The organism is Ochrobactrum sp. EDr1-4, assembly GCF_049199085.1.
Classification (GTDB): Bacteria; Pseudomonadota; Alphaproteobacteria; order Rhizobiales; family Rhizobiaceae; genus Brucella.
Genome location: NZ_JBLZOF010000006.1, coordinates 1 through 115,343 on the forward strand (window position 1 = coordinate 1; position 115,343 = coordinate 115,343).

Genomic DNA, 115,343 nt, shown 5'->3' on the forward strand with positions numbered 1-115,343 from the left:
ATAAGGGCCTGACTTCGCTTCCGGGCTCAAAAGTCCGTAATTCTTTGACGCGGGGTGGAGCAGCCCGGTAGCTCGTCAGGCTCATAACCTGAAGGCCGCAGGTTCAAATCCTGCCCCCGCAACCAAATCTCTCAAAAAACAAATAATCCGGTGCATAATCACACGTATCAACACGTGAACAAAACAACCAACATCAAAAGCCCGCTACAAGCGGGCTTTTTGCTTTTTAAGATAGAACCCAGAAATAGTGCAGCTATAAGATGCGCGCGTTGGATCCCCAAATAATGCTCTACAAGCTGCACACTTTTATTAGCGCAGCTAGGACAAGACCTAACTAATTAGGAAAATAGGACTTGTAACTGATTTATCTAACAAGTCGGTTCAAGCTCTGGCCGCTTCTAGATGGGGTTGGTAGCAACGAAACGTCGCCTTCCCTTCAGCTTTAGCGCAATACAGTGCAGCATCCGCGTTGTTAAAGACATCAGATTCTGTGAGGCCCTTTAATGGGGCGATGCCAACAGATGCTCCAAGTTGAAGATTCTTATTACTAAATGCTATAGGTGAACTAACGCGATTTATGATTATTTGAGCGATGTCCTCGGCTCGCTTTTGATCACAAGACTCTGATGTGATAACTGCAAACTCGTCGCCACCAATTCGATAAGTATGACTACCAAGGGAATTTAGGCCACTAAGTCGTGATCCAATTTCTTTAATGCATTCATCTCCTGCGAGATGGCCAAATTCATCATTTATTTTCTTAAATCCATCGAGATCAATCAATAAGAGGAAGCCGGTTTCTTTCTCATTATTGGCGATGTCCAGCATCGATGAAAGTTTTGTGTGGAACTGGCTTTTATTTGCAAGGCCAGACATCTGATCGTATTCGGCAAGATGCGTTATTTTGTCGAATAATGCTTTCTGCTCCGTAATATCCTGTTTCATGCCAAAGATGCGGACGGGTGTTTCATCCTGGCATTCGACCGACGCCGTAATGCGTATCCAACGCTTGTTTCCACGAAAAGTAGTTATCTCTGCTTCGAACGTAAAACCGTTGCGTTGAGTAATGGCATCTGACCGGCGTTTTTGAAGTTCTATCTTTGAAGCATCCGTATAGCATGCCAGTGTATCAGCACGCGTGAGAGGTTCTCCCTTGGGTAGTTCAAAAATATCGTAAACGTAATCCGACCAGGTTAACTCCTCGTCGGGTAACGTACATTCCCAGATACCAATCTGAGCGACAATGGAAGATTGATCGTAAATTTTTCTGAAATGTGAAAGCGTTTGTTCCTGCTCATGAATAAGCCGCTGTTTGTTCGCCAGCTCAATCTGCAGGCGCTCCAAATCATCCTGTAGCTTTTTCAGAGAGGTCTCATTCATGGAATACATGAGTATTATCTAAAATAGAGATCGTCAATTTACCAGATCCCAAAAACTATATTTCTTGTGGTGTTGCTTACGAAGATTCGAAAGGTAAACATCGTGCTGAACGATCGTGCCGCAACTTGTAACATTTCGATCAAGTAAGATGCATTCCGATAGATACTGCGCTGCTTTCTTGTATCGGCTCGTTCGGCCGCGCGTAAGTGCGAAGTCTATCATGCGCCTGAATAATAGGATTGCTGCAACTGGATATTTGTCGACGAGCCTCTCCGCTGCGGCCGACATTAACTCGTATTTTTCGCCATCAAGTTCGGATGAGCGATGAATTACGAATTTGGCCATTTGACTAACAGATGTATACTGCATGAAAAATAGAATTGCCTTGTTGGCATCTGGATAATCGCCCACAAGTGCAAAGGCCTTTTCCTCCGCATCAATATCATCAAAATCTGGTAGCTTCCGTAGAAAACCGCGCAGAAGATCGACGTTGAGTGTTTGCCTGAAGCCGTCCCAACGAAATTGCTGAGCTTCTTCCAAGTGCCCCAATGCCTCTAGTGCGTTAACTCGTGTCAATTGCCATTCTGGCAGTGTTTCACGTTCTCCACTAAACTGGGCGCCGTCGAGCATTTCCAATGCTTCCTGGGGACGGCCCGCGGAAAGTAGTCTCGTAGCTATTTCAGTGGAAACGCTTGGTAATCGATGTGTGTTTGCAGGATGTTGGGCGACAAAAAGTTCAACATCATTGAGTTCGTCAGCTATTTTTTGAAGTGAGATTTTTACTGCTCCAGAACGAGCATCAGCTGTGGCGTTATGTTTATGTGTTGAGTGCTCATTATTCCACTCTTCAAAACGTTGCTGGAGTCTTCGAAGACCGTTTTCTTTCAGTGCTGGTGACATCGAACTGATGAGTTGGTCATATTGACCAAAGTCGTTGCTCAGAAGAGACTGGAATATTTGGTCAACAAGCCTTTCCGTAGGAGGATTAGCCTGCGTCGCTATGTGTCCAGCGTCTCGATTAGCAGCGTGAAAGCTCTCCATGAGCGTGCCATTGCCATCGTCGGAACGTTCAAATATCTGATTCGAAAGAGAGAGAAACTGCCATATTAATTCAAATCCTTCCTCTAGATCGGAGGGGGCTATATTTTTGACAATGGTATTTCGCTGGCTTTCAAGATCTGCCTTGAAGGATTTAATTTTTCTCCAGCCTATCCAGCTTTGCGCACGTGCGATGCTGCCCAAGCGTTTGCGAACCTCTCTTGCAAGTTCCGCACTGCTTGAGTTACCTGCAAGCTCCATGCGCAGCTTACGCTTATGGTTGGCATTGCCGGTACTGACTTCAATCAATAGCTTCGCAAGGCGTTCAACACCGAGTGCTTCGAGATTTTTCGCATTCAAAGTGGTTTTTGATGCCATTGATGGTCCAGAATTGTCACGACGCGATAGATCAAGCTAAAACACTTGATATACGGCTTATGCATGGTCACCGCCATATTGATCAACACTTTTCGTCGCCATGCAAACCGTGCTAAAACGCCGTTATGAATGCACCAATGCCCGAATTTCCTGTTTATAATCCGCCGCTTGAGCCATATATATCTATCATCCACCGAGATGTTGATATTTTGGTTCTCGATAAGCCGAGCGGGCTGTTGTCTGTCCCCGGACGTCATCCCGCTTTGACGGACAGCCTTGCTGTCCGGGTGCAGAAGCAGTTTCCTAATGCGTTGATGATCAATCGTCTGGATAAAGACACGTCTGGCCTTGTGTTGATGTCACTCAATCGCAAGGCCCATGCTGCTATTGCAGCACAATTTGAGGCGCGAACGACCCATAAGGCTTACATAGCCAAAGTATGGGGGCAAGTTGCTGAGGATGAGGGCCTAATTGATTTGCCGCTGGCGATCGATGCCGAAAATAAACCACGTCATCGCGTGGACCACCAAAATGGTAAGCCCGCTCAAACGCGTTGGCAAGTTTTGGCACGCGGTGAGAATACGACCCGGCTCCGGCTTTTTCCACTGACCGGACGAACACACCAGTTGCGTGTTCATATGAAGGCGCTAGGCCATGTTATACTTGGCGATGCCTTCTACGCTGAAGGTGCCTCGCTTGATGCGTCCGAACGCCTATTGCTGCATGCTGAAGAATTGACGTTTCAGCATCCAGACGGGCGCGATGTCACATTTACTATTCCTTGCCCATTCTGAGTGCACCATGTCGCAAAAGGCTGAACCAGCAGAACTGATCGTTGATTTTATAGGTGGGGCAGTTGGGCATCGGTTCCGAGCGGGTGAAGGGCGAGGGCAGGCACTGGCTAAGGCCGCTGGGCTTACAGGAAGCATTACGCCCGATATTGTGGATGCAACGGCGGGTCTTGGTCGCGATGCTTTTTTGCTCGCCGCTCTTGGAGCGCGGGTAACTTTGATTGAGCGCTCGAAGAAGATGCATGATCTTCTTGCTGAAGGGCTCGCACGCGCAAGTGCCGAAGGCGGAAAATATGCGCAAACAGTGGAGCGAATGACCTTGCTCCATGGAGATTCATCTCTGCTGTTGCCCGAACTTAAGCCCATGGTCGTGCTGGTTGATCCGATGCACCCGCCGCGTGGAAACACGGCATTGGTTAAAAAGGAAATGCGCCAGATTCGTGAAATTGTGGGTGCAGACTCTGATTCAGAATTGCTTATGCAGGTTGCGTTGGAACATGCGCAAAACCGTGTGGTTCTCAAATGGCCGCTGCGGGCTGAATCTATGGAGGGTTTACGCAAACCTTCACATCAGATTTTAGGCAAAAGCACGCGCTATGACGTGTTCGTTAAGGCCAAAATTACCGCAACCTAAGGCGTCTTGCGATTAATTTGCCGTAAGAAGGAATGGGCCTTGCTCTGTAAATCATAGTCATTCCAAGAACGCAGTGCGCTTTTGACCCTTATTAATTCTGTATCAGCTTGACCTCTTCATCTTCTGTTTTACTTTTCTTGCAGATCAACATTGAAGATAGGAAGTTGCAATGCCGAAATTGAATGTGGCTGTTCTGGTTGGAAGCCTGAGAAACGATTCGTTCAATCGAAAAGTAGCAGAGGGCTTGAACGCTATAACGCCTGACGATATGGCGCTAACACTTGTCGAAATTGGTGATCTGCCACTTTATAACCCTGATCTCGATACAGACACCCCACCCGAGGCATGGACGCGGTTCCGGTCTGAACTAGCAAAAGCCAATGCAGTTGTATTCGTGACGCCTGAATATAATCGATCTGTTCCGGCCGCTCTTAAAAATGCTCTCGATGTGGGGTCACGCCCTTATGGTAAAAGCATTTGGAGCGGAAAGCCTGCTGCAATTATCAGCGGATCACCCGGCAATATTTCAGCATTTGGCGCCAATCATCATCTGCGTCAGTCGCTCGTTTTTCTGGATATGCCGACCTTGCAGCAGCCAGAGGCTTATCTCGCGCATGTTGATAAAATGCTGGATGAAAGCGGCAAACTGGTGCCCGATACGGCCAAGTTCCTTGGCGATTTCCTCAAGGCTTTCGATCGGTTTGCTCAGAAAAATCTCTGATGGAGATATTTCAAATGATCTAAAAAACGCCGCGCATCCAGTGACTGGTTGCGCGGCGTTTTTGTTTTTATAAGCACTGATTACTTGAGCTGATCCTGCACTTTGTTGATCGCTGCAATCGCACATGCTTCGTCAAACTGACCGCCAGGTGCGCCACCGACGCCAACCGCGCCGATTGTTACATCACCGACTTTGACCGGAACGCCGCCAGCCAGAACGAGGAAGCCGTCAATGGATGCCAGTTCTGCGGCTGCTGGGTTCTTGGTAATGTTTTCAGCCATGGCACTGGTTGGCATGCGCGAAGACGATGAGGTGTAAGCCTTCTGGCGTGCTGCTTCAGGTGTATGCGAACCAGCATTATCAGCCCGCAGAAGCGCACGAAGGACACCGGCACGATCAACGACTGCTGCGGCAACATTGTAGCCTTCAGCGGAACATGCTGCGACGGCTTCACGAGCAATCGTGCTTGCCAATTCCATTGGCATATTCTTTTCTTCAAGGATCTGTGCGGACGCAGCCGAAGTCATAAGGGCAGCGGCAGTAGCGGCTAGAAAAATGCGTTTCATAGTCGTATCTCCTTTGGAACTATTCCCTGAAAGTCTCACTTTCTGATGACAGTTCTAAAGGCAGGTGGCTTTTCGTGGAATCCGCGACAACACGAAGTCTGCTAGGTAGTTCTACTGAGATGCCGCTATGGTGAGGCGGACGAACTCGGCGACAGAGCTTGTTTTGAGCTTCTCGGCAATGTTGGCGCGGTGCGCATCAATGGTGCGTGCTGAAATATCCAGTGCCCCGGCTATGTCCTTGCTGGCATAACCTTCGCAGACAAGGTTAAGCACTTCCCGTTCCCTGCTTGTGAGGCTTGCCAGAAGATCAATTGCCTCCTGCTTTTCCAGTCTCGTTTGCAAGAGCGCTTGCGCTGAGTGGATCGCATCAAGCAACACATCTTCATCAATGGGTTTGCTGAGAAAGTCGCTGATACCTGCTTTGAAGGCTCTGCGGCAGGCGTTCACGTCGCCATGACCGGTGATCATGATGATCGGCCAATTGTTTCCGCGCTCCGTTAACTTTTGTTGCACCTGCAACCCGCTGATCAGCGGCATTCGTAAATCGAGCAACAATATTCCGGGGCGATGTTCATCGATATGGGCGAGGAAAGTCGTGGGATCGGCAAAGGTTTCGACAGCCATGCCATACGTAGACAGAAGCATTGAAAGCCCATCACGGACCGCTTCATCATCGTCAACCAGATAGATCATTGTTTGGCTCAAGTGCTGGCTCCCTTATTCTGAATCGGTAGCCTGACCATGAAACATGCTCCGCCATCATCATTGTTCTGTGCTTCGATGTGACCTCCAATGCGTTCAATCAGTGTTGAACACAGAGTGAGGCCAAGCCCCATCCCGTCTTTCTTTGTCGTGAAAAAAGGTTCAAACAGGCGCAGTTGCAGGTCTGCGGGAATCCCCGGCCCATTGTCGCATATACTGATGCAGATATGTTCGCCTTCGCGCTTCGTTGTGATACTGATCTGCCCTTCCAAAACGCTGGCTTCGTTGAGACTATCGGAGGCATTACGGATCAGATTGTTGAAGACCTGCTCGAGTTCAACCGGGTCAGCCATTACAGGGGGCAGGTTGGGTTCGAGTGTGAAATGTAGCGCAATGTTGCGTTGCTCGAGCTCGGTATGCAGAAGCTCAGCCGTGTCCTGAATGATGCTATTGATCTCGACGGGCACAGGCTTTGGTGGGCGATTGCTGATATAATCACGCATCCGTTTGAGCATATCACCCGCGCGTCTTGCTTCCCGCACATTGGCGGCCATAGCTTTTTTTAGCAGGGCATTGTTTATGCCTGACTGCTCGACCAGTCGTTCAGCGGCACGGCTCTGGCTCATCAGTGCCGTCAGAGGCTGTGCCAGTTCATGTGCAATGCCGGAAGCCAGTTCTCCCATGGAATTAACTCTCTCCGCATGCGCCAGACGTGTCTCACGTGCGAGCGTTATGCTGCGTTGCTCGGCCATTTCTGCAGAAGCTTTGAGACGACGCACTTCGCGTCTGTGCTGCAAACTATATCCAAGAAGCGAAAGCACAATCAGGCTGATGATTGCCACCACGGATAATGCAATACCATCAACAAGATCAGTTAGCGCGATGGGATAATCCATTGTGAGAAGAAGCGGCTGTGACCCGCTATCAACCACTCGACTGAACCATGGTGAAGCGAGCCATCCGGAAGCTTGCTGTACGGCTTTTTGCTCCATTACAATGGAGCCGTCGAGTATGAGCCTGATGTTCGCCCACGCAGGGAGCTCGTCCAGATCAATGAGCTGCTTGGCATCAATTTGCATGACGAGTGCAAGAGCCGGATTGGTATCTTTCAGCTTCTTGGCCAGCAGATATCCCTGCTCGAAAGAGGGACTGATATAGCTCCTCACTTCTCCCGCTTTCTGGACGAAAATTTCTCTGCCCAGTGTGCGGTAATCCGGGAGCGCTGCATTAGCAGGCACCGATAGCACTTGCCGCACATCCGCAATGGCTGAAGGTTCCCGCCACGTTATTTCAATTTCCTGAATAGCTTTGATGCGAGGATAAAACCGCATGATGCTGTCGCTGACCTGCGCGACAAGCTGTGGCTTTTTATTTTCATCTGCGAGAATCAGCGAAGCAAGCGTCGTCATATGTGCATCATGTTGCGCGACGCGCTGCGAAATCATGCGATGTAAAAGAAAGCCGGCTTCGTTTAACTCACTTGCTTCATTTTTCAGAGAATTGTTGATCGAAAGCGCCAGATAAAGTGCAATAAACGTAAACCAGATAGCGAGAATGCTGGCGGTCCATTTCAGCCGGGAGCGCGTAGTTTTTGACATTCCAGCGCCCCCTTATGCAACACTTCAAGATCACTATAGGGCACAAAGCGAATGGTTCAACAAGTGCCGTATTAAGGACTGTCTGTTGGTTTGTGATTTTAAATTTATCTCAAATCACGAAGTTTGAGTGACACGCGCTTATATGTGTTTTCATTGGTAAATAAAATGGCGGAGAGGGTGGGATTCGAACCCACGGTGGAGTTACCCCCACGCCGCATTTCGAGTGCGGTACTTTCGACCACTCAGCCACCTCTCCGCATGGTGCACTACGGTAAAACGATCTATAAAAACCGCGCCGTTTGTAAGCATCTAAAGCGAATGCTAAGTGTGTAGCGGCTCAATAACGGGCCAAATGCAATTAGACAAGACCTAATTTGCATAACAGTGCGAAAATTCTTGACTTTTCCGCAGTCTCCCACCTATAAGCACCTGACTTTAAGCGCAGCTGTGTCTGCGTCTATTGTTTTGATTGGAGATTTCCGGCTTTCCGGACTCTGATCAGAAGGCTGAAAGCTTTCAAAATCAACGACTGATAAAAAGACGGCCCGTGCCCAGGCGCTTGCGTTAAAGGGTATGAGAGCTGGACCGAACGACCCGAAAGGAAAACAAATGTTCGCAGTCATTAAGACTGGTGGCAAGCAGTACCGCGTTGCCGCAAACGACCTGATCAAGGTTGAAAAGGTTGCTGGCGAAGCTGGCGACATCGTAGAATTCGTAGAAGTTCTGATGGTTGGTTCGACCATTGGCGCGCCAGTTGTTGCAGGCGCTCTGGTAACGGCAGAAGTCGTTGAACAGGGCCGCGCTCGCAAGGTTATCGCGTTCAAGAAGCGTCGTCGTCAGAACTCGAAGCGCACTCGCGGTCATCGTCAGGAACTGACGACAATCCGTATCTCGGAGATCCTTACCGACGGCGCGAAGCCTTCCAAGAAGGCCGCTGAGAAGAAGGCTCCAAAGGCAGACGTCGCTGAAGGCGAAGTCGCAAAGCCAAAGAAGGCAGCGCCTAAGAAGGCTGCAGCCAAGGCCGATTCGGCTGAGTAAGTAGAAGAGATAAAGGAGAAATCCAATGGCACACAAAAAAGCTGGTGGTTCGTCGCGTAACGGTCGCGATTCAGAGTCAAAGCGCCTTGGCGTGAAGAAGTTTGGTGGCGAAGCTGTTGTTTCTGGCAACATCATCGTGCGTCAGCGCGGCACCAAGTGGCATCCGGGTTCCAATGTTGGCCTCGGCAAAGACCACACCATTTTTGCTACCACCAATGGTTCCGTTGCTTTCCGCACGAAAGCCAACGGTCGTACTTACGTGTCGGTTACCCCGATCGCGGAAGCAGCAGAGTAAGCCGGACCTCTATAAAGTACCGGCGTCCCATGGACCCGGTACATATGGCACCTGCCAGAAGATCAAAGGGAAGATGGGACAACCATCTTCCCTTTTTTTCGTCTGGAGGACAGAACAATGGTCATCGAAGTTTTAGAAGAAGATTATTACGAGAGCTGTAGTGAGCGGGAGGCCAGCTATGCTGATCTCTCGCCGGGATTAGCAGATCAGTTGGATTGCCCCGTTCTCGTGACTGACAGGCTGGTTCTTCGCCCGCCGCATGTCGAAGACGTGGATGCAATTTCCTATCTTGCTAATAACGCCCGCGTCTCCACTATGCTCGCCCGTATGCCTCATCCATACACCCGCGAAAATGCCGTGGACTTTGTTGAGCGCGTGCGAAAAGGCGAGATGGGCAATTGCATTTACGCAATTACCCAAGCTGAAACTGGTATCTTTATGGGCTGTTGTGGCATCCATCCGCACAGCCACGGCGAAGGTCTGGAGATTGGCTATTGGCTGGGCGAGCCGTATTGGGGGCATGGCTTTGCCACCGAAGCGGCTCACGCATTGATTGATCTGGCCTTCCGTGCCACGCCAATCGAGCGGCTGCATGTTTCGTGTCATGCCAGCAATGGCAGTTCGCGTAAGGTGATCCATAAATGCGGCTTCCAGTTCAGTAGCATGGGCATGGCGGATTCACTTGCTGCCGGAAATGTTCCTGTCGAGCGTTATGTTCTCGATCGGCGCACATGGATCGGCCTGAGAAGCTGGCAGTCATAATCATAAAAAATGGCCCTGCGTTTAGAGCGCATCCCGAAAAGTGTGAAACGGTTTTCGGATAAGATGCGCGTTAAAACAAATAGTTAGAGCGCAGGGCCGATAATCATCGGGGAATACTATGAACGATATATACGCAATCACCCGCGAAAGGGTTGAGGTTCGGGCGCTGGATAAGGGCGACCTACATCGATTTCGCGCGATACGCCTTTCGGCTTTACAGCTTGCGCCGCAAGCCTTTGGATCGACTTTTGAAGAAGAAAATGCCTATTCCGAGAGCGTGTTCGCGCGTCGTCTTGAGCAGATAAATGGCAATGTCATTTTCGGTGCTTTTCATGGTGAGAACCTGATGGGCATCGCCGGCATGTTTCGACATGAACGCAAGTCGGAACGACATCGCGGCACTTTGGTGAGTGTCTATGTTGCACCCGAAGCGCGCGGGCTACATCTTGGCAAGGCGCTTGTTCAGCGTGTTATCGAACATGCAGCACAGCATGTCGTGATACTGGACGCGAAGGTTGTGGCAACGAATGAGCCCGCCAAGCGCATTTATGACGAGCTTGGCTTCAAATCCTATGGCCTTGAGCGCAAGTCACTTTATGTGCAGGGGCAGTATCTGGATCAGGAACTGCTCTATATCGATTTCAGTGATCCAGCTTGGAAACTGAATTTAAGCTGAAAACCTATGAGTTCTGCTGTTTGCAGGACGCGGGTTTTGCTGTAATTGCAAATCGGATTGCGCGGGACAGTGCGCAATTCCAAAGTTTAAGACGTGTTCCGAGACAAAAACGGTGCGTCACAAGAGGTAAGTTCAATGAAATTTCTCGATCAGGCCAAGATTTACATTCGCTCCGGCGCGGGCGGTGCAGGCGCTGTTTCGTTCCGGCGCGAGAAATTTCTTGAATTTGGCGGTCCTGATGGCGGTGATGGCGGTCGCGGCGGTGATGTCTGGGTTGAAGCTGTCGACGGTCTCAACACGCTGATCGATTATCGCTATCAGCAGCATTTCAAGGCACAGACTGGCATGCACGGCATGGGCCGCAATATGACCGGCGGCAAGGGAAATGATGTTATTCTCAAAGTGCCGGTTGGAACGCAGATTTTCGAAGAAGATAATGAAACAGTAATCTGTGACATCACAGAGCTTGGTCAACGCTATCGTCTGGCTAAGGGCGGCAATGGTGGTTTTGGTAATCTTCACTTCACGACATCGCGAAACCGTGCGCCGCGCCATGCTAATCCCGGTCAGGATGGCATTGAGCGCACGCTATGGTTACGCCTGAAGCTGATTGCTGATGCAGGTCTGGTTGGATTGCCAAATGCGGGTAAATCCACATTCCTTGCAAGTGTGACGGCTGCAAAGCCAAAGATTGCCGATTATCCTTTCACCACACTGCATCCAAACCTTGGTGTTTCCCGAGTCGATGGCCGTGAGTTCGTGATTGCGGATATTCCGGGTCTGATTGAAGGTGCAAGCGAAGGCGTGGGCCTTGGTGATCGCTTCCTTGGTCATGTCGAGCGCACGCGCGTGCTGTTGCATCTGGTTTCCGCGCAGGAAGAAGATGTGGCGAAGGCTTACACGGTTATTCGTGGTGAGCTTGAAGCCTATGAACACGGTCTGTCTGAAAAGACGGAAATCGTTGCGCTGTCGCAGATTGATACGATTGATCCTGAGACCCGTAAGGAAAAGATCAAGGCGCTTAAAAAGGCATGTGGATGCGATCCTATGCTGCTTTCAGCGGTCAGCCATGAAGGTTTGAACGATGTTCTGCGCCAGCTTGCCAGCGTGATCGACAAGAGCCGTGCGGTCGAAGCAGGCGCTGTCGAAGAAGAATAAAAATTGGTAATGCGGCGCAGGAACTGAAAACATGCTGAAACAACTCAAAGACTATCGCCGCATTGTTATCAAAATTGGGTCCGCACTTCTTGTGGATCGTGCAACTGGCCTCAAGCAGAGCTGGCTTGAAAGCCTTGGGCAGGACATCGCCAACCTTTCGCGTGGAGGTGTTGAAGTCCTGGTTGTGTCATCCGGTGCTATCGCATTGGGGCGCACGGTGCTTGGTCTGCCAAAGAAATCGCTAAAGCTTGAGGAAAGTCAAGCTGCGGCTGCTGCCGGTCAGATCGCATTGGCCAAAGCCTATGCCGATGTGTTGGGCGGGCATGGCGTCAAGTCAGGTCAGATTTTGCTCACGCTCGATGATACAGAAGAGCGTCGTCGTTATCTCAATGCACGGGCAACAATCGAGACATTGTTGAAACTCGGTGCGGTCCCGATCATCAATGAGAATGATACGGTTGCGACAACTGAAATCCGCTATGGCGATAATGATCGTCTAGCAGCGCGCGTAGCTACCATGATGGGCGCTGATCTTCTCATTCTATTGTCGGACATTGACGGTCTTTACACGGCACCGCCGCACAAAGACCCGAACGCGCAGTTTATTCCGCTTGTGGCATCTATAACTCCGCAGATCGAAGCCATGGCGGGAGCCGCTGCATCTGAGCTTTCGCGTGGCGGTATGAAAACCAAGCTTGATGCAGGCAAAATTGCCAACGCAGCCGGTACGGCCATGATCATCACCTCTGGCACACGCATGGCACCGCTTTCAGCCATTGATCGCGGTGAGCGCGCAACTTTGTTTGAGCCGTCTAACGCGCCGGTTAACGCCTGGAAGACGTGGATTTCCGGTAATCTGGAACCCGCTGGTCGTTTGACGGTTGATGCGGGTGCAGCCAAGGCGCTGAAGTCTGGCAAGTCGCTGTTGCCTGCCGGTGTGAAGGACATCGAAGGTCAGTTCGAGCGCGGTGATACGGTTGCAGTTCTCAACCAAGATGGTCGTGAAATTGCACGCGGCCTCATTGCATATGACGCTGATGATGCGCGCAAGATTGCAGGCCATAAAAGCGAAGAGATCAGTGATATTCTTGGTTATGATGCACGAGCTGCGATGATCCATCGTAATGATCTGGTGACACGCGCTGCAAGTAATGCGGAAGTTGTGTAGGGGGAAGAGATGTTGAACAAAGCGGATGCCGGAACTGATATCGCGGCCATTATGGCTGAGGTTGGTCGTAAAGCCAGACAGGCAGCGGCTCCACTTTCCATTGCTTCGCCTCAACAGAAAAACAAAGCCTTGCTTGCTGCTGCTGATGCCGTTCTGGCAAGCAAAGATGCAATCCTTGAAGCCAATAAGCTCGACCTTGCAAATGCTGCGCAAAGCGGCATGGCGGCTTCGTTTGTGGATCGTTTGACACTCGATGGCAGTCGTATTCAGGCTATCGCCGATGGTATTCGTGCGATCGCTGCTCTGCCTGATCCTGTTGGCGAAGTGATTGCCGAGTGGGACCGTCCGAATGGTCTGCACATTGAGCGTGTGCGCACGCCGCTCGGTGTGATTGGTGTGATCTATGAAAGCCGCCCTAATGTGACGGCGGACGCTGGTGCGCTTTGCCTCAAGGCTGGTAACGCGGTTATTCTGCGCGGCGGTTCAGATTCCGCCCATTCGTCGGCAGCCATTCACAATGCGCTTGTGGTGGGGTTGGAAGCTAGCAATTTGCCTGCGGATGCGATCCAGATCGTGCCGGTGACAGATCGTGCAGCGGTCGGCGAAATGCTCAAAGGCCTCAATGGTGCCATTGATGTGATCGTACCACGCGGCGGCAAAAGCCTTGTTGCACGGGTGCAGTCGGAAGCGCGTGTGCCGGTGTTCGCCCATCTTGAAGGCATTTGTCATCTCTACATTGATAAGTCCGCAGATCTTGATATGGCGCGCGCGATTGCGTTGAATTCCAAGATGCGTCGCACTGGAATTTGTGGTTCGGCGGAAACGCTGTTGGTTGACCGCGCGGTGGCCAGCACTCATCTTGTGCCAATTTTTCAAGATTTGGCTGCCAAGGGCTGTGAAATTCGCGGCAGCGAAGAGGTGTTAGCACTTTATCCCGATGCTACGCCTGCAACGGAACAAGACTGGTCGACCGAATATCTCGACGCGATTATTTCAGTAAAACTGGTTGATGGCGTCTCAGATGCGATTGCGCATATCGGGCAATATTCATCGCATCACACCGAGGCGGTTATTGCTGAGGATGCAGAGGTTGTTGCGCGTTTCTTCAACGAGATCGATTCGGCCATTCTACTGCACAACGCCTCGACGCAATTTGCGGATGGTGGTGAGTTCGGCATGGGTGCGGAGATCGGCATTGCTACCGGAAAAATGCATGCGCGTGGTCCGGTCGGTGTCGAACAGCTAACCTCATTTAAATATCGTGTTCGTGGCAATGGACAGGTTCGAGGCTGATGAAATTCGGCTTCGGGCTATACGCTTTAAAAGCCAGATACCCAGACGTCGATGCGCATTATCTGCGTATGCCTTATGTTGAGAAGGGTATGACGGTTGGCTTGTTTGGCGGCTCGTTTAATCCGCCACATGCAGGACATGCGCTGGTCGCTGAAATCGCTATCCGGCGGCTAAAGCTCGACCAGCTTTGGTGGATGGTGACGCCCGGAAATCCGCTAAAAGATACGCGTGAACTAGCATCGCTTGCAGAGCGTTTAAAGCTGAGCGAAGATATATCGACCGATCCTCGCATCAAGGTGACAGCGCTCGAAGCGGCTTTCCATACGCGCTACACTGCCGATACTCTGGCCCTGATACAAAAAGCTAACCCCGGTGTGCATTTCGTCTGGGTAATGGGTGCGGACAATCTTGCATCGTTTCATCGCTGGCAGCGCTGGCGCGAAATTGCAAAGAATTTCCCCATTGCCGTGATTGATCGCCCGGGCTCAACGCTTGCTTATTTGTCCTCAAGGATGGCACAGACTTTCTCGTCCAGCCGCATCGATGAACACAATGCTCCATTGCTTGCACGTCGCGCACCTCCGGCATGGACCTTTATCCACGGGCCGCGCTCGACATTGTCTTCAAGTGCGCTTCGCAAGCAGAAATCAAAAAAGTGAATGGTGTTATTAGCGCATCCCGAAAAGTGTTAAGCGGTTTTCGGAAAAGATGCGCGGCAATAAAGATTAAACTCTTGAAAGAATGCAGGGACTCTGCCTATCTTATGCATGTACGGTGCTTATAACTGCCGTATTGCGTTGTTCTTGCTGAAAGGAAATACACTGAGAACAGCAATTGAGAAGAAGGCTCACCACGCGCCTTCACCGGTCGGGATGAACGAAACAGCTTTCGTGTCCCAGGCCTTCGATGCGGCTTTGGCCAGTCTCGAAAACTCCAAAGCAGAATCCATCATCCCTATCGACATTCGCAGACGATCTTCGATCGGTGATTTCATGATCATCGCCTCTGGTCGTTCGCATCGTCATGTTTCGGCTGTCGCGGATCATCTTTTGCAGGCGCTTCGTGAGATGGGCTGCAAGGACATTCGGGTCGAAGGGCTCGAAGCTGGTGATTGGGTTCTTATCGATACAGGCGATATTGTCGTCCATATTTTCCGTCCGGAAATCCGTGATTTCTACAATCTGGAAAAGATCTGGATCGACAATGACCTCGAAGACAAACGTGCATCGGGAACCGTGCACTAATCTGGTCTGAGTGAGGGCGCTATGCGTGTGAGTGTGTTTGCCGTGGGCCGGATGAAAGCCGGCCCCGAGCGGGAGTTGGTCGAGCGTTATTTTGACCGTTTTTCCAAGTCCGGACCGCCACTTGGTCTTGAATTCGCCGGCGTGAGCGAAATCCCTGAAAGTCGTGGACAGACGGTTGAATTGCGCAAAGCCGAAGAAGCACAGCGCATCAATGAAGCGCTTGATAATGGTGCCGCGTTGATTTTGCTTGATGAGCGCGGCAAAGCGCTTGGTTCGGAGGATTTTGCCGAACGCATTGGTCGTATGCGTGATGATGGCAAGCGGCAATTGATAGTCGCCATTGGTGGCCCGGATGGACACGATCCCGCCTTGCGCTCGCGTGCCGATCTGGTCTTGGCGCTTGGCGCTTTAACATGGCCGCATCAGATCGCCCGCATTTTGGTTGCTGAGCAATTATATCGGGCCGCAACAATTCTTGCAGGGCATCCGTATCACCGATCCTAATTCTTTCATGTTCTTCTCATAACTGATGCAACGGGTCGGGTTTCGTAACTGCCTCGTGCATCATTGAAGAATTACATGTCGCTTTCATCGACGAACAAAACGTTGCCACAGATCGCATTCGTAACCGATCGCGGCTTTCTCAAACCCACGCTCGTTGCGATGTGGGGTGTCCTGCGTCACTTGACGCAGCCCGGTATTGTGCATTTTTGGGGCGACGGTCTTGAAGAGCGGGATTGGGAAGCGGTACACCGTGTGGCAGCCACAAATCCGGCTGTGACACTCAATTGCTTGCGTTTGACTGCTGATGATCTGGAAGGCGCCAAAGGGCCAACCTCGCATATTTCGGCGGCTACGATGGGGCGGCTTCATATACCGTCGCGTATTTCTGGCCGCGTTCTCTACATTGATGGCGACACGCAAGTCGTAGGCGATGTCTCACCTCTTTTCGCGCTTGATCTCAACGGTTGTCCGATTGGTGCCGTGCGCGATTGTGTTGTGGCCAAATGGTCGGCGCGCAGTCTTAAGGTGCGCGAAAAGTCGATACCACGTGTGCGTGAATTGCAAGAATTGATGCAGCAAAGCGATATCTCGCGTTACTTTAATGCTGGTGTTCTTTTGCTCGATACTGATGCCATTCGCGCAGAACCCGAACTGCATCAGGCCATGCATGATTTGGCCCGAGCATCTGCTTATGCGCTGGGTGATCAGGATCACCTGAACAACGTCTTTCTGGGTCGCGTACATCTGCTCAACCCGGCTTATAATTCGTCATGGAGCCAAGTGTCACGGCAGCGGCGGCATATTGTACGGCTTGGCGGCGATGCTGAGGAAAGCAGAACCGGCCCTGAGATCATTGTCCATTTTCATGGGCCGGAAAAGCCATGGAAGCGACCACGTCATGACCTTTGGAAGCATCGTGCTCGCGCGGTTTGGCGTTATCGTCGTGAGATGCATGAATACGCACAGAGCTATCCCGACTTGGCACCCTGAAATGGGGCTTAATCCGCCGGGTGAACCCAGTCCGGCTGATACATCGCGCCTCTGAGGGTGAAACGATTGCCGGTTTGCGGGTTTAGAACACTCACGCCGGTTTGAACCTGCTCAATAACCCTAAGTCCAAGCTCTTCAATTGCCATCAGAATAGACTTGTGATCAAGCACCGCAGAGGCGATGATCTTTTCACAAATATAGGTGTGAACATAGCTGCGTCCCTGACGCCAGTCAGAGGCCTCTGCGCAAAGCTCTGATGTCATTGTGATTGCCCCCGTTGCAGAGTGTTTAATAGAGTGAGGTCTGAAATATATCCAGTGTCTTGCTGAAAATGCTGACAGTGCGTTTATAGCTAATAATTCCTTAATGCTCTCCGGCTAGTTTTAGCCTTGTTTCTTTCTGATATAGCGGTTCATGAGTCCTTTTAGCCTTTCAAAAAAGCCTAATCTGCCTGCTTTCTTGCGGGCTGGCTTTGCTGCGACTGCGCTTTTGGCCGGTGCCTCACAGGTTTACGCGCAACAGGCTATTCAGCAGCAGCGCGATCAGGCAGCAAGCGAATATGAGCAGCTCAGCACCGAATTGTCAGTGACGGGTGACAAGCTCAAACAGCTTGAAGGCGAGGTGGCAAACCTCAAAAAAGATCAGACGACGATTACAGCTGCACTTATTCAGTCTGCAAAGACGGATAAGAAATTGCAGCAGGATATTTCCGATAGTGCCGATAAGCTTGAATCTCTGCGCGAGCAGGAAGACGGCATCCGCACCTCCTTACGTGCACGTCGCAGTGTGCTGGCAGAAGTTTTGGCTGCATTGCAGCGTATGGGGTTGAATCCGCCACCTGCGATCCTTGTGCGCCCAGACGATGCGCTCGCATCGGTGCGTAGTGCTGTGTTGCTAGGGGCTGTTGTGCCGGAAATGCGCGGTCAGGTCGAAGAACTAACGGGTGATCTTGATGATATGCAGCGGGTCACCGCATCAATAGCGCAGGAGCAGGAGAGGCTCAAAGAAACGCGCACGCAACAGGCGGAAGAGCAAAAGCGTCAATCACTTCTTCTTGAAGAAAAGAAAAAGTTGCAGTCGCAATCTGAGCAGGAAATTGAAGCCCAGCGCAAACGTTCTGAAGAGCTTGCAGATCGTGCGGGCAGCCTGAAAGAGCTGATTGACGGGCTTGATAAGCAAATGGCGGGCGTGCGCGATGCCGCTGATGCAGCGCGCAAGGCCGAAGCCGAACGCCTTGCAAAAGCGCAGGAAAAGGCCGGAGAATCAACACCTGACGAGAACCGCCTTCATGCGCAGATTGATTTTGCATCGTTACAGGGAAGGCTGGTACTGCCTGCCGCCGGAAAGACGATCCGTCATTTTGCGGAGAAGGATGGTGTCGGTGGCAACATGATGGGGCAGGTGGTTGAAACCTTGCCTGCTGCCACGATTACGTCACCTTCCGATGGCGTTGTGTTATATGCAGGAACATTCAGATCTTATGGACAGCTCTTGATCCTCGATGCTGGCAATGGATATCATATTGTCATGGCTGGCATGGGTCGAATCGACGTTGCTCAGGGTCAGTTCGTTTTGGCGGGTGAGCCTGTGGGCGCGATGGGAGAAAAACTTCTCGCAAGTGTTGCACCAATTGAGGTGGGCAATGGCGCTCCATTGCTCTACATTGAGTTTCGAAAAGATGGAAAACCCGTAGATCCGGCCCCATGGTGGTCCGAGCGGCTTTCTGGAAGGACACAAAATGATACGTAAACTGTCGCTGCTGTTCGCCGGAGCCCTGTTGGGCGCGTCAGCCATGGTGATGGTTCAGGGCGCGCCTGCTTCCACTGCGTTTGCAGCAGCGGGAAAAGACAGCGATGTCTATAAGGACCTGGCTCTTTTCGGTGATATTTTTGAGCGCGTGCGCCAGCAATATGTGACGCCGCCCGATGATAAGAAGCTGACGGAAAGCGCGATCAACGGCATGTTGACTTCGCTTGATCCGCACTCGTCTTACCTCAATCCGGAAGCAGCGCAAGACATGCGCGTGCAGACCAAGGGTGAGTTTGGCGGTCTTGGTATTGAAGTCACAATGGACAACGACCTTGTGAAGGTCATTGCCCCGATCGATGACACGCCTGCTTCGAAAGCTGGTGTGCTCGCAGGCGATCTGATCAGCAAGATCGATGGCACGGAAGTGCGTGGTCTGAGCCTCAGCGACGCAGTTGAAAAGATGCGCGGTGAAGTTGGTTCGCCGATTGAACTCACCCTTATTCGCGAGGGCGCGGAAAAGCCGATCACGCTCAAGATTGATCGCGCTGTGATCAAGGTGAAGGCTGTTCGCTCGCGTGTTGAAAATGATGTCGGCTATCTGCGTGTGATTTCCTTCACGGAGCAGACATCGGATGATCTACGTAAGGCGATCAAGGATATTCAGGAAAAGCTTCCGGGCGATAAGCTCAAGGGTTACGTGCTCGACCTTCGGCTTAATCCGGGTGGTCTGCTTGATCAGGCGGTCGCTGTTTCAGACACTTTCCTCGACAAGGGTGAAATTGTTTCGACGCGTGGTCGCGATCCACAGGATGTAACGCGCTTTGATGCACGCAAGGGCGATCTTGTTGATGGCAAGCCAGTGATCGTGCTGATCAATGGTGGCTCGGCCAGTGCTTCGGAAATCGTTGCCGGTGCTTTGCAGGATCATCGCCGTGCAACGGTGCTTGGCACGCAGTCCTTCGGCAAGGGCTCGGTTCAGACGATTATCCCGCTTGGCGAAAATGGATCGTTGCGTCTGACGACCGCGCTCTATTACACACCATCTGGCAAGTCGATTCAGGGTAAGGGCATCACGCCGGACATCAAGGTTGATCAGCCCCTGCCGCCAGAAATGCTCGGTCAGGACGTTGTGCGTGGTGAGTCCGAGCTTAAGGGTCACATCAAGGGCAATGCTGAAGACGATCAGGGATCGGGATCGGCAGCTTATGTGCCGCTCGAAGCCAAGGATGACGTGCAGCTCAATGAAGCATTGAAGCTCCTGCGTGGTGAAGTCGCCAATGCATCATTCCCACCAGACCCTAAGAAGGCCGTGTTGAACTAACTGGTTTTCGATATGATTGTTATAAACGCGGGAGTTCAGGCTTCCGCGTTTTCTTTTTGTCGCACGTCAATAATATTGAAACACTATAATCAGGCGCATAAGACTTATTCAAACACCCGCATACGGAGATACCATGTCGAAGCATAAAGGCCTTGTCGATCCTGAAAGCCTACCCTATCGCCCCTGCGTTGGGTTGATGGTGCTCAATAAGGCTGGCCTCGTCTGGGCGGGTCGCCGCATCGTCATTCCGGGTGATGAAATGGACGGCGCAACACAGCTTTGGCAGATGCCGCAGGGCGGTATCGACAAGGGCGAAGATCCGGCAGTCGCATCATTGCGCGAGCTTTATGAAGAAACCGGCATGAAGTCGGTCACTTTGCTTGAAGAAGCACCAAACTGGATCAATTACGATTTGCCGCCGCATCTTGTTGGTCAGGCGCTTAAGGGCAAATATCGTGGCCAAACACAAAAGTGGTTTGCCTACCGCTTTGAAGGTGATGAGAGCGAAATCGCGATCAACCCGCCGCCCGGTGGACACACGGCAGAGTTTGAGGAATGGGCATGGAAGCCGATGCAGGAATTGCCTGAGCTGATCGTGCCTTTCAAGCGCAAGGTCTATGAAGAGGCCGTCAGCGCTTTCCGGCATCTCGCACCATAATTCATAAGCCCTCTTGTGTGCTAAGCCGACTCATTGTCAACTTGGTCATGATGCGTCGTGGACGCCTTTTGAGTGGGAGAAATGCTTATGGATGGTATGAGTCTTCTTGTATTTCTGTTTGTGGGTCTGATTGCTGGCTGGTTGGCTGGCAAAGTCGTGCAGGGCGGTGGCTTTGGCCTCATCGGTAACATCATCGTTGGTGTGATTGGTGCCTTCTTTGCAGGTTGGCTGTTACCGCGTCTCGGCTTTTCGGTTGGTGGCGGTGTGATCGCTTCCATCATCAATGCGTTTATTGGTGCAGCAATCCTTTTGATTATTCTGCGGATCGTCAAACGCGTCTGACGAAATTTTTGCCCGGTTGTCACAATCGGGCGACTTTCTTTCAAAGCTTGGAAAAATGACACCGAATTCAAAGCTGTCGCTCGGTTTGGCTTTAACGGCTGCCGCTGGTTTTGTTGATGGAATAGCCTTTCTGGAATTGGGCGGCTTTTTTGCCTCGTTTATGAGTGGCAACACGACACAGCTTGGTCTCGCCATCGCTAGACAGCCCGATATTATGGGGCGTGTCATCGTCTGGCTTCCGGTCGCGCTGATTGGTTTGTTCTTTGCAGGAGCCTTTCTTGGCACACTTGCCGTTCGTGCTTATGGCCGAAATGGTAGCATTGCAGTAATGGCGATTGTGGCGCTGATACTTGTTCTCGTCTGTATCTTGCGCCGCTTTGGGCTGGAGTTGATCCATCCGGTGTTGATGCTTGCTGCCGCTATGGGCGCGCAAAATGCCGCCGTGCAGCCGATTGGTTCGGCGCGCTTGGGCGTTACTTACGTAACGGGCACACTGTTTAATTCAGCAGCCGACCTTGCGGGATATATGCGCGGAGAGGTTCCGCGCTGGCGCTGGTTGCAACATTTTTCCGTCTGGCTGTCGCTAATGATCGGGGCGGTTTGTGGCGGTTTAGGGCATTATTTTATCGGACTGGATGCGCTCTATATTCCGGTCATTATGATCGCTGCCGTTATGGCGATTTATTGGCGTCTTGGTTAGCTAAACAGCGACTTTTCGCTCTCAACCAGCTCTGAAATTAGCGCCGAAACTGCCGTGACACGCCGCAACGTGCGTGCGGATTCATGATAAGTCAGCCAGTAAGCGCGCCGGATCGTGCGATCTGGGAACAGCGGTATAAGATCGGGATCAGCCCTCGCAATAAACGCGTGAAGGATGCCGATACCAGCACCTGCTCGAACCGCTTCCACCTGGCCAAGTGCACTGGAAACTTCAAAATCCGGCTTCCAGTCGCGGCTTATTTCGGGCGCATAGGCCAGTGATGGATTGACGACAAGATCTTCGACATAGCCAATCAGCCTGTGATTGCTCAGCTCTTCGGTGCTTTGCGGTGTGCCGTGTTCTTCAAGATAGCTGCGATGCGCGTATAGGCCGAGCGTATAGTCCACCAGCCTGCGTGCGATCAGCCGTCCTTGTTCCGGGCGTTCGACGGTAATCGCAATATCAGCCTCGCGTCGTGACAGCGAAAACGAGCGCGGCACGGGAACCAGCTGAATAGTCAGGTCAGGATATTGCTGTGTGAGCCGTGCCAGTCGCGGAGCGAGAAAATTCACGCCAAAGCCATCGGGTGCTCCAATACGCACCGTTCCGGAAACTGCAACATCGGCATTGCCGATATGTGAACGTGCGGAGAGCATTTCCGCTTCCATGCGTTCTGCTGCCAGCAGAAATTCTTCGCCCGCATGGGTGAGTGTCGACCCATTTGTGCGGCGCGTCAAAAGCGTGGTCGACAGAGCCGCTTCAAGCGCTGTCAGACGGCGCGCAACGGTTGTGTGGTTAATGCCAAGTCGCTTTGCTGCTCCGAGAATCTGACCCGAACGTGCAACAGCCAGAAATATCCGAATATCATCCCAGTTCATGGCATTCTCTGCGTGAGCGTGATCTTTACAAAATCGTACTATAAAAAATGCACAACGGATACGCTTTTCAGCGACTTGCAATCATGAATTTGCAGAGTCAAGATGCACCTCGAGAAGGGTGGCTCGTATGTCGCCTTATGGAACACAACAGCTGGGAGGCATTTCGATGCGCACTGTAGGACATTTCATCGGCGGCAAGCATGTTGCTGGAAAAAGCGGACGCACCACAGATATTTATCAGCCGCTTGACGGTTCGGTGCAGGGCACAGTTGCCCTGGCAACCAAGGATGAAGTGCGTGCGGCAGTCGAAAACGCCAAAGCTGCCCAGCCTGCTTGGGCTGCTACAAACCCGCAGCGTCGCGTGCGTATTCTGCGCAAGTTCCTTGAATTGGTTGAAGCCGAATATGACAGCCTTGCAGAACTGCTTGCCCGCGAACATGGCAAGACGATTGCTGACGCCAAGGGCGACATTCAGCGTGGTCTTGAAGTTGTGGAAGTCTGCCTCGGCTCGGCGCATATGCTCAAGGGTGAGTTCACCGACAATGCCGGTACAGGTATCGACACCTATTCGATGCGTCAGGCGCTTGGCGTTGTTGCTGGCATCACGCCGTTCAACTTCCCAGCGATGATCCCGCTTTGGAAAGCCGGTCCGGCGATTGCTTGCGGTAACGCCTTTATTCTCAAGCCTTCAGAGCGCGATCCGGGCGTACCGATGCGCCTTGCTGAATTGTTCATGGAAGCTGGTCTTCCCGCTGGCATTTTCAACGTCGTCAATGGTGACAAGGATGCGGTCGACGCGCTGCTCGACGATCCGGACGTACAGGCCATTGGCTTCGTTGGCTCGACGCCAATCGCGCAGTATATTTATGGTCGTGGTTGCTCGAACGGTAAGCGCGTTCAGTGCTTCGGTGGTGCCAAGAACCACATGCTGATCATGCCGGATGCCGATATGGATCAAACCGTTGATGCATTGATCGGTGCTGGCTACGGTTCGGCTGGCGAACGCTGCATGGCGATTTCGGTTGCTGTCCCTGTTGGTGAAGACACCGCAAACCGTTTGATGGAAAAGCTCATTCCACGCGTTGAAGCGCTGAAAATTGGCACCTCGACTGATAATTCTGCTGATTACGGCCCGCTGGTCTCAAAAGCAGCGCTTGATCGTGTGCGTGGCTATGTTGACCTTGGTGTTGAAGAAGGCGCGAAGCTCGTTGTCGATGGCCGTGGCTTCAAGATGCAGGGCTATGAAGACGGCTTCTACATGGGTGGCTGCCTGTTCGATAACGTCACATCCGACATGCGCATCTATAAGGAAGAAATCTTCGGTCCCGTTCTCTCGGTAGTTCGCGCCAAGACTTACGAAGAAGCGCTCGCTCTGCCGAACGAACATGAATACGGCAATGGCGTTGCGATCTTCACCCGTGATGGCGATGCAGCGCGCGATTTCGCAAGCCGCGTTCAGGTTGGCATGGTTGGTATCAATGTGCCGATCCCAGTTCCAATTGCTTACTACACCTTTGGTGGCTGGAAAGCTTCGGGCTTTGGCGATCTCAACCAGCACGGTCCGGATGCATTCCGCTTCTACACAAAGACCAAGACTGTCACCTCGCGTTGGCCGTCAGGCGTTAAAGATGGCGCGGAGTTCGTCATCCCAACGATGGGCTAACGCCAGACGTTTTTCATGTTGTGCGTCCTCGCTCTGCTGCGGGCGCACGGCATGGCGTTAAGGATGGCGCAGAGTTCGTTATCCCGACGATGGACTAACGAGTTAGTCTTTCTCCAAGTGAGAGACCTCGCTCATGGTGCCCCCGCCATGGGCGAGTTTTTCTTTATCGATCTTTGCAATGAATCAGGTGCACTTTTCCTGAACGCGCACTAGATTACGTCTTATCGAGAATATCAGGAGACGGATTTATGAGCGGAAAAATCAATCAGCGGATCGTCCTTGCATCGCGCCCGGATGGAAAGCCAAGTGCCGACAATTTCCGTCTTGATGAAGCCGCAATTCCTGAGCCGGGTGAAGGCGAGGTTCTGCTCAAAATCCGCTATCTGTCGCTGGATCCCTATATGCGCGGGCGCATGAGTGCAGCCAAATCCTATGCTGCTCCGGTTGAGATCGGTGCTCCAATGGAGGGTGGCACGGTCGGCGAAGTTGTAAAAAGCAACAGCGCGGGATTTCTTCCCGGCGATTTTGTTCTCTCGCATTCGGGCTGGCAGAGCTATGCGGTTGCCGATGCATCAACATTGCGCAAACTCGACCCGAAGCAAGCGCCGGTCACAACGGCGCTTGGTGTGATGGGGATGCCGGGATTTACCGCTTATTCTGGCTTGTTGACCATTGGTCAGCCCAAAGAGGGTGAAACTGTTGTTGTTGCGGCAGCAACCGGACCCGTTGGCTCCGCTGTCGGTCAGATCGCCAAGCTTAAAGGCGCGCGTGCCGTCGGCATTGCTGGTGGGCCTGACAAATGCAAAGCACTGATTGATGAATTTGGCTTTGATGAAGCACTTGATCATCGCTCCGATAATTTCGCTCAGGAACTGGCGTTGGCTTGTCCGAAGGGCATTGATGTTTATTTCGAGAATGTTGGCGGCAAGGTTTTTGATGCAGTTCTGCCGCTTCTCAATCCGTTTGCACGTATTCCGGTTTGCGGTCTGATTGCGCAATATAATCAGAAGGGCGCGTTTGACGGACCTGACCGCATGCCGCTGCTGATGCGCGATATCCTGACCAAAAGCCTGACTATTCGCGGTTTCATCCAGCGTGATTTTGCTGATCAGCGTCCAGCTTTTTATCATGATATGGCGAAGTGGATTGCTGATGGTCAAGTTCGCTATCGCGAAGACATTGTCGAGGGGCTTGAAAATGCCCCAAAGGCTTTCATTTCGATGCTAGAAGGCGGTAATTTCGGTAAGCTCATCGTGAAACTGACATAAGCAGACAATATTCTGCTTGCAGAACTGCCTTCCGGGCATGATGCTATATCGTCTCATCCGGGGCACGAGTCTTTCTTGAAGGCAGGCAGTACATGGGAGAACGCCATCAGGCGGGCATAGGCGAGGGCGGAAATCCGGGACGCGAGCGTCAGGATGAAGCTGAGCGTATTCTTGAGAGGCTTGCGCGTGAGCAAACAGGCCCGCAAGCCATTGTTCGGCGCGGGCTTTCTCGTACAAGCAAACATCTTTCTGCCGTCGATGCTCCTGAAAACGACCCTATCGAACTTTGGGCCACGCGCATCGGGCGGTGGCTTGGTCTCATCATCACGCTGGCGATTATCGTTTGGCTCATTTCCTATCTCATGCAAAGCCAGGTTTAACATGACGCTTTCTGCGCCTTCGGACGCGACAACCGTTATTGTCATCTCAAGCCATGTCGTGCGCGGTTCCGTTGGAAATCGCGCCGCCGTATTCGCACTCGAAACGCTCGGTTTCCCCGTTTGGGCTGTGCCGACAGTGGTGCTGCCGTGGCATCCAGGCCATGGTCCTGCAGGACGCATCGTGCCGCCTCCACAAGAGTTTGCAACGCTTATGCAGGATCTTGAGCGCGCACCCTGGCTTGGAGAAGTGGGCGCGATCCTGACCGGTTATCTTGGCAATTCGGAACAAGCTCAGGCCGTTGCGGGGCTGGTTAAAAAGGTCAAAGAACGCAATCCCAAAGCGCTTTATCTTTGTGATCCGGTGATTGGCGATCAGAAGGGGCTTTATGTACCGGAAGCGACAGCAATCGATATTCGTGACCATCTGATGCCGCTTGCGGATATTGCAACGCCCAATCGTTTTGAGCTTTCTTGGCTGACAGGTGTTGAGCTGGAAGACAACAAGGCATTGATGGAAGCATCCCTTGATACCGGACCGGCAACGATGCTGGTAACATCGGCGTTTCCGCTGATGACGGGTAGCATCGGTAACATTTTGCTGACGCCGACCTCAGCGCTTATGGCGGAACATCGTTGTGTTGATGGGCCAACCAATGGCCTTGGTGATCTTACCTCTGCGGTGTTTTTGGCACGCAGACTTGCTGGTTTCTCGGAGGAAAAATCACTCCAAAGCACCACGGCAGCCGTATTTGAAATCATGGCGCGTTCAGCAAAGCGCGGAGCTGATGAGCTGATGCTGGAAGCTGATGCATCGAGTTTGGCCACACCAATGGCGATGGTGCAGACGAGGCGGCTGGTTCATCCGACCAAAGGCTTGCGTGCATAGAACTCTCGTAAGCGGCAACGGGTCGCAAGGATTATGGTCCGATGTTTTTTGATTGCTCTGCGTTTTCGATAGGGATAATGGAAAGTCATGGCTGATATTCCAGATTCACTCCTCGCCGGTTACCAAACCTTCATGAGCGAGCATTTCGCGTCTGAAACGGCACGTTATAAGGAACTCGCTGAAAAAGGTCAGGCACCAGAAACACTGGTCATTGCCTGCTGCGATTCCCGCGCCGCTCCAGAAACAATTTTCAACTCTGCGCCGGGCGAAATGTTCGTTTTGCGCAATGTTGCCAATCTTATTCCACCTTATGAGCCTGATGGCGAATTCCATGCGGCTTCGGCTGCACTAGAATTTGCCGTGCAGAGCCTCAAGGTAAAGAATATTGTTGTCATGGGCCATGGCCGATGCGGCGGTATCAAGGCAGCGCTTGATACTCAATTTGCACCGCTTTCACCAAGCGATTTCATTGGCAAGTGGATGAGCCTGATTGCACCGGCTGCGGAAACGATCAGCGGTAATGATCTGATGACACCGACAGAACGTCAGACAGCGCTGGAACGCATTTCGATCCGTTATTCGCTCAACAATCTTCGCACATTCCCATGTGTCGATATTCTTGAGAAGAAGGGCAAGCTTACCCTTTATGGCGCATGGTTCGATATTTCGACCGGCGAACTGTGGGTGATGGACCAGCAGACAGGCGATTTTAAGCGGCCTGACGTTGCAGTTGCAAACACTACTGAGCCAACCGCATAAAACAAAAAAGCCCCGAAAATCGGGGCTTTTCTTTATTCTTAATATGGCGAAGCATAATGCTTGCTTCGCCGTATCTATGATTATTCGTCGATTGCTTTGCCCATGACGGCAATAGCGCGCTGGTAAACCTGCGCAGCATTCCAACCCTGGATTGCGCCGTAGTTTGGTTCACCCGGCTGGTAGCCAGCACCGCGTTTCCAGCCGTGGCCGACGAGGAAGTTTGCTGTCGAGTAAAGCGCGTCAGCCTTTGAACGTGCCATGTCGATGTGACCGCTGCCATCACCGTCAACGCCATATTTCAGAACGTTCGCTGGCAGGAACTGGGTCTGGCCAATTTCGCCGTGCATCGCGCCGACAGCATTTGGATCAAGATCTTCATTGTCGATTAGCTTGAGCGCCGAATAAAGCTGGTTGGTGAAGAAATCGCTGCGGCGGCAATCATATGCCAGCGTTGCGACAGCAGAAAGCGTGTGCTGCTTGCCAAGATAAGCACCGAAGCCTGTTTCCATACCCCAGATCGCGATCAGTGGGCCAGCAGGAACGCCATAGCGCTTTTCGATTGCTGCGAAGAGCGCTGCATTCTGCTTCTTGATCGACTTGCCGCGCTGAATGATGGTGTTTGCGCCACGCTTCTGCATGAACTGTTCAAACGTCAGCTTGAAGCTCTTCTGATTGCGGTCGGCATTGATTGTAGCCTGCGCATATTTGGTGTTCTTCAGAGCGTTGATGGCGCGATTGCCAATGCCGCGCGACTGCGCTTCCTTGACTGTCTGCTGGAGCCAGGCATTATAGCCAGCGCCATTGTTGCCACATTGGGCTGCTTCGACGATGCTTGTACCAGCCATCATGCTTACTGCAAGAACTGCTGCTGCCGTCCATGTCCGGCCCTTGGCAAACAATGCCATACGTATCTCCTTTGGAGTTGATTCTACCTCGGCGCGAATTTGCCATTCTTTACACCGAATGTCATGTCGCAATGAGGCTGAAAGCCTTCAAAGCGGCGCTGCGCTTATAGTCCTTGTCTCATGCATTGTTCAAGTTTTGGTAAATCCAATCGCCATAACTGTGTTTTATAGGCAAAGATGACGCGTTCTGGACTCCCGTTTTCGGGCTTTTGCTTGACATTACGGGCTCTCCGCCTTAAAGCCTCAACCAATCTATCCGCGATCTTCAGAACGCGAGCCACCGACCGGGACCCATTTGGTATAAAACGATCCCGGAGGTCCACATCCGACAGCGCGATGCGCCCTCGGGTGATGTATCGCTTTGGTTGGTTCTTGAACTGGTTTGATCAAAGAACGATCTATCCCGGTGAAGCACTGAGCCTCCTCGCGGATTAAAAGGAAATTAGATGTTTGAATCACTTCAGGAGCGTCTTGGCTCCATTCTAAACGGCCTGACCGGACGCGGCGCTCTCTCCGAAAGCGACGTGGCGGCTGCGCTGCGCGAAGTGCGTCGTGCGCTCATTGAAGCCGACGTTTCGCTGGAAGTGGTTCGTTCTTTCACCGACCGTGTTCGTGAGAAGGCTGTCGGCGCTGAAATTCTCAAAAGCATTAAGCCCGGCCAGATGGTCGTTAAGATCGTCCATGACGAACTTATCGAAATGCTCGGTACCGAAGGCGTTACAGTTGATCTGAACGCACCAGCGCCTGTCGTCATTATGATGGTTGGTTTGCAGGGCTCGGGTAAGACAACAACGACGGGCAAGCTTTCCAAGCGCCTGACAGAACGTCAGCGTAAAAAGGTGTTGATGGCGTCGCTTGATACGCGTCGTCCGGCAGCACAGGAACAGCTTCGTCAGCTCGGTATTCAGACTTCTGTCGATACATTGCCGATCATCGCTGGTCAGACGCCAGTTGAAATCGCCAAGCGCGCCGTTCAGGCTGCAAAGCTTGGCGGTCATGATGTGGTGATCCTTGATACCGCTGGTCGTACGCATATCGACGAGCCGCTGATGGTGGAAATGGCGGATATCCGCAAAGCCGCCAATCCGCATGAAATTCTGCTCGTTGCCGACAGTCTGACTGGTCAGGATGCGGTTAATCTCGCGCGCAACTTTGATGAGCGCGTTGGCATTACCGGCATCGTGCTGACCCGTATGGACGGCGATGGACGTGGCGGTGCTGCACTTTCGATGCGCGCAATCACCGGTAAGCCTATCAAGCTGATCGCCACTGGCGAAAAGATGGATGCGCTTGAGGAGTTTTATCCAAAGCGTATTGCTGATCGAATCTTGGGCATGGGCGACATTGTTTCGCTCGTCGAAAAAGCTGCTGAAAACATCGATGCCGAAAAAGCCGCAGCGATGGCTAAGAAGATGCAGTCGGGCAAGTTCGATCTGAATGATCTTGCTGATCAGCTTGGCCAGATGAAGAAGCTCGGCGGTATGGGCAGCATTATGGGTATGATGCCCGGCATGGGTGGCATGAAGGACAAGGCAGCAGCTGCCGGTCTTGATGACAAGGTTTTTGATCGTCAGATTGCCATCATCGGTTCGATGACCAAAGCCGAGCGCGCCAATCCTGATCTGCTCAAGCACAGCCGCAAGCAGCGCATTGCTAAGGGTTCCGGCACCAGTTCTGCCGACATTAACAAGCTTCTCAAGATGCACCGCCAGATGGCCGACATGATGAAAGTCATGGGCAAAGGCAAGGGCGGAATGATGAAGCAGATGATGGGCGGTCTTGCTGGCAAGATGGGCCTTGGCGGTCTTGGTGGTGGCATGGGCGGTATGCCTGATCTGTCCAAGATGGACCCCAAGCAGCTTGAAGCGCTTGCCAAACAGGCGGAAGCTGCTGGTCTGACTAAAGGCGGCGGAATGCCTGGCCTTCCCGGTGGAGGTCTGCCGGGTTTGGGCGGTCCTAAGCTTCCGGGCTTTGGTGGCGGTCTTCCCGGCCTGCCGAAGAAGAAGTGAGTAAGATGGCTGACGAACAGAACACTGTACCCGCTGAACTTCTCTCTTTGCGTGCTTCCATCGATAACATCGATGCGGCACTCATCCATATGCTTGCTGAGCGTTTTCGCTGCACAAAAGCTGTGGGTGTCTTGAAAGCCGAGCGCGGCCTTGCTGCTGCTGACCCGGCCCGTGAGAAGCGTCAGGTTGAGCGTCTGCGCGCGCTGGCTGTTGATGCCCATCTGGATCCAGATTTTGCCGAAAAATTCCTGAATTTCATCGTGAAGGAAGTCATTCGGCACCATGAGCATGCCGCTGCCAATCACAGCGGAAACTAAACAACCGAACTGTTTTAACAAATTGCCCGACAGGGCAGGATAATTGACTAAAGGAAAGAAAAAATGGCTCTTAAGATTCGTCTCGCACGCGCTGGTTCCAAGAAGCGTCCTTACTACCACGTTGTTGTTGCTGACGCTCGCAGCCCACGCGACGGCCGTTTCATCGAAACCGTTGGCGCATGGAACCCAATGCTTGCGAAAGACGCAGAACGCGTAAAGCTCGACGCTGACCGCATTCAGCATTGGATTGCACAGGGCGCACAGCCAACAGATCGCGTTCTTCGCTTCCTCGATCAGGCAGGTATTGCAAAGCGTGAAGAACGCAGCAACCTGACCAAGGGTCTGCCAGGCAAGAAGGCTCAGGAACGTCTTGCTATGGCTAAGCAGGCTGAAGAAGATGCAGCTGCAAAGGCTGCTGCTGAAGCAGAAGCCGCTGCTGCCGCAGCAGCTGCTCCAGCTGAAGAAGCTGCAAGCGAATAATTTTTCGCAACTTGCGAATGGAAAGGCAGCGGAGCAATCCGCTGCCTTTTTTGTTTCTATTCTGCCCTGAAATTAAACGACTGGAAAACGCGCAGTTTTCGTCTATCCTATTGATTTGACGGCTCGCATTTTCGTCAGTGTGCATATGCGAGCATAGAGTTTTACAGCGCTGAAAAAGCGCCCTGTTCAGGAGAATACCATGTCGGCTGTAACGGCTATTCGTGCGTTTTCATTCCGTCGCATTTTCGTTGCCCTGGGTTTGGCTGTTTTGGTGCCGCTGCTTTCGGCGTGCGGTTTCAACACAATTCCAACCAATGATGAGAAGGCGAAAGCCGCATGGAGCGAAGTGCAGAACCAGTATCAGCGCCGCGCTGATCTGGTGCCCAATCTGGTAGAAACCGTGAAGGGCTATGCGGCACACGAAAAGGAAACGCTGGAAGCCGTGATCGAAGCGCGCGCCAAGGCGACGCAAGTGCAGATTACGCCGGAGACATTGAACAATCCTGAACTCTTCAAGCAGTTTCAGGACAATCAGGCAAACCTCACCAGCGCGCTTTCGCGCCTGATGGTGGTGGTGGAGCGTTATCCTGATCTGAAGGCCAATCAGAACTTCCTAGCGCTGCAATCGCAGCTGGAAGGGACGGAAAACCGTATCGCTGTGGCCCGACGCGATTATATTGAAGCGGTCCGCGTCTATAATACATCGATCCGCACTATGCCGACGATGATCTGGACATGGATCTGGTATCGCGATGCTGCACCAATGCAGACATTCAGTGCCGATGCGTCAAGCCAGAGCGCACCACAGGTCAAATTTTAAAAACGGATCGGGCGACCCGTGGCAGCTTTGCTCCCCATGCGTGATGCGGTGGTTCGTGGTCTGAATGGACCACGATTGCTTGCAGCGTTTCTGCTTTTCCTGTTTGCAAGTTTTGTTGCGGTCGGCGCGAATGCGCAGGATGCGGCAAAGCCGACACAGGCACTGACAGGTCGTGTGGTTGATGCGGCCGGGATTATCGATCCGTCGCAGCTACAGCAACTCAAGCAGAAGTTGGCCGATTTTGAAGCAAAGTCGTCCGATCAGGTTGTTGTGGTAACGCTGCCGAGTCTCAATGGCGAAGACATCGAAAGCTATTCAAACCGCCTGTTTCGCGCATGGGCATTGGGGCAAAAGCAGGAGAATAACGGTATCCTGCTTGTGGTGGCTCCTAATGATCGCAAGGTGCGTATCGAGGTCGGATATGGTCTTGAAGGCACGATGACTGACGCGCTGTCGAGCGTTATCATCAATGGCACGATAATTCCGGAGTTCCGCAGCGGTAATTTTTCCGAAGGAATCGTGCAGGGCGTCGATGGCATTTTGTCGGTGTTATCAGGCGATGGCGCGGAACTCGAAGCGCGTGCCAAGCGGAATGTTCAGACCAGTTCTGGTTCCGATGACATCGACTGGATCTTTGTGATCTTCATCATTTTCTGGGCTGTGATCTTCTTTGGCGGCTTTGGCATGGCGATCCTGACACCGATTTTTGGTCAAAAGATCGGACCCGGCAAATATCGCTGGCTCGGTATGGTGATGGATTTCAACTCAAGAGGCGGCTCAGGCGGTGGTCGGTCTTCGGGTGGGGGCTGGTCATCTGGCGGTAGCAGCGGTGGTGGCGGGTTCTCCGGCGGTGGCGGTTCATCAGGTGGCGGCGGTGCCTCAGGAAGCTGGTAGGGAAAAGTTTTATGAGTGATAAAAACCTTATCAGCGAACAGGATCACGAGCGCATTGCAGTGGCTATCCGTGCGGCGGAAGCCAATACGAGTGGTGAAATCTACGCAGTGCTGGCGCGCACCAGTGATGACTATTTCTTTGCAGCGGGTTTTGTTGCGACCTGCGGTATTCTGCTTGCTTCGGTTATCATGGCTTTTCTCGCGCATTGGTATTGGTTTGACATTAGCCTACCAATGTTTGGCCTTGCCATACTTGCGGCGTTTGCCACAGCGATGGCGCTGCTCTGGTTTGTGCCGACAGTGCGGATGCTGCTGGTGCCGCGTCGCATTCGCTACAAGCGCGCACATCTCAATGCTTTGCAGCAGTTTCTGGCGCGCAATGTCCATATCACCGAACATCGCACCGGCATCCTGTTGTTTGTATCGATGGCTGAACATTATGCAGAAGTGATTGCCGATGCGGGTATTCATGCGCGGGTTGAGCAGGACGAATGGAACAGCATCGTTGCCACGCTGACCCATCATGCATCACGCTCGGAAGTGGCCGAAGGCTTTGTGTTGGCGATTGGCCAGGCAGGCGATTTGCTGGAGAAAAATTTCCCGGCAGGCGCGCATAATGTCAATGAATTGGATGACCATCTCATCGAACTTTAAGGGCCGTTAACAGCATCAGATTCGGCCATGATTTGTGGCGAAATTTAGCTTTTGTGACGCTTACGTAAAGAAGCTGTGTCATTTCCGTACAGCCTCAACGGCACATTCTGAAATTTTTCAAAAGCTTTCCGAAGTTTTGTTCCAATTTAAATGGATTAGATGCGAATTTTCTGACTTTCACGGAAATATTTGGTTGTTTTCAACGATTTGTCATCGAAACGAGTGGGCAATCTGCTAGTTTGGCGCGCATTGCCATCATGACAGGAGTATCCGACGTGACTGCAAAGCAGGATCGGTCGAGCAAAATCAAGGGTTCCAAGGCAGCCAAGGAGGAGAAGAAGGGAGGAAAGTCGAAGACGCTAACCGCATTTTCGCAGCTTCTTTTCGAATGGGCACCGCCCGAAGATCTCGCGGCTTATGATGCCGCAGCGCTCGATAAATCTGCCCAGTATGGCTTTGAAGCGCTTGAATCCTATCGCAAGGGTAAGAGCATTATCAGCGTCGATAACAGTATCGAACGCCATGGCCGTCCTGTCAGCGTCATTACCATCGTCAATGACAACATGCCGTTCCTGCTTGACTCGATCATGGGTGAGCTGAACGATCATGTCAGCCAGATTTTCATGGTTGTTCACCCGGTTCTCGATATTGAGCGGGAAAAAGATGGCCTGACTATTTTGGGCGAAGCATCGCAGCTCGCACCTGCTAAGGGCGTCGAGCGCGTCAGTCTTGTGCAGATTCACCTGCCACTGCTCGATAAGCAGGCCAAGGCCGATCTGACTGCTGCAATCAAGCGTGTGCTTGGACAGGTTCGTTCAGCCGTCAGCGACTGGAAGCCGATGATCAAGCGCCTCGATGTGGCGATTGATGATTACAAACGCGTTCAGAAACTCACACTTGATCCGGCCATGCCGGAAGCAATCGCTTTTCTTGAATGGCTGCGTGATAACCGCTTCATCTTCCTCGGAATGCGCGAACTGACCTTCAAGGGCAAGGGCGACAAGCGTGATCTGGTTCCGAATAAGGAAACGCTTGGCATTCTCAATGACGGCGAAGTCCGCGTTCTGCGTAAGGACGATGATGACAAGGCGACGCCACGCGAAATCACAGACTTCCTCGACGGCAGTGAACCGCTGATCGTAACCAAGGCGAACTCGCTTTCGCTTATACATCGCCGGTCTTATCTCGATTATGTTGGCGTGAAGATTTTCGGGCCAAATGGCGAAGCCATTGGTGAGCTTCGTGTCGTCGGTCTGTTTACTTCCGTTGCTTATACAAGCTCTGTTGCCGGCATCCCGTTCATCCGTTCAAAGGCTGATGCGGTCATTAAGCATCTTGGCTTTAACCGCGAAGACCATTCGGGTAAGGCGCTTATCAACGTGCTGGAAGAATATCCGCGCGATGAGCTTTTCCAGATTGATACGGAAAGCCTGACAGCCAATGCAGAACTTATTCTGGCATTGGGCGAACGTCCGCGTGTGCGCGCTGTTCCACGTCTGGATCGCTTTGGCCGTTTTGCCACCGTACTCGTTTACATTCCGCGCGACCGTTACGATTCTGTTGTGCGTGAAAAGATCGGTCGTTATCTGGTTGATATTTATAGCGGCGACAGCTTCGAATTCCATCCGGTGTTCTTGCAGAACGGCTTGACGCGTGTGCAGTTCGTCATCCGTCGTCATGAGCGTTCAACGCCGCATGTGAATCGCGATGCGCTGGAAGAAGAAGTGCGTTCGATCGTTCGTACATGGGACGATGCCGTGCGTGAAAGCGCGGATAGCGCTGATGCGAAGACTGTCGCACTCGCTTCAAGCTTCCCGCAATCCTATCGTGAAATCTTCACAGCTCCGGAAGCGCTTATCGATGCGCAGCGTATTGCTGGTCTGAGTGCAGAAGCTCCGCTGTTTGTGGACTTCTATCGCTATCGTACTGATGGACCGGATGCAGTTTCGCTGAAGATCTATCATCATGGTGCGCCGGTTGTGCTGTCGCAGCGTGTGCCGCTTCTTGAAAACATGGGCTTCCGTGTGGTTAGCGAGCAGACGATTGATCTTCCATTAGCCGGCAAAGACGGCGCTGCCGTTTACGTACACGACATGCAGCTCGTAAATGCTTATGGCGCGCCGGTCGATTTGTCCGACGATGGCGAGATGCTGGAAGATGTGTTCCGCACTGTGTGGGACGGTCTCGCTGACAATGATGCTTATAATGCGCTGGTGCAGACTGCACGTTTGAGCGCACGTCAGATCATGATCCTGCGCGCCTATGGTCGTTATCTACAACAGGCGGGTATTGCTTATTCGCAGGGCTTTATCGCGGCAGCATTAAATCGCTATCCAGAAATCGCTAACGATCTCTATTCGCTGTTTGATCTGCGTTTCAACCCATCGGCTAAGCGTCGCGATGCTGCTGAAACCAAACTTGTTGATGCAATTGAAACCGCACTTCTCGGCGTACCAAGCATTGATGATGACCAGATTCTGCGTCGTTTCCGCAATCTGATCGAAGCAACGCTGCGCACCAATGCCTATCAGCCTGATGGCGAGGGCAACCCACGCGTAACATTCGCGTTCAAGCTCAATCCGCGGCTTGTCGAAGGTCTGCCTGATCCGCGCCCTTATCGCGAAATCTTCGTTTATGGCCCTGAAGTTGAAGGCGTACATCTACGCTTTGGCGCTGTTGCACGTGGTGGTCTGCGCTGGTCGGACCGCGCACAGGATTATCGCACAGAAGTCCTGGGTCTCGTAAAAGCACAGCAGGTTAAGAATGCGGTGATCGTGCCGGTTGGTGCCAAGGGTGGCTTCTATCCGAAGCGTCTGCCGGTTGGCGGTGATCGCAATGCAGTGTTTGAAGCCGGTCGTGACGCTTACAAGGTGTTTATCTCGACGCTTCTCTCCGTCACTGACAATATCCATGACAATGATGTTGTACCGCCTGTCGATGTTGTTCGTCACGATAAGGATGATCCTTATTTCGTAGTTGCTGCTGACAAGGGCACGGCGACATTCTCCGATACGGCGAATGCGATCAGCCAGGCGCATGACTTCTGGCTTGATGATGCTTTCGCATCGGGCGGTTCTGCTGGTTACGATCATAAGGGTATGGCCATCACCGCGCGCGGTGCGTGGGAAGCCGTGAAGCGGCATTTCCGTGAACTCGACACAGACATTCAGATGGAGCCGTTCACGGTTGCTGGTGTGGGTGATATGTCGGGCGACGTGTTCGGCAATGGTATGCTGTTGTCTGAGCAGATCAGGTTGGTTGCAGCATTCGATCATCGCGACATCTTCATCGATCCAAACCCGGTCCCTGCTGACGGCTTTGCAGAGCGTAAGCGTTTGTTCGATCTCCCACGCTCGAGCTGGCAGGATTATGATCGCTCGAAGCTGTCGGAAGGTGGTGGCGTCTATAGCCGTAGCCAAAAGACGATCACACTTTCAGCGGAAGCAGCCAAGGCCATCGGACTTGGCAAAACCACTGCTTCGCCGCAAGAAATCATGACGACGATCCTGAAAGCGCAGGTCGATCTTCTGTGGTTCGGTGGTATCGGCACTTATATTCGCTCGACTGCTGAGACCGATGCGCAGGTTGGTGATCGAGCCAATGATGCAATCCGCATCACGGGTTCGGAAGTGCGTGCACGGGTAATCGGCGAAGGTGCAAATCTTGGCCTGACGCAGCGCGGACGTATCGAATATGCGCTGACCGGCGGTCGCAACAATACCGATGCTATCGACAACTCGGCAGGTGTGAATTGCTCTGACGTTGAGGTTAACATCAAGATTGCACTGGCTGCTGCCATGCGTTCCGGTAAATTGAAGCGTCCTGCGCGCGACAAGCTGCTGGTTAGTATGACTGACGATGTGTCAGAACTGGTGTTGCGCAACAACTATCTCCAGCCGCTTGCATTGTCTTTGAGCGAACTCCATGGTCTTACCGAGCTGCCTTACCAGGCACGCTTCATGGCCGAACTTGAAGCCCGTAAGCTATTGGACCGCAAGGTCGAATACCTGCCTTCGGATGCGGTGCTCAATGATCGTCAGAAATCCGGCCAGCCGCTGACGCGTCCAGAACTCGCGGTTCTGCTCGCTTATGCCAAGCTGTCGCTGTCGGACGATGTGGTTGCAAGCAAACTGCCTGATGAGCCATATTTTGAGCAGCTGCTGTTTGGTTATTTCCCGAAGCGTATGGTCAAAACCTATGCTGAGGAAATTTCAAACCATCGTCTGAAGCGCGAAATCGTTGCTACTTTGCTGGCTAACGATATCATTAATCGCGGCGGTATCACCTTTATCAGCCGTCTGGCCGACACGACCGGCAAGTCGCCTGCCGATATCGTCCGCGCTTATGTAGCTGTGCGTGATGGCTTTGAGATCGATGCGATCTATGACGCGATTGATGCGCTCGACAACAAAGTTGCTGGCGATGTGCAGAACCAGTTCTATCATCTGGTTGGCGAAATGCTGCTGGCAACGACAGCATGGGTACTGCGCAACGACACAACGCGTGCAAACCTAACGGAACTGGTGAACACCATCACCACTGCTCGTGCAGCGCTTGAGCCACGCTTCGATGGTCTGATGCCGGATTACCTCATTGAGGCCGTTCAGTCTGACAAGGCAGCCTTTGTTGAAAAGGGTGCGCCAGAGAAGCTTGCACAGCGTCTGGCCAATCTACAGCTTGCAGGCATCATGCCGGATATTGCGTTGATTGCACATCTGGCCAATGCTGATCTGGTGGCAACCGCCAAGGCATATTTCGGCGTTTCGGAAGCTTTCCGCATTGGACGTATCGAAGAAGCGGCCCGCACCATTCCTGTCACCGACTATTATGACGGACTGGCGCTGTCGCGTGCGAGCGATACGATCACGCAGGCAGCTCGTGGTATCACGATTGCGGCACTCAAGAAGTATGGCAAGGACAATGACGCGGCAGCGGCATGGTTCGCAGAAGATGCGGCGCGTATTGATCAGGTCCGAAATCGTATGGTTGCATTGACTGAGGGCGGTGATCTCACCGTCTCACGTCTCGCTGTTGCAGCCGGACTTATGTCAGACTTGACGCAATAAGATACGATTAACCGCTATTGAAAAGGGCAGCTCAGGCTGCCCTTTTTGCTTTGTTGTGGTGTGAAAGCGAGCAGTGTAAGTTCGGAGCGCTTGACGGGGGATGGGCGCGACATATGACGGAAAATGCAATGCCGAAGGACAGCTATTCTTCACGCCGGGGTGTGTGGGGCTGGATATTTTTTGACTGGGCGGCTCAGCCGTTTTTTACAGTTGTGACGACGTTTATTTTCGGCCCTTACTTCATCTCCCGCATGGCAGAGAGCCCCGAGGCTGGGCAAATTGCATGGGGCTATGGCTTTGCAGCAGCAGGGCTTGCCGTAGCGATCCTCTCGCCAATTTTGGGGGCTGTGTCGGACAGAACGGGTCCACGAAAACCTTGGATAGCCTTCTTTGCAATTATCAAAATTACGGCACTTTGCACGCTGTGGTTCGCTGTTCCGGGTGCCAATATTTATTGGGTGCTGTTTGCCTTTGCGCTGGCAATGATTGCCGCAGAGTTTTCCATTGTCTTCAATGATTCCATGATGCCAAGGCTTGTCCCACAAAAAGATATTGGCCGGGTGTCGAATATTGCCTGGGGACTTGGCTATCTTGGTGGCATGACGGTGCTGATTTTCATCGTGTTTTGTCTGGCGGCTTCACCAGAAACAGGAAAAACAATCATCGGAATTGATCCGCTGTTTGGGATTGATCCAGCAAAAGGCGAAGATGGACGCATAGCCGGACCGATTTCTGCCCTCTGGTATTTTGTATTTATCCTGCCGATGTTTTTCTTCACGCCTGATGTGGCAAAGGGTGAGAAACTTGCACCAGCTTTGCGCTCAGGTTTGAGCGAACTGAAAAAGACGCTTGGGGAAGTTCGCAAACGTCCGGGGATTGTTCGCTTTCTGATTGCGCGTATGGTTTATCAGGATGGCGTTAATGCTTTGCTGGCGCTTGGAGCTGGCTATGCGGCGGTGCTATTCAGCTGGTCGATCACCGAAATTGGTCTGTTCGGCATGATCCTCAATGTCATGGCGATTTTCAGTTGCTTGCTTGCAAGCAAGCTCGATACACGGGTCGGATCAAAGGTGGTTGTCCTTGGCTCAATCATCCTGCTTTTCATCGCGACGCTTGGTATTGTATCGACAGGCCACGACTATACGATTTTTGGCTTAATTTCCTTCGCACCGACGGATGTCAAAGGATTGTTCGCAACACCTGCTGAACATGCTTATCTGATTTACGGATTAATGATCGGTGCAGCTTTCGGACCGGTACAGGCATCATCGCGGTCATGGTTTGCGCGCAGCATTAAACCGGAAGAGTCAGGCCGCTATTTTGGTATCTATGCGCTGGCAGGGCGGGCCACCAGTTTCATTGGACCATTTTTGGTGGCGACTGTTACAGCGCTCAGCGGATCGGCAGCGCTCGGCATGTCGGTGCTGGTTGTGTTGTTTGGTGCAGGGTTTCTGCTGGCCAAAGCCACGCCTTATCCGGCTGAACGCATCTGAAAATAAAGCGCAGCGATGACGCTGCGCCCTACAGTTCACATCATGCCTGCTGCTTTGGCGCAGGTAATTGCGATCAGTCCACCGATGATCGGCGCTGCTACGGGCACCCAGGCATAAGACCAATCTGAGCCGCCTTTTCCTGGAATAGGCAGCAAAGCATGAGCGATGCGTGGTCCGAGATCGCGTGCCGGATTGATTGCATAGCCGGTTGGACCGCCCAGTGAAACACCAACTGCCCAGACAAGCAGGGCGACCATTAGTGGTCCAAGAACACCTGTTGCGCCAACAGCCTTTGCGCCAATGGCAATGACGACGAATACCAGCACGAAGGTACCGATGATCTCGGTCAGGCAATTGGCTGGTATGTTGCGGATGGCAGGCCCGGTGCAGAAGACGCCGAGCTTGAGCCCTTCGTCTTCCGTTGGCTTCCAGTGTGGCAGGTAGGCGAGATAGACAAGCACTGCACCTGTGAAAGCACCAAGCATCTGTGCCGCAATATAGGGCGCGACGTCAGCCGCCGGAAAAGTGCCAGCCGCATAAAAAGCAAGCGTTACGGCAGGGTTCAGATGACCTGCACTGCCAGCCGCAACGGCAACCATCACACCGCAGAGAACCGCAAAGCCCCAACCTGCGGTAATGACGATCCAGCCGGAATTCTGGCCTTTGGATTTTGCAAGAAGCACGTTTGCAACAACACCATCGCCCAATAGGATAAGCACCATCGTGCCGAGAAATTCACCGATAAAACCATTGCTCATCATCTACTCCGAGAAAATAACTTAGGTACTAAAAAGCCGCCCGGTGAGCGGATATGCTCACCGGCTGTCGATAATCATTGATCGTTTTCAAGTTTGGTCTGTTACGAGAGCCTTAGTTTTAGAGGCGTTTCGATCTGATTGAATCAGATCGGCGCTCTAAAACTTTTTACTTTAAGCATAATCTTATCGATCCTCGTTCCACTCCGGTCGGATTATGCTCTAATCGACCCAGTTGAGAGACCGCTGCACGGCCTTCTCCCACGCGTTGAACAGGCCAGTGCGCTCCTTTGCCGTCATCTTTGGATGCCAGCGCTGACCGACCTGCCAGTTCTCGATAATGTCGTTGGTTGATTTCCAGTAACCAACTGCAAGCCCAGCCGCATAAGCTGCACCAAGGGCTGTGGTTTCGATAATTTTCGGACGCACGACCGGCACGTTGAGAATATCTGACTGGAACTGCATGAGCAGTTCGTTGATGGTCATGCCGCCATCTGCACGCAGTTCAGTAATCTCTACGCCTGAATCCTTGACCATGGCTTCCAGCACTTCGCGCACCTGATAGGCGCTTGCTTCAAGGGCAGCGCGGGCAATGTGACCCTTATTGGCAAAGCGCGTCAGACCAGCAATGACGCCGCGTGCAGAATCTTCCCAATGTGGTGCATAAAGGCCGGAGAAGGCCGGAACGAAATAGACATCGCCATTGTCTTCGACCGTGCGCGCCAGTGTTTCAATGTCGGCGCTGGTTTTGATAATGCCAAGATTATCGCGCAGCCATTGCACCAGTGCGCCGGTGATCGCGATGGAACCTTCCAGCGCATAGATCGGCTTTTGTTCACCAAGTTGATAGGCAACAGTCGTTAAAAGCCCATAGGTGGATGGAACCAGTTTCTCGCCAGTATTCATCAGCATGAAGCAGCCGGTGCCATAGGTGTTCTTGGCTTCGCCCGGCTCAAGACAGGCCTGACCGAAAAGGGCTGCCTGCTGGTCGCCCAGAATGCCTGCAAGCTTGACACTGACAAGCGCTGGCAGGGTAATCTCGCCATAGACTTCGCTGGAAGAACGAATTTCCGGCAGGCAAGCTGCGGGAATACCGAACAGCTGCAGGATTTCCTCGTCCCATTTGAGCGTAGACAAGTCCATCAACTGCGTGCGTGACGCATTGGTGACATCAGTGATGTGAATGCCGCCATTTGCACCGCCGGTGAGGTTCCAGACAAGCCAGCTATCGATTGTGCCAAACAGCGCATCGCCTGCTTCTGTCTTTTCGCGCGCACCGGGAACATTATCGAGTATCCAGCGCAGCTTAAGGCCCGAGAAGTAAGTCGAAATCGGCAGTCCCGTCTTATCGCGCAAGCGATCAGCGCCACCATCTTGGACAAAATGATCGACCAGTTCGTCCGTGCGTGTGTCCATCCAGACAATGGCATTATAAAGCGGTGCGCCGGTCTTCCTGTCCCACAGCAGCGTTGTTTCGCGCTGATTGGTAATGCCGACGGATGCAATATCGGAAGCCTTGAGCTTCGCTTTTTTCAGTGTTTCGCCGATAACATGCTGCGTGTTGCGCCAAATTTCGTTCGGATTGTGCTCGACCCAACCAGCTTTCGGATAAATCTGCTCGTGTTCGCGCTGATCCATGGCGACAATATCGCCGTTTCTATCAAAAATAATGAAACGTGAACTGGTGGTTCCCTGGTCGATGGAACCGATAAATTGCGTCATTAAATATGCTCCTCCGTGTTTCATTACAGTCTAAACCGAACTTAAACGAAAATGATATGAATACAAAGAAATAGCCCCCGCAACACCTAAGTTGTGGGGGCTATAAATTGTTTAAGCCGTTGCTGAGATTAATGACGGAAGTGGCGCATGCCAGTCATCACCATGGCGATGCCATGTTCGTCAGCCGCAGCAATCACTTCATCGTCACGCATTGAGCCGCCTGGCTGGATGACAGCAGTTGCACCTGCCTGAACAGCAGAAAGCAGACCGTCAGCAAATGGGAAGAATGCGTCGGACGCAACCACACAGCCCTTGGTGAGCGGCTCAGCAAGACCGGCGGCTTCTGCTGCGTCTTCTGCCTTACGCGCTGCGATGCGGGCCGAATCCACACGGCTCATCTGACCTGCACCGATGCCGACTGTTGCGCCGTCCTTCACATAAACGATGGCGTTCGATTTCACATGCTTACCAACGCGGAAAGCGAACTTCATATCGTTGAGTTCGGCTTCGCTTGGTGCGCGCTTGGTAACGACTTTCAGATCGAGGTCATCGACATTGCCGTTATCGCGTGACTGAACCAGCACACCGCCTGCAACAGTTTTCGCTGCAATGCCCTTGGCGCGAGGATCAGGCAAACCGCCCGTTACCAGCAGACGCAGGTTCTTCTTAGCGGCAACGATGGCCTGTGCGCCTTCGGTTGCATCCGGTGCGATGATGACTTCGGTAAAGATTTTGACGATTTCTTCAGCGGCCGCTTCATCAAGTGTCTTATTGAGCGCAACAATGCCACCAAAAGCCGAAACCGGATCGCAGGCGAGCGCCTTGAGATAGGCTTCGGTGATGGTTGCAGCTTCGGCGACGCCGCAAGGATTGGCGTGCTTGATGATGGCAACAGCTGCGGTGCGGGCTGGGTCAAACTCGGCTACCAGTTCGAAAGCTGCATCGGTGTCGTTGATGTTGTTATAGGAAAGCTGCTTGCCCTGAAGCTGCGTTGCTGTTGCAACACCCGGACGCTGTTCGCCGGTCAGATAAAAGCCAGCGGTCTGGTGCGGGTTTTCGCCATAGCGCATGACGGAGTGCAGCTTGCCTGCAACCGAGCGATAGGTCGGGGTTTCGTCGTTGATCGCTTCTGCGAACCAGTTGGAAATGGCTGCATCATAAGCCGCTGTGCGCGAGAACGCCTTGGCTGCGAGCTTCTTGCGGAAAGAAATAGGCAGCGAGCCTTCGTTCTTTTCGAGCTCGGCTACAACGTCTGCATAATCAGCGGGATCGACAACCGTTGCGACATAGGCATGGTTCTTTGCCGAGGCGCGGATCATGGCTGGGCCACCAATGTCGATGTTTTCGACGGTGGTGTCGTAGTCGCCGCCCTTGAAGCGAACTTCTTCAAACGGATAGAGATTGATGACGGCCAGATCGATACCGCCAATGCCGTGGGCTTCCATGGCTGCAACATGTTCAGGATCGTTGCGCACTGCAAGAAGACCGCCGTGAACCGATGGATGCAGCGTCTTCACGCGTCCGTCCATGATTTCCGGGAAGCCTGTGACTTCCGACACGTCCTTTACAGGAATGCCTTCGGCGGCAATCGACTTTGCGGTGCCGCCTGTCGAGAGAATTTCAACGCCGTGGGCATGAAGTGCCTTAGCGAAATCGATGAGACCGGTCTTGTCCGATACGGAAAGAAGGGCGCGGCGCACCCGATGAAGATCGGGAGCGGGAATATGCTTGGAGCTGACAGCCATAGGAAACGGTCTCTTCGTTGCTGAAGCGTTTTGCGTTCAGGAAGGGTGGGACGGTTTGCGAGTTAGCACAGCTGTGAGACGAATCATACCCTAAAAGCCAGTAATAAAGGCTCTATGGTCAGGTATAGCTTCCAATGGCGACACGGCTGAATTGCCAGTTCACTTCTGGCAGCTCGTGCGCCGGGAATGACAGTACAATCTGCTTTGATGTGACAGGTCCGCGGAAACCAGCAAAGAAGATGCTGTCTTCGAGCTGCGGAGCCACTTCAAAGCAAGAGAAAGCCCATGTGTCATCATGCGGTGCGCTGAGATTAATCAGCCCGTTTTCATCAAACGAGATTTCCACCGACGGATGGATATGAAAGCGTACGGCAACATTATCGCGGCCATTGGCTTTTAAAGCTTTTGCGTCACCACGATAAAAACGGTCGGCACCCTGAATAACGCTGCCATTATGCGAAAGCACAACACGGCGTTCATGAAAAATGCCGAATAAGCGAACATAGCCATCATGGTTCGCAACAAAACCTTGCCGCCCCTGATCTTCCACACGGTCGCGTTGAACGCGGGTCGGACCGGCAACGATTGGTGTGCCAATCATGCTGGACAGACCGGTATTATGGCTGAAACGGCATGATGACGTATCATTGATGGTGGCGGTAGAGTGCGCCGCGGTTGAGCGTCCCAATGGACGAAATTCCGGCGGGCCGTAGCGGTCGATGCCGGAATTAACGATATAGCGCTGACGCCCGGAGGACATTTCAAAGGCAAGGCAACCGGCATGGGCATCGCGCGACGAGGTCACGGGCGGTGGCAGACCTGTATCGGCTATGATCGTGGTCGCACCCATCGATAGGCGTTCATAGCCAGAATAAGGCGCGTGCGTGAGTGGTGAGCCTGCGGTTTCATCATGGCGCAGCACTGAAATGATGCGTTCGGACAATGTCGGGCCAACACCATTAAACAGCGCAAGGCTGCCATCCTGATGCCGGAAAAAACGCAATGCAGGTAACATGCGTTCGACGGCTTCAATCAGTGCCTTTGGCGGCGATTCTGTGCCATTGGCATAGGTCTGACGCAGTGGCAGCAGATCTGCTAGCAATTCAAGGATCGTCACCGGATTGCGCGAAATATGCCCGCCATCAGGCAGGATCTGACGTTTTAGCTCATATTCGAGATTGCGGCGTGCAGCACGCGCAGTTGGTGGCGAAACGGGTAGGGCAAGCGCTGCAAAGGCAAGGGCAATACGCGCACGCAGGCGTTCTTCACCGTCATCCATGGCGGATGCTACGGTCCGTAGATAACGCACTTGCATAGCGAGCGAACGCATAAATTTGCGATAAGCAGGCAGTTCCGCGCCCGAAAGAATGAGATTGGAATGCTGCAACCATGCGATGATGCGCTGGGCTGTTACCTCTGGCGACCAGGCGAGACCGCCGATGCGCTTGCCATAAAAGCGCATCCAGTCATCGACCAGCGCGCGCGCATTTGCGGTGGCAAGTTCGCTATTGGCACTTTTGAGATGCCTGAGCCAGCCAAAGCCCTGAAGCGCTGCTTCCCATTCCGGTGTCGGCGGTTCAACTGCGAAAGGCGACATGCCGCCGGTTTCGACAAGACGACCAGCCAGTGCGAAACGACCGTGGTAGAATTCCTGTGCCAATTGCGGATCGGCAACGCGGAGATCGGGCGGGGCAATCAGAATGCGTTCCGGCGTGAAGCCGGTGAAACGCCAGCGATAAAGCGGGCCCATGCGCAGGCGACGGCTGAACTTGCGCCAAGCCTGTGCAACAGCCAGTCCCCAAAGATGCGGGGTTTCGCTCAACGCGACTGCCACCCTCTCATTCTCCGTATTCAAATTCATTCGCAATGGACCCGATAAGGCAGGTCCGTCCTTTCATGGCATGATGTATCGAAATGCTGCTTTCCAGATTTCGGAATCATGCATTCTTAGAATCGTCGATAATGGTGAATCGAGTGTTAACCATAATGGGCGCAGAGCACCCATTATGCCAAATTCATCGATTTTTATCAGCAGTGGCTAATTGATTAGGCTTTGCGTCTGAAACGAGCAGCGAAAAAGCCGTCCATGCCTGCCATATTCGGATTGCCATCGAATTTTTCCGCAGGCAGATCAGCAGGGGTTGACCGCAGGAAGCCTTCTTTGGTGATTAAGCCTTCGAGGCCAGGGCACTCTCCAAGCGTAATGGGATAGGCTTCAATGGCCGGATTTTTCAGTGCATTGCGGGCCATGTCCTCGCCTTCCTGCGGATGCAGTGAGCAGTTGGAGAACAGCACTGTGCCACCGGGTTTCACAAGCGTGATGGCCTGCTCAAGCATTTTGGCCTGAAGGGTAGCAAGCTTCTTAATATCCTGCGGTGTCTTGGTCCATGGCACATCCGGGTGACGGCGCACGGTGCCAGTGGATGAGCATGGCGCATCCAGCAGCACGGCATCAAACAATGTATCCGGCTTAAAATCCATCATATTACTTGCAACCGTGCGGGCCTTAAGGCCCAGACGCTCCAGATTGCCGTCAAGCCGCTTGAGGCGGTTTTCGGACATATCAAGGGCTGTCACATCAGCACCCTGAAGCACAAGCTGTGCAGTCTTGCCGCCGGGGGCTGCACAAAGATCGGCCACGCGCTTGCCTTTAATGTCGCCCATCAGGCGCGCTGGCAGGCTTGCGGCGGCATCCTGCACCCACCAGTCACCCTCGGCAAAACCCGGCAGATCGGTGAGGTTGCCCTCGACTGTCTGAAGACGCACAGAACCGTTTGGCAAGGCTACGCCGCCGAGCTTCTCTGCCCATTCCGTCGGATCACCTTTAACGGTGAAATCGATTGGCGGCTCGTAGCCATGCATAGTCAAAATGGCTTCGGTTTTCTTCGGGCCGTAGGAATCGGTAAGGCTTCTTGAAAACCATTCCGGCACATTTTTTTCAGGCTGCAATGTGTGCTCGAGTGCGCGTTCTTTGTTGCGCGACAGACGGCGCAGAAGAGCGTTTACCAGACCTGCATATTTGCGATTGCGCGGGTCATAATTCGCCGCTTCAACCGCTAGATCAACGGCTGAATGATCAGGCAGCTTGAGATAGAAAATCTGCGCGACCGCGATATGCAGCAAATGCTTGAGCGCGTGCGCGTTTTCCGGCAGTGGGCGATCAAGACGCTTGTTAATTGCGCGATCAATGCTACCGCGATTGCGCAGCGCTGATCCCAAAATAGCGCGAACCAGCGAACGGTCGCGTGGCTCAAGTGCGAGATATTGCGGGTGACCATGGCTGTTATCAGTCAGACCGTCGAGCGATGTGTTCTTTTCGATCACCGCACCAAGCAGGCGAGCCGCAGTGAGACGTGCTGCAAGACCGGGCCGTTGCTGTTCGGCACGGTCTGCGGCGTAATCATGTGTCTGCGGCTTGTTATTTCCACGCTTTGGCGCAGTATTCTTATCGTTCACGCTGTTCTACTTTTCTGACGCTTGGTATGCGTTTCTATGACCATGGGCCTCGGTAGCCAGAATTGGAACCCGAACTGCCACTGTTATTTTCGTCTGCATTACCACTACTTTGCCCCCAAGGACCACTGTTTTGTGCAGGGGGCGCATTACGCTGCGTCATTCCTGACGAGCGAATGCCCATTTCGGCTGCCATTTGTTCGAGCGCCTGAATGCGATTATCAGTGTCCGGGTGGGTCGAGAACAGGTTGTCGGCGCCGCGCCCGCTCAGCGGATTGATGATGAACATATGGGCTGTCGCCGGGTTGTGCTCGGCTTCTTCATTGACAACTGACTTAGCCCCGCGCGCAATTTTACCGAGAGCTGAAGAAAGCCAAAGCGGATTTCCGCAGATTTCAGCACCTCTACGATCGGCGGCATATTCGCGGGTGCGGCTGACCGCCATCTGCACGATCATCGCTGCAAAAGGCGCGACGATCATGGCAAGGATCGTGCCGACCACGCCCATAATGCCATTGTTGTTTTCGCGGTTTCCGCCTAGGAAGAACGCGAAATTACCGAGCATGGAAATGGCACCGGCCAGCGTTGCCACGATTGTCATGGTCAGCGTGTCGCGGTTCTGAACGTGGGCCAGCTCATGCGCCATCACGCCTGCAACTTCTTCTGGTGTCAGCCGGTTCAGTAGGCCGGTTGTGGCTGCAACAGCAGCATTTTCTGGATTTCGGCCCGTCGCAAAAGCGTTGGGCTGGTCTTCGTGAATGATATAAACTTTTGGCATTGGCAGGCCCGCATTGGCAGCGAGACCACTGACCATCCGATAATAATCGGAACCAGAACGCTCATCCACTTCCTGCGCATTATACATGCGCAGCACCATTTTGTCGGAGTTCCAATAGCCAAACAGGTTCATGGCTACAGCGACCACGAGCGCGATCATCATGCCGCCGCCGCCGCCGAGCAAATAACCGATGCTCATGAACATGACTGTCATGAGAGCAATCAGCATGGCAGTTTTCGTCATATTCATGTGTCGAGGTCTCCAGTTCAGCAACAGTTTACATCAATCGGGGTTTTGCTTACCCACCAAGTTTAACTATATGATGGGTATGGAACGCTATCGCTTCAATAATGGATTTGCCGCCTATGACCGATAAATTCAACGAAACAGAAATGAATGACAACGCTGATCGCAGCAAAATTGATACTCTGCCGCCCGCAGCCCAGCGCGCGTTAAAGGAAGCGGAAGAACGCCGTGCTGCCCAGACTGCTGAAAAGCAGCCGCGCGAAATAGGTGGTCGTGGTGGCAAAGATCCCGCTCGCTTTGGCGATTGGGAGATCAAGGGTCGGACCATCGACTTTTAAGTTTGGGATATTTCCGTTTCTGCGGCCTGCAAATCGCGTTCTTCTGCGCTTCCGGTGCTCATGTACCCAAAAGTACACTCCGCTCCGGTCCTCGAAAACCACGATTTTCGACACGCATGAACGAAAATCTCGTCAAACTTGGGCGCATTCACATACCCCGTTAATAAAGAAAAAGGCCGGGAAATCCCGGCCTGTTTTTATTTCTTGTTCTGACGATTTTCGATCAGGTCGTCCACAACGCCAGGATCGGCAAGCGTTGAAGTATCACCCAATGCGCCAAACTCGTCTTCTGCAATCTTACGCAGAATACGGCGCATGATTTTGCCAGAACGGGTTTTTGGGAGGCCGGGTGAGAACTGGATCTTATCCGGCGTTGCAATAGGCCCGATTTCCTTGCGCACATGCAAGGTCAGCTCTTTGCGCAGGGCTTCTTCGTCCTGAACGCTCTCGCCGGTCATCAGCGTGACATAGCAATAAATGCCCTGTCCCTTGATCGGATGCGGATAGCCGACAACAGCCGCTTCCGAAACCGAGTGATGCGAGACGAGTGCCGACTCGATTTCCGCGGTGCCAAGGCGGTGGCCGGAAATGTTGAGTACGTCATCGACGCGGCCGGTAATCCAGTAGTAGCCATCTTCATCGCGGCGGCAGCCGTCACCTGTGAAATACTTGCCCTTATAGGTGGAGAAGTAAGCCTCAATGAAGCGCTTGTGATCGCCGTACAGTGTACGCATCTGACCCGGCCAGCTGTCGATAATGCAGAGATTGCCATCGACTGCGCCTTCAATAACCGCACCTTCATTGTCCACCAACTGCGGCTTGACGCCAAAGAATGGACGGGTTGCAGAACCTGGCTTGAGGTCGGTTGCACCCGGCAATGGAGTGATGAGAATGCCGCCGGTTTCCGTCTGCCACCATGTATCAACGATTGGCGAATGCTGATCGCCGACCACGTTGTAATACCATTCCCATGCTTCCGGGTTGATCGGTTCGCCGACCGAGCCAAGAAGACGTAGGGTGGAACGCGAAGAGCGGGTGACGAATTCGTCGCCAGCGCCCATCAGAGCGCGGATAGCTGTTGGCGCGGTGTAGAAGATGTTGACGTGATGCTTGTCGATCACTTCCCAGAAACGACCCTGATCAGGGAAGTTCGGAACGCCTTCAAACATCAGCGTGGTCGCGCCATTCGCCAATGGTCCGTAGACGATATAGGAATGGCCTGTGACCCAACCCACATCCGCCGTACACCAATAGATGTCGCCGTCATGATAGTCGAAAACATATTGGTGCGTCATCGACGCGTAAACGATATAGCCACCGGTTGTGTGAAGAACGCCCTTTGGCTTGCCTGTTGAACCAGAGGTATAAAGAATGAACAGCGGATCTTCCGCATTCATTGGTTCAGGATCACAGGTCGGTTCGACGCTTGCAACTTCCTGATGATACCAAAGATCGCGGCCTGGTCCCCAGCTGACCTTGCCGCCGGTGCGGCGCACGGTCAGAACCTTATTGACCATGACATATTGCTTGGCAGCGATGTCGATAGCTGTGTCGGTGTTTTCTTTCAGCGGCACGGGCTTACCGCCGCGTACACCTTCGTCGGCAGTGATAACGAAAGTGGATTCGCAATCGACGATACGTCCGGCCAGCGCTTCCGGTGAGAAGCCGGCGAAGACGACGGAATGCACTGCACCAATACGGGCGCAGGCCAGCATCGAATAAGCTGCTTCCGGGATCATCGGAAGATAAATGGTGACGCGATCGCCCTTCTTGACGCCGTGCTTTTTAAGGACATTGGCAAGGCGGCAGACATTTTCATGCAGCTCGCGATAGGTGATTTTCTTGTCGATATAGGGATTGTCGCCTTCCCAGATAATCGCAACCTGATCGCCACGGCTTTTGAGATGACGGTCGATACAGTTGTAGGAGATGTTGGTAACACCGTCCTCATACCATTTGATCGAAACGTCGCCGTTGAAATCGGTGTTCTTGACTTTGGTGAAGGGTTTGAACCAATCAATCCGTCGGCCGTGCTTGGCCCAGAATCCATCCGGGTCGGTCACGCTCTCATTGTACCATTCGAGATATTTCTCGTTGTCGATGAGCGTGTTTTTCTTTGCCCCCGGCAGAACAGGGTAAAGCTTTTCCGACATGTCGTCCTCCTTGCTGTCCGGCGATCCTCCCGCCGTAATCGATAGCTCGCATCGGGGCGAAGCTATCGCCAGACTCATCTACATTCCGTCTGGCTCAACGTAAATTAGACATTCGGATCGACTATGGTCCACAGTGACGCAGCACGAAAATATGATCAGCGTGGCAGCACTCACGCTAATATGTTGCTAACATATTGTTTTTACGTTTTAAAAACTAATTTCTGCGATTATAATTTCTGTGGGGTCCGCTGAATATTCACAATGAGATCCCTATAAAAAGGGGAAATCGCCATGACGACATCCGCTTTTATTTCAAAGTCTGCCTTTGAATTGCAACTTGCTGGTTACGGTCTGACAACGGCAAAGCTTTTCTACCATATGCCGGATCATCCGCATTTGTTGCAGCTTTTTGTCTGGCAACATTACGATCTCGCACCGGAGTTTCCAGAGTTGCACCACTTCATCGAATTCTGGAAAGAGAAGATCGAAGGGCCGTTGCATTCGGTTGTCTACGCGCATCAAAAACTGTTGGGTCCATCAGATTGGAAGAACGTGCGAGGGGAAATACTGTTGCACTGATCCCCACTCCTCTATGATTGGCAGCAGGTTTTGATTCCAATTGGGGCATACGGACGGCCAAATGGCGTTTGTTCATCTTTCTCATCCGGAAAAGGCGCTGCTTTACGCGTCCAAGACATTGCTTGGGTGCCTGATCTGCTGGTTTGGACTTCAATGGGCAGGGGTTGATCATCCGATTTGGGCAGTGATCACGGTCCTCATCATTTCTGATCCGGATGTTCGTACCACGCTTGCGCTTTCACAGGCTCGGGCGATCAATACCGCTGTTGGATGCATGATCGGCATGGTCACGATCTGGCTGGTGGGCTACTCGCCAGTTGCAAGTCTGTTTGGTGCAGCGCTCACCGTCTTTGTGATCCTGATGATCGACCGCTATCCGGTGAACTGGCGTCTAGCGCCCGCAACGGTGGTGATCGTCATGGATGCGGGACGCTTTGCGCAAACGCGCAATGAGGAGCTTCTGCTTGCGCTCACGCGATTAATGGAAATCGCATTGGGTTGTGTGGTGGCAATTACTTTGGCCTGGATTTACACCAAGATAATAGAGCGGGTGAGGGCGCATCGACGCCCACCTCCGCCTCAAGCCGACGGTGAATAGCTCCGTCCGCCAAAGATTGCCGAACCCACGCGTACCGAAGTCGCGCCGAAACCAACTGCGGTCTCGAAGTCGCCCGACATGCCCATGGAGAGCTTTTCGACGCCTGCCGCACGGGCAAGCTTTTCAAGCAATGCGAAATGCGGACCGGGATTTTCATCGGCAGGTGGAATGCACATCAGACCTTCGATTGTCAGGCCATGTTCAGTGCGGCAGCGTTCGACGAAGGCAACAGCTTCTTTCGGGGGGATGCCAGCCTTTTGTTCTTCAAGACCGGTATTGACCTGCACATAGAGCTTTGAGCTTTTGCCCTGCTTTTTGATCTCGACAGCTAAGGCGGCTGCGATCTTCTCGCGGTCCACGGTTTCGATCACATCGAAGAGCGCAACCGCATCGGCGGCCTTGTTGGACTGCAGGGGGCCGATGAGATGTAATTCAATACCTGAATAGGCTTCGCGCAATGCGGGCCATTTGCCTTGCGCTTCCTGAACGCGGTTTTCACCAAACACTCGTTGGCCTAAATCTAACGCTGGGCGAATTTCGTCCGCATCGAATGTTTTGGACACTGCAACGAGCGTCACAGAGCCCTTTTTGCGATGCGCTTCTTTCTCGGCATTGGCAATCGCGGTCTTGACCGTGTTCAGGTTCGCACCAATATCTGACATGAAACTCTCGCTTTCAGGCTTTTAAGTCTGCAAAAACTTGACGCTTTCGCCAATACGTGGTGAAGGTCGCCATTAAATATCGACTCTCCTTATTGCATCACCTTCGTACGAGTAAATACGGTCATGGCATCCGAACGTTATAATCCGCGCGTGGCGGAAGCACATTGGCAGAAAATCTGGGAAGAAAACCAGACTTTCGAAACCGACAACAGCGATCCGCGCGAAAAATATTACGTGCTCGAAATGTTCCCTTATCCATCAGGGCGCATTCACATGGGCCATGTGCGCAACTATGCGATGGGTGATGTTGTCGCTCGTTACAAGCGTGCCAAGGGTTTTAACGTTCTTCATCCGATGGGATGGGACGCGTTCGGTATGCCTGCGGAAAACGCGGCAATGCAGAACAAGGTGCATCCGAAAGAATGGACCTACCAGAACATCGATACGATGAAGCGTCAGCTGAAATCGATGGGCCTTTCGCTCGACTGGTCGCGTGAATTTGCGACCTGCGATGTAGAATATTACCATCGTCAGCAGATGCTGTTCATCGATCTGTTTGAAAAAGGTCTGGTGACTCGCAAGACCTCGAAGGTCAACTGGGATCCGGTCGACAACACCGTGCTTGCCAATGAGCAGGTGGTGGATGGACGCGGCTGGCGCTCTGGTGCTCTGGTCGAACAGCGCGAACTGACACAGTGGTTCTTCAAAATCACCGATTTTAGCGAAGACTTGCTGGCTGGTCTCGATACACTTGACCAGTGGCCGGAAAAAGTCCGCGTCATGCAGAAGAACTGGATTGGTAAGTCGGAAGGCTTGCAGGTTCGTTTTGCACTCAATGCATCAACTGCCCCCGCTGGCTTCTCGGAAGTTGAAGTTTATACCACCCGCCCTGATACATTGTTCGGTGCGTCTTTTGTCGCGATCTCTCCAGATCATCCACTGGCAAAGACGCTTGCAGAAAACAATGCTGAGCTGACTTCATTCATTGATGAGTGCCATCAGCATGGCACGTCGCTTGAAGCGCTGGAAAAGGCTGAAAAGAAGGGCTTTGATACCGGCATCAAGGTTAAGCACCCGTTTGATGAAAACTGGGAGCTGCCGCTCTATGTCGCCAATTTCGTGCTGATGGAATATGGCACGGGTGCGGTGTTCGGCTGCCCGGCCCATGATCAGCGCGATCTGGATTTCGCCAATAAATATGCGCTGAAAGTGACGCCGGTTGTTCTGCCAAAGGGCGAGGACGCTGCGAGTTTTAGCGTTGGCGAAACCGCTTTCACCGATGATGGCGTGATGATCAATTCGCGCTTTCTGGATGGTATGACACCGGAAGCAGCTTTTGCTGAAGTGGCTGATCGTCTGGAAAAGATTGAGCTTGATGGCCGCCCGCAGGCTGCACGCAAGGTTCAGTTCCGTCTGCGTGACTGGGGTATTTCGCGCCAGCGTTACTGGGGTTGCCCAATTCCGATGATCCATTGCGAAAGCTGTGGCGTCAATCCGGTGCCGCGTGCCGATCTGCCGGTTAAGCTGCCGGACGATGTTGAGTTCGACCGTCCGGGCAATCCGCTCGACCGTCATGCTACATGGCGTCATGTGAAGTGCCCGAAATGCGGTGGCGAAGCGCGTCGTGAAACCGACACGATGGATACGTTCGTCGATTCGTCATGGTATTACACACGCTTTACCGCGCCATGGGAAAACGAGCCAACGGATCGCGCAGTTGCGGATCGCTGGTTGCCGGTTGATCAGTATATCGGTGGCGTTGAGCATGCGATCCTGCATCTGCTCTATTCGCGCTTCTTCACCCGTGCCATGAAAGTGGCTGGCCATGTCGGCATTGACGAGCCGTTCAAGGGCTTGTTCACGCAGGGCATGGTGGTGCACGAAACCTATAAGGCTGATGGCCAGTGGGTGGCACCTGCCGATATTCGCATCGAAGAATCAGATGGCAAGCGCACAGCAACCATGCTGGATACTGGCGCTCCAGTTGAAATCGGCTCGATTGAAAAAATGTCGAAGTCGAAGAAGAATGTGGTCGATCCCGACGACATCATCTCGTCTTACGGTGCCGACACTGCGCGCTGGTTTATGCTTTCCGATAGTCCGCCAGAGCGCGATGTGATCTGGACGGAAGCTGGTGCCGAAGGTGCGCATCGTTTTGTGCAGCGCGTGTGGCGTCTGGTTTCGGAAGCAGCTCCTGTTCTGAAGGATGTTGTTGCGAAGTCCGGTGCAGAAGGCGAAGCGCTTGCTGTTACGAAGGCTGCGCACAAAACGGTTCAGGCTGTGGGCGATGACATTGAAAAGCTCGCTTTCAACCGTGCTGTTGCGCGTCTTTATGAACTGGTCAACACGCTTGCAGCACCGTTGCAGCAGGTTGCATCTGGTAAGGCTGATGACCAGCTGAAGAGTGCAGTGCGTGAAGCCACTGAAATGCTGGTGCTAATGCTTGCTCCAATGATGCCGCATCTTGCCGAACAGTGCGTTACCGAACTGGGTGGGACAATTGCTGGCAAGCAAACGATTGCCGCAACTGCGCTATGGCCAAAATTCGATACAGCAATGATCGTGGAAAACGAGATCGTTATGCCCGTTCAGATCAACGGTAAGAAGCGTGGGGATTTGACAATCGCGCGCGACGCTGATCAAGCTACAATCCAACAGGCAGTGCTCGAACTTGACTTCGTCAAGGCCGCGCTCGAAGGGGGCACGCCGAAAAAGATCATCGTGGTTCCGCAAAGGATCGTCAATGTCGTTGCCTGATCGCTTCATGACCGCTTTTAAGAACTTCCGCGTTGCTTTCGTGGCACTCGGAGCTGCGGTTCTTCTTGCAGGTTGCACCGTGCAGCCGCTCTATTCGGGTGGCGGCAGCGCTGGCAGCACAATCGGTGGCAGCGTTACGCCGGATATGCGCAGCAAGCTGGCGTCGATCTCGGTCGAGCCGGTGAACGACATTTACGGTGTTCAGGTTCGCAACCGGCTGATTTTCCTGCTTTCGGGGGGCGCTGGCGAGCCTGCAAATCCGGTCTATAAACTCCGTCTTGGTCTGAGCAAGTCGGTTACGTCTTTCGTCAGTGTTGATATTGGCGATCAGACGGACCGCACGGGTCGTCCATCGGCTGGTACAGTCAATGCAACGTCGAATTTCGTGTTGTTTGACAAAGACGGCAAGCCGCTGAAAGCCGGTACGCGTACGGTAGGAGCATCGTTTGACCGTCCGCGTCAGGAATTTGCTAACCTGCGTGCAGAGCGTGATGCAACCAAGCGTGCTGCCGAAGAACTGGCCGAGCAGATTTATCTCGCCATCGCTATGCAGATGTCGAAGCTCTGAGCGAATGAGTTTGTTGAATTTCAAAAGGCGGCGCATCCTGTGCCGCCTTTTGCTTATCTGACAGAGGAAATTATGCGGCTCGTTTCATTTTCAGCAAAAGGCTATCGTTCGCTTCGATCCGTTCGGTTTGATTTGGGACAGGTCACGGTCTTTGTTGGTGAGAATGGTGCCGGGAAATCGAACCTCTATCGTGCGCTGCAATTGGTGAAAGCGGCTGCTGAAGGCACATTTTCAACTGAGATTGTGCGCGAAGGTGGAATGCAATCTGCCATGTGGGGCGGTGTCAGGCGCAAGCAGGAGCCAGCCCGAATCATTCTGGAAGCCCAGTTTGAAGATGAACGCCTTGCCTCGCGCCTGTCTTACAAGGTTGAGGCTGGCCTACCGCCTCCGGTATCGGGGGCATTTCCGTTTGAACCACAAATCAAGGAAGAGCAGCTCAATCTCGATACCGGGCGACGTCCGGTTGATCTGATGGATCGCAAGGGGCCTGCGGTGTTTGCACGTGACGGGGAGGGGCGGCGAACCGAACATCCAAGCCGTCTTCTGACGTCCGAGAGTGGGCTATCAGTATTGGGACAGTCCGGGCATTATCCGGAGATCGGTGATCTCGCGGCGCAAATGCGCGGCTGGCGCTTTTATCATGGTTTCAGAAGTGACCGCGATGCACCTGTGCGTCAGCCCTCAATCGCAGCAACCGCTGCCATGCTCGATGAAGACGGCAACAATCTCGCTTCAGTCTTTGCGACGCTCGCGCATATCCGTCAGGATACGGTTGATCTTGATGAGCTGATTGCAGATGCGCTTGAAGGCGCGAAGCTCGACATCCCCTATCCGCAAGAGACAGCTACGTTTGGTTTGAGTTTCCCAGCCTTTCCGCAGCGCGTATTTCGTCCGGGAGAGTTGTCTGATGGACAGATACGTTTGCTGGCTTTGGCTGGCGCACTGCTGTCCTATCGTCTGCCGCCGCTGATTGCTCTGAATGAGCCAGAGGCAAGCCTACATCCCGATATGATTCCATCGCTGGCGAAGATGATTGCGCGCGCCTCTGAACGCAGCCAGATTTGGGTGGTGACACATTCCGCACGGCTTGCCGAGGCGATTACCGAATATTGCGGTAGCAGGCCGATCCGTGTCGCCAAGCATGATGGCGAGACTGAACTTGGATAAACAAAAACGGCGGATCAGTGATCCGCCGTTTTGTATTTTAATCAGTGAACTGATTAAGCGATTTGCTTTAAGCGATCTTTTGGCCAGTCTTCGCCCAATCGGCGAGGAATGTTTCGAGGCCCTTGTCGGTCAGCGGATGCTTGACGAGTGCCTTGAGTGTTGCTGGCGGTGCGGTAACAACGTCTGCGCCGATAAGGGCTGCTTCCTTGACGTGGTTTACGGTGCGAACCGAAGCAGCGAGGATTTCAGTGCGGAAATCGTAATTGTCGAAGATGGTACGGATTTCAGCAATCAGTTCCATGCCGTTGACGCCCATGTCATCGATACGACCGATGAATGGCGAAACGAATGTTGCGCCAGCCTTAGCAGCGAGCAGCGCCTGATTGGCCGAGAAGCAAAGCGTCACGTTGGTCTTGTGACCATCGGAGGTCAGTGCCTTACAAGCCTTGAGGCCGTCGAGCGTCAATGGAAGTTTGATGCAGATGTTGTCTGCGATCTTGGCGATAACAGCCGCTTCCTTCATGATCTGCTCGTATTCTGTTCCAGCAACTTCAGCCGAAACCGGGCCCTTGACGAAGGAGCAGATTTCTTTGGTTACTTCAAGAATATCGCGGCCAGACTTGAGGATCAGCGATGGATTGGTGGTCACGCCATCAACCAGACCGAGATCGTTGAGTTCGCGGATTTCCTTGACGTCCGCAGTGTCGACGAAAAACTTCATAACAGCGTTCCTCCATAATGAGCGCGGGTTAGGGGATTTAAATTGATTTAAATCCGGCAAGGTGGCTTTTCTTTAGCGCAAAGCCGCGCCAAGGTCACGCTATCATGTCGAAAGATTCGCACGATATTTTGAGCCTCTTTGCGGAGCCCACCCAAAGCGTGGTGCCGGTGCTCGTACCCATGCCCGCAGAGCGTCCTTATTCTTATATGGTGCCGGCTGGAATGCATGTCCAGCCCGGTTCGATTGTGCGCGTGCCTTTGGGACCGCGCGAGGTTGCAGGCATTGTATGCGATGGCGCAACCGATGCGGTGGATTCCAAAAAACTGCGGGCAATTACTGAAGTTTTCGATTGTCCGCCTGTGGATGAGCAAATGCTGCGCTTCATGCGCTGGGCTGCAGATTATACGCTTTCACCGCCCGGAATGGTGGCGCGTATGGTGTTGCGTGCGCCTGCGGCCTTTGATCCAGAGCCGAAAGTACCGGGGCTTCGTTACAATGGTGGCGAGCCGGAACGCATGACCGGTGCGCGTGCTCGGGTCATGGAACTGGCGCGCGACGGGCTTGCCTGGACGCGTTCAGGCCTTGCACATGCAGCCGGTGTCTCGCAGACCGTTGTGGAAGGCCTTAAAACGCAGGGCGTGTTTGAGGAAGTGATGCTTCCGCCGCCTGCCGTTGTTGCTAAGCCTGATACAAATTATGCGCGCGCTACTCTTTCAGAGGATCAGCAGGCGGCGGCTGAAATGCTGGCCGAATCAGTTGAGGCTGATGCATTTTCCGTATCGCTGCTTGATGGCGTGACCGGATCGGGCAAAACCGAAGTTTACTTTGAAGCAGTGGCCAAGGCGCTTGATCAGGGCAAGCAGGTGCTGATTCTCCTGCCTGAAATTGCGCTGACGCAGCAGTTTCTTGACCGTTTTCATGATCGTTTCGGTTCAAAGCCTGCCGAGTGGCATTCTGATCTTGCACCCCGCACGCGGGAACGCGTCTGGCGACAAGTGACAGAAGGCATCGTTCGGGTGGTTGCCGGTGCGCGCTCGGCATTGTTTTTGCCGTTTAAAGAGCTTGGCCTGATCGTGGTCGATGAAGAACATGATCCGGCTTATAAGCAGGAAGATCGCGTTTATTATAATGCGCGGGATATGGCCGTTGTGCGTGGTCATATTGGTGGCTTTCCTGTGATACTGGCGTCAGCGACGCCATCGATCGAAAGTCAGGTCAATGCCGATCAGGGCCGTTACAAGCGAATCAAGCTCTATGGTCGATATGCAGAAGCGGCTTTGCCGACGCTGAAAACCATCGATATGCGGCGCTCACCGCCGCCGCCGGGACGTTTTTTGTCACCTGCTTTGACAGAAGCTGTGGGTAAAACGGTGGAACGCGGTGAACAAGCGCTGCTGTTTCTTAACCGGCGCGGCTATGCGCCGCTTACGCTTTGTCGGGTCTGCGGACATAGGTTTCAGTGTCCGCAATGCTCAAGCTGGCTGGTTGAGCATCGCTTTCGCAAGCAGTTGATGTGCCATCAATGCGGCTATCATGAGCCGGTGCCGGAAGCCTGTCCTGAATGTGGAACGCTTGATCATCTGGTCGCTTGTGGTCCGGGTGTTGAGCGCATCGCGGAAGAGGTCGCCGCAACTTTCCCGGATGCGCGAATCATTGTGCTGTCGTCGGATATGGCGGGTGGTGTGAAGCGTCTGCGGCTTGAACTGGACGCGATTGCCAAGGGTGAGGCGGATATTGTCATTGGTACACAGCTTGTCGCCAAGGGCCATAACTTTCCCAACATGACGCTTGTTGGTGTAGTGGATGCCGATCTTGGCCTTGCCAATGGTGATCCGCGTGCCGCTGAACGCACATTCCAGTTGCTCAATCAGGTGACAGGACGTGCGGGACGAACAGGCCGCAAGAGTCTCGGGCTTTTGCAAACCTATCAGCCTGATCATCCGGTGATGAAGGCCATCATCAGTGGCGATTCGGAAGCATTTTATGCACGCGAAATCGAAGAGCGTGAGCGCAGTGTTCTGCCGCCGTTCGGTCGCCTTGCTGCCCTGATTATCTCAGCTGATAACCGGCCTGATGCGGAGAACCATGCACGTGCCTTGCGCCGCGCGGCACCGGCATCGCCGGAGATTTCGGTGCTTGGTCCGGCAGAAGCCCCACTTGCAATCGTGCGTGGGCGTCATCGTTTTCGCATTCTTGTGCACGGGACAAAACGCGCTGATATTCAAGGGTTTATCCGCGCTTTGCTGGCTGCGTCTCCCAAAGAACGCGGTTCGATCCGCGTGAATATAGACATTGATCCGCAAAGCTTCTTGTGATTTCCAAGTCTATGGAAACGTATCGGTTTTTTCGCTATTACGGCTAAAACCACGAGGATAATATCTGATGGAATTCTATCTTCCTGCGACAACCGGCGAATGGCTTGCATGGAGTGCGGCAGTCGTGACAGCGCTGGCTGGTGTCGTCATGTTGTTTGCGCCCGGCATCACGATGAAGCTGTTGCGTCTTCAGCCGATCAATGCGCGCCCTGAAGCTTTTAGTTCCATTCGTGCTGTTCTGGCTGGTCCATATTTGGGTGTAGGCCTGGGTTGTCTGATTTTTGCACAGCCATTTTTGTGGGTGGTTTTAGGGGCTGTTTGGGGATTTGCGCTGTTCGGGCGCTTCATTTCGATGATGTCGGATAAGGGCGCAACTTTTTATAGTATCATCGCCGCTGGGGTCGAATTTGCACTTGCTGCCGGAGCCTTGCTTTACGCTTTTGGCTTTATCGACTGAAGTTGGATTGCTGCGCTAAAAAGCATCCTGCTTGATTAGTGAGCTTCGTTAGTAGTTTTCTAACCTAAAATAGCGGCAAAACTTACACAAAAGTGCGGGATTCGCGTGTTGCGAGTCCGGTTCGTCTATGCTAGACGGCAATCACATTTCGGTGTTGTCGCGCTCGCGCGTCAGGGGTTCCCCGGAAACATTCAATAAAATCATCTGCTTGGGCCATTTGGTCCTGCTGAACTCCCAAAAAGATGGTTTCAACGTAGAGAGCAGGTTGTTCGTGGCAGAAACGTCTTCGCTCATTTCAGGTGTCGCACAGCGCTACGCCGGATCGTTATTCGAGCTTGCTCTCGATGCGAATTCCGTTGCTGCTGTGGAAAAAGATCTTGGCCGTTTCGAGGCGCTTCTGAGCGGAAGCGAAGACCTGAAGCGTCTGATTTCCAGCCCGGTCTTCAATGCTGAGGACCAGCTTCACGCCATTGGCGCGATTGCTGATAAGGCTGGTATCACTGGTCTGGTTGGCAATTTCCTGCGCGTCGTGGCGTCTAATCGCCGCCTTTTCGCGTTGCCTGGCATTATCGCCGCTTTCCGTGCGATTGCAGCCGAACATCGCGGTGAGGTTTCCGCTGATGTTATTTCTGCGCATGAATTAACTGCTGCACAGCAGAACGAATTGAAGGCAACGCTGAAGAGCGTCGCCGGCAAGGACGTGACGATCAATGTCACCGTCGATCCTTCGATCCTCGGCGGGCTTGTCGTCAAAATGGGTTCGCGTCAGATCGACACGTCCCTTCGCACAAAACTTTCTTCTCTCAAGCTTGCACTGAAAGAGGTCGGCTGATGGACATCCGCGCCGCGGAAATTTCCGCTATCCTGAAAGAGCAAATCAAGAACTTCGGCAAGGAGGCTGAGGTCTCCGAAGTCGGTCAGGTTCTGTCCGTTGGCGACGGTATCGCCCGCGTTTACGGTCTGGACAATGTTCAGGCTGGCGAAATGGTCGAATTCCCTGGTGGTATTCGCGGCATGGCGCTTAACCTCGAAACCGACAATGTCGGTGTGGTTATTTTCGGTGCCGACCGTGACATCAAGGAAGGCGACGTCGTCAAGCGTACCGGCGCGATCGTTGACGTTCCAGTCGGTCCAGGCCTGCTCGGACGCGTTGTCGATGCTCTCGGCAACCCAATCGATGGCAAAGGCCCAATCGTTGCTACTGAACGTCGCCGCGTCGACGTTAAGGCACCGGGCATCATTCCGCGTAAGTCGGTTCATGAGCCAATGTCGACCGGCCTCAAGGCTGTTGACGCTCTGATCCCTGTTGGTCGTGGTCAGCGCGAGCTGGTCATTGGTGACCGTCAGACCGGTAAAACCGCGATCATTCTCGATACCTTCCTGAACCAGAAGCCAATCCACGACAATGGCCCGGACAGCGAAAAGCTTTATTGCGTTTACGTTGCTATCGGCCAGAAGCGTTCGACTGTTGCTCAGTTCGTTAAGGTTCTCGAAGAACGCGGCGCTCTTGAATATTCCGTCGTGATCGCGGCTACCGCTTCCGATCCGGCTCCGATGCAGTACCTTGCACCATTCGCAGGTTGCGCTATCGGTGAATATTTCCGTGATAATGGCCAGCACGCTCTGATCGGCTATGACGATCTTTCCAAGCAGGCTGTTGCTTATCGTCAGATGTCGCTTCTGCTTCGTCGTCCTCCGGGCCGTGAAGCTTACCCAGGCGACGTTTTCTACCTTCACTCGCGTCTTCTTGAGCGCGCTGCGAAGCTCAACGACGAAAACGGCGCTGGTTCGCTGACGGCTCTGCCAGTCATCGAAACGCAGGGTAACGACGTTTCCGCGTTCATTCCGACCAACGTGATCTCGATCACTGACGGCCAGATCTTCCTCGAAACCAACCTGTTCTATCAGGGTATCCGTCCGGCTGTTAACGTCGGTCTGTCGGTTTCGCGCGTTGGTTCGTCCGCTCAGATCAAGGCCATGAAGCAGGTTGCTGGTTCGATTAAGGGTGAACTTGCCCAGTATCGTGAAATGGCAGCATTTGCTCAGTTCGGCTCGGATCTTGATGCTTCGACACAGCGTCTGCTTAACCGCGGTGCACGTCTGACCGAACTTCTCAAGCAGCCACAGTTCTCGCCGCTTAAGACGGAAGAACAGGTTGCCGTGATTTACGCTGGCGTGAATGGTTATCTTGATAAGATCGCCGTCAACCAGGTTGGCAAGTTCGAAGCAGGTCTTCTTTCCTCGCTGCGCACCGAGCACAAAGATGTTCTCGACGCGATCCGCGACGAAAAGGCACTCACCGACAACATCAAAGCAAAGCTCAAGGCAGCGGTCGACGCGTTCGCCAAGTCTTTTGCTTGAACTTTGTGACGGGATGAACGGATGCCTTCACTAAAGGATCTGAGAAACCGTATCGCCTCGGTCAAGGCGACGCAGAAAATCACCAAAGCGATGCAGATGGTCGCCGCGGCGAAGCTGCGCCGTGCCCAGGAAGCTGCGGAGGCCGCACGGCCTTACTCGCAGCGCATGGGCGCCGTTCTCGCTAACATCGCGCAGAACGTGAGCGGTGAAGATGCACCGGCTTTGATGGCTGGTACAGGTAAAGACGACGTGCATTTGCTCGTCGTCGCTACTGCGGAACGTGGCCTTTGCGGCGGTTTCAACTCGCAGATTGCGCGTTATGCGCGTGATCATGCCCGCAAGCTCCTCGCTGAAGGCAAGACAGTCAAGATTCTGACGATTGGCAAAAAAGGTGCAGATATTCTGCGTCGCGAATTTGCTTCGTTGATTGTTGACCATGTCAATCTGCGTGAAGTCAAACAGCTTGCTTTTGTGCATGCCGACCAGATCGGCCACAAGATCATCGAACTGTTTGAACAGGGCGCATTTGATGTCTGCACACTGTTCTATTCCGAGTTCAAGTCGGTGATTGCACAGATCCCAACTGCACAGCAGCTTATTCCGGCTTCGGCTGGTGCGACTGAGCAGGCAGGAACTGCAGGCGATGCGATTTATGAGTACGAACCTGATCCTGCGGAGATCCTGAGCACCCTGATCCCGCGCAACATTTCGGTCCAGATTTTCCGCGCTCTGCTGGAAAATGTGGCGGGCGAAATGGGCGCGAAGATGAGCGCGATGGACAATGCAACGCGCAACGCCGGTGACATGATCAACAAGTTGTCGATCACGTATAACCGTCAGCGTCAGGCTCAGATCACCAAAGAGCTCATTGAAATCATTTCGGGCGCGGAAGCGCTTTAGAGTTAAGGTTCATCGCATGAATTTTCCCGAAAGGTCTGCAACTTTTCGGGATCATGCTAACGGAAGGTAAAGGATCGATGGCAAAAGCAGCGACCCCGAAAACTACCGCCGCGGCCGAAGCGACGCCAGCAGCGGCAAAAGCTCCAGCCAAGCGGGCTCCAGCTAAGGCAGCTGCTGCTAAGGCTGACGCAGCTCCTAAGGCTGCAACGACTGGCGCAGTAGGCAAGATCACTCAGGTCATCGGCGCTGTTGTCGACGTTCAGTTTGAAGATGGTCAGCTTCCGCTGATCCTCAACGCTCTGGAAACTGACAATCTCGGCAACCGTCTGGTTCTCGAAGTTGCTCAGCATCTGGGCGAAAACACCGTTCGCACGATTGCTATGGACTCGACCGAAGGTCTGGTTCGTGGTCACGAAGTACGCGACACGGGCAACCCGATCATGGTTCCGGTTGGCGAAGAAACGCTTGGCCGCATCATGAACGTTATTGGTGAGCCAGTTGACGAAGCAGGTCCAATCAAGACCACTGCACGTCGCGCGATCCACCAGGAAGCTCCTGAGTACATCGAACAGTCGACCGAAGCTGAAATCCTCGTAACGGGCATTAAGGTTGTTGACCTTCTCGCTCCTTACGCAAAGGGTGGTAAGATTGGTCTGTTCGGCGGTGCGGGCGTTGGTAAGACCGTTCTCATCATGGAACTGATCAACAACGTGGCTAAGGCGCACGGCGGTTACTCGGTATTCGCAGGCGTTGGTGAACGTACCCGTGAAGGTAACGATCTCTACCACGAAATGATCGAATCGGGCGTTAACAAGCTCGGTGGCGGTGAAGGCTCCAAAGCCGCACTCGTTTACGGTCAGATGAATGAGCCACCAGGTGCGCGCGCTCGTGTTGCTCTGTCGGGTCTGACGGTTGCTGAAAACTTCCGTGATAAGGGCCAGGACGTTCTTTTCTTCGTGGATAACATCTTCCGCTTTACGCAGGCTGGTTCGGAACTTTCGGCTCTTCTTGGCCGTATTCCATCCGCTGTGGGTTATCAGCCAACGCTGGCAACCGACATGGGCCAGATGCAGGAACGCATCACCACCACGACCAAGGGTTCGATTACTTCGGTTCAGGCAATTTACGTACCTGCCGACGATTTGACCGATCCTGCACCAGCAACGTCGTTCGCCCACTTGGATGCGACCACCACGCTGAACCGTTCGATCGCTGAAAAGGGTATTTACCCGGCTGTGGATCCACTTGAATCCACATCGCGTATGCTCGATCCAATGATCGTTGGTGAAGAACACTACAATGTTGCACGTCAGGTTCAGTCGATCCTTCAGCGCTACAAGTCCCTTCAGGACATCATCGCCATCCTCGGCATGGACGAACTGTCGGAAGAAGATAAGCTGACTGTTGCGCGCGCTCGTAAGATCGAACGCTTCCTGTCGCAGCCGTTCTTCGTTGCTGAAGTGTTCACTGGTTCGCCAGGTAAGCTTGTTGCGCTTGAAGACACCATCAAGGGCTTCAAGGGCCTTTGCGCAGGTGAATACGATCATCTTCCAGAACCGGCCTTTTACATGGTTGGCTCGATTGAAGAAGCGATCGAAAAGGCGAAGAAGCTGGCTGCTGAAGCTGCTTAATGAATTGAATTTTCGGCGGGTTTTAAAGCCCGCCGAAAATGCCTGTTCATTTGTTTGAGTATGATCTTTTATTGAAGCTTTTTTGTCTTCGGGATCAGGCTCCAGAAATTTAAGTGAGAACCATGGCTCAAGCTTTCCAATTCGAACTCGTGTCGCCAGAACGCCTCTTGCTTTCCGCACAGGTGACGGAAGTTGTCATTCCGGGCAGTGAAGGTTACCTGACGGCGCTCGCAGGCCATTCGCCGCTGATGACGACGATCATGCCGGGTGTCGTTTCGGTCAAGCTGAGCGACGGCAAGTCTGACTCCTACGTGGTCTTTGGCGGCTTCGCTGACATTACTCCACAGGGCTGCACAGTGCTGGCTGAATCGGCAACGCATGTTGATGACGTTGATCCGGCTGACATTCAGAAGCGCATTGAAATTGCACGCAAGCATCTTGAAGATGCTACAAGCAACGAACATCGCACGAAGGCGGAGATTTTCCTGCATCAGCTGATGACGTTGCAGGGCTCGGTTTTACCGGCCTGAAAGGGACAGGCTTCGGCTTCCCATTAAATGAGAATTTGAAAAGGCGGACTTTGGTCCGCTTTTTTGTTTTTATAAGTAGCGCAGCTTATACCATCACGCTTGCGTGAGATTTATAAGATCGCTTGAAAATATTATGGCAGCAATTTATCCCATAACTGAATTGTTAGGTTGCTAATATAAAGGTTGGTGCAATGAGCAGAGCAGAACTCAGCGCGGAAATGATCGATGCAATGGCGAAGGTCAACCGCAAGCTTCGTACTGTATTTGATGCTCGTGTGAAGGAGCGCGGCCTGACACTGGCACGCGCACGCACCCTGTTGACACTGATTGAACAGGAAGGTCTCTACCAGAAAGAACTGGCCGAGGTGTTAGAGATTGAGAATGCCACCATGGTTCGTCTGATTGATGGGCTAGAGCGTCAGGCATTTGTTGAGCGTCAGGCCGTTGAAGGCGACCGTCGCGCCAAGCGTATTGTTATGACGGAAGAGGGCAAGGCACTTGCCCAGCAGGTTGTTGATCTTGCCGCTGAGGTGCGCGTTGATCTGCTTGAGGGCATTAGTGATGAGGAACTCAGCACGACCCTTAAAGTCATGCGTAAAATGTCAGATTCGATGCATAAGGTCAGCTAAGGCTGATCGCGCGTTTGTGATGTGAGCGCTTATTGTTGGGATCTATATGCCATCATGCTGACATAAGGCAGCGCTTAATTCGCACAGTCAAATTCATGACGGAGCGTTGGAGATGCGTTACTCGTCGCAGGCACTGTTCGGCTTTATAGCCATATTTTCGATCATGACAGTTCAAAACGTCGATATGGCGCATGGAAGCCGGCATTCTTATGTGCAGGCGGTCAATGACGTTGGCACTGATGACGGATTGATCTTCGATACACGTTCCGCAACAGATTCCGACGTTAGAGCCACTCTATATGCAAGTGGCGTATTAAACGCGGGTTGAAATTCTGCATTACGGTGCAAGCGTGCGCAGATAGCTCATTAACTCGCTGGCAGTATCGCTCGCGCGGTCTGGCTCCCGCGATATGATCGCTTCAATGAGTGTTGCATGCGCATTTGCGGAGCCAATGATGCCTGTTGTCGGGCGCAATCTGAACCAGAAACGACGGCTGTGTGTTTGCAGTGGTGCTGCGAGGCGCGTGGCGTAAGGGTTTGCAGCAGCGCTTCCCAACACGATATCGAATGCTTTATCGGCATCCAGAAACAATGAAACATTGTCCGACGGTATTGCCTCACGCATCGCATCGGCGGCAGTTTGTAGTCGTTCATAATCGCGCGCGCTGCCAAAGCGTGCGGCATCGCGGGCCAATACGCGCTCAACACCTTCGCGGGCATCCAGAACTTTGTTGAAATCTTTTGGATCAATCGGCGCGATAGCAATCCCGGAACGTGGCCGAACTTCAACCAGTCCCTCCCATGCAAGCCGCTGGATCGCTTCGCGGATCGGTGTGCGACCCATGCCAGTCAATTCGATCAGCGTGCGTTCATTGACGATAGAACCCGGTTCGAGTTCCAGTGTAACGATCAGGCGCTCCAACACGCGATAAGCCTGTTCGGCAAGGCTTTCGCTGCCCCAGCTGTCGACGAGGGCGATGCTGTTGCTGGCAGCTTTATCAATGACACTTGCACGTTCCATGCAGTCGAAGCCTTATACTGATAGCGATTGACACGTCTGAAGCCTATAGATATATCTCTGATATATCAATGAAAGGCACTTTGCCGTCGCAAAAATAATACCGATAACGGTAAGGAGCGACTATCATCGATAACGGGGTTTTCGCATGGTGTCATTCCAAAAGATGCGTGAATGAAACGTATGCGACCGGTACAAAACTGTGCCAGAACTTTGTGCTGAGACGACTATGGCTGAAACGGTCGGGAGCTGTGCATTTATGAAATCTGATCCGAAGGCCTCGCACGACATTGTTATTATCGGCGGCGGGATCGTTGGCGTGGCGACGGCAGCATTGCTCGCAGAGGCTGGCCGTGAAGTTTTGGTCATTGATAGAAGCGGCATTTGTGAGGAAACCAGTTCCGGCAATGCAGCAGCGCTTGCCTTCTCTGATATCCTGCCAATGGCATCCAAAGGCGTTATGGGCAAAGTTCCGGGTTGGTTGATGGATCCGCTTGGACCATTCACGATCCGCGCATCGTATTTTCCGAAAATGATCCCGTGGCTCTATCGCTTCTGGCGCGCTAGCAGTAGCCAAGCATTGGAAAAGACGACTGTTGCGCAGGGCAATATGATGCAGCTCGCACAAAGCGAGATGTTGGGTCTGATTGATCGCGCAGGCTTGCGTGACCGTTTGCGCGAAGATGGTAATCTCGAACTCTATGAGAGTGAAGCCGAACTGAAAGCATCTCAACCCGGTTGGGATGCAAAGGCGAAAGCCGGTATTGCTTATGAGCATGTGCGGGGCGAGCGGTTAAAAGAATTACAGCCGGGCCTCAATCCGCGCTTTGTTGCTGGAACCTTCGTTCCCGGCTGGAAGAATGTCAGTGATCCGAAGCTTTTTGGTCAGGCCATATGGGCCTATGCCGAAAGCAAAGGCGCGCGTTTTATCAAAGCCAGCGTTACAACTGCGCAGGCGGCAAATGGCGGCGCAGTCGTTCGGCTCGACAATGGTACAGAAATTACAGCTTCACATCTGGTTCTCATGGCAGGTGCCTGGTCGAAGAAGCTAGCAAAAGGCTTTGGCGATGTTGTGCCGCTCGACACTGAACGCGGTTATAATACGACGCTTCCGGTTGGCAGTTTTGATGCAAAGCGACAGTTGACCTTTCCCGGTCACGGCTTTGTCGCGACGCCCATGGCTACTGGCTTGCGTGTTGGCGGTGCCGTTGAGTTTGGCGGGCTGGAGCTAGCGCCGAACTATGCGCGCTCGGCTGCAATGCTGAAAAAAGCCTCACAGTTTTTGCCGGGATTAAAAACCGAAGGTGGGCGCCAATGGATGGGCTATCGTCCGTCTATGCCCGATTCTATGCCGGTTATCGGTCGCGCCTCCTCTGGCGGCAATATTTACTATGGCTTCGGCCATGGCCATCTCGGCCTCACCCAATCGGCAGCGACGGCACGTATTATTCGTGATCTGATCACGGGCAATACACCGGCGCTCGATATTGAACCATTCAAGCCACAACGTTTTCGGAACTGACCATCATGGCAAGACATTCCTTTTTCTGCGTCGACGGACATACATGCGGCAATCCAGTGCGGCTGGTTGCAGGTGGTGGCCCAAACCTCGTTGGCTCCAACATGATGGAAAAGCGCGCACATTTCTTGCGCGAGTATGACTGGATTCGCACTGGCCTGATGTTCGAGCCGCGTGGCCATGACATGATGTCTGGCTCGATCCTCTACCCACCAACACGCGATGACTGCGATGTTGCGGTGCTGTTTATCGAAACATCCGGCTGTCTGCCGATGTGCGGTCACGGCACCATCGGCACTGTCACTATGGCGATAGAGCAGGGACTTATAACGCCGAAAGTTCCGGGTAAGATCAATCTCGAAACGCCTGCCGGTCTGGTTGCAATCGAATATGAGCAGAACGGGCAGTACGTTGACCGCGTGCGCCTGACAAATGTTCCAGCTTTCCTTTATGCGGAAGCGATGGAAGTGGAATGCCCCGATTTAGGCCTTCTCAAGGTTGATGTTGCCTATGGTGGAAACTTCTATGCGATTGTCGAGCCGCAAGAAAATTACACCGACATGCAAGATTATTCCGCGCTACAACTCATTGCGTGGAGTCCGGTGCTGCGTGAGCGCCTGAATGAGAAATATAAATTCCAGCATCCGGAGCTGGCTGACATTAATCGCCTTACGCATATTCTTTGGACAGGCAAGCCGACGCACCCGGAAGCGCATGCCCGTAACGCGGTTTTCTACGGGGACAAGGCAATCGACCGTTCGCCTTGCGGAACCGGCACTTCGGCCCGTATGGCGCAGCTTGCGGCCAAAGGAAAGCTCAAGCCTGGTGACGATTTTGTGCATGAATCCATCATTGGATCGCTGTTTCATGGCCGCGTAGAACGAGCCGTGGAAGTTGGCGGCGGGGCGGGAATCATCCCTTCAATCGCCGGTTGGGCACGCATGACCGGGTACAATACGATCTTCATTGATGATCGTGATCCGTTCGCACACGGATTCACTGTTGCGTAAAACCGGTACGGCTGGCAAAAATAGGGATCTGATCCCTATTTTTTGTCTGTGACGCCTCGTGAAAAATATGGAATAAGGTGCCTCAACTAGGAGAAAAATATATATACAAGGCGCTTTTTAGGGGACATAACTAGTTTGTGGAGGAAGTAAGTCATTAGCCTTTTGTCTGAGACAAAAGGGGCTTGCAATCCTTAATACAGCCGTTAGGTGTAATTATCCGGGAAAAAAATGAAGGCGCACGAAATAATGATGCGTCAATAAAATCCCGGCAGAGTTAAATGGGTGGCTTCTCGATGGAATATTTCTTCCAGCAGGTGATCAACGGGCTCGCGCTCGGATCGATTTATGGCCTGATCGCCATCGGTTACACGATGGTCTACGGCATTATCGGCATGATCAACTTTGCTCATGGTGATGTCTTTATGCTCGGCGCCTTTATGGCGCTGATTGTTTTTCTAATCATAACAACATTCATCGGTATGCTGCCAATTGCGCTCATGCTGATGTTGATGATGGTTGTTGCGATGCTTCTCACGGGGCTGTGGAGCTGGACGATTGAGCGGGCCGCTTACCGGCCATTGCGCGGATCGTTTCGCTTGGCGCCGCTGATTACGGCTATCGGTATGTCGATTGCCTTGTCCAACTTCGTTCAGGTGACGCAGGGACCACGCAATAAGCCGGTGCCACAGTTGCTCAACGGCTCTTACAGCATCTTCGGAACCGATGTGACGATCTCACTTAAGCAGATTGTGGTTATCGTTGTGACGGCCGTGCTGCTGACGATCTTCTGGTACATCGTCAATCGCACATCGCTCGGTCGTGCACAGCGCGCCTGTGAGCAGGATCGCAAGATGGCAGCGCTTCTCGGCATCAATGTCGATCGCGTTATCTCGCTAACATTCGTGATGGGTGCGATGCTGGCCGCCGTTGCGGGTACGCTTTATCTCTCCTTCTACGGCGTGATTTCCTTTGCCGACGGGTTCATCCCTGGCGTTAAGGCGTTCACTGCTGCGGTTCTGGGTGGGATTGGCTCGCTGCCAGGTGCCGTTGTCGGTGGCTTGCTCATCGGTCTTATCGAGGCCTTGTGGTCCGCGTATTTCTCGATCGATTACAAGGATGTCGCCGCGTTCTCGATCCTGGCAATCGTGCTGATCTTCATGCCGTCCGGCATTCTTGGTCGTCCTGAAGTCGAAAAGGTGTAATCATGGCCGTACAATCAGGTCCACGCCCGGATTCCCTTTTTGCCCGGGCCATTCGTGAAGGGTTCATTGCCGGTCTTGTGGCTTTGGGACTTTTCATCCTCATCGTCGGTTTCAAAACCGATCAGAATATTAGCAATGAACTTGTGCTGACTCAGCGCTGGGGCGCACTCGCAACCCTTGTTGCGATTGCCGCTGTCGGTCGCTTTGCCTTCATCGCTTTCCTGCAACCATGGATGCAGGAGCGGAAGTTTGAAAAAGCCAACCGCCCTGCGGTCGCTGCGCAAGAGCCATCATTTTTCCGCAGGCATTTCTCGCATTTCGGCGTTGCATTCCTCTTTGCCTATCCGATCCTGATTGTAGCACTTGTCGGTTGGCAAGGTTCGTTGAAATGGGTCGATAATTTTGGCGTGCAGATCCTTATCTACGTGATGCTGGCATGGGGTCTTAACATCGTGGTTGGCCTCGCAGGTCTGCTCGATCTGGGCTATGTCGCGTTCTATGCGGTCGGTGCTTATTCCTACGCTATTCTGTCCGCTTATTTCGGATGGTCATTCTGGGTTCTGCTCCCGATTGCTGGTCTTCTGGCCGCAACATGGGGCGTTATTCTCGGTTTTCCGGTTCTGCGTTTGCGGGGCGATTATCTGGCCATTGTGACGTTGGCGTTTGGTGAAATCATCAGACTTGTGCTGATAAACTGGACCGAGCTCACCAAGGGTACGTTCGGTATTTCGGGCATTGCCAAGGCAACGTTCTTTGGTCTTCAGTTTAATGCCAGCAAGGATGGTTTTGCGGCCTATTACGGCCTCACCTTCTCGGCGGCGCACTACAAATTCTTCCTCTACTATATCATTCTCATACTGGCGCTGATCACGGCACTCGTGACGATCCGTCTGCGCCGTATGCCGGTTGGTCGTGCATGGGAAGCGCTGCGTGAAGACGAAATCGCCTGCCGTTCGCTCGGTATCAACACCACCACGACGAAGCTCACTGCTTTTGCGACGGGTGCGATGTTTGGTGGTTTTGCAGGTTCGTTCTTTGCGGCACGTCAGGGCTTCGTCAGCCCCGAATCCTTCGTATTTCTCGAATCAGCAGTCATTCTGGCCATTGTTGTCCTGGGGGGTATGGGATCGCTTGTTGGGATTGCCATTGCCGCGATTGCGATGATCGGCGGCACGGAAATTCTGCGTGAAATGGGCTTCCTGAAAGCCATTTTCGGTCCAAACTTCACGCCTGAACTCTACCGCATGCTGATCTTCGGTCTTGCCATGGTGGTTGTCATGGTCTGGAAGCCGCGTGGATTTGTCGGAAGCCGCGAACCTAGCGCGTTCCTTAATCAGAAGAAGATGGTGTCAGGTGCCTTTACCAAGGAAGGGCACGGCTGATGGCGGAGACAAAAATTATGGCTGGCAATGGTTCGAAAGACACCATTCTTACAGTTGAGCATCTGTCGATGCGCTTTGGTGGTCTCGTCGCAATCAACGATCTGAGCTTCGATGTGAAGCGCGGTGACATCACAGCGATCATCGGTCCAAACGGTGCCGGTAAGACCACGGTCTTTAACTGCATCACCGGCTTCTATAAGCCAACGGGCGGTATGCTGACGATGCACCGGAATACGGGCGAGAAGTTCCTGCTGGAACGTCTGCCTGATTTCAAGATCACGCAGGATGCGCGTGTTGCACGTACCTTCCAGAACATCCGTCTGTTTTCAGGTCTGACTGTTCTCGAAAACCTGCTCGTCGCGCAGCACAACACACTGATGCGTTCGTCCGGCTATACGATCCTCGGCCTGCTTGGTTTTCCAACCTATCGCAAGGCTGCTAAAGACGCGGTTGAAAAAGCACGTCAATGGCTGGAGAAGATCAATCTGATTGATCGTGCAGATGATCCGGCTGGTGATCTTCCTTATGGCGATCAGCGCCGTTTGGAAATCGCGCGTGCTATGTGCACCGAGCCTGAAATCCTGTGCCTGGATGAACCGGCAGCCGGTCTTAATCCACGCGAATCGGCAGAGCTGAACAAGCTTTTGCTTGATATTCGTAAGGAAACCGGTACGTCGATCCTGCTCATTGAGCACGACATGTCGGTGGTTATGGAAATTTCTGACCATGTTGTCGTGCTTGAATATGGCACCAAGATTTCCGACGGTCCGCCGGAACAGGTCAGAAATGATCCGCGGGTTATCGCTGCTTATCTCGGTGTCGATGATGACGAGATCGCTGATCTGATCGAAGAGGCTGATAAACCGGGCGCTGGCGACCCTGCTGACTTTATCGCATCTCAGCTTGCTGAAGAGGCAATTGAGGAAGAAAAGGCACAGGAAGCCGTTCGCTTTGCTGGCGGACTGGCTGCGGCGCGTGACGGTACGCCTGACAATCTGACGCTCATCAAGGGTATTGGTGAAGTCAACGAAAAGAAGCTGAACGAACACGGCATCTATCATTTCGATCAGATTGCCGCGTGGAGTGAAGCCGATATCGTTCAGGCCGAAACCTATCTGGAATTTGATGGTCGTATTGCCCGCGAAGACTGGGTCGGACAGGCGGCACAGCTTGCCACTGGGCAGGCAACCGATTTTTCAGCGCGTGTTGAAGCAGGCAGCGTTCCAACAAGCCATAAGACCACTCCCGTAAAGGCTCCAAGAGCGCCGAAAGGCACCAAAGCTCCGGCCAAGCCTAAGAAGGGAAGCGAATGATGACGGCTGAAACCATGCAGACAAAACAACCGCTTCTGGCCGTCGAAAAGGTCGAGACTTATTATGGCAATATCCGTGCGCTCAAGGGTATTGATCTCACCGTTAATGAAGGCGAAATCGTAGCTCTTATTGGTGCCAACGGCGCTGGCAAGTCGACGCTGATGATGACCATCTTCGGCTCACCGCGTGCGCGTACGGGTCGCATTCTCTTTGGTGGCAAGGACATTACGGCCATGCCTCCGCATGAAATCGCCAAGCTGCGCATTGCGCAGTCGCCGGAAGGTCGCCGTATTTTCCCGCGTATGACGGTTCTCGAAAACCTCCAGATGGGTGCAAGCCTCGATAATCAGCAATATTTTGAAGAAGATGTTGCGCTGATGTTCGATCTGTTCCCGCGTCTGAAAGAACGTATCACGCAGCGCGGTGGTACACTTTCGGGTGGCGAGCAGCAGATGCTGGCTATCGCACGCGCACTGATGGCACGTCCAAAGCTATTGCTTCTGGATGAACCATCGCTCGGTCTGGCACCGCTGATCGTTAAGCAGATCTTTGAAGCGATCAAGGAGTTGAACCGCACGCAGGGTCTGACCGTGTTCCTCGTTGAGCAGAATGCGTTTGGTGCGCTCAAGCTTGCTGATCGCGGTTATGTTATGGTCAATGGATCAATCACTATGAGTGGCGCAGGCCGCGAACTGCTGGCTGACCCGGAAGTGCGCGCTGCCTATCTCGAAGGCGGAAGGCATTAAGGAGGAAAAACATGCAGGGAATTCTCTACGAAGAACCGTCATTCTGGCTGTTTTTTCTCATCACTTGTCTTCTCGGCGGTTGGGCCGCATGGATGACAGGACGCGCCTGTGCGCAGACATGGCGGACTTATCCGCAGCTTCTGCTGTATCTCATCCCATTGGGTGCGGCGGTGCGTTTCATTCACTATGCTTTGTTTGAAGGCACGCTGCTGTCGTTGCATTATTATCTGGTCGACCTTGTCGTCCTGATGATCATTGGAACAGTAGGGTTTCGTTTTACCCGTACCAAGCAGATGGTACGTCAGTATAACTGGCTCTACGAAAAGGCTTCGCCACTGAGCTGGAAGGCAAAATAATTCAAAGCTTCGCCGTAAGAGACATGCAAAACACTGCTCTAGAGCAGTCGTTCTGAAAATAAAAAACTAAAATGCTCTGGCGGCGGAGTTTTTCTAAAAGATCACGTTGAACAAACAGAATTCAGCGTAGATATTGCTGGGTAATCAGCAAGAAAATAAGCGATGCAAAACATCGTTCGGGGTAACTATAATCGGGAGTTCAAGTAAATGAAGAAATCGCTTTTTTCAGGCGTTGCTCTTGCAGCAGTGATGGCTTTCAGTGGCTCGGCTTGGGCAGACGTGCTTTTGGGCATCGGTGCACCATTGACCGGTCCAAACGCTGTTTACGGCGCTCAGATTCAAAAGGGTGCTGAAGCAGCTATCAAGGAAATCAATGATGCCGGTGGTATCAATGGCGAAAAGATCACGATCACGCTCGGCGACGACGTGTCTGATCCGAAGCAGGGCATTTCCGTTGCAAACAAGTTTGCTGCTGATGGCGTGAAATATGTGATCGGCCACTTCAACTCCGGCGTTTCGATCCCGGCTTCTGAAGTTTATGCCGAAAACGGTATTCTCGAAATCTCGCCAGCTGCAACCAACCCAGTCTATACCGAGCGCGACCTCTGGAACACGTTCCGTACCTGTGGCCGTGATGATCAGCAGGGCATTGTTGCCGGTCAGTACATCTTCGATAATTACAAAGATGGCAAAGTTGCCGTCATCCACGACAAGACCCCTTATGGTCAGGGTCTTGCCGATGAAACCAAGAAGAAGCTGAACGAACTTGGCGTGACTGAAACCGTCTATGAAGGCGTGAATGTCGGCGAGAAGGATTTCTCCGCGCTCATCGCTAAGCTCAAGCAGCAGGGTGTTACCGTTCTTTATTGGGGCGGTCTGCACGCTGAAGCTGGTCTCATCATCCGTCAGCTCGCTGATCAGGGTCTGAAGGTTCAGTTCATTTCGGGCGATGGTATCGTTTCGAACGAGCTAGCTTCTATCGCTGGTGATGCGGTTGCTGGTACGCTGAACACGTTTGGCCCAGATCCACGTAATGCTCCGGCAAATGCTGAACTCGTCAAGAAGTTCCGCGATGCAGGCTTTGAACCAGAAGCTTACACGCTCTATTCCTATGCGGCTGTTCAGTCGCTGGCAGGTGCTGCAAAGGCCGCTGGCAGCAATGACCCACAGGAAATTGCGAAAGCGCTGAAGGAAAAAGGTCCGTTCCCAACTGTGCTCGGCGAACTTTCTTATGATGAGAAGGGCGATCCGAAACTCCCAGGTTACGTAATGTATAAGTGGGAAAAGGGTGCTGACGGGAAATATACTTACATTCAGCAGTAAGCTTTTCGTAGTATTATTTCGTTTTGATGATAAGTGCCCGGCTATATGCCGGGCATTTTTATTTTAGAAAATAATAAATGAATGACATCATGCGTAAAAAACATGATTTATAGTTGAAAATAAACTGGACAATCAAAAAGCAAGATAATCTAACTACTGCAACGACTTTAGCTGGCGTTTATCGCGGTGGATAATTCGTTACCCTGAGGAGGGGTGAATGAGGGCGCATCCCGAAAAGTGCGAAACGGTTTTCGGAAGAGATGCGCGTCAAAACAAGTATCTAAAGCGCTGATCTTATTCAATCAGATCGAAAGGCGCTTTAGTCAGGGAGTGGTTGAATTGAAGAAATCCTTATTCTGTGGCGTCTGTCTTTCTGCTTTGGTTGCAATGGGCGGAAGCTCTTTTGCTGATGTGTTGCTGGGCGTCGGTGCGCCGTTGACCGGTGGTCAGGCTGCTTACGGCGAACAGATCAAGCGCGGTGTTGAGGCTGCAGTTGCCGAAGCCAATGCTAAGGGCGGCATGAACGGCGAACAGATCACGATCGTTTATGGCGATGATGCTGCCGATCCACGTCAGGGAATTTCCGTTGCAAACAAGTTCGTCGGTGATGGCGTTCAGTTTGTAATTGGTCACTTCAATTCTGGCGTCAGTATCCCGACATCAGATATTTATGCAGAGAACGGCGTGTTAATGATTGCGCCAGGTACGACGAACCCAACGTTCACTGAGCGTGATTTGTGGAACACTTTCCGCACATGCCGCCGTGACGATCAGCAGGGCATCGTCGCAGGTAAATACATTGCCGACAACTACAAGGACGGCAAGGTCGCCATCCTTCATGACAAGACCCCTTATGGTCAGGGCCTTGCCGATGAAACCAAGAAGTCGCTGAATGCCAATGGCAAGGAAGAAACGCTTTATGAAGGCGTCAATCAGGGCGATAAGGATTTCTCAGCGCTGATTTCGAAGATGAAGGCAGCAGGCATTACCGCTGTTTATTGGGGTGGTATGCACCCGGAAGCAGCACTCATCATTCGCCAGATGGCCGATCAGGATTTAAAGGCGCAGTTCATTTCGGGTGACGGCATCGTATCGAACGAACTGGCTTCGATTGCCGGTGATGCGGTTGCGGGTGTTCTCAATACTTTCGGTCCAGACCCACGTGATGATGCAGCCAATGCTGATCTGATCAAATCATTCCGCGATAAGGGCTTTGAGCCAGAAGCTTATACTTTCTACGCTTATGCGGGCGTACAGTCGCTCGTTGATGCAGCCAATGCCGCTGGCAACAACGATCCGCAGGAAGTTTCGGCTGCTCTGAAGGGCAAAGGCCCGTTCAAGACAGTTCTTGGCGATCTTTCCTATGACGCAAAGGGTGATCCAAGCTTGTCGCCTTACGTGATGTTTGAGTGGCGCAAGGGTGATGACGGAAAGTATAATTACTTTCAGAAGAAATAAGCGAGACTCGCGCTGATGAGGTGAATACTGAACAGTGTTCATTTGGTAGAATGCACTATTCGTTGAATAATGCAGGGCATTCTGCCTCATATATTAGCAATTTTTGCTTTAATTTTCAGCAATGTGCCCGGCTTTTGGTCGGGCATTTTGTTTTTATCTCCTGACTGCACAGTTTGTTTGCGCTTGACTATTTTGCAGGTTAAGCAAAGTCATATCTATCATTGCAGATTGGGAGTCCTGCCTTGCCCATTAGAAAAATTCTGGTCGCCAACCGTTCAGAAATTGCTATCCGCGTGTTCCGTGCAGCCAACGAACTTGGCATTCAAACGGTCGCTATATGGGCAGAGGAAGATAAACTCTCATTGCATCGCTTTAAAGCGGATGAAAGCTATCAGGTCGGTCGCGGTCCGCATCTGGCGCGTGATCTCGGACCGATTGAAAGTTACCTGTCGATTGATGAAGTCATTCGGGTGGCCAAGCTCTCGGGTGCCGATGCGATCCATCCGGGCTATGGCCTTCTGTCGGAAAGCCCTGAGTTTGCCGATGCCTGTGCTGAAAACGGCATTATTTTCATCGGTCCAAAGCCAGAAACCATGCGTCGTCTTGGCAACAAGGTTGCAGCACGTAATCTCGCGATTGAGATTGGCGTTCCGGTGGTTCCTGCAACTGATCCGCTGCCCGACGATATTGAAGAAGTTAAAAAGCTTGCCGCCAAGATCGGCTATCCGTTGATGCTCAAAGCCTCATGGGGCGGTGGTGGTCGCGGTATGCGCGCCATCCGTGAAGAAGCGGACCTTGATCGCGAAGTGGTCGAAGCCAAGCGCGAAGCCAAAGCCGCGTTCGGCAAGGATGAAGTCTATCTCGAAAAGCTGGTTGAGCGCGCACGTCACGTTGAAGTGCAGATTTTGGGCGATACGCACGGAAATGCGGTTCATCTTTATGAGCGCGATTGTTCGATCCAGCGTCGCAATCAGAAAGTGGTTGAGCGCGCACCTGCGCCTTATCTTAATGATGCGCAGCGTCAGGAATTGGCTGGCTATGGCCTGAAAATCGCTCACGAAACCAATTATATTGGTGCGGGCACGGTCGAATTTCTGATGGATGCCGATACCGGCTCATTCTACTTCATCGAAGTGAACCCGCGCATTCAGGTGGAGCATACCGTTACCGAAGAAGTAACGGGCATCGACATCGTTAAGGCCCAGATTCATATTCTGGAAGGCTATGCGATTGGAACGCCAGAATCCGGCGTGCCGGAACAGAAGGATATTCGCCTCAATGGTCATGCGCTTCAGTGCCGTATTACCACCGAAGATCCTGAGCAAAATTTTGTCCCTGACTATGGACGCATTCAGGCCTATCGCTCGGCATCGGGCTTTGGCATTCGTCTTGATGGCGGCACAGCCTATTCGGGCGCGGTGATTACGCGCTATTATGATCCGCTGCTGGTCAAGGTGACGGCTTCGGGCTCAACGCCGATTGAAGCCATTCGCCGTATGGATCGCGCGCTGCGTGAATTCCGTATTCGCGGTGTTGCGACCAATCTCACCTTCGTTGAAGCGATCATCAATCATCCGAAGTTCCAATCGAATGATTACACGACGCGTTTCATCGATACGACGCCAGAACTCTTCACACATATGAAGCGTCAGGACCGCGCGACCAAGCTTCTGACCTATGTTGCTGATGTCACCGTCAACGGTCACCCTGAAACCAAAGGTCGGGCACTGCCATCGCAGGATGCTGCAAAGCCCGTTGTGCCGTGGTTTGGCGATCGTCCGGTGGTGGATGGTACTAAGCAGTTGCTTGATAAGCTTGGGCCGAAAAAGTTTGCCGAATGGATGCGCAATGAAAAGCGCGTTCTGATGACCGACACGACTATGCGTGATGGGCATCAGTCGCTGCTGGCAACGCGTGTGCGTACTTATGACATTGCGCGCGTGGCCAATGCCTATGCGCAAGCACTCCCGAACCTGTTCTCGCTTGAATGCTGGGGCGGTGCGACTTTTGACGTGTCGATGCGCTTCCTCACAGAAGACCCATGGGAACGCCTCGCGATGGTGCGCGAAGGCGCGCCAAACATCCTGCTGCAGATGCTGCTGCGCGGTGCGAATGGCGTTGGCTACAAGTCCTACCCGGACAATGTGGTGAAGTATTTCGTGCGTGAAGCAGCGCGGGGCGGCATGGACCTGTTCCGCGTGTTCGATAGCCTCAACTGGGTTGAGAACATGCGCGTGTCGATGGATGCAGTGCTGGAAGAAAACAAGCTCTGCGAAGCGGCCATCTGCTACACGGGCGATATTCTCAATCCAGATCGCGCTAAATATGATCTCAAATATTATGTTGATCTGGCCAAGCAGGTTGAAAAGGCTGGCGCGCATATCATCGCTGTTAAGGACATGGCAGGCCTGTTGAAGCCTGCTGCGGCCCGCGTGCTGTTTAAGACGCTGCGTGAGGAAACCGATCTTCCAATCCATTTCCACACCCATGATACATCGGGCATTTCGGCGGCAACTGTGCTTGCTGCTGTCGATGCAGGTGTCGATGCAGTAGATGCGGCAATGGATGCGTTCTCGGGTAATACATCCCAGCCATGTCTTGGCTCGATTGTTGAGGCGCTGCATGGTTCGGAACGCGATCCGGGTCTTGATACGGAAACAATCCGCCGCATTTCCTTCTATTGGGAAGCGGTGCGCAATCAGTACGCGGCCTTTGAAAGCGACCTTAAGGGACCTGCCTCCGAAGTCTATCTGCACGAAATGCCGGGCGGGCAGTTCACAAACCTCAAAGAACAGGCACGTTCGCTTGGGCTTGAAACCCGTTGGCACGAAGTTGCACAGGCCTATGCCGATGTGAACCGTATGTTTGGCGATATCGTCAAGGTCACGCCGTCGTCTAAGGTTGTGGGTGACATGGCGCTGATGATGGTCTCTCAAGATCTGACTGTTGCTGATGTCGAAAACCCGGACAAGGATATTGCTTTCCCGGATTCGGTCGTTTCGATGATGCGTGGTGATCTTGGTCAACCGCCATCGGGTTGGCCTGAATTGCTTCAGAAGAAGGTGCTGAAAGACGAAAAGCCATTCACGGATCGTCCGGGTTCGCTACTGCCTGCCGCTGATCTTGCTGCAGAGCGCAAGTCGATTGAGGAAACGCTTGGCCGTGAAATCACGGATCAGGAATTTGCTTCCTACCTGATGTATCCAAAGGTCTTCACCGACTATGCGGCGGCGCAGGAAAATTACGGTCCGACCAGTGTTCTGCCAACGCCGGTTTATTTCTATGGCTTAAAGCCGGAAGAAGAAGTCTTCGTTGATCTTGAACGCGGCAAGACACTTGTGATTGTTAATCAGGCAATGTCTGAAACCGACGAGAAGGGCATGGTCACTGTGTTCTTCGAACTCAACGGTCAGCCGCGCCGTGTAAAAGTGCCAAACCGTGCCAAGGGTGCTTCGGGTGGCGTGAAGCGCAAAGCGGAACTCGGCAACGACAAGCATGTCGGTGCGCCAATGCCGGGTGTCGTGTCCACTGTCGCTGTTTCTCAGGGTCAGAATGTGAAAGCTGGCGATGTACTGCTGTCCATCGAAGCAATGAAAATGGAAACGGCGCTTCGTGCTGAACGCGATGGTTCAATTGCCGAAGTGCTCGTGCGCCCCGGCGAACAGATTGACGCGAAGGATCTTTTGATCGTCTTTGGAGAGTAATTCCTTTCTTAGGAAACCTGAAAACGCCGCGCTCTGAAAAAGAGCGCGGCGTTTTCTTTTGCTTGCACGGTCATAAAAATCTGCTATGCACGTTTTTACCGATTTATGCATGTTTGTGCATAGTAGTAGGAACGAGCGATGACAGAGCTATTATTGGACGAAAGGCAGGCGCGCATTCAGCAACTGCTTGAGCAGTCGGGGCGCGTATTGGCGACCGAGCTCGCTGAATCCTTTGGTGTTTCGGAAGATACAATCCGACGTGACCTTCGCGAGATGGCGGCGGCAGGTCTTTGCAAGCGTGTCTATGGCGGTGCTTTGAAGGCCGCTCCTTCCTACGCGCCACTTGCTGAACGTGATACGGAAAGACCAGAGGCCAAGACGACGCTTGCCGCTGCGCTGGCTGGTCTGATCGAGCCGAACATGACAGTGTTTCTCGATTCCTCCTCGACGAACTTAGCGCTTGCGCGTCTGCTCGTGGATCGCGGTGATGCGATCACGGTTGTCACCAACACGCCGTCGATTGCAGCAATCGTTCTGCAGTCCGACAAGATTGACGTCGTGATGATTGGCGGCCCTATTGATCGTCGCGTGAGTGCGGCGGTTGGTGCGCGTGCTTTGCGCGATGCGGAACTGGTGCGGCCTGATCTTTGTATGCTCGGAGTATGCGGCTTTTCTGCCGAAACAGGCATTACAGCACTTCATCTGGAAGATGCGGAATTCAAACGGGTTATTGCGGGCCGTAGTCGTAAGGTTGTGCTGGCAATCACCAGCGACAAGCTCGGCACCGTTGCTGCGCACGATGTCATACCCATAAAGGCGGTCAATGTTATGGCTGTCGAACACGATACAAAGGAAGATGTGCTTGCGCCTTATCGGGCATCAGGCATGACGATTATACACGCCTAGAGCATTTCTAGACTGAGTTTAATCAGAAGAAATGCTCTATCTATTTGTTTTTACGCACATCTTACTCCGAAAACCGGTTCCCCCGTTTCGGGATGTGCTTTAGAAAGTCGTGACTGAGGAAGCCATGGAACAGACTGCCGGACGAAATGATGCGCTCAATGATCGTGCGCCAATCGTAACCAGAGAGCGTATTGCGGTGGCACTGCTCTTTCTGATGAATGGATATATTTTTGGTGGCTGGGCACCAAAAATACCCGAATTTGCAGGGCGTCTCGGGCTTGATACCAGTGGCATGGGCCTGATGATCCTCGTCTTTGGTATTGGTTCGCTTTCGATGATGCCGGTGGCAGGCGCGCTGTCCGCACATCGCGGTTCTGGCGCCGTTGTGAAAATGTTTGCAATCGGTCTGGTCCCGGCTTTGCTCGTCATTGCGCTGGTGCCCAATATCGTCACAGCCGTGATTGTTATGTTCTATTTTGGTGGCATGATCGGCGCGATGGACGTTGCAATGAACGCGAATGCGGTTGGTGTTGAAAAACACATGCGTCGGGCAATCATGTCGTCCTGTCATGCATTCTGGAGCCTTGGCGGTCTGATTGGCGCCGCGACTGGTGGTTTTCTCATCGCGCATCTTGGCTCAACTATTCATGCGCTGATTGCAACTGTCGTTGCCGCAGGCGTGCTTGCCTTCGCTTGGCCTTCAATCATTGCCGATAAGCATTATCATCCAAGTGGTGAAAAGCAGAAGCTGACTTTACCACGCACCGCACTGCCATGGTTGGTGGGTATTATTGCTCTGTTCTCGATGATTCCAGAAGGCGCAATTCTCGATTGGGGCGCTTATTATCTGCGTGATGAACTGGGCGCGTCCGTGACCGTTGCTGGCTTTGGTTTTGCTGCCTTCTCCATGACCATGGCGATCATGCGCTTTGCTGGCGACGTTGTACGCGACCGTTTCGGTGCGATTAACACGCTGCGATTCTGTACGTCGATTGCGATTGTCGGTATGGTTATCGTCGGTATTTCAAGCCACCCTTATGCCGTGATCTTTGGCTTTGCTATCTGCGGTATCGGCATCTCTAACATGGTGCCGATTGCCTTCTCGATTGGCGGCAATATACCGGGCATCAACCCAAGTGTTGGCCTGTCGATTGCCACGACGATGGGCTATTCGGGGATGCTGGTTGCACCTTCGCTGATTGGTTTTGTTGCCAAGCATAGCGGCTTTAGCGTGGTGTTCTTGTCGCTGCCTGTTCTGTTGCTGGTCGTGCTGGCGTTTTCAGGACTGGCAAAATACGCGGATAGTTCGCACTAATTACTCTAATTATTCGGCGGTCCAGCCGCCCTCGACTGGCAGGGCGGCACCATTGATCTGCGCTGCGGCATCCGTTGCAAGGAAGGCCGCAAGCGCACCAATTTGAGCAGTGGTCACGAATTCCTTCGTCGGCTGTTTATCGAGCATGACTTCGCGGATGACTGTTTCGCGATCCATATTATGCGCTTTCATCTGATCGGGTATTTGTGCTTCGACAAGCGGGGTCAATACATAGCCGGGGCAAATGGCATTGGCCGTTATCTTTGCGGTTGCCAGTTCAAGCGCCAGTGTTTTTGTGAAGCCGACAATGCCATGTTTGGCTGCGACATAGGCCGACTTGAACGGTGATGCGACAAGACCATGCGCTGACGCGATGTTGATGATACGACCCCAGCCAGCTTTTTTCATATGTGGGATCGCTGCGGCTGAGGTGTGAAACGCCGATGTCAGGTTGATCGCAATAATCCGGTCCCATTGTTCGGTCGGAAATTCTTCGACGGGGGCGACATGCTGGATGCCAGCATTATTGACGATAATGTCTGCGCTGCCAAAGGCATCGACGCTTTTTGTAATCAACGCGCGGCAATCGTCGGGCTTTGACATATCAGCGGCAATATAGATCACGCTTACGCCATGTTCTTTGGCGATTGCTTGTGCCAGATCGTGGTCTTCGCTGCGGTCTGTGAAGGAGTTGATCACAACATTGTGCCCGGAACCGGCCAACGCATGGGCGATGCCAAGACCAATGCCCGAATTGGAACCCGTGACAATCGCGGTTTTGCGGGCCTTAGCATTTGCCATGTTTCATCTCCTCCTCTGGAATCATTGCATAATGAGGAGGCGACAAGCCGTCGGCAAGTGATTATATAACAAGAAAACGATGCAGGCAGGCGTTGACAATTGCGCCTTGCTACGCCACCTGAAAACAGGCCCGTACGAAGAGCGGTTCCCGACACGCGAATTATGTTTTGCGTCGGCAATTGCAGCAGGACAAAAGAACAGAGCACAATGTCTTCCGAGACCGTCAGCTATTTTTCGCATCCTTTTCCCCGTCGCCGATCCGTTGGCGTGAGTGTCGGTGGTGTTATCGTTGGCGGCAGCGAGCCTGTTGTTGTGCAGTCGATGACCAATACCGATACGGCGGATATTGATGGAACTGTTGCGCAGGTTGCAGCTTTGCATCGCGCGGGTTCCGAGATCGTGCGTATTACAGTGGATCGGGACGAATCGGCTGCGGCTGTGCCGAAGATTCGTGAGCGTCTTGAACGCCTCGGCATGAATGTTCCGCTGGTCGGCGATTTTCATTATATCGGTCACAAGCTTTTGGCCGATCATCCAGCCTGCGCGGAAGCGCTTGCGAAGTATCGCATCAATCCGGGCAATGTCGGTTTCAAGGACAAAAAAGACAAGCAGTTCGCTGACATCGTTGAAATGGCGATCCGTTATGACAAACCGGTGCGCATTGGCGTGAACTGGGGTTCGCTTGATCAGGAATTGCTGACCACGCTGATGGATCGCAATCAGGCGGAAGGTGCACCTTTGAGCGCGCAAGAAGTCATGCGCGAAGCCATTGTGCAGTCGGCGCTGATTTCGGCAAATCTTGCCGAAGAGATTGGTTTGAGCCGCGACAAGATCATCCTGTCGGCCAAAGTTAGTCAGGTGCAGGATCTGATTGCCGTTTATACGATGCTCGCTAACCGTTGCGATCATGCACTGCATCTGGGTCTCACCGAAGCCGGAATGGGCACCAAGGGCGTTGTCGCGTCATCCGCTGCTATGGGTATTCTGCTTCAGCAGGGCATTGGCGATACAATTCGCATTTCGCTCACACCAGAGCCGGGTGGCGATCGCACACGCGAAGTTCAGGTGTCGCAGGAATTGTTGCAGACCATGGGCTTTCGCCAGTTTATTCCAATTGTTGCAGCGTGTCCGGGTTGCGGACGCACGACGTCAACGGTGTTTCAGGAACTGGCGCAGAATATTCAGGACGATATTCGCCGCAGCATGCCAGTCTGGCGCGAGAAATATCCCGGTGTGGAAGGGCTCTCGGTCGCGGTTATGGGGTGCATCGTCAATGGTCCGGGCGAATCGAAACATGCCGATATTGGCATTTCGCTTCCCGGCACGGGCGAAACGCCATCCGCACCAGTCTTTGTCGATGGCAAGAAGGTGACGACGCTGCGCGGACCTGAGATTGCCGCTGATTTCCAGAAGATGGTTGCCGAATATATCGAGAACCGTTTCGGGCTTGGTCAGAAGGTTGCTTCCTAATCAGCCCGTAGTTAGCTCTGGCGTTCTGCGATGAAGCGCGCGGCCTGTTTGAGAATAGTTGCATCGTCGCCAAATGGCTCAAGAAGGCTTTCAGCCTGTTCAACAAGTCCTGAGAGTTGCTTGCGGGTCCAGTCGATGCCATGAAGCGACACGAGCGTGGCTTTGCCTGCGGCTGCATCTTTTCCAGTTGCTTTGCCCATTATGGCTGCATCAGCAGTCACGTCCAGAAGATCGTCTGCAAGCTGGAAGGCGAGGCCGATGGCTGAGCCAAACTCCGCCATGCGCTCGCGATCTTCACGTGACGCGCCTGCAATGATCGCACCCGCTTCACAGGCAAAGCGTATCAACGCACCGGTCTTCATTGCTTGCAGCGTGATAATGCCTGCTTCATCCGGTTTGTTATCTTCTGCCATCAGATCAAGTGCCTGACCACCTGCCATACCACCAATGCCCGATGCGCGCGCAAGCGCCGATACGAGTTCGATGCGGATACTGGCGGGCAGATCGGTCTCGTCTGAGGCGACGATATCGAAAGCATAGGTTAGCAGGCTATCGCCTGCGAGAATTGCTGCGGCTTCATCAAAAGCCTTATGCACGGTTGGCTGACCGCGTCGCATATCGTCATTGTCCATCGCAGGCAGATCATCATGCACAAGCGAATAGCAGTGAATACATTCCAGTGCCGCTGCCACGCGCAGTACAGAATCGCTGTGCTGGCCGAACATCGCGGCACTCTCAACAACAAGGAAGGGGCGCAGTCTTTTGCCGCCGTTCAATACGCCATGGCGCATAGCAGCAAGTAATCGCTCGGGGCGCGCCACTTCACCGGTACGTAAACGAAGATCCAGAAGCCCGACCAGCATTGTCTCGACTTCGAGAGCGTGCAGATGCAGGGATTGAGCAAAATCGACAGACACGTTTTCCATATCCAAGGGGATGGACGAAAGTGCAGATTTGGTCAACTGGGCACAACGATCAGCACAGGTTTTTTCATCAAGCGGTCATCAAACAGTTTGTTTCTTGTCAGAAGCTTTATGGAATCAGGTTCATTATTGTTAAGGAATAGTTTATGTCGCTTGATATGGAATAACGGGCGGTGGATGTGGCAAAAATCATTCTCAGGAGCAAAGATGGTCGCAATTACTTGGCTGATCCCGTTTGGGGTGGCAGGATTGCCCTTATGCTCAAGATTTTGCTCGGTCTCGCCATTGTTCCGCTTTTTCTGATTCTGCTCTATTCACTTCCCTTTGTGCGCCCGATTTCAACTTTGATGGTTAAGGACTACGTTCTCTTTCAAGGTGTTGATCGACAGTGGGTCAGTATCGACGATGTCGCACCTGTTCTGGTGAATTCGGTGATGATGGCCGAGGATGGACAGTTTTGCAGCCATGGCGGCGTGGACTGGCACCAGCTCAGTCTCGTGCTCGACAGCGATGGTGCGCCTAGTCGCGGTGCTTCGACCATTACCATGCAAACAGTGAAGAACCTTTTTCTCTGGAATGGTCGGTCTTACGTGCGCAAAGGACTGGAGTTTCCGCTGGCACTGGCTGCCGATGCCGTATTGTCAAAGCGACGTATTATGGAGATCTATCTCAATATTGCTGAGTGGGGTCCGGGTATCTACGGCATTGAAGCTGCGGCTCAGCATTATTTCAAACGACCCGCATCGCGGCTGAATGCACAGCAATCCGCGTTGCTCGCGGTGACGCTTCCCAATCCAACGCTTCGCAATCCAGCAAAGCCCACGCGCAACATGCAACGTATCTCGCGTATTGTTGCTGGACGCGCTTCACGCGCCGGACCTTACGTCGCTTGTGTTCAATAGCTGGAAAAAAGATAAGACTCCGCTGGTCAAATGCCGCGAGAGCGTGTATAGGCACGTGACTTTCCGGAATTTTGTCCGATGTGACAGGCTCCTCGGGGCCGTGCCGGACGTTTATTGATCGATCAGTGGAGCTGAATCCATGGCAGTACCTAAACGCAAAACGTCTCCGTCGAAGCGCGGCATGCGCCGTTCGGCAGACGCACTCAAGGCCCCGACTTACGTCGAGGACAAGAACTCGGGCGAACTTCGTCGTCCACATCATATCGACCTTAAGAGCGGTATGTATCGTGGCCGTCAGGTCCTCGAAGCTAAGGAATAGTCTTAGGCTGCTTTGCAGCTGAAAGGTGATTTTCAAAAACGCCGTTTCCGGTTTCCGGAAGCGGCGTTTTTTATTAATATTTTACAGCTGTCTGAATTCATATTTTTACCGTAAGGTAAAAAATCATAATTAAAACATGATTTTTGATACTATTTATAATTGTTATTTTAGATAATTTTAAAAAATGGGTTTATTCATGGACGGTATTTTTAATATACTGATACATAATGGAGATCTGTCATTAAATTCATCAATTTTCTTATTAGATGTATTTAAAAGTACAGATGTTAATGAAGGTGTATCTAAATTTATATCAGATACACCGTGTCAGGTGGGGAGTTCTGATAGCCTTACGCCCGCAGCAATTACGAGTTTCGCTGATAAAAACTTGAGATAGGATTACCCTTAGTGGGGATGCAAACGCCACATATCTTGAATGATACGTGGCGTTTATCACGCTAGCCAGCGTCAGCGACAAAATTGCTGGCTTCAATTCCCGAAACAGCGGCGATTTCATCATTATCCGAAGTGTCGCCGGAAATACCAACCGCACCGATTATTTCGTTGTTGGAACCCTTGATGAGAACGCCGCCCGGCACTGGTACGATTCTACCCCCGGAAACGTTGGACAGACCTTCAAGGAAATGCGGCCGTTCTTTTGCTTGATTGTTAAGCCAGCGTGATCCAGCGCCGACAGCGAGAGCGCCGAAAGCTTTTCCGGATGCGATTTCAAAACGCAGAATCGATGCACCGTCCTGTTTTTGAAAAGCCTTCAGATGACCGCCGGCATCAAAAACTGATACGGCCAATGGCTTTAGCTTCAGTTCAGTTGCCTTCGCAAAGGCGGCTGTGATGATGGCATTGGCTTTTTCTAGGGTGAGCGCGGACATAGTGATCTCCTTGGTTTCCGTCATCTCAACTTAACGCGTGTTGCGCGAGGCGTGTGGCTTTAACTGCGCGCTGAATGACGAAACAGATTATTGATTTGAGCAAAAATACTTCGCATCGCCGTATTCCACGGAACTTGCAAAGCGATGCGTTTTGGTCTTTCTCTGTCGGTAATTTTCAAGGAGGAAAGAATGACTGCATCACATGCCCAGAAAGCAATCGTTATCGCCAGTGCCGCGCGTACCGCTGTGGGGGCGTTTAATGGCGCCTTCGCTAATGTACCCGCACATGAACTCGGAGCCGTTGCAATCAAGGCAGCGCTTGAGCGCGCCGGTGTTGATGCAGCGGACGTTGATGAAGTTATTCTCGGGCAGGTGCTGACGGCAGGTGAGGGGCAGAACCCCGCCCGTCAGTCCGCTATGGCCGCTGGTTGTCCGGTTGAGGCGACCGCGTTTTCAATCAATCAGCTTTGCGGTTCCGGTCTGCGCGCCGTGGCGCTTGGCATGCAGCAGATTCTTTCGGGTGATGCGAAAATCATTGTGGCAGGTGGCCAGGAATCCATGTCGATGGCGCCGCATTGCGCGCATCTGCGCAGTGGCGTGAAGATGGGCGACTTTAAGATGATCGATACGATGATCAAGGACGGCCTGACCGATGCTTTCCACGGTTATCATATGGGTATCACCGCCGAAAACATCGCAACACAATGGCATCTCAGTCGTGATGAGCAAGACAGTTTCGCGCTTGCTTCGCAGAACAAGGCAGAGGCCGCGCAAAAGGCCGGGCGTTTCGATGATGAAATTGTTCCGTTTGCTGTGAAAAGCCGAAAAGGTGAAACCATTGTGTCTGCTGACGAATATATTCGTGCAGGGACGACCATTGAAGCGCTGGCCAAGCTGAAGCCTGCTTTTGATAAAGAAGGCACTGTAACGGCTGGCAACGCGTCCGGCATTAATGACGGTGCTGCGGCGGTTGTTCTGATGGAAGCGGATGAAGCTGCAAAGCGCGGTGTCGAGCCGCTTGCGCGGATTGTTTCCTGGGCAACAGCCGGTGTCGATCCATCGATCATGGGAACCGGACCAATTCCTGCTACGCGCAAAGCGCTCGAAAAGGCTGGCTGGACAGTTGCTGATCTTGATCTGGTCGAAGCGAATGAGGCCTTTGCCGCGCAATCCTGTGCTGTGGTGCGTGATCTAGGGATTAATCCAGAGATCGTCAATGTGAATGGCGGGGCGATCGCTATCGGTCATCCGATAGGCGCATCAGGTGCACGCGTGCTGACAACGCTTCTTTATGAGATGAAACGTCGTGGCGCAAAGCGCGGTCTTGCTACGCTTTGCATAGGTGGCGGCATGGGTGTGGCCATGTGCGTGGAACGGCCTTAAACAGCCTAAAAGTTAACGCCGATACGCGTTGGAACGAGAATAGGGCAGCCACTATGCGCTGCCCTATGGGGATTCCAGCGACAGAGCCACTACATATTGTGAGAACAAAAACAGAAAATCGATTGATCAGCGATTCGTCGCCGATTCGTTCTGGCTTTGAACTGAAGGTTAATGAAAAGACGCTTTTAACCGGCTTGAGTTGAGCTAAGGCTCGGAAAAAAATGATAATTTAGAAACTGGTGATTTAATCGCGTTCTGCGGATTTTGCCGATTAGACGCAAAGGTTAACAGAATCGCAGTTTCATACTCGAAAAGTCTCGCCCATTAATAATTGCGATTCAGCATATAGTAGCAAGATACGCGTAAGCATCTATATGTTGCCGTGAACAAAAGGCGAAGAACGCAGAGTCAGCGATTCGTCGCTGATTCGTTCCAGAGTCGTTCCATTCGTTAAAAGGCACATTCGTTAAGATGTTCGGGCATCTAAAACCCAGCGTGAATCATGTGTATTGAGGCGCAGTGCCATGGATAAGCCGTTTTGTTTTTTTGAGGGTGCATGAAGCAAGAGTTCCGGCTAGAACAGTCGCGGCTTTGACCGCGCCGGAATTGCTTTAAGAACATAGGTCTAAACTTAACAGGAGCGCTTTCGGCTCAAGTCATATAGTGCTATCGCATAGCTTTATGTATGGCATTTGTTCCGGGAATTCTACAATTGGCATGAACCAACTCCCTGCCCATGATCTGCCGCTAACCTTAAGCGGCCGCGGTGTGACTGCGGTGCTTGGGCCGACGAATACCGGCAAGACGCATCTCGCGATTGAGCGGATGTTGTCACATGGCAGTGGCATGATTGGTCTTCCGCTGCGCTTGCTTGCGCGCGAGGTTTACAATCGTGTGGTCGAGAGAGTGGGCGCGGCCAATGTTTCGCTGATCACCGGCGAAGAAAAAATAACGCCACCCAATTCGCGCTATTCTGTTTGCACTGTTGAGGCCATGCCGCGCCGAACGGATATGCCTTTTGTGGCTATCGATGAAGTGCAGCTCGCTGGCGATCTTGAACGCGGGCATATTTTTACGGATCGTATTTTGCATCTGCGCGGGCGGCAGGAAACGCTGTTGCTCGGCGCTGGCACCATGCGCGGTATTTTGGAAAAGCTGCTGCGTGGCATCACAGTGGTGACGCGTCCGCGTTTGTCACATCTAACTTATGCCGGTTCCAAGAAGATTATCCGTCTGCCAAACCGTTCGGCCATTGTCGCTTTTTCGAGTGACGAAGTTTATGCGATTGCTGAACTGATCCGCCGCCAGCGTGGTGGTGCGGCCGTGGTGATGGGTTCACTGAGCCCGCGTACCCGCAATGCGCAGGTCGAGCTTTATCAATCGGGTGATGTCGATTTTCTGGTTGCGACCGATGCCATTGGCATGGGGCTTAATCTCGATGTCGATCACGTCGCTTTTGCGCAGAACCGCAAGTTTGATGGTTATCAGTTCCGAGATCTGACACCTGCCGAGGTTGGGCAGATTGCTGGTCGCGCTGGTCGTCATTTGCGCGATGGCACTTTTGGTGTGACGGGTCAGGTTCAACCACTGGATGACGAATTGGTTGAGCGGGTCGAAGCCCATAGTTTTGATCCGGTAAAAGTTTTACAATGGCGAACGGGTCGTTTCGACTTTTCTTCGCTGAATGCCTTGCTCTATTCTTTGGATACACCAACGCCGGTCGTCGGTTTGACCAAAGCTCTGCCCGCTGTTGATCAGCAGGCTCTTGAAAATTTGTCGAAAGACGAAGACATTGTGCGGCTTGCAACGACGCCTGCGCGGATTGAACTTTTGTGGGATACCTGTGCGCTCCCAGATTATCGTAAGATCGCGCCGGCTCAACATGCCGATATCATAGCAACCATTTATCAGGATCTGGTCCGCCGAGGGAGCGTTGATGAAGATTATATGAGCGAACAGGTGCGCCGCGCCGATAGTACAGAGGGGGAAATCGACACTCTGTCTCATCGCGTCGCGCAAATCCGTACCTGGACTTTTGTGTCGCACAGGCCCGGTTGGCTTGCCGATCCGACACACTGGCAGGAAAAGACGCGCGAAATTGAGGACAGATTGTCCGACGCGCTGCATGAAAGGTTGACGAAACGCTTTGTAGACCGCAGGACAAGCGTGCTTATGAGGCGCCTGAGAGAGAATGCTATGCTAGAAGCAGAAATCAGCTCGACCGGAGACGTAAATGTCGAAGGCCATAATGTCGGGCAACTGGAAGGATTCCGTTTTACCGCTGACGTTCAGTCCGATGGACCGGATGCGAAGGCAGTAAAGACGGCTGCACAAAAGGCGCTTGCCGCCGAATTTGACCGTCGTGCGGAGCGTTTTGCTGCTGCTCCCAACGGTGATTTTGCGCTCGGTTCAGACGGTGTTCTGCGCTGGGTTGGTGCGACTGTCGCCACGCTTGTTGCGGGCGATGATGTGCTGAAGCCGCGCGCGGTCATTTTGGCTGATGAACAGCTGACTGGCCCAGCACGCGATAAGGTCGCGGCACGGATTGAACGTTTTGTCGCTCACCACATTGAAACCGTTCTGAAGCCTTTGACGGATCTCAATGCCGCTGATGCGCTGACCGGCATGACACGCGGTCTGGCTTTCCAGATCGTCGAAGGTCTTGGTGTTCTTCAGCGCCGCGATGTGAGCGAAGAAGTACGCGGCCTTGATCAGGATTCGCGCGCAGCGCTTCGTCGTCTTGGCGTGCGTTTTGGTGCCTATCATGTTTTTATGCCAATGCTGCTCAAGCCTGCTCCTGCTGGCCTGATCACACTGCTTTGGGCATTGAAGAACGAAGGTAAAGAACGCGCGGGCTACGGCGATGTCGTCAATGTGCTGGCCGCTGGCCGTACATCGGTTGTCGTTGATCCGGCTTTTGATCAGCAGTTCTATCGTCTTGCAGGCTATCGCGTGCTGGGCCGTCGTGCTGTTCGTATCGATATTCTGGAACGTTTGGCTGATCTCATCCGTCCAGCGCTCGCTTGGCGTCCGGGTACTGGCACGCGTGCGGAAGGCGCATTTGATGGCGGTCGCTTTATTGTGACGCCAGCGATGATGTCTATTCTGGGCGCGACTGCTGAGGACATGGAAGAGATTCTAAAAAGCCTCGGTTATCGTCAGGAAGCTATGGATGCGGCTGCCGTCAAAGCAAAGCTAGCCGAGCTTGATGCATTTGCGGCTGCTGCTGCAATTGCTGCTAAAGTTGAGGTTGTTGAAGAAGAAACCGTCTTCAAAGCAGCTGTTCCAGCTTCTGCACCTGTTAGCGAAGTTAAGCCTGCTATTCCTGCCGCAGAGCCTGTTCCAGCGCCTGTTGCGGTCGAACCTGCTCAGGTTGTTGCGCAAGCAAAGCCAGTTTCAGAAGCGGTTGAAGCTCCAGCTGAAGAGCCAAAGCCAATTCTTCTTTGGCGTCAGGGTCGCTTTGAAGGTCGCACTCGCAATCAGGATCAGAACCAGAATCGTCAGCGCAACAATCGCCCACAGCAGGGTGAAGCGCGGAAATCGGATGCTGGTACTGAAGGTGGTGATGCGCAGGCTCCACGCGATAATCGTGGTGGTGCAAAGCGCTTTGACAAGAACCGTCGTAATGATGGTGAAGGTCAGGATCGTGGCCAGAACAAGCGTGAAGGCTTTAAAGGCAAGCCTCGCGATGGCAATCGCGATCATCGCCAGCCAAATCGTGACCCAAAACGTGATAATGTGAGCCCGCAGGCAAACAAGCGCGTCGAGCAGGAACGTCCGGTTCGTATTGACCCCGATTCGCCATTTGCCAAGCTTCTTGCTCTTAAGGAGCAGATGAAGAAGTAAAATGGTAACCGAAGCGATTGCAAGACAGCGCATTGATAAGTGGCTGTTCTTTGCACGCGTGGTTAAATCAAGATCGCTGGCGGCGAAACTCGCCGCTGGCGGTAAAGTCCGGGTTAATAGCGGAAAGATCGATCAGGCTGCCTATCAAGTAAAGATTGGCGATGTTCTGACTATCACGCTTGATCGGCATATTCTGGTCTACAAGGTTTTGGTTCCCGGAGAACGGCGTGGCCCAGCCCCCGAAGCGCAGCTTCTTTATGAAGATATGACGCCCAAACCAACGCAACAATCCAAAACTATCGAAGCGGTGAAGCCACAGCGCGAAAGCGGTGCGGGGCGACCGACAAAGAAAGAACGCCGGGAAACGGACCGTTTGCGCGGTCAATGATGCGGACGCAATGACGCAGTTTGATGCTCTTTGACGAATGAAATTGCGTGTTAAGCGTCTAAAACAAAAGCATTTTCTGAATTTTCACGCACAAAAGAAATGCCATTTCAGATGTTCGTGACATAGTGATATTGCGGCGTTTGGACCCTTGTCATGGCGAGATAAAGTCGTTACCTCACCGTTGGCGATTGCATAGGCATGAGCTGGCAAGCAAGCCACACGCCGTAGCACCATATGCGTGACACATATGACGTGACCGGAGCGAAAACATTCAGATGTTCGATCTGCGTGTTTAACTGCCAGTTCACTAGAGATAAGCCGTCTCTTCAAATGGAAGAGTGGCAACAGGAGTTGGACAATGACGTATGTCGTGACCGATAATTGCATTCGTTGCAAATATACGGACTGCGTCGAGGTTTGTCCTGTCGACTGTTTCTATGAAGGCGAGAATATGCTCGTCATCAATCCGGACGAGTGCATCGATTGCGGCGTCTGTGAGCCAGAATGTCCTGCTGAAGCCATCAGCCCTGATACTGAGCCGGGCCTCGACAAGTGGCTGGAGCTGAATGCCGAATATGCGGCGAAGTGGCCAAACCTGACCGCCAAAAAAGATGAGCTTCCTGAAGCGAAAGAAATGGACGGCGTGTCTGGCAAGCTGGAGCAGTTCTTCTCGGCTGAAGCCGGACCGGGCGATTGATCGTTCGCCAGAGCTTTTTTCGGTTAATTTTGATAAAAATAGTTGCCTCAAAAATGCGTTCTGAATCGTGGAACGCGACATATTTGGCAATTTGTTGATTCTTGCGCGAAATTGTGTTACCTTGCGTAAATAATTTCGGTGACTGGACGTCAACACGTGGCGCAAATGCGTTAATCTCTGAAAGGGCTAATCTTTTTTACTGGGCTGTATGGCACCGGGATGGATTATTGCGATTGCAGCAACCGTTCCTCACCAAACTCTCCCGGTGAATAAATTTGTGCCTGAGACGCGCTTCCAGTTCAAAACCGCAACGACTTCCGTACTTCTCCCAAGAAGTGCGGTCGAAATCATGTGTTAACCGGCGAGTTGTGCCGGGCACAACAGGGAGTATTAGAGCGTATGACATCCCAGCAGAAGAAGACGCCGGCTCGTCAAGGTTTCAAGACCGGTGAATCCATTGTTTACCCAGCTCACGGCGTTGGTCAAATCGTAGCCATCGAAGAGCAGGAAGTTGCCGGCCACAAGCTTGAGCTTTTTGTAATCGACTTTGAAAAAGACAAGATGCGCCTGAAAGTTCCAGTCGCTAAGGCTGTTACGATCGGTATGCGCAAGCTGTCGGAAACCGATTATGTCGAACGCGCATTGAAGGTCGTACAGGGCCGTGCACGCGTGAAGCGCACCATGTGGTCGCGCCGCGCACAGGAATATGATGCAAAGATCAATTCCGGCGACCTGATTATGATTTCTGAAGTTGTTCGTGATCTGCATCGCGCTGAAAATCAGCCAGAGCAGTCCTATTCGGAGCGTCAGCTTTATGAAGCAGCGCTTGACCGTATGGCTCGCGAAATCGCTGCCGTGAACAAGCTTTCTGATACAGAAGCTGTTCGTCTCATCGAAGCAAATCTTGCCAAGAGCCCGAAGCGTACCAAGGCTGATATTGAAGCCGAAGGCGATGCTGAAGGTGACGAAGTCGAAGCAGCATAATAAATCGCTGCATTTTTCTTTAAAAAGCCCGGTTCAGCCGGGCTTTTTATTTGCCGGAAAATAGTTTCTGGCCTTGCCCAACTGAACCTGAACTCTATTTTCTTGAGTATTCGAAGATTTATCGTGTTCCGTATGGAACCGCAGAGCTTTGTTCGCGTTGTAATCAGACCAGTTCGTAAACGGGTTTGTTTTGCGGCGTACCAATCTGGCCTCAAAGCAGGTCTGTCATAGGGTTTTTGAACGAATACAAGTTGTTCATTCAATTGTTCTTCGCAGAGCTGATTTATCTTTTGTCTTGCCCTTCAGAGTTCTTTTGAAGGCTTTGCACTAAGAACAGGAGAACCAGATGAGCATGTTGTCGATAAGCAGTTCCTCCCCAGTTCCGACCCAAGCTTCAGCCTCAGTTCCTTCGGTGCGGTTGCCTAAGGCATCGCGCAGCATGGTGCCTGCACCGTCTTCCTCCCCACAATCGATGATCCGCAACGCGATGTCAGCGCCATACCTTGAGCGTGAAGAAGAGCGTTCGCTGGCAATAGCCTGGAAAGAAAATAAGGATCAGGAAGCCCTGCATCGCATTACCGCATCGCATATGCGGTTGGTCATTTCGATGGCGGGACGTTTCCGCAAGTTCAAACTGCCGATGAGTGATCTCATTCAGGAAGGCTATGTGGGTCTTCTTGAAGCAGCGGCTCGCTTTGATCCTGAGCGTGAGGTTCGTTTCTCGACTTATGCCTCATGGTGGATCCGCGCTTCGATGCAGGATTACATTTTGCGTAACTGGTCGATCGTTCGCGGTGGCACCAGCTCGGCACAAAAGTCGCTGTTCTTTAACCTTCGCCGCCTGCGCTCGAAGCTTGCGCAAGAAGATGAAACACTGACGAAGGCAGAAATCTATCTCCAGATTTCATCCCAGCTCGGCGTTTCGGCGAGCGATGTTGAAGTTATGGATAGCAGGCTCTCCGGCTCTGACAGTTCGCTTTCAGCGTCGATGAGCAATGACGAATCTGGCACGTCCACGCGCATGGACTTTCTTGTCGATGATCATCCTTTGCAGGATGAGGTAGTGGAAGGCACAATCGATACCGAACGTCGTGTCGGCTGGCTTCATACAGCGCTTCATGCGCTCAATGAACGCGAGTTGCATATCATTCGCGAGCGTCGTCTTGATGATGATGGCGTAACGTTGGAAGCGCTTGGCGAAAAGCTTGGCATTTCAAAAGAGCGTGTCAGGCAGATCGAAAGCAGGGCAATGGAAAAGCTCAAGATCGCATTGCTGGATCAGCACGAAATGGCGGCTTATCAGGCCTGATATTTAGTCCTGACTGCCTTTTAATCGGGCTGACCAGTCTTCGACTTTACGGTTTTCAAGGCGGCGGAGGGCATAGCGCTTCCAGCCGTCGGCGAGATGGGCGATATCGGCCATCTGCGCTAGTTCGTCATAATTGAGCATATCGACATAAAGCAGATGCCAGAGACGGTGTAAGGTCCATTGCGGCGATAGACGCTCGATGAGCGTCATTGAATCGTTCTGAGCAACGACGCCTTCTTCCAAAACACGATAATACCAGCCGGTGCGTCCTGTCTTCTGAACACGGACGGCCATATCTGCGACATTGAAACGTGCGTTGAGCTTCCAGCACGGCTGTCGGCCTTGAGAAACTTCAATGATTGCCGTGCCTATGCGAAAGCGATCACCCACGGCAACGTTATGCTCAGTAAGCCCATTGGTGGAAATATTCTCACCAAAGGCACCCGCATTGTTCAGCTGCTGATTTTCGCCCACATCGTTCAGCCAGTCCGCATAATGATCGCGGGGATAGTGATGGACGGCCTTTTCAGGTCCGCCATGCACTTTTCTGTCGCCTTGCTCATCACATTCCAATCCGTCGCGTAGAAGGCGCACAGGGCCAAAAACTGGCTTTTTATCAATGCCGCTTGGCGCTTGCCGCTCTCCTAAGGGGGCGATCTTACCAGCGAGCAATGATTCGACGATCACTTCCATTGAGACTTACTCGCTGATGAGCTTGACGCGGTCGCCGACAGATACAGTGGCACCGGCTGGCATGGCATTGAGCAGGCGGAAGAGTTCAAGTTTGCGCGTGGTGCCTTGCATGCGTGCGGACAAGCTTGCCATCGTGTCACCCGGCTTCACAGCGACCACACGAATGCGCAATGGCTTGATCGCTTCCTGTTCAGCGGGTGAAAGCAGGCGGAACGACTGCGTCACGGTTTGTGATGCAGGCATCAAAGCATTGCTGGCTTTTGGCGCTGCCGTGAGGAAGCGATAAACCTTGTTATTAGCGGCTATAACCACAATGTCGAACTGCCAGCGGTCTGCGCTTGCTCGAGCGGTTGCAGCGGGCAGGCCGTTGATGGTGATTGGACGGATCGAACTTTCGTCCAGGCCTGTTACCCAACCCGATTTGATGTAATCGGTAAGGTTTGAGCCTGAAGGCAGCGATGCGCCATCGAAGCGAATGGCCACTTCGCCGGGGCCGCTTGCCATGACGGCTGTCGCTGAATTGTCGATGGTGAAACCAGCGGGAGCGGTAAAGGTCACACCAAGCTTTGGATGAATAAATGTCTGCTCGCGGACATAGCCTTCGCTAGGAGAGTCGCCATAAAGCAGCCCATCAATACCATTGAGGAAAGAATCGCGATCCGTGGTGCCAACGCCTGGTGCACCAATGCGGCGCGCATGGCCGAGTGCCAGTTGAATGCGTTGCGGCGTTGCAGGGTGGCTTGCAAGGAAGTCGAGGCTTGCATCGGTCGCACCTGATACCGAACGGAAATCCGTATAGGCTTCCATCGATTGCAGGAAGCGTGCGGAAGCAAACGGGTCATAACCCGCTTCTCCGATCATCTTGATGCCAATTGCATCTGCTTGCAGTTCCTGATTGCGTGAGAACTGCGCAAGACGCAGCTTGCCGCGAATATCTGCTTCACGGCTTGCGCTCTCATTGTGCAGCACTTCGGTTGCAACGCGTCCGGCGATTGCCGTCTCAGCTTCTTTTTCCTGACGCAGAATACCGTGATTGGCGACCACATGGCCCATTTCGTGTGCGATGACGGCTGCAACTTCTGACGAGTCGTTGGCGAGCGCCAGCAGACCACGCGTCACGTAAAGAAATCCACCTGGCAGTGCGAAAGCATTGATATTCGGGCTATCAAGAATCGTGATGCGATAGGTTTGATCCGGCTTGTCAGAAACGGTTGTGAGGTTACCCACAATCTTCGCGACCATGCGCTCGAGCTTCGCGTCCTTATACTCGCCGCCATAGGTGGCAAGAATACGCGGATGCTGCTGTGCGCCGATCTGCGCAAGGCGGTCGTTTCGCGTCACGTTTTCAACAGTTACCGGATTGGAAGACGGCTGAAGGCCAAGATCCTTGCTTGAATTGATCGACTGACAGCCCGAAATCAGGGCAACAGAAAGCAAGCCAAAGGCGATGGCTGGTTTCCGCCAATTGTGCTGTGCCCATTCTGGCAGGGAAAGGGGGAGACACAGGGAGGCCCGAAGACGGGTCGTATGACGGAACAGTATTTTACCCTCGCAATTGAATCAGTACCGATCACTCTGGCACAAATCTAGCTACTGACTGAAGCACCTACAAGAAGTAGTTCGGTCATCAAAGCCGTTGTTCAAGGCGAATGCGAACAAAATATGTCCGCGACGGTAACTCTATTTGAGTTGGAAAGACTGATCGCCGATATAGCGCTTCAAAGCGTCCGGTCCAGATGATGAAAGCAAATCACTTGCCGGTCCCTGCGCGGTAATGTGACCATTTTCTAAAAATAGCAGCAAAGCATTCAGATAAAGCGCGTCTTCTGGCGTGTGCGTGACCATGAGTACGGTCATGGCATTTTCCTGATGCAGTTCTCGTACCAGATCGAGCATCTGATGTCGTAGAGCAGGTCCGAGGGAGGCAAAAGCTTCATCGAGTAGCAGGACTGGGCGTTGGCGCACGAGTGCTCGTGCAATCGCCACCCGCTGGCGTTCGCCGCCGGAAAGTGCTTCGGGTTTGCGCTGTTCTTTGCCGGTTAAGCCCACGCGCTGCAATGCTGTGGTGACTGCGGCGCGATCCTGTTGCGTAAGCTTGAGATTGGGCGAACGTCCGAGGCCAACATTTTGTTCAACGGTCAAGTGAGCAAAGAGATTGTTTTCCTGAAACACCATTGATACGGGACGGGCAGCAGGCGGCAGGCCGGTGACCTCGACATTACCAATGCTGATCTCGCCCGATTGCGGCGCTTCAAAACCGGCAATGAGGTTAAGCAGGGTAGATTTCCCCGAACCGCTGGGGCCGACAATAGCCACAATCACGCCGCCCGGTATGGGCGCGTCGAAATACATGGTGGTTTCGCCATAGCTGAAATGCACATCGCGAAGCCTGATGTCGGCTGTAACAGTCATGAAAGCGGCGTTTCCTTTCGCGATGCTGTGCGGTCTGCAAGCATCATCAGGCAAAGACATAAGATTCCGAGGATAAGCGCAAGGCCTGCCGCGTCGAAAGTGCGATAGCTGCCCATGCGCTGAAACAGCAGATAGGGCAGTGTTAGAAGCGCATCGCTGCCAAAGAGCGCAATTGTACCGAGGTCACCCAGCGACAATGCCATGGCGAAAGCAAAGGCCATGCCGAAAGGCTTGCGGATGGATGGCCAGTCGATCAGCCGCAAGCGGTTGAGGCCGGTGATACCAAGCTGTGCGCAGAGCTTGTTGTGACGCGCAGCCGATGTGTCCCACGCCGGGCGCAAGAGGCGCACAGCGAATGGCATAGCCATGGCTGCATTAACCGTCACCACCATGAATGGTGCCATAGTAAATGGGTCAGTGAAGTTTCTGAGCAGAATGAACCAGCCTGCGCCAAGCACAATAGGCGGCATCACCAGAATGAGGCTTGAGCCCGTATCGAATAGACTCGAAAGCCGTGCACTTCGTGTTGCCTCGCGGGCGATGACAAGTGAAAGTGAGAGAATGACGGACAGAAGGGCTGCGGAAAAGCCGAGAGTTATGCTGGTGCTGATGGCCCGCCAGACGGTCCGTTCGCTTAATAAACGAATGAGATCGGCAGCAAGCCCGGAAATAACAACGCCAGTAACCGGCAAGGCCACATAGAGAAAGCCTAGGGCGATGGCTGTGATATTGAAGATGCGTTCAGGTGCAGTGGGCTTGCCATAACGTCTTGCGGTGTTTGTAAGTGTCAAACCTTCTTCTGATGGACGTCCGGTCAGCCGCAAAGCAAGCAGTATTGCGAGCGTAAGCCCGAGTTGTGCCAGTGTAAGCGCAACAGCCCGTGCCGGATCGAAATCGAAGTGCAGGCTCTGGTAGATCGCGACTTCCAGCGTTGTTGCACGTGGTCCACCACCGAGCGTCAGAACAGTGGTAAAGCTTGTCACGCAGAGCATGAAGATGAGGCCGATTATGCCTGGGAGATTGCGGCGGATGACTGGCCATTCAATCAGGCGGAAGCGCGCAGTGTTTCCCATGCCAAGTTGTGCGGAGAGTTTCCAGTAATCAGCAGGGATCGATTCATAAGCTGCCAGAATGAGCCGCACTGCCAAAGGCATGTTGAAAAACACATGCGCGATCAAAATGCCTGTTAAGCCGTAAATGTCGGGCGAGACCGGATAGCCCGCCGATTGCGACAGCTGTGCGATGAAGCCGTTGCGTCCGTAAATGCCGGTGATGCCAAGCACTGTCACAAGTGCTGGCAGTGCAAGCGGCAGCGCAAAAAGGCGAAGAAACAAGCTGCGTCCCGGAAAGCTCGTTTCCGAATAAAGTGCACGCGCCACAGGAATAGCGAACAGCACCGACAAAAGAGCGGATGCTGCCGCTTGCAGGACGGTAAACCGCGCAACGCGCAGCAGGTAAGCATCGAAATAAACGTCGGTATTAAAGCCGCTCGCCTCAAATGCCAAAGCTATCAAAGAGCCGCCGACCAGAACCGCTAAAAAGCCAAGCGCCAGTACGCCTGCGAGTTGCTTCATCGCAGGCATATTTCTGGCAAGTTTGTTGGTCGGCGATGTTATCATTTGCTGGAAGCAGCCAACCATTCATCAACCCATGCTTTGCGGTTTTTCGCAACGTCATTGGCTGGGATCAGCAGTGTCTTTTCAGGTTTCGGCAATTTGTCGAAAGCCGGAGCAAGCGGTGCGGACGTTTTACCCGCTGGATACATCCAGTTGGTTTCGGGGATTACGTCCTGAAAGCCGGGTCCGGTCATGAAAGCCAGAAATTTTTGCGCAAGTGGGTTCTTCGCACCGGTCGTGGTCTGGGCTGCAAGCTCGATTTGAAGGTAGTTTCCTTCAGGAAAGGCCAGCGCTTTGTAACGCTCGGTGTTTTCCGCAATCATGTGATAGGCAGGCGAGGTCGTGTAAGAAAGCACCATCGGCGCTTCGCCCTTTGTGAAGAGGCCGTAGGCTTCTGACCAACCCGGCGTGACCGTGAGAATGCGCTTTTGCAGCTTTGCCCATGCTTCACCCGCCTGATCGCCATAGACCGACTTGACCCAGAGCAGGATGCCAAGCCCCGGTGTCGATGTGCGCGGATCCTGAATGACAATCTTTTGTGATGGGTCGCCTTCGACCAGCTCTTTCAGGCTTTGCGGTGGGTTTGGCAGCTTTTCTGAATCATAAACGACAGCGAAATAGCCGTAATCATAAGGCACGAAAACATCGTCCTTAAACTCGCCTGGTACTTTCACATTCGCAAGATCGATACCGCTTGGCGCGAAATAGCCGGTGGCGCGTGCTTCCGTCGTCAAATTGGTATCGAGGCCAAGCACGATGTCGGCTTTGGTATTGCCGCCTTCAAGCTTGAGGCGGTTGAGAAGGGCAACGCCATCCGCCGATGCCACCCATTCCAACTCGCAATCACACTCTTTTTCAAACTTCTCTTTCACTTTGGGACCGGGGCCCCATTCGGAAACAAAACTGTCGTAGGTATAAATGGTGAGTTTATCTTTAGCCTGCGCTGAGAAAGCGAAAGCCGCAGTGAATGACAAGGTCAGCAGAGATAAAAGCCGCATAACGGCATTCCTTTCTTTTGTTCGAAAAGATTGTGCGCCGTTATCAAAATCGGTCAGCATCTAATCCCTCCGCCGGTACAAACCGGATCAGGTTCAGCGGGTTAGCCGGAGTGCGGCCTCTCAGCCATTCAGTGATTGAATGGCACCCCGTTAGAGCAAGGTCGATAATAGTGCTTCACGCGTCCGAGAGCAAGCGATGAAGATGCGGGCTTTCGGGGATAATTTCCGCATGTTATGAGCGACTTATGAGTACATTTGTCATTCTTCTCGGCGGTGATCTTGTTGTCACAGAGCGCCTGAAACGTCAGATAGCCGGCGCAAGAGTTTTGGCGGCTGATGGTGGTATGCGTCACGCACAGGCGCTCGGTGTTGAACCGGAGCTTTGGCTGGGCGATTTTGATTCGACGTCTGAAGACTTGCTCGCGCAATATGCGCATGTGCCGAAAAAAACATTCCCCGCTGCCAAGGATATGACCGACGGAGAGCTGGCGCTCGAGGCAGCTTACGAACGAGGTGCTGAGCGCGTCATTCTTTGCGGGGCTTTTGGTGGTCCGCGTACCGATCACACGCTGCTGCATTTGACGATGGCGACGGCACAGGCAGCCAAAGGCCGTGATATTTTGCTCTCCAGCGGCGTTGAAGAAGCTTGGCCGCTGGTTGCCGGAGACTATGTTTATGATTTCCCAAATGGCACATCATTCAGCGTTGTAAATTTCTGCACCGTTGAAGGACTTTCGATCACAAATGCGGAGTGGCCGTTAGACAACGTGACCCTGCCTTTTGGTTCTTCATGGACAGTATCCAATATTGTACGTGGAACCCTTTGCATTTCTGCGCGTTCTGGTCTTGCGATACTTGTAGCGAGCTTAGATGAGCAGGCTCATCCTTAGGGTCGCCGCTAACCTTAATAATTGAAACCGCTTGACGCTGAGCGTCGAAACGTATTGTAAATATGTCAAGCGGGACGCCGAATTTGGGGACGCAACGTCGGTGTTAGTGTAACTCTAATAGGAGATTGTTTCATGAAATCACGTCTTTCCATGATCGCAATCGTCGGCGCGCTTGCGTTTTCAACAGCAGCATGCACGACGGGTGAACAGCGTACAGCCGGTTACGGCGTTGGCGGCGCAGCGCTTGGTGCGCTCGCAGGTGGCGCTATCGGCGGTAACGGTCGCGGTGCTTTGACTGGCGCTGCAATTGGTGCTGTTGGCGGTACGTTGCTCGGTGCAGCGACGACCCGTAACAATGTTCAATATTGCCGTTACCGCGATAATTACGGTCGCGTTTACGAAGCGCCTTGTAACTAAGACGCTTAAGCTATTTAAGTTTGAAAATAGGCCGGAGAAATCCGGCCTATTTGTTTTTCCGGGCCATATCATTTGACAGAACGCGTTTTGTCCCCGACAAGCAGGGCACAAATTTCAACGGCAGTTTTCAAAGAGAACCATGGCACCTCCGCTTCTTCGCCTCGACCAGATCAAGCTCACCTTTGGCGGCACACCGCTTCTGGAAGAAGCCGTCCTATCCGTGAGTGAGGGCGACCGCATTGCGTTGGTCGGCCGCAATGGTTCCGGCAAATCCACATTGCTAAAAATCGCAGCCGGGATGGTCGAAGCAACATCCGGTGAGATATTCAAACATCCGGGCGCGACTATTCGTTATCTGCCGCAGGTGCCGGACCTTGATGGTTATGCCAATGTGCGCGCTTATGTGGAGGCGGGTCTTGGACCGGCAGATGATCCGCATCGTGTGACCTATCTGCTTGAGCATCTTGGCCTGACCGGTGAAGAGAAGCCTGATCATTTATCGGGCGGTGAAGCGCGCCGTGCAGCCCTTGCACGCGTTATTGCTCCGCAACCTGACGTATTGCTGCTTGATGAGCCGACCAACCATCTTGATCTCAATACGATTGAATGGCTGGAAGATGAATTGCGTCAAATCCGGTCGGCCATTGTGCTGATCTCGCATGATCGTCGTTTCCTTGAAAATGTCAGCCGTTCGACTGTCTGGCTTGATCGCGGCATCACCCGTCGTATCGATCAGGGCTTTGGCCATTTTGAAGAATGGCGCGACAAGGTTCTGGAAGAAGAAGAGCGCGATCATCACAAGCTTGGTCGTCAGATTGCGCGCGAAGAGCATTGGCTGCGTTATGGCGTAACCGCGCGCCGTAAGCGCAATATGCGCCGTCTTGGCGAATTGCATTCGATGCGTTCCGATTTCCGCAATCATCGCAAAGCTCAAGGCACGGCCGTGCTGGCAGCAAGTGATTCCAAGGAATCCGGCAAGCTGGTGATTGAAGCCAAAAAGCTCAATAAGGCTTATGGTGAGCGCGTTCTCGTTCATGATTTCTCGACCCGCGTGCAACGCGGTGATCGTATCGGTCTTGTTGGTCCGAACGGAGCCGGAAAAACCACGCTCCTCTCGATTCTCACTGGCAAGCTTGCGCCTGATTCAGGCACTTTGCGCCTTGGTGTCAATCTGGAAATGGCTGAGCTAGACCAGAAGCGCGAAAGCCTCAATTTGGATGATACGCTGGCGCATTATCTCACCGATGGCCGTGGCGAAAGCCTCGTCGTCAATGGTGAGCAGCGTCATGTTGTTTCCTACATGAAGGACTTTCTTTTCCAGCCGGAACAGATTCGCACCCCGATCCGCGAGCTTTCCGGTGGTGAACGCGCGCGTCTTATGCTTGCGCGTGTTTTGGCACGCCCTGCCAATTTGCTGATCCTCGATGAGCCGACCAACGATCTCGATATGGAAACGCTCGATCTGTTACAGGAACTGGTTTCGGGTTTTCCCGGAACGGTTATCCTTGTGAGCCACGATCGCGATTTCCTTGATCGCACGGTGACGTCGGTGATAGCTCCGGAAGGCGATGGCAACTGGCTCGAATATGCTGGTGGTTATGCCGATATGATGGCGCAGCGTAAGGAGCAGGCGTTAGCGAAACGCAACCTCAATACGGCTACCGCTCGCTCTGGTGACAAGAGCGACGCAGCTGCTCAGCCTAAGCGTGAAGAAAAGCGCAAGCTTTCCTATAAGCAGAAATTTGCGCTGGAAACTCTGCCGGGCAAGATGGATGCACTGACAAAGGAAATGTCTGTGCTTGAAGGTAAGCTTGCTGATCCGCAGCTTTATGCAAAAGACCCGACACTGTTTGCCAAGACCGCCGATCTTCTCGATAAGAAGCGTTCCGAGCATTCTGCCATGGAAGAAGAGTGGTTGGAGCTGGAGATGCTGCGGGAAGAACTGGAAGGGTAGTTTACCCTTCCGTTTCGTTTTTGGTTAAGCGCTTGCCTTGTCGAGCAGGGCAATCGCTTCATCGTCCAGCTTGATCTGTGCTGCATCAATCAACTCATTGAGCTGGGTGAGACGAGTTGCACTGGCAATCGGTGAGGTGACAGCGGGTCGGGCAATCAGCCAGGCAATTGCAATCTGAGCGGATGTCGCATCATTGGCGCGGGCAACCTGATCGAGTGCTGCTATAATTCGCGATCCGCGATCAGTCAGATATTTTTCCACTGTTTGACCGCGCGCGCTCTGACCAAGGTCATCTTTCGAACGGTATTTGCCGGTTAGAAAGCCGGAAGCAAGCGAGTAATAGTTGATAACGCCGAGTTCGTTGTCACGGCAGATGGCTTCAAGTCCGTCTTCAAACCCTGCACGATCATAGAGATTATAGAGCGGCTGCAATGTTTCGTAGCGCGGCAGGCTGTGCTGCTTTGCGATATTAAGCGATTCTGTAAGCCGTTCTGGCGTCAGGTTTGATGCGCCAATTGCGCGAACCTTGCCCGCTTTGATCAGGTCGTGATAGGTGCCAAGAACATCTTCAAACGGCGTTTCTGGATCATCCCAATGCGATTGATAAAGATCGATATAGTCTGTTTGCAGCCGCTTGAGGGAGGCATCAACGGCTTTGCGAATATAGGCGGGAGAAAGACCCTTTTCGTCAGGCCCCATTTCTGATCCGACTTTGGTTGCGATCACAACCTTGTGACGAAGGCCGCGGGATTTCAGCCAATTGCCAATGATGGTTTCGGATTCGCCGCCGAAATTTCCCGGCGCCCATGCGGAGTAAACGTCCGCCGTATCAATGAAATTCAAACCTGCATCGACAAAACGGTCGAGAAGCGAGAACGATGTTGCTTCATCGACCGTCCAGCCAAATACGTTGCCGCCAAAACACAGCGGCGAAACCTCGAGTTCAGTACGTCCGAGTTTTCTAAACTCCATGGACCCTATCCTCTTCCTTTGCCTGCGGCCCCATTCGGAGCCGCAGCGTTATGATTTCAGGAAGAAGGAATTTGGGTCCAAGAATCAACCCATGCCAAGTGCATCCATATAAAGCTGGAGCATGGCTTCTTCTTCCTGACGCTCATGGTCTTCTTTTTTACGCAGACGAATAATGGTCCTTACGACCTTGCTGTCAAACCCCGAACCCTTCAATTCCGCGTAAACTTCCTTGATATCGTCGCCAATGGTCTTTTTTTCTTCTTCAAGGCGCTCAATGCGCTCGATGAAAGCACGCAACTGGCCAACAGCAATGGTCTGGGCTTCGCTGGTAATGTCGTCGCTCACGCGTTTCTCCAATTCAAAGTCGATTATGAATGCGGGTCAAAGGTCATCCGTTACAGGAACAGGACCGTTGCCGAAAGTCGGACTTAGTTTTTCTGCGAGTCGCAGGCAAAATTAAGAGCCATCGGGCTTAGAAATGCGCTTTTTATCGCTGATGGGCTGTGGATAGCGGGCAAAGGATCAGCCAACCAAGCCAGATCGCGAGCCGAAATGCCGGATTTCGTGGATCTCAGGCATCGCGTTGATCTTTGCCAGCATCGGCGCCAGCAGTTCTGCCCATTGTGTTGACCCGGTTTTGTCAGCAATCAAATCCTGCCGCACTTCAATAAGCACGTTCGCATAGCCTCTGGCTGTTGCATGGCGATACAGCGCATCGTTCTTAAGCGCGCCATCATAAGGTTCGTTATCGCCGACGACCAATCCGGCCTCATTGCGCAGCATGGACAGAAAAGGCGTAACGCCACGCGGGTCGGAATCCCACAAAAGCCCGATATGCCACGGACGGTCTTTGCCACGCCAGTTTGGCGTAAAGGAATGGATGGCGACGATAAACGGTGCTTTGCCACTTTCGGCAGCAACCCGCGTGCTCATCGAGGCAATGGCGTCGTGATAGGGGCGATAGAAACGGTCGAGGCGATTTTCGCGTTCTTCCGGTGTCATTGGATAGTTACCGGAAATCACCGCCCCGTCTGACAATTGCATGACGAGTGTCGGGTCGTCTTCGCCGCGATTGGGATCAATCAGTAATCGAGAAAAGCCACCCATGACCGCCGGTGCGTTAAGCTTGGCTGCGAGCTGCCGTGTCAGTTCCTCTACGCCGATATCATAGGCGATATGCCGTTCAAACTCACTCTCCGCGAGACCCAGATTGCCATATTCAGCAGGCAAATCACGGCGGGCATGATCAGCAGTCAGAAGCAGACCAAGGCTAAGGTTGCCATCGACCTGATGGACGGGTGAAAATGACGGATCAAATGACATGGATGCAGCTTCTTGGGTGGGATTTCTGTCATAAATCGCAAGTAGTTTCAGCTCTGTCATGAGAAAGTCGGTATTGCAACGATCATTCTCAAAAGAAAGGTGAAGGAGTTTCCGGATTGAGGCAAGGCAGGAATCTAATCGTTTAAATTGAGCGAAAATCGCTATGCAGTTTGATTGGAAATGCTGTAACTGATTTGTTCTCTCCGGGATTGCGTTGACATCAAAGGCGAAACTGCCGAAAAGAGATCGACCGAAAGAGGATTTCCTTGCGTGAGACAAAAGCGATTGCGGACTGAAGGAGTTCGGCGAATGCGACTTCCAGTGTTTTTGGGTTTGTTTTCCAGTGTGCTTGTGGGCGCTCTGGGTCTGACATCCATGGAAGCGCGCGCTGATTTTCGAGTATGTAACTCAACTCAGAATCTGGTTGGTGTTTCCATTGGCTACAGAGCCAAAGCCGGCTGGGTGACTGAGGGCTGGTGGCATATTGATGGCTCCACCTGCAAGACGCTGATCGAGGGGCCGTTGACCTCCCGATATTATTATCTTTTCGCAGAAGATTCTCAGAGCGGCGGTCGCTGGGAAGGCAAAGTGAACATGTGTGTTGCGGAAAAAGAATTCCGCATCACGGGTGTTCAGGACTGTTTTGCCCGTGGTTTCCAGCGCAATGGCTTTCAGGAATACGATACCGGGGAACAATCGAGCTGGATGGTACAGCTCACGGACGAAACGCCGTTAGAAAACTCCACAGTTACAGGAACGAATAACCCATGAAGCGCAACCGCAAGGTCAAGATTCTCGCCACACTCGGCCCGGCGTCTGGCGAGGAATCCGTTATCCGTCAGCTTTTTGAAGCAGGCGCAGACGTTTTCCGTATCAATATGAGTCATGCCGATCATGACATGATGCGTACGCTTGTGAAGCGCATCCGCAATGTAGAAAAAGAACTTGGTCGTCCGATCGGCATTCTGGCCGATCTTCAGGGTCCAAAGCTTCGCGTTGGCAAGTTCAAAGATACCAAAGTCACATTGACAGTTGGTCAGACTTTTACGCTAGACAACAATCAAGAGCCGGGCGACGAAACCCGCGTTTATCTTCCGCATCCCGAAATTCTGGAAGCTGTGGAAGCTGGTCATCGTCTTCTGATCGATGACGGCAAGCTGGAACTGATTGCAGAATCAAGCGACGGTAAGTCGATTGTTTGTAAGGTTGTTGCTGGAACCAGCATTTCCGATCGTAAGGGCGTAAGCCTGCCGGATACCACGTTGGGTGTCGGCGCTCTGACCGAAAAAGATTACAAGGATTTCGACGCGGTTCTGAAGGAAGACATCGACTGGGTTGCCCTGTCGTTCATTCAACGTCCGGAAGATCTGATCGAAGCACGCAAGATTTCAGGTGGCAAGGTCGGCCTGATGTCGAAGATCGAAAAGCCGCAGGCTGTCACCCGTCTTGACGAGATCATTGAACTCTCCGACGCTATCATGGTTGCCCGTGGTGATCTTGGCGTTGAAATGCCACTGGAAAGCGTTCCGGGCATTCAGAAGCAGATGATCCGCAAGGCACGCCGCGCTGGTAAGCCGGTTGTGGTTGCCACGCAGATGCTCGAATCAATGATCACCGCACCAGTTCCAACCCGCGCTGAAGTGTCGGACGTTGCGACAGCTGTGTTTGAAGGTGCAGACGCGGTTATGCTTTCGGCAGAATCGGCTTCCGGTCAGTATCCGGTTGAAGCTGTTGCCACGATGAACCGCATTGCGGAAAAGGTTGAACGCGAGCCGACCTATCCGGGCATTCTGGATGCGCAGCGCGCAATTCCTGAGCCAACGGGTTCTGATGCAATTGCTTTGGCTGCACGTCAGATCGCAGAAACGCTGAACCTTTCGGCAATCGTCACGTACACGGCTTCGGGTGCAACCGGTCTTCGTGCGGCGCGCGAGCGTCCTCGTACACCAATCATCGCGCTGTCGCCAATTGTTGAAACCGCACGTCGTCTGTCGGTTGTCTGGGGTCTGCATTGCGTTGTCACAGAAGACGCGCATGATCTGGAAGACATGGTCGATCACGCTTGTCAGGTCGTATTCAAGGAAGAGTTCGGTAAAGCTGGTGATCGTCTGATCGTTACCGCTGGCGTGCCATTTGGAACACCGGGTGCAACCAACCTTCTTCGCATCGCCTACATTGGAGCCGACGGTCAGTCTTCTACTGACTAAAACCGGCGGCATTCGGTTTTTAGAGCGCCGTGCGTCCTATTGGACGCACAAAGGACGCTCTAAATTATTGAAACTACGCATCGTGCCTTCCAAAAATCATTTCCGATTTTTGGGCAGATGCCGGAGTGGCCTGCAAATGGTGTGTTTTTTCGCTTCCGGTGCTCACGTACGTTAAGTACGCTGCGCGCCGGTTCTCAAATCCCACCATTTTCGGCTCACCATAATTCCGAATTCCATCCAGTTTTGGGTGGGCTTCACAGATAAGAAAAAACGCGCTCCTTTCGGGGCGCGTTTTTGTTTGTATCGCTTTGAGAGAATCAGGTGCGGGTGTCGCTCAGCTCTTCCGTGAGATCGAGCAGGTTCTTCTGCGCATCACGCATCATCGGATTAACCTCGAGCGCTTTCTCATAGGCCTTCAGAGCTTGTTCCTTGAGGCCACGAGCGCGCAGAATGTCCGCCATGCCGGTTAGCGCACCATAATGGCGCGGCTCAAGCTCTAGCGTGCGATTGATGTCAAACATGGCATGCGCATAATCATTGCGCAGGTAATACACCGTCGCACGACGATTCCATGCTTCTGCGTAATCGGGATTGATCGCGATGGCTTCATTGAGAAAATCGAGCGCTGATGTATAGCGCTTTTCAAGCATCGCTGAATTGGCCCATTGCACCAGAAGGTCCACCGTGGCGCTGCCAGATTGCTGCCAGATTTGATTGATCTGAATCGTCAGGCGACGAGCCTTAGTCGCATCCGATGTGCGCTTGAGATCAGCAAAAAGCTTATCGAGACGCTCTTCAGGCGTCTGGTCAGCTTGATCTTGAGGCTTGGGAGCAGGCTTTTGTTCGCTGTCGGCACCGGTCTGCACAGGCAGGATAGGGGCGGTCAGCTGAGGCTTCGTATCGGCGAGGGCAGGGCTTGTGATAAGCAAAGCTGCGCTAAAGACCGATAGGAGCGTGATATGTATTGGATAAGCAAAAACGTTCCGCATACGCATAATGTTGATTATACGTAGCGAAACGTCAAATGCAAAATCAGAAATAAGATTAGCCCTGACGTGCCTTGAAGCGCGGAGCAGTCTTATTGATGATGTATACGCGGCCCTTACGACGAACGAGCTGGCAGTCACGATGACGGCCCTTGAGCGCCTTGAGCGAATTCTTGATCTTCATGTCAATCACCGGTCTTGGTTGGGCCCATCGACAGCACGTGTCGCGGGGCGGCATAAAAACAGGCGCCCAAGGCGCCAATTGGTTACAGGCAGTATTCCTGCCCGAAGGGTTGGCCGAAATACACAATATTTCAGCTGAATGTCAACTCCTGCGCCGCAGATTCACGAAGACTGGTCCCGAAAATCTTGCCGCAGGGCCTACAAACGCAGGAATCTGATGGATTCCTGCGTAATGCTTAGCGTGCGCGGGTGCGAATGCGGGTCACATGACCCATTTTGCGGCCCGGGCGGGCTTCTTTCTTGCCGTAGAGATGCAGCACAGCATTCGATTCTGCGAGAATCGCCGGAACCTGCTCAATATCGTCGCCGATCAGGTTTTCCATCACGCAATCGGAATGACGCATAGTGTCGCCAAGAGGCAGGCCTGCGACGGCACGAATATGTTGTTCAAACTGCGAGATCGCGCAGGCAGCCTCCGTCCAGTGGCCGGAATTGTGCACGCGTGGCGCAAACTCATTGGCAAGCAATGTGCCGTCAGCAAGAACGAAGAACTCAAGTCCAAGGACGCCGACATAATCAAGCGCATGAAGAAGCTTCTCAGCGGCCTTGCTAGCGGTTTCGGCAGTTTGGGTTGAGATTGCTGCAGGAACTGTCGAAGTCGACAGAATGCCGTCCTTATGGACGTTTTCTGAAATATCGAAGATCGCAACATTGCCTTGGCGGTCGCGCGCTGCAATCACAGAAACTTCGCGCTCAAAAGCGACAAAGCCTTCAAGGATTGCCGGTGCGTGCTTGATCGCGTGAAGCGCGTTTTTCGCTTCGCTTTCGTCAAGCGATGTGAGGCGGACTTGTCCCTTGCCATCATAGCCAAGGCGACGGGTTTTCAGAATACCGCGTTCGCCAAGTGCTGCGAGTGCTGCAATGAGCGATTCTTCATCGTCGACAAGGCGCCACGGGGCGGTTTCGATGCCGCTTTCATTGAGGAATTGCTTTTCGGTAAAGCGGTCCTGTGAAATCTCAAGTGCGGCTGGTGGTGGAAACACGAGCGCCGATTCCGCAAGCTTGTCAGCTGCTGATACCGGAACGTTCTCAAATTCATAGGTGATGACGTCAGACGCCGCAGCGAGCTGTGCAAGCGCTGCTGGGTCATCGTAGGCCGCAATAATCTGACGGTTGGCCACCTGTGCTGCCGGGCAATCTGCCTGCGGCTCGAGAATGATGGTCTCATAACCAAGGCGTGCCGCTGCCATAGCGAGCATACGCGCCAACTGGCCGCCGCCGATGATGCCGATTGTAGAACCGGCCTTCAACGCTGAAACTGTCATATCAGACCTCATCAGATGGGCGTTCTGCAACGCTTTCGGTCTGTGCAGTGCGCCATTCGTCAAGACGTGCGGCCAGCGCGTCGTCATAAAGGGCAAGTACGGCCGCTGATAGAAGCGCTGCGTTGACAGCGCCCGCGCGACCAATGGCGAGTGTGCCTACCGGGATACCCGCGGGCATCTGCACGATGGACAGAAGTGAGTCTTGACCAGAAAGTGCTTTCGACTGAACTGGCACACCAAAAACCGGGAGCGGGGTCATCGCTGCTGCCATGCCGGGGAGGTGGGCCGCGCCGCCAGCACCGGCAATCACAACTTTGAAGCCTTCAGCCTTTGCGCCTTTGGCAAAAGAAACGAGGCGATCAGGAGTACGATGTGCCGAGACGATGCGCGCATCGAAAGATATACCCAATGCATCAAGCGTATCAGCAGCATGGCGCATTGTTTCCCAATCGGATTGGCTTCCCATGATGATTGCGACATCTGCACTTCTGCTCATTGATCCGTCCTGCTTCTTTAGATCATGGATTGAAAAACAAAGCCGGGCGAACCCCGGCTATGAAACGTCTTTTATGTTATGCTCAGGCGATGATGTCAGGGATGACCTGATCTTCCAGTTCCTGAAGCTTGTCTTTGATTGCGAGTTTTTTCTTTTTCATGCGCTGGATGCGCAGCTGATCGCAGCCGACCTGCATCATGGCATTTATAGCTGCATCGAAATCCGCGTGTTCCTGTTTCAGACGTGCGACGACCAATCTAACTTCGGCCTGATCCTGATCGGACATGCGGCTTGCCCCATTTCTTAAAAATAATATTACGGGCCGCTCCAGAGTGGTGCAGACCCGTTTCAGGCGAAGCCTTTATCACATTTTTCGTGATTGGAAAATCCTACCAAAACAAATTCGACTTTGCATCAAACTCATGCCACAGTGTCATTGTTCTGTCATGAACAACGGTTGCTGAA

Annotated in this window: 107 protein-coding genes, 2 tRNA genes and 1 riboswitch; of the genes, 74 read left to right on the forward strand and 35 right to left on the reverse strand. The window is 52.9% G+C overall.

Features of this window, described 5'->3' with window-relative positions:
• The first annotated feature begins 48 nt into the window (after window positions 1–48).
• Window positions 49–125: transfer RNA gene (locus tag ACOZHT_RS17360), tRNA-Met, on the forward strand.
• 256 nt (window positions 126–381) lie between these two features.
• Here ACOZHT_RS17360 and ACOZHT_RS17365 read toward each other — a convergent pair.
• Complete coding sequence (locus ACOZHT_RS17365) at window positions 382–1,389, reverse strand: diguanylate cyclase domain-containing protein (protein ID WP_339514473.1); 1,008 nt, start codon at window positions 1,387–1,389, stop codon at window positions 382–384.
• Between the two features lie 24 nt (window positions 1,390–1,413).
• The gene (locus tag ACOZHT_RS17370; RefSeq protein WP_421566175.1) at window positions 1,414–2,796 is read right to left on the reverse strand and encodes a DUF6880 family protein; all 1,383 of its coding nucleotides are present in this window, start codon (window positions 2,794–2,796) and stop codon (window positions 1,414–1,416) included.
• Between the two features lie 137 nt (window positions 2,797–2,933).
• Here ACOZHT_RS17370 and ACOZHT_RS17375 point away from each other — a divergent pair, with 137 nt between their 5' ends.
• From ACOZHT_RS17375 to ACOZHT_RS17385, 3 genes are all read left to right on the forward strand, one after another.
• A complete protein-coding gene (locus ACOZHT_RS17375) occupies window positions 2,934–3,590 on the forward strand; it encodes a pseudouridine synthase (RefSeq protein WP_421566176.1) in 657 nt (218 codons plus the stop codon).
• Window positions 3,591–3,597: 7 nt separating this feature from the next.
• Window positions 3,598–4,221, forward strand: coding sequence for a class I SAM-dependent methyltransferase (locus ACOZHT_RS17380; RefSeq protein ID WP_339514479.1), 624 nt, complete (start codon window positions 3,598–3,600; stop codon window positions 4,219–4,221).
• Window positions 4,222–4,390: 169 nt separating this feature from the next.
• Window positions 4,391–4,942, forward strand: coding sequence for an NADPH-dependent FMN reductase (locus ACOZHT_RS17385; RefSeq protein WP_339514481.1), 552 nt, complete (start codon window positions 4,391–4,393; stop codon window positions 4,940–4,942).
• A gap of 80 nt (window positions 4,943–5,022) precedes the next feature.
• Here the strand turns inward: ACOZHT_RS17385 and ACOZHT_RS17390 are convergent, their stop codons facing one another.
• From ACOZHT_RS17390 to ACOZHT_RS17405, 4 genes are all read right to left on the reverse strand, one after another.
• Window positions 5,023–5,508, reverse strand: a complete 486-nt coding sequence (locus ACOZHT_RS17390) for a heme-binding protein (RefSeq protein WP_339514483.1) — start codon at window positions 5,506–5,508, stop codon at window positions 5,023–5,025.
• Between the two features lie 111 nt (window positions 5,509–5,619).
• Complete coding sequence (locus ACOZHT_RS17395) at window positions 5,620–6,213, reverse strand: response regulator transcription factor (protein ID WP_339514485.1); 594 nt, start codon at window positions 6,211–6,213, stop codon at window positions 5,620–5,622.
• Complete coding sequence (locus ACOZHT_RS17400; protein WP_339514487.1) at window positions 6,210–7,808, reverse strand: sensor histidine kinase; 1,599 nt, start codon at window positions 7,806–7,808, stop codon at window positions 6,210–6,212. Before ACOZHT_RS17400 ends, ACOZHT_RS17395 begins: the two co-directional genes overlap by 4 nt.
• 166 nt (window positions 7,809–7,974) lie before the next feature.
• Window positions 7,975–8,064, reverse strand: a tRNA-Ser gene (locus ACOZHT_RS17405).
• A 353-nt stretch (window positions 8,065–8,417) separates the two neighbouring features.
• Here ACOZHT_RS17405 and rplU point away from each other — a divergent pair.
• From rplU to ACOZHT_RS17460, 11 genes are all read left to right on the forward strand, one after another.
• A complete protein-coding gene (gene rplU / locus ACOZHT_RS17410; RefSeq protein ID WP_339514489.1) occupies window positions 8,418–8,846 on the forward strand; it encodes a 50S ribosomal protein L21 in 429 nt (142 codons plus the stop codon).
• A gap of 25 nt (window positions 8,847–8,871) precedes the next feature.
• Complete coding sequence (rpmA, locus tag ACOZHT_RS17415; protein WP_339514491.1) at window positions 8,872–9,141, forward strand: 50S ribosomal protein L27; 270 nt, start codon at window positions 8,872–8,874, stop codon at window positions 9,139–9,141.
• Between the two features lie 117 nt (window positions 9,142–9,258).
• Window positions 9,259–9,903, forward strand: coding sequence for a GNAT family N-acetyltransferase (locus tag ACOZHT_RS17420; protein ID WP_339514493.1), 645 nt, complete (start codon window positions 9,259–9,261; stop codon window positions 9,901–9,903).
• A 118-nt stretch (window positions 9,904–10,021) separates the two neighbouring features.
• Window positions 10,022–10,579 (forward strand): GNAT family N-acetyltransferase, encoded by a 558-nt coding sequence (locus tag ACOZHT_RS17425; RefSeq protein ID WP_339514495.1) that lies wholly within the window; start codon window positions 10,022–10,024, stop codon window positions 10,577–10,579.
• A gap of 135 nt (window positions 10,580–10,714) precedes the next feature.
• A complete protein-coding gene (obgE, locus tag ACOZHT_RS17430; RefSeq protein ID WP_339514497.1) occupies window positions 10,715–11,737 on the forward strand; it encodes a GTPase ObgE in 1,023 nt (340 codons plus the stop codon).
• 31 nt (window positions 11,738–11,768) lie between these two features.
• Entirely contained in the window at window positions 11,769–12,905 is a 1,137-nt protein-coding gene (gene proB / locus ACOZHT_RS17435; RefSeq protein ID WP_339514499.1) for a glutamate 5-kinase, read from the forward strand.
• Window positions 12,906–12,914: 9 nt separating this feature from the next.
• Window positions 12,915–14,198: a glutamate-5-semialdehyde dehydrogenase gene (locus tag ACOZHT_RS17440; protein WP_339514501.1), complete on the forward strand. Its 1,284-nt coding sequence runs from the start codon at window positions 12,915–12,917 to the stop codon at window positions 14,196–14,198.
• The gene (locus ACOZHT_RS17445) at window positions 14,198–14,857 is read left to right on the forward strand and encodes a nicotinate-nucleotide adenylyltransferase (RefSeq protein WP_339514503.1); all 660 of its coding nucleotides are present in this window, start codon (window positions 14,198–14,200) and stop codon (window positions 14,855–14,857) included. The genes ACOZHT_RS17440 and ACOZHT_RS17445 overlap by 1 nt, the downstream gene beginning before the upstream one ends.
• Window positions 14,858–15,070: 213 nt before the next feature.
• The gene (rsfS, locus tag ACOZHT_RS17450) at window positions 15,071–15,442 is read left to right on the forward strand and encodes a ribosome silencing factor (protein WP_339514608.1); all 372 of its coding nucleotides are present in this window, start codon (window positions 15,071–15,073) and stop codon (window positions 15,440–15,442) included.
• 21 nt (window positions 15,443–15,463) lie between these two features.
• On the forward strand, window positions 15,464–15,946 hold the full coding sequence (rlmH, locus tag ACOZHT_RS17455; RefSeq protein ID WP_339514505.1) for a 23S rRNA (pseudouridine(1915)-N(3))-methyltransferase RlmH: 483 nt from the start codon (window positions 15,464–15,466) through the stop codon (window positions 15,944–15,946).
• Window positions 15,947–16,021: 75 nt separating this feature from the next.
• The gene (locus ACOZHT_RS17460) at window positions 16,022–16,936 is read left to right on the forward strand and encodes a glycosyltransferase family 8 protein (RefSeq protein WP_339514507.1); all 915 of its coding nucleotides are present in this window, start codon (window positions 16,022–16,024) and stop codon (window positions 16,934–16,936) included.
• Window positions 16,937–16,944: 8 nt separating this feature from the next.
• Here ACOZHT_RS17460 and ACOZHT_RS17465 read toward each other — a convergent pair whose 3' ends face one another.
• Window positions 16,945–17,199 carry a hypothetical protein gene (locus ACOZHT_RS17465; protein WP_339514509.1) on the reverse strand — a complete coding sequence of 85 codons (255 nt, stop codon included), beginning with the start codon at window positions 17,197–17,199 and terminating at the stop codon, window positions 16,945–16,947.
• A gap of 151 nt (window positions 17,200–17,350) precedes the next feature.
• Here ACOZHT_RS17465 and ACOZHT_RS17470 point away from each other — a divergent pair, with 151 nt between their 5' ends.
• The 5 genes from ACOZHT_RS17470 to ACOZHT_RS17490 all read left to right on the forward strand — a co-directional run bounded on the left by ACOZHT_RS17470 (window position 17,351) and on the right by ACOZHT_RS17490 (window position 21,706).
• Complete coding sequence (locus ACOZHT_RS17470; RefSeq protein WP_339514511.1) at window positions 17,351–18,685, forward strand: murein hydrolase activator EnvC; 1,335 nt, start codon at window positions 17,351–17,353, stop codon at window positions 18,683–18,685.
• Window positions 18,675–20,006 carry a S41 family peptidase gene (locus ACOZHT_RS17475; RefSeq protein WP_339514513.1) on the forward strand — a complete coding sequence of 444 codons (1,332 nt, stop codon included), beginning with the start codon at window positions 18,675–18,677 and terminating at the stop codon, window positions 20,004–20,006. The genes ACOZHT_RS17470 and ACOZHT_RS17475 overlap by 11 nt, the downstream gene beginning before the upstream one ends.
• A gap of 133 nt (window positions 20,007–20,139) precedes the next feature.
• Window positions 20,140–20,664 (forward strand): RNA pyrophosphohydrolase, encoded by a 525-nt coding sequence (locus ACOZHT_RS17480; RefSeq protein WP_339514515.1) that lies wholly within the window; start codon window positions 20,140–20,142, stop codon window positions 20,662–20,664.
• Between the two features lie 87 nt (window positions 20,665–20,751).
• Window positions 20,752–21,006, forward strand: coding sequence for a GlsB/YeaQ/YmgE family stress response membrane protein (locus tag ACOZHT_RS17485; RefSeq protein ID WP_339514517.1), 255 nt, complete (start codon window positions 20,752–20,754; stop codon window positions 21,004–21,006).
• 55 nt (window positions 21,007–21,061) lie between these two features.
• Entirely contained in the window at window positions 21,062–21,706 is a 645-nt protein-coding gene (locus tag ACOZHT_RS17490) for a YoaK family protein (protein ID WP_339514519.1), read from the forward strand.
• Here ACOZHT_RS17490 and ACOZHT_RS17495 read toward each other — a convergent pair.
• Window positions 21,703–22,584: a LysR family transcriptional regulator gene (locus ACOZHT_RS17495; protein WP_339514521.1), complete on the reverse strand. Its 882-nt coding sequence runs from the start codon at window positions 22,582–22,584 to the stop codon at window positions 21,703–21,705. The two genes, ACOZHT_RS17490 and ACOZHT_RS17495, sit on opposite strands and share 4 nt — an antisense overlap.
• A gap of 166 nt (window positions 22,585–22,750) precedes the next feature.
• Between ACOZHT_RS17495 and ACOZHT_RS17500 the strand changes: the two genes are divergently transcribed.
• From ACOZHT_RS17500 to ACOZHT_RS17520, 5 genes are all read left to right on the forward strand, one after another.
• Entirely contained in the window at window positions 22,751–24,247 is a 1,497-nt protein-coding gene (locus ACOZHT_RS17500) for a CoA-acylating methylmalonate-semialdehyde dehydrogenase (RefSeq protein ID WP_339514523.1), read from the forward strand.
• Between the two features lie 248 nt (window positions 24,248–24,495).
• Window positions 24,496–25,515 carry an NADP-dependent oxidoreductase gene (locus ACOZHT_RS17505; protein WP_339514525.1) on the forward strand — a complete coding sequence of 340 codons (1,020 nt, stop codon included), beginning with the start codon at window positions 24,496–24,498 and terminating at the stop codon, window positions 25,513–25,515.
• 92 nt (window positions 25,516–25,607) lie between these two features.
• On the forward strand, window positions 25,608–25,895 hold the full coding sequence (locus ACOZHT_RS17510) for a hypothetical protein (RefSeq protein ID WP_339514527.1): 288 nt from the start codon (window positions 25,608–25,610) through the stop codon (window positions 25,893–25,895).
• A 1-nt stretch (window position 25,896) separates the two neighbouring features.
• Entirely contained in the window at window positions 25,897–26,781 is an 885-nt protein-coding gene (gene pdxY / locus ACOZHT_RS17515) for a pyridoxal kinase PdxY (RefSeq protein WP_421566177.1), read from the forward strand.
• Between the two features lie 87 nt (window positions 26,782–26,868).
• A complete protein-coding gene (locus ACOZHT_RS17520; protein WP_339514531.1) occupies window positions 26,869–27,540 on the forward strand; it encodes a carbonic anhydrase in 672 nt (223 codons plus the stop codon).
• An 80-nt stretch (window positions 27,541–27,620) separates the two neighbouring features.
• On the opposite strand, the gene ACOZHT_RS17525 is transcribed toward ACOZHT_RS17520, so the two are convergent.
• Window positions 27,621–28,445, reverse strand: a complete 825-nt coding sequence (locus tag ACOZHT_RS17525; RefSeq protein ID WP_339514533.1) for a lytic murein transglycosylase — start codon at window positions 28,443–28,445, stop codon at window positions 27,621–27,623.
• Window positions 28,446–28,891: 446 nt separating this feature from the next.
• Here ACOZHT_RS17525 and ffh point away from each other — a divergent pair, with 446 nt between their 5' ends.
• The 8 genes from ffh to ACOZHT_RS17565 all read left to right on the forward strand — a co-directional run bounded on the left by ffh (window position 28,892) and on the right by ACOZHT_RS17565 (window position 40,177).
• Window positions 28,892–30,454 carry a signal recognition particle protein gene (ffh, locus tag ACOZHT_RS17530; protein ID WP_339514535.1) on the forward strand — a complete coding sequence of 521 codons (1,563 nt, stop codon included), beginning with the start codon at window positions 28,892–28,894 and terminating at the stop codon, window positions 30,452–30,454.
• 5 nt (window positions 30,455–30,459) lie between these two features.
• Entirely contained in the window at window positions 30,460–30,771 is a 312-nt protein-coding gene (locus ACOZHT_RS17535) for a chorismate mutase (protein ID WP_036566570.1), read from the forward strand.
• 63 nt (window positions 30,772–30,834) lie between these two features.
• Window positions 30,835–31,251: a 30S ribosomal protein S16 gene (rpsP, locus tag ACOZHT_RS17540; protein WP_250041261.1), complete on the forward strand. Its 417-nt coding sequence runs from the start codon at window positions 30,835–30,837 to the stop codon at window positions 31,249–31,251.
• A 199-nt stretch (window positions 31,252–31,450) separates the two neighbouring features.
• A complete protein-coding gene (locus ACOZHT_RS17545) occupies window positions 31,451–32,071 on the forward strand; it encodes a LemA family protein (protein WP_250041259.1) in 621 nt (206 codons plus the stop codon).
• A 36-nt stretch (window positions 32,072–32,107) separates the two neighbouring features.
• Complete coding sequence (locus ACOZHT_RS17550; protein ID WP_421566194.1) at window positions 32,108–32,965, forward strand: TPM domain-containing protein; 858 nt, start codon at window positions 32,108–32,110, stop codon at window positions 32,963–32,965.
• A gap of 11 nt (window positions 32,966–32,976) precedes the next feature.
• A complete protein-coding gene (locus tag ACOZHT_RS17555; protein ID WP_339514542.1) occupies window positions 32,977–33,618 on the forward strand; it encodes a TPM domain-containing protein in 642 nt (213 codons plus the stop codon).
• Between the two features lie 275 nt (window positions 33,619–33,893).
• Window positions 33,894–38,684, forward strand: coding sequence for an NAD-glutamate dehydrogenase (locus ACOZHT_RS17560; protein WP_339514612.1), 4,791 nt, complete (start codon window positions 33,894–33,896; stop codon window positions 38,682–38,684).
• Between the two features lie 113 nt (window positions 38,685–38,797).
• Entirely contained in the window at window positions 38,798–40,177 is a 1,380-nt protein-coding gene (locus tag ACOZHT_RS17565) for an MFS transporter (RefSeq protein WP_339514544.1), read from the forward strand.
• Between the two features lie 35 nt (window positions 40,178–40,212).
• Here ACOZHT_RS17565 and ACOZHT_RS17570 read toward each other — a convergent pair whose 3' ends face one another.
• From ACOZHT_RS17570 to htpX, 6 genes are all read right to left on the reverse strand, one after another.
• Window positions 40,213–40,935: an MIP/aquaporin family protein gene (locus tag ACOZHT_RS17570; protein WP_421566178.1), complete on the reverse strand. Its 723-nt coding sequence runs from the start codon at window positions 40,933–40,935 to the stop codon at window positions 40,213–40,215.
• Window positions 40,936–41,154: 219 nt separating this feature from the next.
• Window positions 41,155–42,654: a glycerol kinase GlpK gene (gene glpK, locus ACOZHT_RS17575; RefSeq protein ID WP_339514548.1), complete on the reverse strand. Its 1,500-nt coding sequence runs from the start codon at window positions 42,652–42,654 to the stop codon at window positions 41,155–41,157.
• A gap of 128 nt (window positions 42,655–42,782) precedes the next feature.
• On the reverse strand, window positions 42,783–44,399 hold the full coding sequence (purH, locus tag ACOZHT_RS17580) for a bifunctional phosphoribosylaminoimidazolecarboxamide formyltransferase/IMP cyclohydrolase (protein WP_421566179.1): 1,617 nt from the start codon (window positions 44,397–44,399) through the stop codon (window positions 42,783–42,785).
• A gap of 118 nt (window positions 44,400–44,517) precedes the next feature.
• Window positions 44,518–46,233 carry a heparinase II/III family protein gene (locus tag ACOZHT_RS17585; RefSeq protein ID WP_421566180.1) on the reverse strand — a complete coding sequence of 572 codons (1,716 nt, stop codon included), beginning with the start codon at window positions 46,231–46,233 and terminating at the stop codon, window positions 44,518–44,520.
• 212 nt (window positions 46,234–46,445) lie between these two features.
• The gene (locus ACOZHT_RS17590) at window positions 46,446–47,855 is read right to left on the reverse strand and encodes an RsmB/NOP family class I SAM-dependent RNA methyltransferase (protein ID WP_339514554.1); all 1,410 of its coding nucleotides are present in this window, start codon (window positions 47,853–47,855) and stop codon (window positions 46,446–46,448) included.
• A 34-nt stretch (window positions 47,856–47,889) separates the two neighbouring features.
• Window positions 47,890–48,879 carry a zinc metalloprotease HtpX gene (htpX, locus tag ACOZHT_RS17595; RefSeq protein WP_339514556.1) on the reverse strand — a complete coding sequence of 330 codons (990 nt, stop codon included), beginning with the start codon at window positions 48,877–48,879 and terminating at the stop codon, window positions 47,890–47,892.
• Window positions 48,880–48,995: 116 nt separating this feature from the next.
• Here htpX and ACOZHT_RS17600 point away from each other — a divergent pair, with 116 nt between their 5' ends.
• Window positions 48,996–49,214 (forward strand): DUF1674 domain-containing protein, encoded by a 219-nt coding sequence (locus ACOZHT_RS17600; protein ID WP_339514558.1) that lies wholly within the window; start codon window positions 48,996–48,998, stop codon window positions 49,212–49,214.
• Between the two features lie 197 nt (window positions 49,215–49,411).
• Here ACOZHT_RS17600 and acs read toward each other — a convergent pair whose 3' ends face one another.
• On the reverse strand, window positions 49,412–51,367 hold the full coding sequence (acs, locus tag ACOZHT_RS17605) for an acetate--CoA ligase (RefSeq protein WP_339514560.1): 1,956 nt from the start codon (window positions 51,365–51,367) through the stop codon (window positions 49,412–49,414).
• Window positions 51,368–51,658: 291 nt separating this feature from the next.
• Here acs and ACOZHT_RS17610 point away from each other — a divergent pair, with 291 nt between their 5' ends.
• Both ACOZHT_RS17610 and ACOZHT_RS17615 read left to right on the forward strand, forming a co-directional pair.
• Window positions 51,659–51,946, forward strand: a complete 288-nt coding sequence (locus tag ACOZHT_RS17610; RefSeq protein WP_339514562.1) for a Usg family protein — start codon at window positions 51,659–51,661, stop codon at window positions 51,944–51,946.
• A gap of 61 nt (window positions 51,947–52,007) precedes the next feature.
• Window positions 52,008–52,544, forward strand: a complete 537-nt coding sequence (locus ACOZHT_RS17615) for an FUSC family protein (protein ID WP_339514564.1) — start codon at window positions 52,008–52,010, stop codon at window positions 52,542–52,544.
• On the opposite strand, the gene ACOZHT_RS17620 is transcribed toward ACOZHT_RS17615, so the two are convergent.
• Entirely contained in the window at window positions 52,526–53,206 is a 681-nt protein-coding gene (locus ACOZHT_RS17620) for a YggS family pyridoxal phosphate-dependent enzyme (RefSeq protein ID WP_339514566.1), read from the reverse strand. The two genes, ACOZHT_RS17615 and ACOZHT_RS17620, sit on opposite strands and share 19 nt — an antisense overlap.
• Before the next feature lie 123 nt (window positions 53,207–53,329).
• On the opposite strand from ACOZHT_RS17620, the gene leuS reads away from it, so the two are divergent.
• From leuS to ACOZHT_RS17635, 3 genes are all read left to right on the forward strand, one after another.
• Window positions 53,330–55,963, forward strand: a complete 2,634-nt coding sequence (gene leuS, locus ACOZHT_RS17625; protein ID WP_339514568.1) for a leucine--tRNA ligase — start codon at window positions 53,330–53,332, stop codon at window positions 55,961–55,963.
• Window positions 55,950–56,531: an LPS assembly lipoprotein LptE gene (lptE, locus tag ACOZHT_RS17630; RefSeq protein ID WP_339514570.1), complete on the forward strand. Its 582-nt coding sequence runs from the start codon at window positions 55,950–55,952 to the stop codon at window positions 56,529–56,531. The genes leuS and lptE overlap by 14 nt, the downstream gene beginning before the upstream one ends.
• Window positions 56,532–56,603: 72 nt before the next feature.
• The gene (locus ACOZHT_RS17635) at window positions 56,604–57,698 is read left to right on the forward strand and encodes an AAA family ATPase (RefSeq protein ID WP_339514572.1); all 1,095 of its coding nucleotides are present in this window, start codon (window positions 56,604–56,606) and stop codon (window positions 57,696–57,698) included.
• Window positions 57,699–57,765: 67 nt separating this feature from the next.
• Here the strand turns inward: ACOZHT_RS17635 and fsa are convergent, their stop codons facing one another.
• On the reverse strand, window positions 57,766–58,419 hold the full coding sequence (fsa, locus tag ACOZHT_RS17640; protein WP_007876832.1) for a fructose-6-phosphate aldolase: 654 nt from the start codon (window positions 58,417–58,419) through the stop codon (window positions 57,766–57,768).
• Window positions 58,420–58,523: 104 nt separating this feature from the next.
• Here fsa and ACOZHT_RS17645 point away from each other — a divergent pair, with 104 nt between their 5' ends.
• The 9 genes from ACOZHT_RS17645 (at window position 58,524) to ACOZHT_RS17685 (ending at window position 67,570) form a co-directional block, all read left to right on the forward strand.
• On the forward strand, window positions 58,524–60,734 hold the full coding sequence (locus ACOZHT_RS17645) for a primosomal protein N' (protein ID WP_339514574.1): 2,211 nt from the start codon (window positions 58,524–58,526) through the stop codon (window positions 60,732–60,734).
• 67 nt (window positions 60,735–60,801) lie between these two features.
• The gene (locus tag ACOZHT_RS17650) at window positions 60,802–61,191 is read left to right on the forward strand and encodes a DUF4345 domain-containing protein (RefSeq protein WP_421566181.1); all 390 of its coding nucleotides are present in this window, start codon (window positions 60,802–60,804) and stop codon (window positions 61,189–61,191) included.
• Window positions 61,192–61,462: 271 nt separating this feature from the next.
• Entirely contained in the window at window positions 61,463–62,023 is a 561-nt protein-coding gene (locus ACOZHT_RS17655) for a F0F1 ATP synthase subunit delta (RefSeq protein ID WP_339514578.1), read from the forward strand.
• Window positions 62,023–63,552, forward strand: coding sequence for a F0F1 ATP synthase subunit alpha (gene atpA, locus ACOZHT_RS17660; RefSeq protein ID WP_007876822.1), 1,530 nt, complete (start codon window positions 62,023–62,025; stop codon window positions 63,550–63,552). Before ACOZHT_RS17655 ends, atpA begins: the two co-directional genes overlap by 1 nt.
• Before the next feature lie 21 nt (window positions 63,553–63,573).
• On the forward strand, window positions 63,574–64,452 hold the full coding sequence (locus ACOZHT_RS17665; protein ID WP_339514580.1) for a F0F1 ATP synthase subunit gamma: 879 nt from the start codon (window positions 63,574–63,576) through the stop codon (window positions 64,450–64,452).
• Between the two features lie 77 nt (window positions 64,453–64,529).
• Window positions 64,530–66,083, forward strand: coding sequence for a F0F1 ATP synthase subunit beta (gene atpD, locus ACOZHT_RS17670; RefSeq protein ID WP_339514582.1), 1,554 nt, complete (start codon window positions 64,530–64,532; stop codon window positions 66,081–66,083).
• 122 nt (window positions 66,084–66,205) lie between these two features.
• Window positions 66,206–66,613, forward strand: coding sequence for a F0F1 ATP synthase subunit epsilon (locus ACOZHT_RS17675; protein WP_339514585.1), 408 nt, complete (start codon window positions 66,206–66,208; stop codon window positions 66,611–66,613).
• Window positions 66,614–66,804: 191 nt separating this feature from the next.
• Complete coding sequence (locus ACOZHT_RS17680; RefSeq protein ID WP_339514587.1) at window positions 66,805–67,242, forward strand: MarR family transcriptional regulator; 438 nt, start codon at window positions 66,805–66,807, stop codon at window positions 67,240–67,242.
• 112 nt (window positions 67,243–67,354) lie between these two features.
• Window positions 67,355–67,570, forward strand: coding sequence for a hypothetical protein (locus ACOZHT_RS17685; protein ID WP_339514589.1), 216 nt, complete (start codon window positions 67,355–67,357; stop codon window positions 67,568–67,570).
• A 9-nt stretch (window positions 67,571–67,579) separates the two neighbouring features.
• Here ACOZHT_RS17685 and ACOZHT_RS17690 read toward each other — a convergent pair whose 3' ends face one another.
• Window positions 67,580–68,263 (reverse strand): GntR family transcriptional regulator, encoded by a 684-nt coding sequence (locus tag ACOZHT_RS17690; protein ID WP_339514592.1) that lies wholly within the window; start codon window positions 68,261–68,263, stop codon window positions 67,580–67,582.
• A 256-nt stretch (window positions 68,264–68,519) separates the two neighbouring features.
• On the opposite strand from ACOZHT_RS17690, the gene ACOZHT_RS17695 reads away from it, so the two are divergent.
• The 12 genes from ACOZHT_RS17695 to ACOZHT_RS17750 all read left to right on the forward strand — a co-directional run bounded on the left by ACOZHT_RS17695 (window position 68,520) and on the right by ACOZHT_RS17750 (window position 84,494).
• A complete protein-coding gene (locus tag ACOZHT_RS17695; RefSeq protein ID WP_421566182.1) occupies window positions 68,520–69,782 on the forward strand; it encodes an NAD(P)/FAD-dependent oxidoreductase in 1,263 nt (420 codons plus the stop codon).
• 5 nt (window positions 69,783–69,787) lie between these two features.
• Entirely contained in the window at window positions 69,788–70,789 is a 1,002-nt protein-coding gene (locus ACOZHT_RS17700; RefSeq protein ID WP_339514596.1) for a 4-hydroxyproline epimerase, read from the forward strand.
• Between the two features lie 293 nt (window positions 70,790–71,082).
• The gene (locus tag ACOZHT_RS17705; RefSeq protein WP_339514614.1) at window positions 71,083–71,991 is read left to right on the forward strand and encodes a branched-chain amino acid ABC transporter permease; all 909 of its coding nucleotides are present in this window, start codon (window positions 71,083–71,085) and stop codon (window positions 71,989–71,991) included.
• Between the two features lie 2 nt (window positions 71,992–71,993).
• Window positions 71,994–73,373, forward strand: a complete 1,380-nt coding sequence (gene livM / locus ACOZHT_RS17710; RefSeq protein WP_339514598.1) for a high-affinity branched-chain amino acid ABC transporter permease LivM — start codon at window positions 71,994–71,996, stop codon at window positions 73,371–73,373.
• Window positions 73,374–73,390: 17 nt separating this feature from the next.
• Window positions 73,391–74,686: an ATP-binding cassette domain-containing protein gene (locus ACOZHT_RS17715; RefSeq protein WP_339514616.1), complete on the forward strand. Its 1,296-nt coding sequence runs from the start codon at window positions 73,391–73,393 to the stop codon at window positions 74,684–74,686.
• Entirely contained in the window at window positions 74,686–75,432 is a 747-nt protein-coding gene (locus tag ACOZHT_RS17720; protein WP_250041340.1) for an ABC transporter ATP-binding protein, read from the forward strand. The genes ACOZHT_RS17715 and ACOZHT_RS17720 overlap by 1 nt, the downstream gene beginning before the upstream one ends.
• A gap of 11 nt (window positions 75,433–75,443) precedes the next feature.
• Window positions 75,444–75,788 (forward strand): DUF6867 family protein, encoded by a 345-nt coding sequence (locus tag ACOZHT_RS17725; RefSeq protein ID WP_339514600.1) that lies wholly within the window; start codon window positions 75,444–75,446, stop codon window positions 75,786–75,788.
• 207 nt (window positions 75,789–75,995) lie between these two features.
• Window positions 75,996–77,111: a branched-chain amino acid ABC transporter substrate-binding protein gene (locus ACOZHT_RS17730; RefSeq protein ID WP_339514602.1), complete on the forward strand. Its 1,116-nt coding sequence runs from the start codon at window positions 75,996–75,998 to the stop codon at window positions 77,109–77,111.
• A gap of 339 nt (window positions 77,112–77,450) precedes the next feature.
• Window positions 77,451–78,569 (forward strand): branched-chain amino acid ABC transporter substrate-binding protein, encoded by a 1,119-nt coding sequence (locus tag ACOZHT_RS17735; RefSeq protein ID WP_339514604.1) that lies wholly within the window; start codon window positions 77,451–77,453, stop codon window positions 78,567–78,569.
• 242 nt (window positions 78,570–78,811) lie between these two features.
• Complete coding sequence (gene pyc / locus ACOZHT_RS17740) at window positions 78,812–82,273, forward strand: pyruvate carboxylase (protein WP_339514606.1); 3,462 nt, start codon at window positions 78,812–78,814, stop codon at window positions 82,271–82,273.
• 138 nt (window positions 82,274–82,411) lie between these two features.
• The gene (locus ACOZHT_RS17745; RefSeq protein WP_339513093.1) at window positions 82,412–83,179 is read left to right on the forward strand and encodes a DeoR/GlpR family DNA-binding transcription regulator; all 768 of its coding nucleotides are present in this window, start codon (window positions 82,412–82,414) and stop codon (window positions 83,177–83,179) included.
• Window positions 83,180–83,303: 124 nt separating this feature from the next.
• Window positions 83,304–84,494: an MFS transporter gene (locus ACOZHT_RS17750; protein ID WP_339513096.1), complete on the forward strand. Its 1,191-nt coding sequence runs from the start codon at window positions 83,304–83,306 to the stop codon at window positions 84,492–84,494.
• 9 nt (window positions 84,495–84,503) lie between these two features.
• Here the strand turns inward: ACOZHT_RS17750 and ACOZHT_RS17755 are convergent, their stop codons facing one another.
• Window positions 84,504–85,295 (reverse strand): 3-hydroxybutyrate dehydrogenase, encoded by a 792-nt coding sequence (locus ACOZHT_RS17755; protein ID WP_339513097.1) that lies wholly within the window; start codon window positions 85,293–85,295, stop codon window positions 84,504–84,506.
• 207 nt (window positions 85,296–85,502) lie between these two features.
• Between ACOZHT_RS17755 and ispG the strand changes: the two genes are divergently transcribed.
• A complete protein-coding gene (gene ispG / locus ACOZHT_RS17760; RefSeq protein WP_339513099.1) occupies window positions 85,503–86,765 on the forward strand; it encodes a flavodoxin-dependent (E)-4-hydroxy-3-methylbut-2-enyl-diphosphate synthase in 1,263 nt (420 codons plus the stop codon).
• A gap of 11 nt (window positions 86,766–86,776) precedes the next feature.
• Here ispG and ACOZHT_RS17765 read toward each other — a convergent pair whose 3' ends face one another.
• The gene (locus ACOZHT_RS17765) at window positions 86,777–87,691 is read right to left on the reverse strand and encodes a polyprenyl synthetase family protein (RefSeq protein ID WP_339513307.1); all 915 of its coding nucleotides are present in this window, start codon (window positions 87,689–87,691) and stop codon (window positions 86,777–86,779) included.
• A gap of 176 nt (window positions 87,692–87,867) precedes the next feature.
• On the opposite strand from ACOZHT_RS17765, the gene mtgA reads away from it, so the two are divergent.
• Entirely contained in the window at window positions 87,868–88,590 is a 723-nt protein-coding gene (mtgA, locus tag ACOZHT_RS17770; RefSeq protein WP_339513101.1) for a monofunctional biosynthetic peptidoglycan transglycosylase, read from the forward strand.
• A 139-nt stretch (window positions 88,591–88,729) separates the two neighbouring features.
• On the forward strand, window positions 88,730–88,909 hold the full coding sequence (rpmF, locus tag ACOZHT_RS17775) for a 50S ribosomal protein L32 (protein ID WP_006467787.1): 180 nt from the start codon (window positions 88,730–88,732) through the stop codon (window positions 88,907–88,909).
• 458 nt (window positions 88,910–89,367) lie between these two features.
• Here the strand turns inward: rpmF and ACOZHT_RS17780 are convergent, their stop codons facing one another.
• Entirely contained in the window at window positions 89,368–89,799 is a 432-nt protein-coding gene (locus tag ACOZHT_RS17780; RefSeq protein WP_339513103.1) for a heme-binding protein, read from the reverse strand.
• Between the two features lie 189 nt (window positions 89,800–89,988).
• Here ACOZHT_RS17780 and ACOZHT_RS17785 point away from each other — a divergent pair, with 189 nt between their 5' ends.
• The 6 genes from ACOZHT_RS17785 (at window position 89,989) to ACOZHT_RS17810 (ending at window position 98,406) form a co-directional block, all read left to right on the forward strand.
• A complete protein-coding gene (locus ACOZHT_RS17785; RefSeq protein ID WP_339513105.1) occupies window positions 89,989–91,182 on the forward strand; it encodes an acetyl-CoA C-acetyltransferase in 1,194 nt (397 codons plus the stop codon).
• 717 nt (window positions 91,183–91,899) lie between these two features.
• Window positions 91,900–95,028 carry a helicase-related protein gene (locus ACOZHT_RS17790; protein WP_421566183.1) on the forward strand — a complete coding sequence of 1,043 codons (3,129 nt, stop codon included), beginning with the start codon at window positions 91,900–91,902 and terminating at the stop codon, window positions 95,026–95,028.
• A 1-nt stretch (window position 95,029) separates the two neighbouring features.
• A complete protein-coding gene (locus ACOZHT_RS17795) occupies window positions 95,030–95,416 on the forward strand; it encodes an RNA-binding S4 domain-containing protein (protein WP_339513109.1) in 387 nt (128 codons plus the stop codon).
• 358 nt (window positions 95,417–95,774) lie between these two features.
• Entirely contained in the window at window positions 95,775–96,113 is a 339-nt protein-coding gene (fdxA, locus tag ACOZHT_RS17800; RefSeq protein ID WP_339513111.1) for a ferredoxin FdxA, read from the forward strand.
• A 399-nt stretch (window positions 96,114–96,512) separates the two neighbouring features.
• On the forward strand, window positions 96,513–97,097 hold the full coding sequence (locus ACOZHT_RS17805) for a CarD family transcriptional regulator (RefSeq protein ID WP_339513113.1): 585 nt from the start codon (window positions 96,513–96,515) through the stop codon (window positions 97,095–97,097).
• Between the two features lie 439 nt (window positions 97,098–97,536).
• The gene (locus tag ACOZHT_RS17810) at window positions 97,537–98,406 is read left to right on the forward strand and encodes an RNA polymerase factor sigma-32 (protein ID WP_421566195.1); all 870 of its coding nucleotides are present in this window, start codon (window positions 97,537–97,539) and stop codon (window positions 98,404–98,406) included.
• 3 nt (window positions 98,407–98,409) lie between these two features.
• On the opposite strand, the gene ACOZHT_RS17815 is transcribed toward ACOZHT_RS17810, so the two are convergent.
• The 5 genes from ACOZHT_RS17815 to thiB all read right to left on the reverse strand — a co-directional run bounded on the left by ACOZHT_RS17815 (window position 98,410) and on the right by thiB (window position 104,125).
• Complete coding sequence (locus ACOZHT_RS17815) at window positions 98,410–99,099, reverse strand: MOSC domain-containing protein (RefSeq protein WP_339513115.1); 690 nt, start codon at window positions 99,097–99,099, stop codon at window positions 98,410–98,412.
• Window positions 99,100–99,105: 6 nt separating this feature from the next.
• Entirely contained in the window at window positions 99,106–100,587 is a 1,482-nt protein-coding gene (gene cdlP, locus ACOZHT_RS17820) for a cell division protease CdlP (protein WP_339513311.1), read from the reverse strand.
• Window positions 100,588–100,779: 192 nt separating this feature from the next.
• Entirely contained in the window at window positions 100,780–101,511 is a 732-nt protein-coding gene (thiQ, locus tag ACOZHT_RS17825) for a thiamine ABC transporter ATP-binding protein (protein ID WP_339513117.1), read from the reverse strand.
• Complete coding sequence (gene thiP, locus ACOZHT_RS17830) at window positions 101,508–103,151, reverse strand: thiamine/thiamine pyrophosphate ABC transporter permease ThiP (RefSeq protein WP_421566184.1); 1,644 nt, start codon at window positions 103,149–103,151, stop codon at window positions 101,508–101,510. The genes thiQ and thiP overlap by 4 nt, the downstream gene beginning before the upstream one ends.
• Entirely contained in the window at window positions 103,127–104,125 is a 999-nt protein-coding gene (gene thiB / locus ACOZHT_RS17835) for a thiamine ABC transporter substrate binding subunit (RefSeq protein WP_339513121.1), read from the reverse strand. Before thiB ends, thiP begins: the two co-directional genes overlap by 25 nt.
• A 47-nt stretch (window positions 104,126–104,172) precedes the next feature.
• A riboswitch (TPP riboswitch) is annotated at window positions 104,173–104,285 on the reverse strand.
• A gap of 85 nt (window positions 104,286–104,370) precedes the next feature.
• Between thiB and ACOZHT_RS17840 the strand changes: the two genes are divergently transcribed.
• The 3 genes from ACOZHT_RS17840 to ACOZHT_RS17850 all read left to right on the forward strand — a co-directional run bounded on the left by ACOZHT_RS17840 (window position 104,371) and on the right by ACOZHT_RS17850 (window position 107,386).
• Window positions 104,371–105,015 (forward strand): thiamine diphosphokinase, encoded by a 645-nt coding sequence (locus ACOZHT_RS17840; protein ID WP_339513123.1) that lies wholly within the window; start codon window positions 104,371–104,373, stop codon window positions 105,013–105,015.
• Between the two features lie 132 nt (window positions 105,016–105,147).
• The gene (locus ACOZHT_RS17845) at window positions 105,148–105,432 is read left to right on the forward strand and encodes a glycine zipper domain-containing protein (protein ID WP_094578220.1); all 285 of its coding nucleotides are present in this window, start codon (window positions 105,148–105,150) and stop codon (window positions 105,430–105,432) included.
• A 139-nt stretch (window positions 105,433–105,571) separates the two neighbouring features.
• On the forward strand, window positions 105,572–107,386 hold the full coding sequence (locus ACOZHT_RS17850; protein WP_339513128.1) for an ABC-F family ATP-binding cassette domain-containing protein: 1,815 nt from the start codon (window positions 105,572–105,574) through the stop codon (window positions 107,384–107,386).
• 24 nt (window positions 107,387–107,410) lie between these two features.
• Here ACOZHT_RS17850 and ACOZHT_RS17855 read toward each other — a convergent pair whose 3' ends face one another.
• The 3 genes from ACOZHT_RS17855 to ACOZHT_RS17865 form a co-directional block, all read right to left on the reverse strand.
• Window positions 107,411–108,358 carry an aldo/keto reductase gene (locus tag ACOZHT_RS17855; protein WP_339513130.1) on the reverse strand — a complete coding sequence of 316 codons (948 nt, stop codon included), beginning with the start codon at window positions 108,356–108,358 and terminating at the stop codon, window positions 107,411–107,413.
• Between the two features lie 84 nt (window positions 108,359–108,442).
• A complete protein-coding gene (locus ACOZHT_RS17860; protein ID WP_007876730.1) occupies window positions 108,443–108,703 on the reverse strand; it encodes a DUF2312 domain-containing protein in 261 nt (86 codons plus the stop codon).
• 177 nt (window positions 108,704–108,880) lie between these two features.
• Entirely contained in the window at window positions 108,881–109,681 is an 801-nt protein-coding gene (locus ACOZHT_RS17865) for an N-formylglutamate amidohydrolase (protein WP_339513312.1), read from the reverse strand.
• Between the two features lie 309 nt (window positions 109,682–109,990).
• On the opposite strand from ACOZHT_RS17865, the gene ACOZHT_RS17870 reads away from it, so the two are divergent.
• Window positions 109,991–110,452 carry a DUF1036 domain-containing protein gene (locus ACOZHT_RS17870; protein WP_339513132.1) on the forward strand — a complete coding sequence of 154 codons (462 nt, stop codon included), beginning with the start codon at window positions 109,991–109,993 and terminating at the stop codon, window positions 110,450–110,452.
• Entirely contained in the window at window positions 110,449–111,888 is a 1,440-nt protein-coding gene (gene pyk, locus ACOZHT_RS17875; RefSeq protein WP_339513134.1) for a pyruvate kinase, read from the forward strand. The genes ACOZHT_RS17870 and pyk overlap by 4 nt, the downstream gene beginning before the upstream one ends.
• Window positions 111,889–112,205: 317 nt before the next feature.
• On the opposite strand, the gene ACOZHT_RS17880 is transcribed toward pyk, so the two are convergent.
• From ACOZHT_RS17880 to ACOZHT_RS17900, 5 genes are all read right to left on the reverse strand, one after another.
• Window positions 112,206–112,817 (reverse strand): tetratricopeptide repeat protein, encoded by a 612-nt coding sequence (locus ACOZHT_RS17880; protein ID WP_421566185.1) that lies wholly within the window; start codon window positions 112,815–112,817, stop codon window positions 112,206–112,208.
• Between the two features lie 115 nt (window positions 112,818–112,932).
• Window positions 112,933–113,058, reverse strand: coding sequence for a type B 50S ribosomal protein L36 (gene ykgO, locus ACOZHT_RS17885; RefSeq protein ID WP_075657282.1), 126 nt, complete (start codon window positions 113,056–113,058; stop codon window positions 112,933–112,935).
• A 235-nt stretch (window positions 113,059–113,293) separates the two neighbouring features.
• Window positions 113,294–114,382, reverse strand: coding sequence for a 5-(carboxyamino)imidazole ribonucleotide synthase (locus ACOZHT_RS17890; protein ID WP_339513139.1), 1,089 nt, complete (start codon window positions 114,380–114,382; stop codon window positions 113,294–113,296).
• Window position 114,383: 1 nt separating this feature from the next.
• Window positions 114,384–114,878, reverse strand: coding sequence for a 5-(carboxyamino)imidazole ribonucleotide mutase (purE, locus tag ACOZHT_RS17895; RefSeq protein ID WP_339513141.1), 495 nt, complete (start codon window positions 114,876–114,878; stop codon window positions 114,384–114,386).
• Between the two features lie 82 nt (window positions 114,879–114,960).
• Window positions 114,961–115,164, reverse strand: a complete 204-nt coding sequence (locus ACOZHT_RS17900; RefSeq protein WP_339513143.1) for a YdcH family protein — start codon at window positions 115,162–115,164, stop codon at window positions 114,961–114,963.
• Between the last annotated feature and the right edge of the window lie 179 nt (window positions 115,165–115,343).

Coding starts and splice junctions, on each gene's coding strand:
- ACOZHT_RS17365 (WP_339514473.1), bottom strand. CDS start 1,389: ATGTATTCCATGAATGAGACCTCTCTGAAAAAGCTACAGGATGATTTG.
- ACOZHT_RS17370 (WP_421566175.1), bottom strand. CDS start 2,796: ATGGCATCAAAAACCACTTTGAATGCGAAAAATCTCGAAGCACTCGGT.
- ACOZHT_RS17375 (WP_421566176.1), top strand. CDS start 2,934: ATGCCCGAATTTCCTGTTTATAATCCGCCGCTTGAGCCATATATATCT.
- ACOZHT_RS17380 (WP_339514479.1), top strand. CDS start 3,598: ATGTCGCAAAAGGCTGAACCAGCAGAACTGATCGTTGATTTTATAGGT.
- ACOZHT_RS17385 (WP_339514481.1), top strand. CDS start 4,391: ATGCCGAAATTGAATGTGGCTGTTCTGGTTGGAAGCCTGAGAAACGAT.
- ACOZHT_RS17390 (WP_339514483.1), bottom strand. CDS start 5,508: ATGAAACGCATTTTTCTAGCCGCTACTGCCGCTGCCCTTATGACTTCG.
- ACOZHT_RS17400 (WP_339514487.1), bottom strand. CDS start 7,808: ATGTCAAAAACTACGCGCTCCCGGCTGAAATGGACCGCCAGCATTCTC.
- rplU (WP_339514489.1), top strand. CDS start 8,418: ATGTTCGCAGTCATTAAGACTGGTGGCAAGCAGTACCGCGTTGCCGCA.
- rpmA (WP_339514491.1), top strand. CDS start 8,872: ATGGCACACAAAAAAGCTGGTGGTTCGTCGCGTAACGGTCGCGATTCA.
- ACOZHT_RS17420 (WP_339514493.1), top strand. CDS start 9,259: ATGGTCATCGAAGTTTTAGAAGAAGATTATTACGAGAGCTGTAGTGAG.
- ACOZHT_RS17425 (WP_339514495.1), top strand. CDS start 10,022: ATGAACGATATATACGCAATCACCCGCGAAAGGGTTGAGGTTCGGGCG.
- obgE (WP_339514497.1), top strand. CDS start 10,715: ATGAAATTTCTCGATCAGGCCAAGATTTACATTCGCTCCGGCGCGGGC.
- proB (WP_339514499.1), top strand. CDS start 11,769: ATGCTGAAACAACTCAAAGACTATCGCCGCATTGTTATCAAAATTGGG.
- ACOZHT_RS17440 (WP_339514501.1), top strand. CDS start 12,915: ATGTTGAACAAAGCGGATGCCGGAACTGATATCGCGGCCATTATGGCT.
- ACOZHT_RS17445 (WP_339514503.1), top strand. CDS start 14,198: ATGAAATTCGGCTTCGGGCTATACGCTTTAAAAGCCAGATACCCAGAC.
- rsfS (WP_339514608.1), top strand. CDS start 15,071: ATGAACGAAACAGCTTTCGTGTCCCAGGCCTTCGATGCGGCTTTGGCC.
- rlmH (WP_339514505.1), top strand. CDS start 15,464: ATGCGTGTGAGTGTGTTTGCCGTGGGCCGGATGAAAGCCGGCCCCGAG.
- ACOZHT_RS17460 (WP_339514507.1), top strand. CDS start 16,022: ATGTCGCTTTCATCGACGAACAAAACGTTGCCACAGATCGCATTCGTA.
- ACOZHT_RS17465 (WP_339514509.1), bottom strand. CDS start 17,199: ATGACATCAGAGCTTTGCGCAGAGGCCTCTGACTGGCGTCAGGGACGC.
- ACOZHT_RS17470 (WP_339514511.1), top strand. CDS start 17,351: ATGAGTCCTTTTAGCCTTTCAAAAAAGCCTAATCTGCCTGCTTTCTTG.
- ACOZHT_RS17475 (WP_339514513.1), top strand. CDS start 18,675: ATGATACGTAAACTGTCGCTGCTGTTCGCCGGAGCCCTGTTGGGCGCG.
- ACOZHT_RS17480 (WP_339514515.1), top strand. CDS start 20,140: ATGTCGAAGCATAAAGGCCTTGTCGATCCTGAAAGCCTACCCTATCGC.
- ACOZHT_RS17485 (WP_339514517.1), top strand. CDS start 20,752: ATGGATGGTATGAGTCTTCTTGTATTTCTGTTTGTGGGTCTGATTGCT.
- ACOZHT_RS17490 (WP_339514519.1), top strand. CDS start 21,062: ATGACACCGAATTCAAAGCTGTCGCTCGGTTTGGCTTTAACGGCTGCC.
- ACOZHT_RS17495 (WP_339514521.1), bottom strand. CDS start 22,584: ATGAACTGGGATGATATTCGGATATTTCTGGCTGTTGCACGTTCGGGT.
- ACOZHT_RS17500 (WP_339514523.1), top strand. CDS start 22,751: ATGCGCACTGTAGGACATTTCATCGGCGGCAAGCATGTTGCTGGAAAA.
- ACOZHT_RS17505 (WP_339514525.1), top strand. CDS start 24,496: ATGAGCGGAAAAATCAATCAGCGGATCGTCCTTGCATCGCGCCCGGAT.
- ACOZHT_RS17510 (WP_339514527.1), top strand. CDS start 25,608: ATGGGAGAACGCCATCAGGCGGGCATAGGCGAGGGCGGAAATCCGGGA.
- pdxY (WP_421566177.1), top strand. CDS start 25,897: ATGACGCTTTCTGCGCCTTCGGACGCGACAACCGTTATTGTCATCTCA.
- ACOZHT_RS17520 (WP_339514531.1), top strand. CDS start 26,869: ATGGCTGATATTCCAGATTCACTCCTCGCCGGTTACCAAACCTTCATG.
- ACOZHT_RS17525 (WP_339514533.1), bottom strand. CDS start 28,445: ATGGCATTGTTTGCCAAGGGCCGGACATGGACGGCAGCAGCAGTTCTT.
- ffh (WP_339514535.1), top strand. CDS start 28,892: ATGTTTGAATCACTTCAGGAGCGTCTTGGCTCCATTCTAAACGGCCTG.
- ACOZHT_RS17535 (WP_036566570.1), top strand. CDS start 30,460: ATGGCTGACGAACAGAACACTGTACCCGCTGAACTTCTCTCTTTGCGT.
- rpsP (WP_250041261.1), top strand. CDS start 30,835: ATGGCTCTTAAGATTCGTCTCGCACGCGCTGGTTCCAAGAAGCGTCCT.
- ACOZHT_RS17545 (WP_250041259.1), top strand. CDS start 31,451: ATGTCGGCTGTAACGGCTATTCGTGCGTTTTCATTCCGTCGCATTTTC.
- ACOZHT_RS17550 (WP_421566194.1), top strand. CDS start 32,108: ATGCGTGATGCGGTGGTTCGTGGTCTGAATGGACCACGATTGCTTGCA.
- ACOZHT_RS17555 (WP_339514542.1), top strand. CDS start 32,977: ATGAGTGATAAAAACCTTATCAGCGAACAGGATCACGAGCGCATTGCA.
- ACOZHT_RS17565 (WP_339514544.1), top strand. CDS start 38,798: ATGACGGAAAATGCAATGCCGAAGGACAGCTATTCTTCACGCCGGGGT.
- ACOZHT_RS17570 (WP_421566178.1), bottom strand. CDS start 40,935: ATGAGCAATGGTTTTATCGGTGAATTTCTCGGCACGATGGTGCTTATC.
- glpK (WP_339514548.1), bottom strand. CDS start 42,654: ATGACGCAATTTATCGGTTCCATCGACCAGGGAACCACCAGTTCACGT.
- purH (WP_421566179.1), bottom strand. CDS start 44,399: ATGGCTGTCAGCTCCAAGCATATTCCCGCTCCCGATCTTCATCGGGTG.
- htpX (WP_339514556.1), bottom strand. CDS start 48,879: ATGAATATGACGAAAACTGCCATGCTGATTGCTCTCATGACAGTCATG.
- ACOZHT_RS17600 (WP_339514558.1), top strand. CDS start 48,996: ATGACCGATAAATTCAACGAAACAGAAATGAATGACAACGCTGATCGC.
- acs (WP_339514560.1), bottom strand. CDS start 51,367: ATGTCGGAAAAGCTTTACCCTGTTCTGCCGGGGGCAAAGAAAAACACG.
- ACOZHT_RS17610 (WP_339514562.1), top strand. CDS start 51,659: ATGACGACATCCGCTTTTATTTCAAAGTCTGCCTTTGAATTGCAACTT.
- ACOZHT_RS17615 (WP_339514564.1), top strand. CDS start 52,008: ATGGCGTTTGTTCATCTTTCTCATCCGGAAAAGGCGCTGCTTTACGCG.
- ACOZHT_RS17620 (WP_339514566.1), bottom strand. CDS start 53,206: ATGTCAGATATTGGTGCGAACCTGAACACGGTCAAGACCGCGATTGCC.
- leuS (WP_339514568.1), top strand. CDS start 53,330: ATGGCATCCGAACGTTATAATCCGCGCGTGGCGGAAGCACATTGGCAG.
- lptE (WP_339514570.1), top strand. CDS start 55,950: ATGTCGTTGCCTGATCGCTTCATGACCGCTTTTAAGAACTTCCGCGTT.
- ACOZHT_RS17635 (WP_339514572.1), top strand. CDS start 56,604: ATGCGGCTCGTTTCATTTTCAGCAAAAGGCTATCGTTCGCTTCGATCC.
- fsa (WP_007876832.1), bottom strand. CDS start 58,419: ATGAAGTTTTTCGTCGACACTGCGGACGTCAAGGAAATCCGCGAACTC.
- ACOZHT_RS17645 (WP_339514574.1), top strand. CDS start 58,524: ATGTCGAAAGATTCGCACGATATTTTGAGCCTCTTTGCGGAGCCCACC.
- ACOZHT_RS17650 (WP_421566181.1), top strand. CDS start 60,802: ATGGAATTCTATCTTCCTGCGACAACCGGCGAATGGCTTGCATGGAGT.
- atpA (WP_007876822.1), top strand. CDS start 62,023: ATGGACATCCGCGCCGCGGAAATTTCCGCTATCCTGAAAGAGCAAATC.
- ACOZHT_RS17665 (WP_339514580.1), top strand. CDS start 63,574: ATGCCTTCACTAAAGGATCTGAGAAACCGTATCGCCTCGGTCAAGGCG.
- atpD (WP_339514582.1), top strand. CDS start 64,530: ATGGCAAAAGCAGCGACCCCGAAAACTACCGCCGCGGCCGAAGCGACG.
- ACOZHT_RS17675 (WP_339514585.1), top strand. CDS start 66,206: ATGGCTCAAGCTTTCCAATTCGAACTCGTGTCGCCAGAACGCCTCTTG.
- ACOZHT_RS17680 (WP_339514587.1), top strand. CDS start 66,805: ATGAGCAGAGCAGAACTCAGCGCGGAAATGATCGATGCAATGGCGAAG.
- ACOZHT_RS17685 (WP_339514589.1), top strand. CDS start 67,355: ATGCGTTACTCGTCGCAGGCACTGTTCGGCTTTATAGCCATATTTTCG.
- ACOZHT_RS17690 (WP_339514592.1), bottom strand. CDS start 68,263: ATGGAACGTGCAAGTGTCATTGATAAAGCTGCCAGCAACAGCATCGCC.
- ACOZHT_RS17695 (WP_421566182.1), top strand. CDS start 68,520: ATGAAATCTGATCCGAAGGCCTCGCACGACATTGTTATTATCGGCGGC.
- ACOZHT_RS17700 (WP_339514596.1), top strand. CDS start 69,788: ATGGCAAGACATTCCTTTTTCTGCGTCGACGGACATACATGCGGCAAT.
- ACOZHT_RS17705 (WP_339514614.1), top strand. CDS start 71,083: ATGGAATATTTCTTCCAGCAGGTGATCAACGGGCTCGCGCTCGGATCG.
- livM (WP_339514598.1), top strand. CDS start 71,994: ATGGCCGTACAATCAGGTCCACGCCCGGATTCCCTTTTTGCCCGGGCC.
- ACOZHT_RS17715 (WP_339514616.1), top strand. CDS start 73,391: ATGGCTGGCAATGGTTCGAAAGACACCATTCTTACAGTTGAGCATCTG.
- ACOZHT_RS17720 (WP_250041340.1), top strand. CDS start 74,686: ATGACGGCTGAAACCATGCAGACAAAACAACCGCTTCTGGCCGTCGAA.
- ACOZHT_RS17725 (WP_339514600.1), top strand. CDS start 75,444: ATGCAGGGAATTCTCTACGAAGAACCGTCATTCTGGCTGTTTTTTCTC.
- ACOZHT_RS17730 (WP_339514602.1), top strand. CDS start 75,996: ATGAAGAAATCGCTTTTTTCAGGCGTTGCTCTTGCAGCAGTGATGGCT.
- ACOZHT_RS17745 (WP_339513093.1), top strand. CDS start 82,412: ATGACAGAGCTATTATTGGACGAAAGGCAGGCGCGCATTCAGCAACTG.
- ACOZHT_RS17750 (WP_339513096.1), top strand. CDS start 83,304: ATGGAACAGACTGCCGGACGAAATGATGCGCTCAATGATCGTGCGCCA.
- ACOZHT_RS17755 (WP_339513097.1), bottom strand. CDS start 85,295: ATGGCAAATGCTAAGGCCCGCAAAACCGCGATTGTCACGGGTTCCAAT.
- ispG (WP_339513099.1), top strand. CDS start 85,503: ATGTCTTCCGAGACCGTCAGCTATTTTTCGCATCCTTTTCCCCGTCGC.
- ACOZHT_RS17765 (WP_339513307.1), bottom strand. CDS start 87,691: ATGGAAAACGTGTCTGTCGATTTTGCTCAATCCCTGCATCTGCACGCT.
- rpmF (WP_006467787.1), top strand. CDS start 88,730: ATGGCAGTACCTAAACGCAAAACGTCTCCGTCGAAGCGCGGCATGCGC.
- ACOZHT_RS17780 (WP_339513103.1), bottom strand. CDS start 89,799: ATGTCCGCGCTCACCCTAGAAAAAGCCAATGCCATCATCACAGCCGCC.
- ACOZHT_RS17785 (WP_339513105.1), top strand. CDS start 89,989: ATGACTGCATCACATGCCCAGAAAGCAATCGTTATCGCCAGTGCCGCG.
- ACOZHT_RS17790 (WP_421566183.1), top strand. CDS start 91,900: ATGAACCAACTCCCTGCCCATGATCTGCCGCTAACCTTAAGCGGCCGC.
- ACOZHT_RS17795 (WP_339513109.1), top strand. CDS start 95,030: ATGGTAACCGAAGCGATTGCAAGACAGCGCATTGATAAGTGGCTGTTC.
- fdxA (WP_339513111.1), top strand. CDS start 95,775: ATGACGTATGTCGTGACCGATAATTGCATTCGTTGCAAATATACGGAC.
- ACOZHT_RS17805 (WP_339513113.1), top strand. CDS start 96,513: ATGACATCCCAGCAGAAGAAGACGCCGGCTCGTCAAGGTTTCAAGACC.
- ACOZHT_RS17810 (WP_421566195.1), top strand. CDS start 97,537: ATGGTGCCTGCACCGTCTTCCTCCCCACAATCGATGATCCGCAACGCG.
- ACOZHT_RS17815 (WP_339513115.1), bottom strand. CDS start 99,099: ATGGAAGTGATCGTCGAATCATTGCTCGCTGGTAAGATCGCCCCCTTA.
- thiQ (WP_339513117.1), bottom strand. CDS start 101,511: ATGACTGTTACAGCCGACATCAGGCTTCGCGATGTGCATTTCAGCTAT.
- thiP (WP_421566184.1), bottom strand. CDS start 103,151: ATGGTTGGCTGCTTCCAGCAAATGATAACATCGCCGACCAACAAACTT.
- thiB (WP_339513121.1), bottom strand. CDS start 104,125: ATGCGGCTTTTATCTCTGCTGACCTTGTCATTCACTGCGGCTTTCGCT.
- ACOZHT_RS17840 (WP_339513123.1), top strand. CDS start 104,371: ATGAGTACATTTGTCATTCTTCTCGGCGGTGATCTTGTTGTCACAGAG.
- ACOZHT_RS17845 (WP_094578220.1), top strand. CDS start 105,148: ATGAAATCACGTCTTTCCATGATCGCAATCGTCGGCGCGCTTGCGTTT.
- ACOZHT_RS17850 (WP_339513128.1), top strand. CDS start 105,572: ATGGCACCTCCGCTTCTTCGCCTCGACCAGATCAAGCTCACCTTTGGC.
- ACOZHT_RS17855 (WP_339513130.1), bottom strand. CDS start 108,358: ATGGAGTTTAGAAAACTCGGACGTACTGAACTCGAGGTTTCGCCGCTG.
- ACOZHT_RS17865 (WP_339513312.1), bottom strand. CDS start 109,681: ATGTCATTTGATCCGTCATTTTCACCCGTCCATCAGGTCGATGGCAAC.
- ACOZHT_RS17870 (WP_339513132.1), top strand. CDS start 109,991: ATGCGACTTCCAGTGTTTTTGGGTTTGTTTTCCAGTGTGCTTGTGGGC.
- pyk (WP_339513134.1), top strand. CDS start 110,449: ATGAAGCGCAACCGCAAGGTCAAGATTCTCGCCACACTCGGCCCGGCG.
- ykgO (WP_075657282.1), bottom strand. CDS start 113,058: ATGAAGATCAAGAATTCGCTCAAGGCGCTCAAGGGCCGTCATCGTGAC.
- ACOZHT_RS17890 (WP_339513139.1), bottom strand. CDS start 114,382: ATGACAGTTTCAGCGTTGAAGGCCGGTTCTACAATCGGCATCATCGGC.
- purE (WP_339513141.1), bottom strand. CDS start 114,878: ATGAGCAGAAGTGCAGATGTCGCAATCATCATGGGAAGCCAATCCGAT.
- ACOZHT_RS17900 (WP_339513143.1), bottom strand. CDS start 115,164: ATGTCCGATCAGGATCAGGCCGAAGTTAGATTGGTCGTCGCACGTCTG.